The sequence below is a fragment of the Collimonas sp. OK307 genome, assembly GCF_900113705.1.
Lineage (GTDB): Bacteria > Pseudomonadota > Gammaproteobacteria > Burkholderiales > Burkholderiaceae_D > Collimonas.
In genome coordinates, this window is the sequence record NZ_FOQI01000016.1 from 1 (window position 1) to 112,577 (window position 112,577).

Genomic DNA, 112,577 nt, shown 5'->3' on the forward strand with positions numbered 1-112,577 from the left:
AAACAGTCTTTGCAATGTCAACACCAATTACGGTATTCTTCATTTCGGGTTCTCCTGTCTTAAGTGGTTTTTGCGAACCTCTACTTTGGCACAATGATGCCGTTGACAGCGAGAACCCCTTGCGTATTCCATCCCGTCTTGTCAGCTTCGCCCCTTAGGGGGAGGCGTCCATTCCATTTCTTTTGCTTCGCCAAAAGAAAGTAAGCAAAGAAAAGGCGACCGCAAAGCCACTGCCTTCCCTTCGGTCAGGTCCCCAAATGTGGCGCGTATCAGTCGGGTGGAAAGACCAACTCGCTGCGCTCAAACATGTCTTCCCACAATTCCCGACTGACACGCGCCACATTTGGCAGCGTCCCAATGCGGACTTCAAAGTCAAAAGCCGCGTCAAAAACAACTGCAACTGCAACCGCAACATCCCGGTGTCAGTTATCCTTCTCGCAGTTAACCATCCAAGGCGTGCCAAACTGATCTTCCAGCATGCCGAAACCGGCGGCCCAGAAGGTTTTTTCGTATGGCATCTTGATCGTGCCGTTTTTTGACAATGCGTCAAAGATACGTTTACCTTCCGCAATCGAGTCGACATTAACCGACAGGACCATGCCTTGCATTTTTTGAAAATACTCCGGCGGGCAATCCGAACCCATCAAGACTCCGCCATCCATTTCCAGCCGTATGTGCACGATCTTGTCTTGGCGGTCCGGTGGCGTTTGTTCTGCCATCGGTGATTCGGCGTTGGTTAATCTGAAGGCGATTTTCCCGCCCAGGACTTGCTGGTATAGCTTGAACGCGGCGTCGCACTGGCCGTCGAAATTAAGATAGGCATTCAATAGCATAATGTTCTCCTTCGTTGCTGGAATTAACAATGAAACTGCGCCGGGTCTGGCGCAACGGTGTCCGTCTTTATTTTTCGACGGTGGTTTTCAGGTTGGCAAGACCGCTTTCAAAATCCTTGCCGATCATGCTGTCCATATTGAAAAACAATCCCATCACCTTGCTCACATAAGGCGAAGGGCCGTACATGGCCCAGGTGACGTTGCTGTTGTCGCCCTGGGTGTCGACGCTGAATTCGGCGACGTTGCTGCTTTCAAACGGCTTGGTGAAATCGAGCTTGATGAGGGTTTTCGATGGCGATGTGTCGCTGATCTCCATGCGTCCGGCACCGACTTTGTCCGAGCCTTCCCATGCATACGCGGCACCCTTGCCGCTGGCGGCGCCGCTGAAGGTTCTTTTCATCGCCGGATCCAGTTTTTCGTAAGGTGACCAGTTGCCCCATTCATGGAAATCGTTGATGCGGGCGAAAATCTTTTCCGGCGGCGCCTTGATCGAAATCGTGCGCTGCACGCGGAAAGTATCGGGCCGGGTGGCGGCGTAACCGAAGATGCCGGCCAGTACAACGACGACGATGATAACGATGGTTTTGATCATGGTTTCCTCTGTGTTGCCAGCGATATGACGTGGATCAGGAGTTGGCGTTGTTGTGCAGGTCGGCGCTTTGCTGGCGTAAGCGTTCTTCGGTTTCTCTCAGTTCGGGCGTGAATTCGTCGCCGAAATCTTCCGCCTCGAATACCTGGCGTAGCTCCAGCTCGACCGCACCGTCACCGTCCAAAGCTGGCCAACGCTTGACCCAATCGATGGCTTCCTGCCGCGATTGCACCTGGATCATGGTAAAGCCGGCGATCAATTCCTTGGTTTCGGCGAAAGGTCCATCGAACACGGTCGGTCTGCCGGCCGAGAATTTGATGCGTGCGCCTTTCGCACTAGGTTGCAGGCCTTCGCCGGCGAGCATGACGCCGGCTTGTATCATTTCTTCGTTGTATTTCATCATGGCGGTGATCAGTTCTGTGCTGGGCATGGTACCCGCCTCGGTGTTCTTGTCTGCCTTGCGTATGATCATGAATCGCATCGTAATATCTCCGTCTGGTTTCAATGGTTTGTTCAGTGTGCCGGCTGCAGCCGGGTTAAATCCGGGATCTGCTAATTAGTCGAACGGGCGGCAGAGAGATCGACAAACCGCAGATTTTTTTTTAAATTATATTTGATGGGCGGACTTTGCTTGTTGAAATCGCAATTTCATTTGCTGTCATCTGGCGGGCGTGATGGCTGCCGGCACTGAATCTGCCGAGCCGGATGGTGAAACTTGGTGTGAAGCTCATGGTAAAGCTTAACTAGCTTAGGCAAGCCTGGCGCAAATTACAAACCGAGCGCTCGTTCAAGCATCGCCTTTTTCCCGGTGTGGTTATGTACAGTGGACAGGCGTATCCGATGCTATTTGAACGCCGTTGCTCGCACAACATTGAGCAGGATAAAAAAATCCATATATATCAAGTACATAGCTAAAACACATTGGAGTTATCAACAGGACTATCCACAGTTTCTGTGGGTAACTTTGATTAGAATGAAAATTCAATCAGGGAGGATTTAGTCAATCACTACCGCCATGAAGACGGTGGACAGGCTCAGCAGGATCAAGCCAAAGATGAAGGCGATGTCGGCGTATTGCTCTAGCCGCGCGCTGCGGCTTGAACGCATGGCGGCATACGAGAGCATGCCGCTGGTCAGGAATACCAGGCTGTTCAGCGCCAGCAGATGGCTCAGCCATATTGCCAGCCCGCTGAACCTGGCGAGTTTGATGATCGACAGGGCGGTAATGCAAACCCCGATCATCGTGGCGGAAGAGGGCAGGATGTGTTGCGATAGATTGTTGTTTTTGACCGGTTTGTTTAACGGTTCAGTCATCGTAACTCCATCCTGCGGTGTTGGCGCTTTAGCCCAGATTCAAAGGCACAAAGATTTTATCCTTGTCGCGTTGCACCAATAGCGCCACGTTCTTGCCGGCCTTGCTTACCAATTGACGCAACTGCTCGACGCTGTTGACCGGCTTGCCGTTGAGCGACAGGATCACATCGCCACGCTGGATGCCGGCCAGTGCCGACGGTCCGGTCGCATCTTCCACCACCAGCCCGCCGTGTGTGCCGACCTGTTGCTGTTCGTCCGGGGTGAGCTGGCGCAGCGCCAGTCCGAGCCGTGCTTGCGAACCGGCGCCGGTGTCGTTGCTGGCAGTTTTGAGCGCTTCCGCTTCGGTCGGCTTGACGGTCAGCGTCTTGGCCTGACCGTTGCGCATCACCTCAATCGTGCTGCTGGTGCCGGGCGCCGTGTCGGCCACTAGGCTCGGCAAGTCGGACGAATGATTGATCGGCTGGCCATTGAAGCGCAGGATCACGTCGCCGGTTTGGAGGCCTCCCTTGTCGGCCGGGCTGCCTTTGTCGACCGAGCTCACCAGCGCGCCGGCGGCAGTCTTCAAGCCGAAAGATTCCGCCAGTGCCTGGTTAACCTCTTGCACGCTGACGCCCAAATGGCTGCGGGTGACCTTGCCATGCTTGACCAGTTGCTGCTCAACCTTGGTGGCGACATCGATCGGAATCGCAAAAGACAGGCCCTGATAGCCGCCGGTCTGGCTATAGATCTGCGAATTGATGCCGATCACTTCGCCTCTGATATTGAACAGCGGTCCACCCGAGTTGCCAGGATTGACGGCGACATCGGTCTGGATGAACGGTACATAATTATCGTCCGGCAGGGAGCGCGACTTGGCGCTGACGATGCCGGCGGTAGCGGTATTTTCAAAACCGTAAGGCGAGCCGATCGCCAGTACCGGTTCGCCGACCTTGGTCAGCGCCGGATTGCCGATCTGTACCGTCGGCAGGTTTTTGGCGTCGATCCGTATCACCGCGATATCGCTCTGTTTGTCGGAGCCCAGCACCTTGGCCTTGAATTCGCGGCGGTCGGTCAGCTTGACTGTCACTTCCTGGGCGCCGTCGACCACGTGGGCGTTGGTCAGTATCAGGCCGTCGGTGCTGATGATGAAGCCAGAGCCTTCGCCGCGCATGATTTGCGGATGGCTAGGGATTTGCAGCTGCGGGCCGAAACGCTTGAAGAATTGTGAAAACGGATCGTTAGGATCGAGTTCGCCGGAGTCGTCCTGGTCGGCAACCGCACTTTGTTTCGCTTTGCCGGTGACGCTGATGTTCACCACGGCAGGTCCGGAACGTTCGACTATGCCGGAAAAATCGGTGGCCACAGCCACGGCCGGCGCAGCATTGCTTACCGGCGCTGAAGCCGGCGCTGGCGCCACGATCGCCGCATTGGCGTTGTCGATACCGATATCGCCGTTCTTCGAATGCAGGTAGGCGCCGCCGGCTACCACCAGAACGGCGGCTGCAATAATGCTGCGGGTAAAGGTCTGACGATTCATGCTGTGCTCCTTTGCAGATGGACTAGAACTAGCACACAGCATAAATACTAAAAATTAAAGCAGACTTAAAGAAAAAAATATTAATCAGGCCACAAAGTGCACACTGACACGCAGCCCGTGTCCTGTATTTTCCAGATTGACGCTGGCACGGTGGGCATCGGCAATCTGCTTGACGATCGCCAGCCCCAGGCCGCTGCCATGCGACTGCGTCTGGCTGTCGGCAGCGCGGTAGAAGCGATCGAATACACGCTGCAAATCGGCCTCTGGAATGCCCGGGCCGTGATCTTCCACAGAAACCGTGACACCGGCGGCATCTGCGGCAAGCGAGACATCGATGCTGCTACCAGGCGGGCTGTGCCGCAGGGCGTTGTCGATCAAATTATTGAACAGGATGCGCAGGGCATCGGTGTTGCCGGTCACGCTGGCCGGCATCTCTGTGCCGATGCCCAGGTCGATCTGGCGCTCATGGGCGCTCAGGGCGAAGTCGCCGATTACGCTATGCAGCAGTGCGCGCAAATCGAGTTCGACGTGGGCTTGTTCGAAGGCGCCGGGTTCCTGGCGCGCCAGTGTCAGCAACTGTTGCAGCAAATGCGTGGCGCGTTCCAGCCCTTGTTTCAGATCGCCGAAAGCTGCTTGCCGTTCACCGTCATCTAAGGCGCGTTCGGCAAGTTGGACTTGCAGGCGCAGTGCGGTCAGCGGCGTGCGCAGTTCGTGCGCGGCGTCGGCAACGAACGCGCGTTGCGCATTGATGGATTGACCGAGGCGCGCCAGTAAATCGTTGAGCGCCTGGGTGAGTGGCCGGATTTCACGCGGCAGCGTGGTGTCCGGAATCGGCGACAAGGCGTGCATGTCGCGTGCCTGGACTTCTGCCGCAGCACGTCTGATTGGCGCCAGCCCGCGGCCGACGGCCACCCAGATCAATATGCCCAGCAAGGGAAACAGCAGCAGCAAGGGAGTGACGGTCTTGATCGCCATCTGTGCTGCAATCTGATTGCGTGCGCTTTGCGGCTGCGCGATCTGCACCACGGTATTGCCGATCTGCGCGCTGTACACGCGCCACAGGCCATTGCTCTGGCGGACATTGGTAAAGCCCAGCTCGGCTTGCAACGGCAAGTTTGCCTGCCCATGCGAGTGATAGATGACGACGCCGGTGTTGTCCCAGATCTGGATCATGATCTGGTCATCCAGTTCCGGTCCGCTATCGCCATTCTCAATCATCGGCGAAAACGCCTGGCGCGGCAGGGAGGCGACGATCTGCCGCATTTGATAATCGAATAATTCGTTGGCCTCGCCACGCGCCTGGAAATACAGGGCGCCGCCTGCCACCAGGATGGCGCCGCTCAAACCGACTGCCAGCCATAGCAGCAAACTCTTTCGAATGGATGGGATGGATAATCTTGACGATGATGTCGACGTCATTTGGCCACCATATAGCCGATGCCGCGCACATTCTTGATGAAATTGCTGCCGAGTTTTTTACGCAAGGCGTGGATGTAGACCTCCACCGCATTACTGTCAATGCTGTCATCCCAGCCGTACATTTTTTCTTCCAGTTGCGCGCGCGACAGCACCACGCCAGGACGATCCAGGAAGGCGCGAAGCAAGGCAAATTCGCGGGCCGACAGATTGACCTGGCGGCCTTCCAGCAGCACCTCATGGGTAGCCGGATTGAGCGTCAGCTGGCCCAGTTCGATCAACGGTTCGGCACGTCCGGACTGGCGCCGCAGCAGGGCGCGAATCCGGGCCGCCAGTTCTTCCAGGTCAAACGGCTTGACCAGGTAGTCGTCGGCGCCGCCATCCAGGCCGGCCACCCGGTCCGATACGGCGTCGCGTGCGGTGAGTATCAACACCGGAATCCGGTTGCCGCCGGCGCGCAGCGACTTCAGGACTTCCAGGCCGTTTTTTTTCGGTAGGCCGAGATCGAGCAGCAGCAGTTGGTAATCCTCTTGCGCCAGCGCACTCAGCGCCGCAACGCCGTCTTGCACCCAGTCGACGGCAAAGCCGTCCTGGCGCAATCCCTTGCGCACGGCTTCGCCCACCATCAGATCGTCTTCCACCAACAGCAAACGCATGGCACCAGCTCCTTAACAACACATTGCAATCACAGAAAACCGTCACAGTTTAGCCGGATTGAATTAAAGGATTCTTAAACAATCTCAGGCAGGTTGCGCGGCAACTCTGTGCAGTGATAAAAAATCCATATATATCAATGACATAACTAAAACGCCTGGTAGTTATCAACAGGACTGTCCACAATTTCTGTGGGTAACCTGTATAGTTGTAATTTAGATAATGACAGAACTCCCGAAAACTTGAATACTGTGCCGTGTACAGGACTGCAGGTTCATGTGGCCGTAGAATGTCAGCCTGAACCTTGATCGAGAAACGCATGACACAGAACACACATCATCATTTGCACGGCGTTACGCTGGAAGCGATGCTGACCGAGCTGGTAGCCCATTATGGCTGGGATGGATTGGGCCAGCGGATCGACATCCGTTGTTTCAAGAGCGATCCCAGCATCAAATCCAGCCTGACATTTCTGCGCAAGACAGAATGGGCGCGCGAGAAGGTGGAAGCCATGTACGTGGGCATGCGGCGCGCGATGAAATGAGTTTTTGAAAAATGAGGTAAAGTTTTGTGGCGGTGGCTGTATTCGAACTCGCACTCGCATTCGTAATCGTATTTACCCTGGCCCCGGCCTGGAAATTTTCTCAGTGCGCCATTCCTAAGTAGTGTCCCTGGCGCTTGCTGACTTGATGCTTTGCTAACAGCAGGAAGAACCAGCATGCGCAATGTGATTTATAAAACGGTGGTCTTGAAGGCGCCCCCCGAGGCGTTGTTCGAGATGTATGTAGATCCGGTGATGCATCAGGCAATCACCGGGCTGCCGGTCACCATTGGTGGCGAAGCCGGCGCTGAGTTTTCGGCGTTCGACGGCGCCCTGACTGGCGTCATGCTGCAGGTGGCCAAGCCCAGGCTGATCGTGCAGACCTGGCGTTCGTCGGCGTTTACCGCAGACGATCCGGACTCGATCCTGATCCTGTCGTTTCATACCCAAGGAGAGCATGGGCGCATAGAGCTTGTGCATCTGGACGTGCCAGACCAGGATTACGAGCAGGTCAAGATTGGCTGGCGTGAAAAATACTTTGAGCCGTGGCGCGAGTTTTTGGCGAATTGAACGCTCGGCCGGCGGCACTGCATTTGCCACCGATGATTGATAAAAAATCATGTGCTGAAGTGTTGTCATAAATGATATGACGGTCAAGGCTTCTGATTTGTAAACCTGTTAAATCTGACAGGTGTGGCAGCTTCTGTTTGTCACTAGAATAAAGCTGTCTATCGGAGCCTATCCTCTCCTATGTTGATATTTGGCCTGCCGCCGTATGGCGGCGGGCTTTTTTTTCCCCCCGGTCTCCCTCCAGTGCCCCCCCGCACCGGTTAACCGCGATCTCGTCACGAGACGCGGTTTTTTTATGACGGTTGTCGAGATTGCATCTTCGCTGCACTTCCGCTTAAGATCTGCCATTGCCCGAATTACTAAAGCGCGGCAAATCGCTGCAGGGAAAAGAATGCAAAAAATTAAAACCGTCCTATCCGTTTTTTTGTTGTTTGGCTGCGCGTTATTGCTCGCGGGGTGTGCATCTCTATCTACAGCGATTTCGCAATTCGAAGGCGGCAACTATGTCGCCAGCGTGAAATCGACACTCGTCTATCTCGATGAAAAATACAAGAAAGCGGATTACGACGATAGCGATGAAAGAAACGGCATCCGCGAACGCATGCGGATTATTGAAAGCAACTACGAAACCGCAATCAACAGCGCCAATCCTCTGGAGTACGACAAGAAAATAGCCGGCTATTCGGCCTTGCTGGAAATCAGGACCATGCTGGCCGAAAGGCGTTATTACGCCAGGTATACCGATTTGCCGGATCGCTATCCCGATGCGACATTGCGAGAAAAACTGGCGGGACAGTACTATCTGAAAGCCACGTCAGCCGTTGTCTACAAGGATGACCGCCAGGCAGCCATCAGCTTTGCGGCCGCTGCTGACATTTATAAGAAGTACGGCGACTATAAAGACGCCAGGAAGCAAGCCGGAAAATATAAATTTGCAGCTGATAACAAGGACGCTGCAGCGTATTACCAGCAAGGGCAGGATCTGGTAGCGCGTAATGCGCAACGCAGCAAAGCCATGTACCGCGACGCCAGCCAGGCTTTTTATAACGCCTCTGACGTGTATCGGGATCACGGTGCTTATAAGGATGCGCAGCCCTTGTCTGAAAAATATCACACTATGGGTACCATCGTGCTGCAAATCAGCAGCAACGAACCGGAGGGCGATATCACCAGAAGCGTGCTGGGATTGTTTGATCTCGGTTTCACCCGGTTTCAATATCAAGGCGGTGCTAAAGCCGATCTTGGCATGTATCTGAATACCTCATACATTTACTATCCGCCTAAATTCAGGCAATACGTAGAGGCGGTGAGCGAAAACGTCGAATTCAAGAAGCAGGACGGCTCGACGGCGGTGCGCACCTATCGTTTCAACCGTAAAGTCGTGGAGGAAGTAAATTCGATGCAGATAGTGCTGGATCTGTCCGTCACCAGGGTACCGCCCCTGGATCTGCGTTATGACGAAATTGCAGAAAGCCACCGCACCACCATCAGCTACTATGGCGACGTACCGGGTAACGGCCGCTATGGCTATCGGACTGAAGGTTATCTGATGGATCGGGATCAGCTTTGGCGTGCGGCGCAAGCGCAGTTGATCAACCGCCTTAACGGCGATAACCGGATCAGGATGATTCAAGATGACATACGGAATTTCTAGGCGCAATTTCCAGAGACAATCGCTGCAGAAAAATTCTCAAGCCATCCTGCTAAACTAACGGATTGCTGTCAGCGCAATTCGCTTTTTTCCGATTTTTTATCTCAGATCTTCACCTATGACTTCGATTCGCGGACCTTCCTTCCAGTTAGTCGACCAGATCGATGCCGAGCAGCTGCAACGCGAGGGCGGTTTCGGCGACCGTACCCGGCCTCTGCTGGTCAAGGGCGCGCTGCGTAACTGGCCGGCGCAGCAAAACTGGTCGTTCGAGCAGATGGCGGCGCTGCGCTACAAGGATGGTTCTGAACCGCAGGTGAAATTCCAGAACGGCCTGGTGGAACAGGGGCAGACCCGGCATCGGCCGGTGATGCCGGTCGGCCCTTATCTGCAAGAGCTGGCGACGCTGGGCAGGCAAGGCCTGCCAGACAACGTTGGCTTGCTGCCAGACCGGCGCCGTCATCAACTGGCAGCGGGAGAGCGTTTTTTTCTCGACTGGTCGCACATGCAATCGTTTCAACCCGATCGCATGTATCTGGCGCAATGGAATATCCTCGATGAATTTCCCGTGCTGCGCCATGATTTTTCGATCAAGGATCTGTGGCCGGGTTTGCGCTGGACATGGGAGTATGTCTTCATGGGCCCGGCTAACACGGTGACCGGCTTGCATTACGATTTTCCGAACAACTGGTTTTGCCAGGTACGCGGCAGCAAGGAATTCATCTTGTTCCCGCCTGAGCAAACGCCGCACATGTGTATTTCCGAGAAATACGACTGGGGCGCGATCCTGAGCGATATCAATATCTCTCGCCTTGACCAACAGTCGGACCAGCTCAAGGAGTTTGAAAAGACGCAAGGGTTATATGCGCGGGTCGAGGCGGGCGATGCACTGTTCATTCCCAAACGCACCTGGCACGCGGTGGTGGCGCTGGAGCCGTCGATCAGCCTGGGCGTGTTTGGCCTGACCGCATCCGAAGTGTTGTTTGGCGGCGTGCCGAACGAGATTAAAAACGTTTTCCACAAAATGCATTTGTACCGCTGGGGCAATTGCACTTGTCATAAATTCTAGCCTGTTTCGCCACCCTGGCACGGCGTCGCCCGAACTGCAAAAAATGGTGGCCGCCTGCAAGCGCGAGGAAGAATGATGGTCTAAGATAGTCGCATACAAAAAAGACGGAGACCTTCATGAATCAGCATTCGCAACCGGCAGCGGACCGTTCTATAGACACCCTGCTGGACAAATACTCTGAAAGTCATCTCAATCCGGTGAATGAGGTGATCCATTTCATTTGCGTGCCGGTGATCGTTTTCACGTTGTTGGGTTTGCTGTGGGTGATCCATCCCTGGGTGGCGCTGGCGGCTGCGCTGGCGGCCATGTTTTACTATTTTTCACTGTCGACGCCGCTGGCAATCGGCATGTTGCTGATGTCGGGTGCGATGCTGGCCTTGCTCTATATCTTGCCGCCGGGCCTGGTGCTGCCGCTCTCGGTGAGCGTGTTTGTAATCGCCTGGATTGGGCAGTTTATCGGGCACAAGATCGAGGGCAAGAAGCCGTCGTTCTTTGATGATTTGCGATTCCTGCTGATCGGCCCGTTGTTTGTCCTGGGCTTCTTGTATCGCCGTTTGCATATCGCCTATTGATGGCCCGTGATATACAAAATGATGCAATGAAAATCGCCGTTTTTGGCGCCGGTTCGATCGGTGTTTATGTCGGCGCGTCGCTACTGGCTGCCGGAGCCGATGTGGTGCTGGTAGGGCGGTCTCGCATGCGTCTGCAGATTGCCGGCCAGGGCGTGCTGCTGAGCGATCTGGAAGGTCGCCGGCAACACCTTGAGGGCGCGCATGTGCCGTATCAGGAAAGTGCCGTTGCATTGGCCGAGGCCGATCTGATCCTGGTCACCGTCAAGAGTGCCGATAGTGCTGCTGCGGCGAGCGCCATTGCAGAATATGCCAAACCGTCGGCGCTGATCGTCAGTCTGCAAAATGGCGTCGGCAACGCCGATACCTTGCGCAGCCTGATGCCCGGCTGGCAGGTGCTGGCGGCCATGGTGCCGTTCAATGTGGTGCAGATGGACGGCAATCGTTTTCATCGCGCCAGCGGCGGTGAGTTGATGATTGAAACATGCGCCGGACTGGAGCCCTGGCTGACGTCGTTTCGGATGGCCCATTTGCCGCTGCAACAGTGCGAGGATTTCGTGGCAATCCAGTGGGGCAAGCTGTTGCTGAATTTGAATAATGCAGTGAATGCGTTGTCCGGCCTGGCGCTCAAAAGCCAGTTGTCGCAGCGGGCCTACCGGCGTTGCCTGGCCTTGCTGATCGCAGAGGCATTGGATGTGCTGCGCGCTGCCGGGATCCGGCCCGCCAGGATCGCCAAGGTCGGGCCGCAACTGCTGCCGGTCATATTGCGTTTACCCGATGTACTTTTCAAGCGAATTGCAGCGACCATGCTGAAAATAGATCCCGAGGCGCGCTCATCCATGTGGCAAGACTTGGAAGCAGGGCGCTTGACGGAAGTGGATTATTTGAACGGCGCGATTGTCCGCCTGGCTGAATCGCTGGCGCGCGATGCGCCCGCCAACCGGCGCATGACGGTGCTGATCCATGCAGCCGAACAGGGCAATCTGCAGCCCTGGTCCGGTGTGGCGCTGTATCGGGTATTACGCGACTGACTAAGAAGCTATTCCAAATCTCATCGGTAATACCGAAGTTTTTTTACGGCAAATGTGAAGGACAGTAGGAACTAACCGGGGTCAGCGTGAACTTTCGGTATGTCTTACCGCCGAAACTTCACGCTGACCCCGCTTAGTGGACCACGGAGCAGAAGCGGCAAAACCAAAAGAAACAAACAGGCGATAAGCGAACTGCCTTGCTCCGTAGCCGTGATGTGGGATCAGAGATCGTCCTTGTTGATAAATTTGTTAAGAAAGGTCCGATATGAAGAAGCTCCTTGGCTTGCTGGCGTTATCACTTGCATTCTCCCCTTTGGTTCAAGCGCAAAACGAACCGATGCCGCGACCGGAGCCGGGAGCTGCACTGGAAGGGCGCCCGGACGCCAGGAACGATCGGCGTCCAGAATCCTTTTACGGTGGAGGCAATCACAACATGGGAACGCACAGTGTGATGCGTTGCAAGGATGGCACGATGCACAAGGCGCGTGCCGATGCGTGCCGCAGTCATGATCACGAGCCAAAATGAAAACTCGCTTTACTGGCAGACTCATTCTCAGATTTGCAGGCCCGTTCGCCGAGAAATACCGCAGGCGATAAGCACGTGGCCGAGATATATAAATATGGAATATCTGTTATCAGTTAAATAAAGCAGACATGAATGCTGCGTCGCCATATAGTTACACCTGTCTCCTCCAACACCTCCTAAGGTTTGGATTCAGCCCGCAACCGCAAGGTGAGCGGGTTTTTTTTTGCCTGTACAAATTGCGTATCGGCTAATTGCACTTATCCAGGAGGGAATTTGACCCTGCTGCGAGCACCGCTTAAAAATCGATATGAATCAAAGGCTTGGATTTTTTACTGTGGAGTTATCAACAGGCTTGCGCACATTTTCTGTGGGTAACTTGGGGTGCAGCGTAAAAAAACTGTTTCGCGGGCGAAAAAAAGCCCCGCAAGCGGCGGGGCTGGTGAGCGGGTCTTGCTGCGGTCCGCTTTCAGAAGCGCAGGTAACAGTCACTCATTCCTTCGTAAGGGGCGATCCAGGCACCCAGCAGCTTGTCCAGCAGACTGGGCTGCGACTTGGTCAGGTTCTTGTCATGGGAATGCATATCAGCGCGCGCCTGCGCTTGCATCGAAAGTGTTGACAGCGGCAGTGGAGGTGAGATGCTAGACATGTTATTCCCTTTCAGTTGATCGTTTATGTTGCAATGCAGTATATGTAATCTGGAATGACTAATCCAATTCCGCTTTCACATACATGCCATACGATTCGTGAATATCAGCCCGATCCTCTTATGCGCCCGCACCCTTATGTCGGCGCCGCATAAGCATATAGCTCACATATTGGCAGCTGACAATTTTCGTGCTGTAATGCATCAAGCCGCATAATTGTTAATTAATGTTGTAATTGATGCGGTAACTAAAGCGGTAACCCCAATGTGGAAACGGAGAAAAGCATGAAAAAACTGACAGGTCTGGCATTGCTCGCTTGCTGCTTTATTTTTAACCCGGCCTTTGCCGCAAATTCGCAGCAAAGCAAAATGGCGTCGTGCAACAAGGATGCAACCGGAAAAACCGGTGATGACCGCAAAGCTTTCATGAAGGATTGCCTGAGCGCGAAACCGGCTGCCGCTCCTGCTGCCCCAATGACACAGCAAGAGAAAATGAAATCCTGTAATGCCAACGCTACCGATAAAAAGGGCGATGACCGCAAGGCATTCATGAAGCAATGCTTGTCAAAACCTAAAGCATAAGAAAATCCTGCGGCACATTGTTGCCGTAGCCAAAAGCCCCGTCTTACTCGGGGCTTTTTTCATTTTGTTACCAAATTGCATACTCGCTACCGGAATTAATGTTTACTATGCAGAGTCGAAACAACGCTCGCACTCTATAAGGAAATTCACATGAAAAAATTAGCGCTCACCCTTACTCTGGGGCTGGCTTGCGTCGTGGCACAGGCTGCAGCTGACTGGCAACCGGTCGGATCCAGCGATACCGCCGAGCTCAAGCTGGACCAGGCATCGATCAAGGAAAACAAAGGTATCCGGGAAGCCTGGTCGATGTGGAATTTCAAGGAGCCGCGCAAGAACGATGGCGACGCTAAAGTATTGCCGACCTTCCAGTCGTATCAGGATTTCACTTTATACGATTGCAAAGCCAAGACTGTAAGGCTAACGAAAGAGATCCTGTTTGCCGGGCTTGACGGTGCCGGCGCCAAGGTAGATCACAGCGACGCCTTGAAAAACTCGACCTACGTCAAACCGGCGGCAGATTCGATCGCCGAGGTCATGATGAATTTTGTTTGCGCCTTCCCTATCGCTGCCAAATAATCGCAGCATCAAATCAGCAGCATGGCGGGCTTTGGTCCGCCATGCTGTGTCAGTCTTTACCATTCTCTCGGCCATGTCGGGCTTGTCACTGGACGAGCGCATCAAGTTTGCCACCAATGATTATTTTTTTGATGCGGCCTGGCCACTCAGTTGGGTGAGTATTTGATACGCGGCAGTCACTCTTTGATCATTCGGATAGGACTTGTTGGCTAAGATTACTATGCCAATTTTTTTAGACGGAACAAAAGCCGCATAGGTGGAAAAGCCGTTCGTTGAACCGGTTTTGTTGATCAATACGTCCCCCCGCGGCGGCAACGGAGGGTTCAACTTGGTTGCGACCGTGCCTTGATAGATAACCGTAGGATCGTTACCCGCCAGCAGTTGTTTCAGCTCTGCTGGATAAGGATATTGTTCCCATATCAAATCCTGCGTAAATTCGCCTGAGCGGAAATATCCCGTGTGAGTTGCCGTGATCGCACGTTGCAATTTTTCACTAGACTTGCCGGCCTGGATGTTACTGTCAATAAATCGGATCAAGTCCGCCGAACCTGATTTCACACCGTATGCTTCAGATTCCAGAATCCCGGGGTTCAATCTGACGGGCGCATCCTTTACGTTGTAACCTTGCGCATAATCTTTCATCTGGTCCGCAGGTACATTGATGTAACTGTGGGTCATGCCAAGTTCGGGGAATAATTTCTTTTCGAGCGCGTCCTCAAAAGACATATTCATACTTTTGGCCGTAATCATGCCAAGCATTCCGATACTTAAGTTGGAGTATTTCCTGTATGTGCCGGCCGCATGATCAGGCTCCCAATGCTTGAAATAATCCATCAACTGATCGGTATTATCTATATTGTCCGGAACTTGCAGCGGAAGGCCGCCTGCGGTATGCGTAGCTAGATTCAGCAGGCTGACATTGTCGAAGCTGCTACCGTGCAAGGACGGCAAATATTTACTGGCGTTATCAGACAGGGAAAGATTGCCATTGACCTGAGCATAAGATGCCAGCGTCGCTGTAAATGTTTTGCTGAGCGACCCGATCTCAAAAAGGGTTTTGTTGGTAACGCGCTCCAGGGTTTCCTTTGAAGCTACGCCGTAGTTGTAGAAATAATTCTCGCCATTGATGGTGACGGCGATTGCCATGCCCGGAATGCCGTATTTCTGCATCAAAGGCTGGATAGTGGTATCTACCGCATCTTTCATCTTGGATTGATCGGCTGCGCTTGCAGCATAGCTGCTGGCAGCAAGAAAATATATTGAAAAGGACAGAAGTTTTAGTGTGTTCATGGTTTTTTAGGCGCATTGCAATAACGCTTGGTTTGAGAAGAATCTTTATAACGATTTTTGTACGCTATTCGTCAGCCGAAGTAATTTCACTTCACAAGAAGTTTTTCGATGCTTGGAATGTGCGTGGAATCGCAGAATGTACGATCAACCTGGATTTGGAACAGGGATGTTGAACTTTTTACCGGGAACGTAGACCCATGTTGCGATGACTTTCGCACCCGCCGGCCCGGCTTTGGTGACGTGGACCGCATTCGCTGCTATTTGAAAAGTCTCGCCTGCATGGATGTGCTGCGTGGGCTTACCATCCACGTTTAATATTATGTCACCCTCAAGTACGTAACAGACTTCGGGGCCAGTTGCCATGTGCCGAGGCTTTTCGGCGTTAGGAGGGAACTCGGAAATCCCCAGGCCCATCTCGCGATCCGTTCCCTGGATGGCAATTCTTTGGAAAGCCTGCGTCTCCTTGCTCACAGGCACCTTATCGGCGGCCAAGACAGGATTTGCGGAGATAATGGCAGCCACAAGAATTGGAGTAGAAAAATATTTGTTCATGATTGCTCTTCGTAATTGTTCGATCAATTAATATTTCTAGGGCAAAATTCTTTTCAGTAAGGCGCGAAGCACATACTTTCAGAGAGTGTTGTCTGAGGTTGAATCAGTAGGTGACGCCGTAAAAATAACAATCGCGCATTCTGAGAAACAATTTTTTCGGGCGCGCTTGAAGTCTATTCAGAATTTGATAAAGATAGAAATATCCACCATTATCAAATGGTTCACAAGCGAGAATAACTTCAAGCTAGATATAGAAAATCTTATGCCTATTTGATGCTGTGAGCTCGCAATGAGTGATGCAACTGACAAGATATCTCGTGGAACATTGAGAGTTCACAGGTAACTGCGTGTATCGAGCGTACGCACTGGACTAAACGAAATAACTTCAGTTCTATCCCAGCGTTCTTGCGGTCTTTGTTATACTCACGCCCAGATTGCCGGAGTGTTATTTCGGCGGATCGAAATTGATATGGAATGCCATGGGATTTGCTGTAAACGTAAATTCTGCGCCTTCCTGTTCCAGTCTCGCCATAGTTCAATGGATAGAACGAGTGCCTCCTAAGCGCTAGATACAGGTCCGATTCCTGTTGGCGGGACCATCCAAATTTTTATGAAATTCCGGTAAATCGCCGCAAGCCATGTATTTAAAGGCTTTCCGGTCGATTTTGATCAGCGTTGGATTTTGTAAAATACCGTAAAAAAATACTAATTACCGATGCTGTCTCCCCGGAATTTCCCCGTCATCTCCCCAATCATGGTGTAATCGCCATTTTTCCGGCAAGAGCGGGATATATCCACGTTTAAGGCACAATCCAGCTCACAACAATGAGTAGGGGATGGGAGTGATCGACGTGGTATTACCAGGCATTATTCGACGCCGGCACATTCGCGACCAGGTCCCCCTAAGAGAGATCGCCAGACGTCTTGGCATCTCCAGAAACACTGTCCGGCGCCATCCGCGCACGGAAATTACAGGACCGTCCTACGCGGAGCGGCGTTCGCGAGGGTATGGCGGGCGGGTCGACCCAGCAAGCAAACGAACACGCTTGGTAATAGCAGCCGGTGTACAACGCTTTAATAGTGTGTAAAAATAAATTCCACTGGGAAATTTTTTAATTGGCCCGAGCGCTTCAATTGGCATGCCTGACACTTAAATGTTGTTTGAAGCGCGATAAATTCGACTCCCCCTTTTTTGGAGGCGTTATGGACGCAATTCCATTCGAAAAAGTTTCAGTTTCGGAAGCAAAAGCCGTACTTGATGAGGCGTTGCGTAACAGGCAAGAAAAAAACTGGGAACACTTGCGTCGCATGCTTGGACCTGCCGATTTGAATTTGCAGGAGCAGACATACGATTGGTTGTTATCGTTGCCTACAGACATTTGGCCGCTGTGGTTAATTAAGAATTATCCGCGTATCGCTAACCAATTTGCCGAAGTTTGGCTGACGCGTTCTGCTGGCGAGAGACTATTTGCCGAACTCTTGCTGGATCAAAGAGGGACGCGCAAAGGTTTTCCGGAGGAGGTGTCGCGCGAGATCATGGCCTTAAAGCAGTATTTTGACGAGACGGAAGCGCTAGCTGCCAAGCAACCGATACAAGTTGGAGAAGGTAAATAATTCCTGATTGTTGTGGGTGAAGTCCCGTCCGCCTCCTGAGTGGGAGGCGGATGAATAATCTATATACGGCCGCTTGTCCTAGAGCATTCTTACTTGTTCCCAGTCGGTCAAGCCTTGAAATATCTTATCGATCCCGTCTTGTTTCAGAGTACGCATGCCTTCACCGATGGCTATTTGTAATATCTCCGGTACATTCGCTCTCGCGTGAATTCTCTTCTTGATAGAGGGCGTGTTAAGCAGCAACTCATGTACCCCTAGTCTTCCTTTGTAACCGCTCTTGTCGCATTTTTCACAACCTACTGCCTTGTATAAGGTGAGTGTGTTGCCGTCGTGACCATATTGCTTTTGCCATTGCGCTATTATTTCGTCTGCCTGCAGTTCAGTTTCCAGGCAATATTCATAAGCAAGCATTTGGACTTGGTCAGCCTCAGCGGAATAACTTTGGCGACAGGCAGTGCACAATCTACGTGTGAGTCGTTGTCCGAGCACCCCTAACAATGCATCTGCAAAATTAAACGGGTCCAGACCAAGATCCAATAACCTGACGACGCTTTCGACGGCACTGTTGGTATGCAAGGTAGAAAATACCAGATGACCGGTGAGTGAAGCCTCAATGACCGTCTTGGCCGTTTCCGGATCCCTTGTTTCTCCCACCATGATTACGTCAGGATCTGCGCGCAAAAAGCTGCGCAATACAGTGGAAAAAGTTAAATCGATTTTTGCGTGAACCTGAACTTGCCGCAAACCTTTCTGGGTAATTTCTATGGGGTCCTCGACCGTCCATATTTTGCGCTCTCGGGTATTGATATAACTGAGCAAAGAATGCAACGTTGTCGTCTTGCCCGATCCTGTCGGACCGCAAACGAATAACAGTCCATGTGGCTTGAGTGCGAGTTTTTTGAGTCCTTCCAGCACCGCGGGGGACAGGCCCAATGCATCCAGGGATAAGGCCTTGGGCGCGGCAAGTATCCGCATCACGATGTCTTCCAGGCCTTCGGTAGTCGGCATGGTGACGACGCGAAGCTCAATTTTTGCAGGTCCAAATTGCTCAAAATTCATCTTCCCGTCTTGTGAACGCCGCTTCTCCGAAATGTCGAGACGGCTCATGATTTTAAGACGGGAAATCAAGGCGTTGCGGTAGTTTGCCGGAATGTCCGAATAATCGACCATGACGCCGTCCTTGCGAAAGCGGACCCGGGTCGGTTCATTTCCTTTCATGACTTCAATATGGATATCGGATGCACCTTGTTCATAGGCATCAAGGATGATTTTGTTGACTAGGCGAACCATGGTGTTGTCGGATTCCGTAACCACCTCATTTACAGCCAGTCTTGCATCGATATCACTACCTTCGTCCAATTTTGAAACATATTCCGCGATATCGTGACGTTCTGCCTGCCTACCAAAAATTTTTGAAATGATAGCGGCCAAGTCCTCCTCAGACGCCATGACAGGGTCGATCTTGAGTTTGCTGCAAAACGCTAATGACTTCAACGCTTCCGATGACAAGGGATCTTCCATTGCCACCACCATGCGCGACTGGGTTCGGTATAGCGGCATCACAGAATATTTGCGTACAATGTCGGCAGGTACGCTCTTGACCAATTCCAAGTCAAACTGAAATTTAGGTAGCATAACAAAAGGAATGCCAAGCTTTTGCGCCAATATCCTCTTTATACTTTCTTTGGTGACAAAACCCATGGCAACAAGAATGTCACCCAAGTGCAAGTTCCTATCTTCCGCCTGTCTCTTTAGCGCTTGCGTCAGCTGCTCATTGGTGATCAGATTTTCCTGAATCAACGCTTCTCCAAGTTTAAGACGGGGCATTGATTTTTGCTTTTGCAGTGCCATTTCCACTTGTTTTTCTGTGACCAGATGCTCTAGTTGTAAGTAGTCTCCCAGCTTGGATTCCCGCAAGCGGCTCTGTTTTTCCAGCCCGGCTTCAACCGCATCAGCCGGCACAATATTCTCGTCTATCAGCATCTTGCCGAGTTTATCGCCAATCTGATAACTGGCAATTGTTTCCGTCGGAATGAACCAGCGCAAAACGTTATTGCCTGCACTGATAAGAAATAAGAAAAGCCCGATTTCACGCGGTACGTAACCTACTATTTCAGATACCAAACGTTCGCCATCTTTGAAAAAAATTACGCATCTTTGTTTAATTGGGATTGATGGATTTTTTTGCGTTTCTACCGTTAAAGGCAATGCCATTTTCTTCAGTTCTATCGGCGACGTTAAACGGATGCTTCTGAGGCTGGAAAAACGAATACAAAGATTGTCGACCGCGCGCTCGGGACGAAATTCGAGAATTGATGCCTCTGGATCAAAGCCCAGCAAATCGCCTGCATGGCGATGACCGTCATTCAAGGTAACGATGCATGGTGTATTACCGTTATTCGTTGCGGAAGGCACGGGGACCAGCTCGAAGTGCGGTGGCAATGGCCAGCCGAAATCGATATCCATTGATTTCTCCTTTTATTTCAAAAGAACGCTCATGTTCAACAAAGGAAGCGTTTTTCATGGAACGTGATTTTCAAATCACACCGTCTGCAGCGAGGCAACGAGGTAAGGTCGCCACCAGCGCCGAAAAGAATTTTCATGTTACAACCTGCAATACGGACAATGATGGTGCAGGGGATTGGTCGGATAGAGTTACACCGAGCATTTATTCGACCGGCTAGTTCATATCTTTGACGATCTGGTTCGCGGGAATGAGGATTCTCATTTGTTATTGTTGTTCTAATCGATTGGAACGTGCTGGTACTAATGTTTTCGGCAATTTCAAAATAATAATCAGGACAAGAGGGGCTGGTTGCCGATTTGGATAGCTGTGACTACGCGATTGCGCCCTTGGTGCTTAGCGTCGTATAGTCGCTCATCGGCTGCGCTTACGATCGCGTCTATGGTGTCCCCGTCGCGGCCGAATTGTGATACGCCGATGCTTACCGTGACCGGGATTTGTCGCTGTCGGCCACTCTCAAATGAACTACTTGCAATGGATGCTCGGAGGCGCTCGGCGACATCACGCGCGGCTTCGAGAACAGTCCGCGGCAACAGCACCATGAACTCTTCTCCCCCCACTCGGGCGACACCATCATACGGCCGGATCGCATCGAGGCATCTCTGCACGAATCCCTTCAGGATGTCATCGCCAGCCTGGTGGCCGTAGCGGTCGTTGATGACCTTGAAATTATCCAGATCGAGTGCCAGAACGGAGAACGGCTCGCCACCACGATGAATCCGGGCCATCTCGGCTTCGACCTGCTCGGTGAACCGGCGTCGATTGTCCGCGCCGGTCAGCGGGTCGGTTGCCGCCAGGCGCTCGAGCGTTCGATTGGTGCGCTCAAGTTCGCGTAGTGCGTTCTCAGTTCGCGCCATTGCTTCGGCGAGCCTCGCCATCATTTCCTCTTGGCTGTATATCGTCGAGAATGACCGCGTGGTGAGGAATGCTTGCACTACCCCATAGCTCAGCAGGAAAAATCCGGCGGCGAAAATCGCGTGCGCGAGCCACCACATATGATTCCAAGGGCGCCCGAGGATGAACGCGAGAGAGGCCAGTGCGAACGCCGTTACAGAGATGGCGAAAATCGTCATGAGCGGCGAACGGATTTGGCGTTGTAGGAGCACCGTCACATTCAATGCGGAAAAAACGAGAGCCCCACCTTCCATCGACAGACGCACCGCAGGATGGCCGGCGATGGTTGAATTCGCGACATACGCCACCCCCAGGTCCACCAGTACGAACAGTCCTATCCACGTCAACCACGACCGGGGTTGTATGCGCTGGTCCACGGTGTCAGACGGACGATGGTACGACAGTAGCGCGACGAATAACAGGATTGCCATGACCAAACGTGAGGCGGGGCCATACAGCAGGAATAGCCAGAGGTTGTGGTGTGCGAGTCCCGTGAACGCGCCATGCAGCGCATAGATCAACACAAAGCCGAGAAAGCCTAGCGTCATCCAGCGAAGTAGCGGTTCCCCCGATGACCGGTAGCAGCGCCACGTTACGTAGGTCACAAACAGCCCTTCCACGGTGGCTGCCGCGATCGCGATGACATGGAACGCATGGTTTTCGAATTTGAGAGCGGGATCCTGAAAAAAAAACAGGTAGGTAATCAGATAGGCTGGAAGCAGCGCAAAACATGCAAGGAGAGCGCTCGCATAGACTTTGGTCACGAGCCGGACGGCCACTGACGTTTCGTCTGCAACAATGATATCACTCATGTGCACCTCCGATTTTTGCCTACACTTAGCAAACACTGAGCCAGTGCTTGCTGCTCAGCCGCGCACAAGCGTAAATGACGATGTTTAATACAAACATAGTACGACGAAAAACTTGCCGAATATCATTATTTTTAATAAATCAGTTTTGCTGAGAACAAAACAAAGTCAAGGTCCTTTTGCTTGCAATGTTCATCATTCCTAGCGCTTGCCGGCCTGTGGCAATCAGGGGGCGATAGTGGGGAAGGGAATCGAACACGTGTCTGGAGCCAGGACATCGATTCCCCTACCGATTACTTCTTGGTCGAATGCGCTGCACTCTTAGTAGCGGCTTGCGACAGTTGATCGACGGCGTTGTTGACGTTGGTTTCCAGCGTTTCAACAGCTTGCTTGGTGCTCTTGGCTAACTGTTCGTAACCGGCGTTGGCGCTACCGATTGCCGATTTGACGAACGCCACTGCGCCTTCTGCGCCTGGCGGCACGTTTTTCGACGCCTGGTCAACGAACTCGATGATTTTACGCTTGGCTTCCGCAACCTGGGCTTCAGCAACCTTGGCCAGCTCGGCCTGTGTGCTGGACGCGATGCTGGCGAAATGACGGCCGTAAGCGATGGTTTTTTCCGCGTTCGGCTGGGCCAGTGCTGCGCTCAGCGTGAAAAATTCTTGCGGATCTTTGGCCGCAAAGAGTTTCCGAGTGGTAGCGGTCGACTCTTGCAGCGAAGCTTTACCAGCGCTCAGGTTGAGCTCGATCAGCTTTTCGACGCCAGCAAATGCTTTGGTCGTGAAATCGGTATACAAGGCCAGATTAGCTTCAAAATTGGCTTTGGCGGCGGCTGAAAATTGTTCTGCAACGGTAGACATGGCTTCTCCAAGGAGTCGGTGTTGTAAAAACAGATGACATTAGTAGGACGACGAAAGGTGGCTAAAGACTAGCCGTTGGTTGCAGAGTGCGATGGATTGAAATGGTGCATTGTGCAGCGCACAAATATGATTATAGATTTTGGTGGCCAGATGTCTAGCTGGTAGTTTTGACAGTGCTGACTACATTCTTAATGGAACGATAAGGCGTTTAGGGGCTGTAGTTTCACACGACGTTCGCAATCTCGCGCTCATGGGCGAAGTTCAATGCGTTGTGAATGCAACGACCGATCCAATCAGGGGATGATTGTATTTTTACCAGTATGCAGAGTCGTTGCTCATGGTGGTGTTGCCTTGTGGATGCTATCTATGGGGGACATATGCCGCAATTCGAGATAGAGTGCAAAGGGCACGCGATCAAAGTCGCGAGCACGATCGTCAGGGGCGGCAAGTATCGTTGGCCGGTTTTGAGGAAGCATCGGTACATGTTGATTATGGGAATGTTTATTTCCCAAATAAAAAAGATGAAACAAAATCACTTTGCATCGCTCTAATAAATGAGCTCCCCCAATAGAAAGCGGCTATGTCTAAGAAAAAAAACGAAGCAATTTGTAGTTTTGCGCTGGCATGTACGTTTCTTTGCTGGCATTCCCTCGCTCTGGCAGAAGACGTCACGACTTTGCCACCATTGGCGCCGGCGCCTGATAACAGCTACGTCTCGGCTGCGCTCGGTAACGGTATACTTTACGGCACCAGCCTGGATACCCAGAAGCCGATGCGTTGGCGCGCTGCGGAAATCAGGTTCGGACCGGCCATCGATCTGTTCGGACTGGCCGCTGGCGGACATCTGCCAGCGGGCGGCAGTACCCGGCTCGACTATGTGTATTACAACGAAGGTCATCCCGACAACAATCATCGCGACGGTTACGCAGCGCAGATGGTCTACCGCCAAAAACTGCATCCCGATTTTGACCTTGAACTGGGCGCCGGACCGTATTTCAGCATGAACAGAACCACCGTCAACGGCACGGAAATAGACGATAGGCGCTTGGGCGGTTTGTTTTCGGTGGCGCTGCTAGCACGCCTGGATCAGCTATCGCCCGGCCTCAGCATCCGGCTGGCATACAACCACGTGCTGACACCGGGCGCGCCTTCGTCGGATGCGTTCCTGGTCGGTATCGGCAAGGAACTCGGCGCCACGCATGTGAACGCGCCGGATGCGGGCGGCGATCACGGGTTGTGGCTGGCGGCGTTAGGTGGTTTTGCTCAGACCAATCAGTCGGGTCCGGGTAAGCGGCTGAGCTACGCGCTGGAAGCAAAAAAATACTACGGACCGTGGGCCGCTTCAGTTTCCGCGATAGAAGAAGGGGATGACGGCGTGCGCGTGAATCGGCACGGGATTGCCGCGGAAGGCTGGTATGTGCAGCCGATTACAGAACACTGGGATATCAGCGCCGGCGCCGGACCCTATCTGGCGGTCAATCAGCGCGATTCGGGCAACTGGAAAGTAAATGGCTTGATCAGCTTGCAGGTTGGGCATGACTTGGGCAAAGGCTTCAGGGGTTTCGCCGATTTCGGCCGGGTAGTCACCTTCAGGAACAAGAATGACGCCGATCTGATGACAATCGGCATCATGAAGCGTTTTGACATGTAGCGCGGCGCCGGGCCGTAATAGATGGTTTAACAGTTATTCACAAAATTGGTCTTTTTTTAGAAAAAACACTGCGGAATCAAAGTAACAAGGCATATCCTGCCGCCGTGTTGCCACGGCTGCAGGTGTGTTCATCGCAAGGTGTCGACCAATTTGTTTTCGTCCATGCTGCGCCCCAGCACCACCCAGAAAATGCACAGGGACAGCAAGCCGGCGACCGCATAGACCGAAACGTCGAGGTAGTTGCCGCCGATTTTCAGCGGGATCAACGGGGCGTCGCTGGTGCAGATCATGTTGGCGGCAAACATGCCGACGTAGTGCATGCTGCACACCGCCAGCGCCATCACCAGCGCCGCTATCACCCTATGCAACAGCCGGGTCAGGTTGAAAGCCAGCCATAACGCAGCAGAGGCGGCGGCAATCGCAATGACTATCGAAATCACGACGATGCGCGGATTGAGCAGCATGGTGGCGCGCAGGTTCATCGCATACATGCCCATGTAATGCATCACGCATACACCCACCCCGGCCAGCATGCTTCCCGCCAGCCAGCCGGATACCTTGAACTTGCCGTGGCCGCCGGCCAGGTAAAGCGCGATGCCGGAAATTACGATCGCAGCCAGCAACGATGCCGCGGTGAGCACCACATCGTAGGCGATCGGCACGGTCAGGCGATACGCTTGCATGGCGAGGAAATGCATCGACCAGATGCCGATGCCGCCAAGCGAGGCAGCGGCGCAGATAGTCATGCCGAAATCCAGCGTGCCATCTTTGCGAAACATGGATTTGGCGCATTGCAGGGCTAGCAATGCGCCCCAGAATGAGATCATGTATGACAGTAAAACCAGTGGCGCGTCATATTTTGGTATTAGTAGCTGCCCTAGTAGTGGGTCCATGGTTTTCTCCCTGTTATATGCATGTGAGGGGCAAAAGGCTGTGTGCGCTTTGCCCTTGTCTTTACAGTGATATTATTTTTCTAAAATCAGCTCAGATTACCTACGCCATGGCACAGCGCCAGCTCTAAGATTTATGTTTCTATGTGGAAATAATATAAATCTCAATTTTCTTCTTGGCAATGTATTTTTATAAATATTTTGTAACGCCGTATTGCAGGACAAAAAGACCCGTGAGCAGGGAGGGCAGCAGCCCGGTGAGGGTGTCAGCTTTGACAAATATACGACCAGATCTCCGAGGTTAGGTACAATGTGCGGTTCATTCATCCAATTGACTGCGTGATGCCGCTTATGTAGCTATCTGGCGTAGCGCTCTGCAGATCTTTCTTTTTCTGGTTTCATCCAAATTATGGCTGTCATTTCTATCTCCAATGCGCAACTCGCCTTTGGTCACGTTGCATTGCTGGATCGCGCGGAATTTTCCCTGGAGTCGGGGGAGCGGGTCGGCTTGATCGGCCGTAACGGCACCGGCAAATCGTCGCTGCTGAAAACCATCGCCGGCGTGTCCAAGCTGGACGATGGCTTGATGGTGATGCAGCAAGGTATCAAGATCGCCTATGTCGATCAGGAACCGCATTTCGAATCCGAGATGTCGGTGTTCGACGCAGTTGCATCCGGCATGGGCGAGATGCAGGCATTGCTGAACGAATACGATGCGCTGACCGGCCAGTTTGGCGGCGATAACGATGATGCTCTCCTGGAACGCATGCACGAGATACAGAGCAAGCTCGATGCCGCCGACGCCTGGAGCCTGAGCAACAAGGTCGAGACCACGCTGGATCGTCTGAACCTGGATAAGAATCTGCTGATGGGCCAACTCTCGGGCGGTATGCAAAAGCGCGTCGCGCTGGCGTGCGCACTGGTGAGCGCGCCTGATGTGTTGCTGCTCGATGAGCCGACCAACCATCTGGATTTCAGCTCGATCATGTGGCTCGAGGGTTTGCTGCGCGACTATAAAGGTAGCGTGCTGTTCATTACCCATGATCGTAGTTTCCTGGACAACGTCGCGACGCGCATCATCGAACTGGATCGCGGCCGCATCCTGTCTTTCCCCGGCAACTTCACGGCGTATCAGGTGCGTAAGGCAGAGCAGCTGGAAAACGAAGAAGTCGAGAACGCCAAGTTCGACAAATTCCTGGCACAAGAAGAAATCTGGATCCGTAAGGGCGTGCAAGCGCGCCGCACACGCGACGAAGGCCGCGTCAGGCGCCTGGAAGCTTTGCGGGTTGCGCGTAGCGTACGGCGCGATCAACAAGGCCAGGTCAAGCTGGATGTGTCGTCGGGCGAGCGCTCCGGCAAGATCGTCGCCGAGCTGACCGATGTCAATAAATCCTATGGTGAAAGAGCGATCGTACGCGACTTTACCGCCACCATTTTGCGAGGCGACAAGGTTGGCTTGATTGGCCAGAACGGCGCCGGTAAGACCACTTTGCTGAAGCTGATTCTTGGTGAAGATCAGCCGGATAGCGGCTCGATCAAGCAGGGCACAAAATTGCAGATCGCGTATTTCGACCAGATGCGCGCGCAGCTGAACGAAGACGCCAGCCTGGCCGACACCATTGCGCCGGGTAGCGACTGGGTTGAGATCAACGGCCAGCGCAAGCATGTGATGACTTATCTGAACGATTTCCTGTTCGCGCCGGAACGCGCACGCTCGCCGGTGAAATCGCTGTCCGGTGGTGAGCGCAATCGTCTGCTGCTGGCGCGTTTGTTTGCCAAGCCGGCCAACGTGCTGGTGCTGGACGAGCCGACCAACGATCTGGATATCGATACGCTGGAATTGCTGGAAGAATTATTGGAAGACTACAACGGCACCGTGTTCCTGGTCAGTCATGACCGTACCTTCCTCGACAACGTGGTGACTCAGGTGATTGCCGCCGAAGGCGACGGCATGTGGCGTGAATATGTCGGTGGCTATACCGATTGGGAACGCGTGCGTCCGACGCAATCGGCAGTGATTGCCAAAGCCAAGGCGGAAGCGAAAGCGGAGCCGGCTCAACCTGCCGCCAAGCAGAAAAAACTCAGCTATAAAGAGCAACGCGAGCTGGAAGAGTTGCCGTTGCTGGTCGCCAAGCTGGAAACCGAACAAAAAGCCATTTCAAGCCAATTGGCCGATCCTGATTTGTACAAGCAAAAGCCGGATGAAGTGAAACGCCTCAACGACAGGTTTGCTGAAATCGACGGCTTGCTGCTAGAGAGCCTGGAGAAGTGGGAAGTGATCGAGGCGCGCACCAAGGGCTAAGCCAGCAAGCAGTGGCGACAGGCGGGAAGGCAGTGACGCATTCAATCAGGATTTCTAGGTAACCTTTTATTCAAGGGCGTAGTTTTAATGAGAGAAACAACAGCTTTCCCTTCTATCCAGACCGAACGCCTGCTGTTGCGCGAGATAGTCGAACGCGATGCAGAGCAGATATTTGCCATGCACGGCGACCCTGATCTGATGCGTTGGTTCGGCAGCGATCCATTAAAGGACCTGGCAGCGGCGCAGGGCTTGATCAAGCGATTTGCCAGCTGGCGCCTCGACGAAAATCCTGGCGCACGGTGGGGAATTCAAACCAGCGAACAGAATCAGCTGCTGGGTACATGCGGCTTGTTCAAGTGGGACAGGAACTGGCGCAAATGCATGATCGGCTATGAACTCTCGGCACATGCCCGGAAACAGGGATTCATGCGGGAGACATTGGCAGCAGTGATGACCTGGGGTTTCGCACAGATGGCGCTGAATCGCATCGAAGCCATGGTGCATCCGGATAACCAGGATTCTCTCAAGCTGCTGCGCCAACTCGGGTTTGTCGATGAAGGCCGCCTGCGCCAGGTTGGTTACTGGGGCGGCCAATACCATGACATGCTGCAGCTATCGCTACTACGCAGCGAGTGGCCGGCCGCCAATGTCCTGGAAACTAATAATTCAAGCAACTAATTCAGACGCCGGCAAGCCTCTCGCAATTCGATGGCTTGCTGGTACAAGGCAGCCGCATCAGATGCATGCGGCCGTTGCGCCAGATAATTTTCCAGGTCTTCCAACGCCGCTTGCGGGCAATCCAGCTGCGCGAACGCTAGTCCGCGGTCGCGCCGTTCCACTGCGTCGCCGGGCAACAGGATCAAGATCCGTTGCTGTACTTCCAACAGCCGTTGCCAGTGATTGCTTTGCTGGTAGATGGCTTTCAGATTCCGCAACATGCGGACCAGGATGTCGTGCGGGTGGGCGATCTGCAGGTAGCTGATCAGCGAGAGCCGGCTGGCCGCTCTTTCTTCCTCGTTTTCCGTGGGCAGATACGGCTCCAGCCGTTCTTCCAGTTCTTCGCGCGACAGGCTGGCGCCATTGCTCGGATCGATCATGATGTCGCCGGAAGGCACCGTGAGTTTCATCAGGAAATGGCCGGGGAAGGATACGCCTTTTACCGGCAAGCCTATCTGCTGCGCCAGTTCCATGTAAATCACTGCCAGCGAAATCGGAATGCCGCGTCGCTTGGCGATGACCCGGTGCAGATAGCTATTGTCAGTGTCGTAATAATGATTGACGTTGATCGCGAATCCCAGCTCCTGGTAGAAGTACTGATTCAGCTGACGCAGTTTCTGGATTGCAGAAGCGTCCGACGGCAAACGCTGGCGCAAGGTATTGGCCAGCCGGTCAATCTCATCCTGGGGCGCGTTGAAATCCAGCTTGGGATAAACATCCTGCGCGATCGCCAGTGCTGCTTCGAATAAAGGAACATCGTTGGCTTGTTGCACCAGCGCAGTGAAGTAATCTAAGGATGTGGTCGTCGTCATGACTCTATCCTAGCAAACTATTTTCCCTAGTGCGATAGAAGAACCGCTGTGAGTCGTTCTGGGTCGCTATGTTGTCGCACAACAATACTTGGACATTTTCCCTGAAAAACTCAGGCGTCCAGATTGTTTTTCAAACGATTCAAAAGCGCCAGCAGTTCGCGCTGCTCTTCCGGCTGCATGCCTTGCACCGCTTTTGCATTGAGCCGCCTGGCTTGTTGTTGCAGAGCACGTTGTACTGACTGCCCGGCATCGGAAAGCGTCAGCCTGGTGTTGCGCCGGTCGGTTTCATCGGCCTCGCCGGCGAGGAGTCCGCGGTCGCGCAAGCCCTTTATCAGCCGCGCCAGCTGGGCCTTGTCGCGTCCGGTTTTGCGCGCCAAATCACTTTGCGTCGCCCCGGGGTGATGGCCGAAATAACTCAGCACCTTGCTTTCCATGTGAGTGACGTCGTGCGGGCCGTCGCGCAGCACCTGGTACTGCTGCGAACGATATTGATGCATGACGGTATGAATCAGATCCAGCGCGCCTTCTTCCGGATTTTTTTCTAAATGGTTGACTTTGTCATTTGATTTGCGCATTATAGGAGACATTATCAATCAATTTCAAGGATGGTCACATGATTATAGACCCGCCCGTCAGCCGCGTACAACGACTACGCCATGAGATCAAGCGACGTGACCTGCAGGTAGTGCGGGTTGCATCTGTCAGTCCGCATTTTCGCAGCGTGACGTTCGCCGGCGAGTCCTTGAGCGACTTCATCAGCGCGTCGTTCGACGACCACATCAAACTGATTCTGAACTCAGACAGCGATAGCAAGGATTGGCGCGACTATACCCCGCGGCGCTACGATGCCGCCGCAGGCGAACTGACGCTGGAATTCGCGCTGCACGGCGACGGCCCTGCCGCCAGCTGGGCGGCGCAGGCGAGTGTAGGCCAGCGCGCCACCATCGCCGGGCCGCGCGGCTCGTTCGTGATTCCGCCAGACTACGACTGGCATCTTCTATGCGGTGACGAGACGGCCTTGCCGGCGATCGCGCGGCGACTAGAGGAGCTTCCCGCCAGCGCACGCGCCATCGCGGTGATGCTGGTGCCGGATGTCAGCGATCGCCGCGTCTTGCAAAGTGCGGCGACCGTCGATATACATTGGGCCGGTGACACGGCACAATGGATAGATGCAGTCCGCGCGTTGAATCTGCCGGACGGCGAGGGCTATACGTGGTGCGCGGGAGAGGCGGGCGCCATTGCGACACTGCGCCGCGTGCTGGTGGAAGAAAAGGGTGTTGGCCGCCACGCGATTCGCGCCGCAGCCTACTGGAAGCGCGGAGCCGTCGCCCATCATGAGAACCTGGGTGATTAAGAACAGGGCTTCACGCTTATTATTCTTATTCAGGAGAACTAAGACATGTCTGACCGCACACTCAATCTGGACGATAAGCTCTACCAATATGTATTAGATCATTCGATCCGCGAACATCCGGCGCAAAAGGCTTTGCGTGACGCTACGCGCAGCCATCCGTATGCGGGCATGCAGATTTCGCCCGAGCAGGGGCAATTCATGGGGCTCCTGATCAAGCTGATGGGGGCGCGGCGCACCATTGAAGTGGGTGTCTTCACCGGCTACAGCGCGCTGGCAGTGGCGTTGGCCTTGCCAGATGACGGCAAGTTGCTGGCTTGCGATATCAGTAACGAATATACGCAGATCGGCCAACCGTTTTGGGAGCAGGCGCAAGTCAGGCACAAGATCGATTTGCAGCTGCGGCCAGCGTTGGAGACGCTCGATGCGCGCCTGGCCACGGGCGAAGCCGGTCAATACGACTTTGCTTTCATCGATGCCGACAAGACCAGCTATGACGGCTATTACGAACGTTGCCTGCAGTTGCTGCGGCGCGGAGGGTTGATCGCCATCGATAACACTTTATGGAGCGGCAAGGTGGCGACACACGATACCAGCGCCGATACGGTCGCTTTGCAAGCGCTGAACATCAAACTGCATCAGGATGACCGCGTCGACCTGTCGCTGTTGCCGATCGGCGACGGACTGACGCTGGCACGCAAACGTTGACTTAACGTGCAGTATTAACGCGCAATACGTTTGAAATCGCCGAAACGGAATCCCATCGCCAGCAGCGCGCCAAAATAAGTAATACCGCAAGCCGCCAGTACCGCACACAAGGCGGCAATGCGCGCCAGCGAACTGGTATGCGGTCCGGTCCAGTCGAATTGCTGGCTGCACCACAGAGCCACGGCCGCCATCAGGAACAGGGCACCGAGCAGGCGCATGAAATAGCGGATCCAGCCAGCCTCAGGTTTGTATATGCCGCGTCGCATCAGGCTCCATAGCAGGAAGCCGGCGTTCAGGCAGGCGCCGACGCTGATCGACAGCGCCAGGCCGGCCACTGCAAAAATCGGCACAAAGACGTAGTTCATCAATTGCGTAGCGATCAATACGCCGATCGCAATCTTGACCGGGGTACGGATATCTTGCTTGGCATAGAAGCCGGGCGCCAAGATTTTCACCACAATCAGACCGATCAGGCCGACGCCATAGGCAATCAGCACCTGGCTGGTGACCGCGACCGAGGCCGCATCGAATTTACCGTGCTGGAACAGCGTCGCCGTCAGCGGCACTGCCAGGGTAGCCAGGCCGACTGCAGACGGCAAGGCCAGCAAAAAGGTGAGGCGCAGGCCCCAGTCCAGCAACGACGAATACTCGCGGTGGTCTTTATCCGCATTGGCTTTCGACAAGCTAGGCAACAAAATGGTGCCGAGGGCAACACCCAGCAATGCAGTCGGGAATTCCATCAAGCGATCGCCGTAGGTCAGTAGCGAAACACTCCCGTGTCCCAGGCGCGAAGCGATATTGGTATTGATCAGTAAGCTCAACTGAGCGGCAGATACGGCAAATACCGCAGGCCCCATTTTTTTCAACACCCGCTGTACGCCGAGATCACGCAAGCCGATCATCGGATTGAGCGCGATCCGCGGCAGCATGCCGACCTTGATCAGTGCCGGCACCTGGAGCGCAACTTGCAATACACCGCCGACCAGCACCGCAAATGCCATCGCATAGATGGGATGTTCCAGATAGGGGGCGACAAATAGCGAAGCGACAATGAAAGCCAGGTTAAGCAGTACCGAGGTGAAAGCCGGAATCTTGAATTCATGCCACGTATTCAGAATCCCGCCGGCCAGGGCGACAAAAGACATGAAGCCGATGTAGGGAAACATGATCCTGGTCATGAAAACCGAGGCATCGAATACTTCTTTGTTGTCTTTCAGGCCCGTGGCGATGAAATACACCAGCACCGGCGTGGCCAGGATGCCGATGATGCAGGTGAATAACATGGCCCAGGTCAGCACGGTGGCGACATGATCGACCAGTTCCTTGGTCGCGGCCTCGCCTTTCTGGTTTTTGTATTCGCCCAGGATGGGCACGAAGGCTTGCGAGAAAGCACCTTCGGCAAACAGCCGGCGCAACAGGTTGGGAATGCGGAAAGCGATGGCGAAGGCGTCTGTGTAGCCGTCGGCGCCGAATGCGCGCGCGTACAGGATTTCACGAATCAGGCCCGTTACACGCGACACCATGGTCATGCCAGAGACGGTGGCAAGCGTTTTATGCAAGTTCATGGAGCGGCATTATAGCTGTAGCAGATCGCCTGCCGCAGGATCGCCTGCCGCAACTTTCTCAGGATTTGGAAAATAAGGAAAATTTTTGCCGTGTTTGCAAGAATTTGCTTACTGCCGGCATAGACTGTTGATTGTGATAAAGTTTGGGCCGGAATGTTCCCGCAGCAATACAATATTGGATTGCCACTCTTGCAACTGTGCTTTCTTGCGACAGAATTGCTGCCAAAGCAAGGGGAGTTTGCCTGTTTGAGAAAAACTGGTTATAATCCGTGGCTTTACAGAATTCTGCGTCGCGGTCTGGTTTGTTTATGCCGCGTAAGCATTCCCGACCTCGTTTTAGGAAATATAAATGGCAAATACCGCACAAGCACGTAAGCGTGCTCGTCAAGCAGTTCAGCAAAACCTGCACAACTCCAGTCAGCGTTCGACCCTGCGTACAGCTATCAAAGCTGCTCGCAAGGCAATCGATGCTGGTGGCGACAAAGCTGCTGCAGCGCTGGTTCTGCAAAAATCCGTATCGATCATCGATCGTATCGCGGACAAAAAGATCATTCACAAGAACAAGGCTGCACGCCATAAGAGCCGTTTGAACGCTGCTCTGAAAGCGCTGGCTGCCTAATAGTATTTGACTGGCAGCCCCGGCTGCCGGTTTTTACTAGATTGTTGTTGGAATAAGAAAAACCCTGCATAACATGCGTTATGCAGGGTTTTTCTGTTTTGTTTTGTTTTTTAGTCACCCCGGTGGCAAGCACCTGCAAATGCTCAGGCTGCCGCCGGTGACGTTTATAGCTGTGGCAAACCCTGGATCACGGCGCCGGCTTTGATATTCTTGTCCTTGAACCAGCTCTTGTTCATCTCCAGCGCATAAGATGCGGCGCCCTGGGCGCAATGCGAGTCCAGCGTCTGCGCTTTCATTTCCTCGACATTCAGGATAGTGCCCTTTGCGTCGATGAACGCGACTGACAGCGGGATCAGGGTGTTTTTCATCCACATGCAGATGCCTGCCGGATTATCGAACACAAATACCATCCCTTCGTTGCTACCCATCTTCTTGCGGAACATCAGACCTTGTTCGCGTTGCGCATCTGTGTGCGCAACCTCGGCCTTGATCACGTGGATGCCGATATTCAGGGAGGTGGTCGGGAGTTGCTGGCTTTCTTGCGCTGCTGCCGGCAATGCGGCAACGGAGAAGATTGCGATGGCTGCAAAGGCTGCGGAGAGGTATGTGGCGCGAATTTTTCTCATGTTATTCATGTTGTAGAAGCTCCTTTAGGATGCGGAGATTATACAGAGAGGTAATTCGACAGCGGGGTGTCCGCGGCGGATATTAATTGTTTCAGGACGTAAAAAAAGGCAGGACGCGCCTGCCTTTCTGTTGAAGCTGATGCTGGAATTACTTCGCAGCAGGAGCGGCTTCAGCTGCTGGAGCTTCAGCCTTTGCAGCTTTAGCTTTAGCTGCTTTTTTAGCCTTCTTGACTTTGTGTGTTGCCTTCTTGGCGACAGGAGCCGATGCTTCAGCGCTTGCGGCTGCAGGTGCAGCAGCTGCTGCAGGGGCTGCGTCAGCAGCGAAAACGGAAGTAGCGAACAGGCCAGCAATCATAACAGCGATCAGTTTTTTCATTTTTCAAATCCAGTCAAGTTAAGCGAGTTAATCAATCAATGATTCACTTGAATCACTGCAATTAACGACGCTGGTAAACCGATGGTTGACATCTTTTTTTAAAAAAAACGGAAACCTGTATCAATTTGTATCTGCGCTGCTTTCCGCCATTATTTTGAGTCGGTCAGATCGGCCGGGCTGATTTCAACCGACTCGCCCGGCCATAGCGGATGGCTTTGCAGCGATACCTGGCCAATCGAGACCCGCACCAGCCGCAAGGTAGGTAATCCCACCGCCGCTGTCATGCGTCGCACCTGGCGGTTTTTTCCTTCGGACAGGGTGAGCGCCAGCCAGCTGGTGGGTTTGTCCTGGCGCTGGCGTATCGGCGGATCGCGCGGCCATAGCCAGTCCGGTTCCTCGATTTGGCGCGCCTGGCACGGCTTGCTGTGGAAATCGCCGAGATCGACCCCGTTCCGTAAATGCGCCAGCATGGCCTGGGTCGGAGCGCCTTCGACCTGCACCATATAAGTCTTTGGCTGTTTCAGCGCAGGGTGGCTGATGTTGTGCTGCAGCTTGCCGTCATCGGTGAGTAACAATAATCCCTCACTATCGGCATCCAGGCGTCCGGCCGGATAGATATCGGGAATCTTGATATAGTCGGCGAGCGTAGGGCGGCCGGGGTGTGCTGAGAACTGGCACATCACTTGAAATGGTTTGTTGAATAAAATCAGGGGCATATACCTAGTATACAGCTTGAATACAGCTTAACCACCGTGTCAGGCACGGCGCCGATGTCGCAAAAGCATAGCGTCTAGTAAAATACTAGTGCATAATGCGAAATGCTTGTCTTATGTCTTATATAAGACTAACTGTGTTTCAAATCCAACCGCACTGGTAGCTTTTACCTCCTCAACTCCGGAGATACACTGATGTCCCAACATATCAAAGTGCCTGCTGAAGGCAAAAAAATCACCGTCAACGCCGATTTTTCGATCAACGTTCCTGACAATCCAATCATTCCTTACATCGAAGGCGATGGCACTGGTGTGGATATCAGCCCGGTCATGATCAAGGTAGTGGACGCTGCTGTGGCCAAGGCATATGGCGGCAAGCGCAAGATCAGCTGGATGGAAGTGTTTGCAGGCGAAAAATCGACCAAGGTGTACGGTCCTGACGTCTGGCTGCCGGAAGAAACCCTGGCCGCGATCAAGGATTATGTCGTATCGATCAAAGGCCCGTTGACGACACCAGTTGGCGGCGGTATCCGTTCGCTCAACGTCGCTCTGCGCCAAGAGCTGGACTTGTATGTCTGCCTGCGCCCGGTGCGTTACTTCAAGGGTGTGCCTTCGCCAGTGCGTGAGCCAGAGAAGACCGACATGGTGATTTTCCGCGAAAACTCGGAAGACATCTATGCTGGTATCGAATGGCAAGAGGGCAGCGACGGCGCCAAGAAGCTGATCGAATTCCTGATCAAGGAAATGGGCGTCAAGAAGATCCGTTTCCCGAACACCTCCGGTATCGGCATCAAGCCGGTTTCGCGTGAAGGCACCGAGCGTCTGGTACGCAAGGCGATCCAATACGCGATCGACAACGACAAGCCATCCGTCACCATTGTCCACAAGGGCAACATCATGAAGTTCACCGAAGGCGGATTCCGTGACTGGGCATACGCGCTGGCGCAAAAAGAATTCGGCGCTGAATTGATCGATGGCGGTCCATGGGCGAAATTCAAGAACCCGAAGACTGGCCGAGAAATCATCGTCAAGGATTCGATCGCTGATGCATTCTTGCAACAAATCCTGTTGCGTCCAAATGAATACAGCGTCATCGCCACCCTGAACCTGAACGGCGACTACATCTCCGACGCCCTGGCGGCACAAGTCGGCGGTATCGGCATCGCTCCTGGCGCCAATCTGTCGGATTCGGTGGCCATGTTCGAAGCAACCCACGGTACTGCGCCAAAATATGCCGGCAAAGACTACGTCAATCCAGGTTCGCTGATCCTGTCGGCGGAAATGATGTTGCGCCACATGGGCTGGCTCGAAGCTGCAGACCTGATCATTGAATCGATGCAAAAATCGATCACTTCGAAAAAGGTCACCTACGACTTCGCACGCCTGATGGAAGGTGCAACGCAGGTTTCTTGCTCCGGTTTCGGCGAAGTATTGATCGAAAACATGTAAGTTTGCCATTGTTGCAAAAAAAGCCAGAACATGTTCTGGCTTTTTTTTTCGCGCATTGATTGCTACAAATAAAAAAACCTCACCGCAGTGAGGTTTTTTACAAAGACCACTTAACTCGATAACTGAATTAAGGAGCCTGGATGTTAGAAGCTTGCTTGCCTTTAGGGCCTTGCGTGACTTCGAACTGGACTTTTTGACCTTCTTTGAGGGTCTTGAAGCCGTTCATCTGGATTGCGGAAAAGTGTGCAAACAAATCTTCACCGCCGTCATCCGGAGTGATAAAGCCGAAGCCCTTAGAATCGTTGAACCACTTGACTGTACCTGTTGCCATAAAATAGCGTCTTTCAAATAATAACAATCACACGAGCCGTAAAAGCAAGAAGCCTCGCGTAACGCTGCCCCTCCTAGAACTTGCTCACTTCTATTAACAAGCCGAAACATGCTTATTAATGAATGTCATTGTTCGCGTTAAAAATAAAAAAGTCAAGTAATTTCCATTATGCAATTAAATTTGTGCATACGCATCGTTTTCTGCTCTTGATTTAATCTCTTCTATCGTCATCTGCATAGCAATCGGAAAACGCGTAATATCAACATTAGTATCGATATAAACACTATTTATTCAGAGTTGCGCGTTGCGCATTTGGCGGAAGGTTTTAGAATAGGCGCATGGTAACCAAGCACGAAGACGGGACAGTAGCGACGCGGCAAGAGCAAAAGCTCAAGCCGCCTCCCATGTATCAGGTATTTTTGCTTAATGATGACTACACGCCAATGGAATTCGTGGTCGCCATTTTGCAGGAATACTTCAACAAGGATCGCGAAGCCGCAACGCAGATAATGTTGAAGGTGCATCGCGATGGCAAAGGCATGTGTGGTGTGTATCCTAAAGATATTGCATCCACCAAGGTTGAACTGGTATTAACGCACGCACGCAAAGCAGGGCACCCCCTGCAATGCATGATGGAGGAAGCATGATTGCGCAGGAACTGGAAGTAAGTTTGCACATGGCGTTTGTCGAAGCACGACAAGCAAGGCACGAGTTCATCACGGTTGAACACCTGCTGCTGGCATTGCTCGACAACCCGTCCGCGGCAGAAGTGCTGCGTGCGTGTGCGGTCAATATTGACGATATGCGCAAGACATTGGCTATCTTCATTGGCGACAACACGCCGACGGTGCCGGGTTCGAATGAAGTGGATACCCAACCTACCCTGGGTTTCCAGCGCGTTATCCAACGCGCCATCATGCATGTGCAATCGGCTTCCAACGGTAAGAAGGAAGTGACCGGCGCTAACGTGCTGGTCGCCATCTTCGGCGAGAAGGATTCGCATGCTGTGTATTACCTGCATCAGCAGGGCGTGACGCGTCTCGACGTGGTCAATTTCATTTCGCACGGTGTGCGCAAAGATCAGCAAGCCGATGCGCAGAAATCTTCGGAAGGCGCGGAAGAAGTGCAAGCCGAAGGCCAGGCTAAAGAAAGCCCGCTCGACCAGTTTACGCAAAACCTGAACAAGCTGGCGACCGAAGGAAAAATCGATCCGCTGATCGGCCGCGAGTACGAGGTCGAGCGCGTGATCCAGACCTTGTGCCGTCGCCGCAAGAATAATCCGCTGCTGGTCGGCGAAGCCGGTGTCGGCAAGACTGCGATTGCAGAGGGACTGGCATGGCGCATTACTCAGGGTGAAGTCCCTGAAATTTTGCAAAATGCGATTGTCTACTCGCTCGACATGGGTTCGCTGCTGGCCGGTACCAAATACCGCGGTGATTTCGAGCAGCGCCTGAAAGCGGTGCTCAAGCAATTGAAAGACAGTCCGCACGGCATCTTGTTTATCGACGAGATCCATACGATCATCGGCGCCGGTTCGGCTTCCGGCGGTACGCTAGATGCGTCCAATCTGTTGAAGCCGGCTTTGTCCAGCGGCCAGCTGAAATGCATCGGCGCGACTACCTATACAGAATTCCGCGGTGTCTTTGAAAAAGACCATGCGTTGTCGCGTCGTTTCCAGAAAATCGATGTCAACGAACCGACGGTAGAGCAAACCGTGCAGATCCTGCGCGGCTTGAAATCGCGTTTTGAAGAGCATCATGGCGTGAAGTACTCGGCTTCTGCGCTGACCAGTGCGGCCGAACTGGCGGCGCGTTTCATCAACGACCGTCATCTGCCGGACAAGGCGATCGACGTGATCGATGAAGCTGGTGCGGCGCAACGCATCCTGCCGAAGTCGAAACAGAAAAAGACTATAGGCAAGGGCGAGATCGAAGACATCATCGCCAAGATTGCGCGGATTCCACCGCAGTCGGTCAACCAGGACGATCGCAGCAAGCTGCAAACCATCGACCGCGATTTGCGTAATGTGGTGTTCGGCCAGGATCCGGCGATCGATGCCCTGGCATCGGCGATCAAGATGGCGCGCGCAGGATTGGGCAAGACCGACCGGCCGATTGGTTCTTTCCTGTTCTCCGGTCCGACCGGCGTCGGCAAGACCGAGGTGGCGAAGCAGCTGGCATTTATCATGGGCATCGACCTGATCCGTTTCGATATGTCCGAATACATGGAGCGTCACGCGGTGAGCCGCCTGATTGGCGCGCCTCCGGGTTATGTCGGTTTTGACCAGGGCGGTTTGCTGACTGAGGCCGTGACCAAGAAGCCGCATGCGGTATTGCTGCTGGATGAAATTGAAAAAGCCCATCCGGACATTTTCAATATCCTGTTGCAGGTGATGGATCACGGCGCATTGACCGACAATAATGGACGCAAGGCGGATTTCCGCAATGTGATCATTATCATGACCACCAATGCCGGTGCAGAGAGTCTGCAAAAACGTTCGATCGGTTTCACCGAGAAGAAAGAAGCCGGTGACGAGATGGCGGATATCAAGCGTATGTTTACGCCTGAATTCCGCAACCGCATCGATTCCATCATCAGCTTCCGTGCACTGGATGAAGAAGTCATCTTGCGCGTGGTCGACAAGTTCCTGATGCAACTGGAAGAGCAGTTGCATGAGAAAAAAGTGGAAGCGGTTTTCACCGAGAATTTGCGGAAATTCCTGGCCAAGAAGGGTTTCGATCCTTTGATGGGCGCGCGTCCGATGTCACGTCTGATCCAGGACATGATACGCAAGGCGCTGGCAGACGAACTGTTGTTCGGCAAGCTGGTGACTGGTGGCCGGGTGACCGTCGATCTGGACGACAAGGATCAGATCAGCCTGGACTTTGCAGAAAAGGATTCGTCCTCGCCTGCGGCGCCTGAGGAAACGGTAGAAGTGGAATAATTTCGGGAATACTCCCCGATTCCCGCTCGTAAAAAAAAGCCTGAAATCACGTGAGTGATTTCAGGCTTTTTTGCAGGGTGGGCATTTTGCCCACGCTACATTCCTACGGCAGTATCGCCGTGTCGGTGGCTTGCTTGGCCTGGATATCCGTTACGGCTTGCTGGATCGCCGATAACCGATAGTCGGTGCCCGGATGAATCGCTGTGTAGCCATTCAGCGCGCTGGCCGGATAGGTGGTTGCCAGCCGTTGCCAGAAAGCTGCAGCATTGTCGACCTTGTAGCCGGCACGCGCGACCATGTACAACGCCAGCTTGTCAGCCGCCGCATCCATCTGTTGCGGGTAAGGCTTGACGCCGGCCATACCGTTCAATGCCGCTGTATCCGGCCGCAAGCGGATCAGATTGTCGATGACGCCGGTCATGGTGGCAGTGCTGCGTTGGCGCGCCGGATGGGTCAGCGTGTTGTGCGCCATTTCCTTGGCAATCACCAGGGCCAGTTCATCGTCGTTCTTGGTGAATTTCATCATGCCGCTGCTGATCAGCACACGTCGGCCGTCGGCATAGCTGATCACGTTCTCGGTATTGCCGAGTTCGATGCCAAAGGCGCAGGCACGGGTCAGCGGGATGCTCATGGTCTGGTTGTTGCCGTTGCGCGCAACCGTCAGCTTGATACTATTGCGGCCGTTCACCAGCGGGCCCAGCAGCAGGGCGGTCTGGCGTTCAGCATCGGCACCCGTTGGCACCGGCTTGTCCTGGATCGTTACCAGCTTGTCGCCGCGTTGCAGGCCGACCTTGGCGGCGCCGCTGCCGGCCAGCACGCCGGTCACTTCCAGTTGATCGCTCAGGCCCAGGGCAGCTGCCGCATCAACGAATTCTGGCGTATAGGAGTATTTTGTCTTGGCGGTGAAACCGAGCAGGTTACGTGCATTGTTTCTGCACAATACTGCGTTATTCACCAGCAAAGGAGCGGCGACGTCGTACAAACGGTCTTGCAAGCCGATTAACGCTTTCAGCTCCGTTTGCTGTGGCGACTGTGTCGGCGCTACAGGTTTGGGAGAGACTGTCGACGCAGTCCGTGGCGACGTGGTGCCTGTACCGGGCTCCTGCGTGGCACAGGCTGCCAGAAACAGCACTGGCAACGTCAGTGCTGCATAACGTTTGGCGCCTTGCCATCCGGCGCCGCGCGTCAAATTCGTCAATCTCATTAATTTCTCCATCAATGTTTTCCGGTGCTGCCGAAGCCGCCTGCGCCGCGTTCGCTGCTCTCGAAATCTGATACAACATTAAAACGGACACGTGCAACAGGCACAATAATCAATTGCGCCAGCCGTTCCATCGGGTTGAGGGTAAATTCGGTCGTTCCGCGGTTCCAGGTAGACACCATTAACTGACCCTGGTAATCAGAGTCGATCAGGCCCACCAGGTTCCCCAGCACGATGCCATGTTTATGGCCGAGGCCGCTGCGCGGCAGGATCATGGCGGCATAGGCAGGGTCGCCGATGTGAATCGCCAGGCCAGTCGGAATCAGGTGGGTTTCACCGGGTTTGATCGTCAGCGCGGCGTCCAGGCAGGCGCGCAGGTCCAGGCCCGCACTGCCTTCGGTGGCGTAAGCCGGCAATTGATCTTGCATGCGTGGGTCGAGAATTTTGACGTCGATGATATTCATGGAATTTTGTAACAATCTATTAAATGAAAAAAATAATGGCAGGTACAACAAACATGGCAGGATTAATCCTGCCAGGCGTGCATGAAACTACCTCTGATTTTTGATGCAAACCGCTGGCGGTGAAACCGGCAGCAATATAGAAATTCGAGACTTTAGGTAAGACGGCTGGCAATTGCGGCAATCAGCTGGCGCGCCAGTTGTTGCTTGCCGGCGCGCGGCAAGCTGGTGTGACCGTCGGCATCAAACAATACCAATTGGTTATCGTCCTTGCCAAACGTGTCATGGCCGATATTACCGACTAACAGTGGCACATTTTTCCTGATGCGTTTGACTTCACCATACTGCAGCAAGTTCTCCGACTCGGCAGCAAAACCGACACAGTAAGGCGGTTTCGGCAATGCTGCAACTGTTGCCAGAATGTCCGGGTTTTGTTCGAACACCAATTCGGGCGCGCTGCCATCGGCGTTCTTTTTCAGTTTTTGCGCACTGGCGTTGGCTACGCGCCAGTCGGCCACTGCCGCCACTGCGACGAAGACGTCGGTGCGGCTGTCGGCGCCGGCCAGTTGCGCCATCACGATATCGTGCATTTGCTGCGCGGTCTGGACTCCGATACGGCGTACGCCGTAGGGCGCGGCCAGGGCGGTTGGGCCCGACACCAGGGTGACTTCCGCCCCGGCTTCATACGCTGCACGGGCTACCGCATAACCCATCTTTCCGGATGAAAGATTAGTGATGCCGCGTACCGGATCGATTGGTTCGAAAGTCGGACCAGCGGTCAGCAGCAAGCGCTTACCCTTGAGCAGCTTGGGCTGGAACGAGGCGATCACTTCTTCCAGCAATTGATTTGCTTCCAGCATGCGTCCCATGCCGACTTCGCCGCAAGCCTGTTCGCCGGCATCGGGGCCGAGCAACTGGATGTCGTCTGCCAGCAGTTGGGCCAGGTTGCGTTGGGTTGCCGGGTTTTGCCACATCTCGACATTCATCGCGGGCGCGACCAGCAAGGGCACGGTGGCGGGACGAGCGACGCATAACGTCGACAGCAAGTCATCGCAGGCGCCGTGCGCCAGTTTGGAGATGAAATCGGCAGAGCAAGGCGCAATCACGATGACATCGGCGTCGCGCGTCAGGTCGATATGCGGCATGTTGTTGCCTATGCGCGCATCCCATTGATCGGTAAATACCGGTTTGCCGGATAAACCTTGCATGGTAACGGGCGTGATGAAGTGCATCGCCGCCGAGGTCATGACAACCTGCACCGAAGCACCGGCCTTGATCATGGCGCGTGTGAATTCCGCCGCCTTGTAGCAGGCGATGCCGCCGGTCAGTCCCAGCACGATATTTTTACCAGCGAGATCCATATTTACTCCTGGATGGTAGAACGCTTATCGGTTACTCAATAAATAATTGATTCAATTATTGATTCAATTATTTATTCACGCGACGCAATTCATCAATAACAAACAATACCGCACCGACGCAGATCGCGCTATCGGCGATGTTGAAAGCCGGCCAGTGCCAGTTGCGCACGTAGATGTCGAGAAAGTCGATCACATGGCCGTAGGCGATGCGGTCGATCACATTGCCGACGGCGCCGCCCAGGATCAATGCCAGCGCGGTGCAAAACATGCGTTGTCCGGCATGGCGTTTCAGCAAGAAAGTGATGAACAACGCAGCAGCGATACCGAGCGCGGTGAAAAAATAGCGCTGCCATCCGGATTCGGTGGAAAGGAAACTGAACGCAGCGCCCTTGTTATACACCAGCACCAGGTTGAAGAACGAGGTCACCGCTAACGATTCGCCGTAGCTGAAAAGACGCACAATCGTGATCTTGCTGAGTTGATCGATCAGCAATACCAGCGCGGCGATGGCAAGCCATGGCGCCAGACCGAATTTGGAGGAAGATGAAGAAATGGACGTGCGTTTTTTTGTGGCCATATCAAGTTGTATAGGTTCTCAGGAGTTTGTAGGGTGGGCACATAGTGCCCACGCGTGACCGCGATAACCGGAGTGCCGGCCCACCCTACGCAAAATGCCGGTCTTCACCGTTGCCGAACAAATTGGCAACGCAGCGTCCGCACAAACCGGGATGCTCCGGGTGGCTACCGACATCGGCCCGGTAATGCCAGCAACGTTCGCATTTCTGCTGCGCCGATGGTGTGACCAGAATCGTTTCTTCGGCCTCCGTTGCCACTTCCGACACAGTTGCGCTGGAAGTGATCAGGACAAACTTCAGGTCGTCGCCCAGGCTGTTGAGCAGCGCATATTTGGCCGGAGCCGCCTTGATTTCGACTTCCGCCTGCAGTGAGGAACCGATGCCGCCTGCGACCCGGACTTCTTCCAGTTGCTTGGTGACGTCGGCGCGCACTGCACGCACGGCGCTGAATTTTTCGATCAGGGCTGCGGCATCGCTGATTTCCGGCAGCGTGTAATAGGTTTGGGTGAAAATGGTTTCATCGCTGGCGGCAAAAGCCTCCGGGCTGGCGAAGAAGGACCAGGCTTCCTCTGCCGTGAACGACAGCGTCGGCGCCATCACGCGTAATAGCGCCTGGGTGATGTGCCAGATTGCGGTTTGCGCGGAACGGCGAGCCGCCGAACTGACACCGCTGGTGTACAGGCGATCTTTCAGGATGTCGAGATAGAAACCGCCGAGGTCTTCCGAGCAGTACATCTGCAATTTCGAAATCACTGGGTGGAATTCGTAAGTTTCGTAATGTTGCAGGATATCGGCTTGCAACTGCGTCATGCTGGCGATCGCATAACGATCGATTTCCAGCAGGTCAGCGATCGGCACCGCATCTTTCAAAGGATCGAAGTCTGAAGTATTCGCCAGCAGGAAGCGCAGGGTGTTGCGAATACGGCGATACGATTCGGTGACGCGTTTCAGGATCTCATCCGAGATCGTGATTTCGCCCGAGTAGTCGCTGGCAGCCACCCACAAGCGCAGGATTTCCGCGCCCAGCGAGTCCGCCACTTTTTGCGGCTCGACGCCGTTTTTCAACGACTTCGACATCTTGCGGCCTTCGCCGTCGACCACGAAACCGTGCGTCAGCAACGCGTTATACGGCGCGCGGCCATTCAACATGGCCGAAGTCAGCAAGGAAGAATGGAACCAGCCGCGATGCTGGTCCGAACCTTCCAGATACAGGTCGGCCGGGAATTGCAGCTGGCTCGCATGCGAGCCGCGCAATACGGTCTGATGAGTGGAGCCGGAGTCGAACCAGACATCCAGGGTGTCCTTGTTCTTGATGTAATTGACGGCGTCGTCGCCCAGCAATTCCTTCGGATCCAGTGCCTGCCAGGCTTCGATCCCGCTTTGCTCAACGCGCTGCGCGATCTGTTCCAGCAGTTCCGGCGTACGTGGATGCAGCTGGCCGGTTTCCTTGTGAACGAAGAACGCCATCGGCACACCCCATTGGCGTTGGCGCGACAGTGTCCAGTCGGGACGATTGGCGATCATGCCGTGCAGGCGCGCCTTGCCCCAGCCAGGGAAGAATGCAGTATCTTCAATCGCTTGCAGGGCGGTTGCGCGCAGGCTCGGGTGGCCGTCCTTAGGCAGGTTGTCCATGCTGGCGAACCATTGCGAAGTGGCGCGATAGATGATCGGCGTTTTATGGCGCCAGCAATGCATGTAGCTATGATCGAACATCACCAGCTTGAACAGCGCGCCGACTTCTTCCAGCTTGCCGCAGATCGGCTTGGAAGCTTCCCAGATAGTCATGCCGGCAAAGAACGGTAGCCAGGACGCGAATTTGCCATCGCCCATGACCGGGCTGATGATGTCGTCGTCTTTCATGCCATGCGCTTTGCATGAGATAAAGTCTTCGATACCGTAAGCTGGCGCCGAATGGACGATGCCGGTGCCGCTGTCGGTGGTGACGTAGTCGCCCAGGTAGACCGGCGAGAGGCGGTCGTAGCCGGCATCGGCGGTGGCCAGCGGGTGTTTGAAATTGATCGATGCCAGCGCTTCGCCCTTACAGGTAGCGATGGCTTTGCCTTCGAGACCGAAACGTTGCAGGCAATCTTCGACCAGGTCTTGCGCCAGGATCAGCAGCAAAGGCGCGCCGTTGCGCGTGGTCTGTACCAGCGCATAGTCGATTTCAGGATGGACGTTGAGGGCCTGGTTGGAAGGGATGGTCCACGGCGTGGTGGTCCAGATCACCACATAACCTTGATCGGTCGGCAGCGCTGGCAAGCCAAATGCGGCGGCGATCTTTTCCGGCTCGGCAAACGGGAAGCCGACATCGATCGACGGATCGCGCTTGTCCTGGTATTCGACTTCGGCCTCGGCCAGGGCAGAGCCGCAATCGAAGCACCAGTTGACCGGTTTCAGGCCGCGATAGACATAACCCTTTTCCAGGATGGTGCCCAGCGCGCGCAGTTCGTCGGCCTCGTTACCGAAGGCCATGGTCAGGTAGGGATTGTTCCATTCGCCCAATACACCGAGGCGGATGAAGTCTTTTCTTTGCAGGTCGATCTGTTCGTTGGCATAGGCACGCGCCTTGGCTTGCACTTCCGCGACCGGCAGGTTCTTGCCGTATTTTTTTTCGATCTGGATTTCGATCGGCATGCCGTGGCAGTCCCAGCCTGGCACGTAAGGCGCGTCGAATCCAGCCATGTTGCGGGCCTTGACGATCATGTCCTTGAGGATCTTGTTGACGGCATGACCCAGGTGGATTTCACCGTTGGCATACGGCGGACCGTCATGCAGAATGAATTTCGGGCGGCCCTTGGAGGCTTTGCGGATCCGTTCGTAGACTTTCTTTTCCTGCCATTGCTTGACCCATTGCGGCTCGCGCTTGGCCAGGTCGCCGCGCATCGGGAAAGGCGTCTCGGTCATGTTGACCGGGTATTTGCTTTGCGGCTTGCCTTGTGGCTTCGCTGCTTTGTTATTTTCTGGTTTGCTGGTCTGATCGGACATAATTTTCTTCAATGGAATTCAGTGGTGGTGAGCTGCGCGCTGGCAGAGCGCGTCGAGCTGGCATTAACAAGGCAACTGCGAGAGCAGCGTCAAATTCGATCTGTGGCTGAAACGGCAGCCGTATCATGCTGGCGGAAATATGCGCGTGCATTGGTGACATCGCGCGCAATCGCGGCAGTCAGGGTCGGCAAGTCGACATATTTTTCTTCGTCGCGCAGTTTTTGCAAAAATTCGACCTGTATCAGTTTGCCGTAGCAATCACCGTTGAAATCGAGAATATAACTTTCCAGCAGCACCCGGCCGCTGTCGTCCACGGTAGGGCGGACGCCGATGCTGGCCACCGCCGGCAGCGGCTGTTCGGCCAGGCCATGTACTTTAACGGTAAAAATGCCGGACAAGGCCGGTAGTTTATGGCTGACACGCAGGTTCAAAGTGGGGAAGCCGATGGTGCGGCCGAGCTTCTTGCCATGCACCACGTGCCCCGAGATCGAATAGGGATGGCCGAGCAGCGCTCGGGCATGGCTGAAATCGCCTGCTGCCAGCGCCGCGCGCACCGCGGATGAGGATACCCGCGCGCCTTCGTTCATCACGGTGGGCAAGGTTTCGACATGGAAGCCGTATTTCTTGCCGGCTTCGATCAAGGTGGCGATATTGCCGGCGCGGCGGGAGCCGAAGCAGAAATCTTCACCCACCATCAGCCACTTCACGTGCAAGCCTTCAACCAGCACTTTTTCAATAAAGTCCTGGGGCGACATGGCCGCAAAGCTGGCGTTGAAATGTTCGACAATCACGCGATCTATGCCTGCCTGCGACAGCGACTGCAGCTTGTCGCGGAGGTTGGCGACGCGGGTCGGCATATTGCCCGGCTGGCCCGACCGTTGCGCAAAAAATTCGCGCGGGTGCGGCTCGAACGTCATCACCGCAGCATCCAGCCCCAGTTCGGTGGCGGCTTTGCGGACGTGCGCGAGCAATACCTGATGGCCGCGATGTACGCCATCAAAGTTGCCGATAGTGAGCGCGCAAGGGGCGCGCGATTCGGCGTTGGGAAGTCCGCGAAATACCTTCATTGAAGTGACCGGAATATTTATTGCAAAAACCTTGGATTATAAATGCTTTCGACGTTTTCCCCCTGCGAAGAAGTCGAACTGCGTCGGATTGCACGATTTTTAATTGATAAAACAGCTATTTTATTGAATTTTGGATACTAATTGATGCGTTGAGTGATGCAGTGGATATTGTAATCGCCAAAAAAAATCGCCCCTGAGGGCGATTTTTGTCGAACGGTCAAGCGTTCTGGCCAATTCAGGCCTGCTTGTTGCCGCCCAGCAGACCGCCGAGCAAGCCACCCAAGTCCAGACCGCCAGGAGCTGCGGTCGCTTCGCCGTGCGGTGTCAACTTGTCCACCAGGCCCGGCAAGATTTCCGACAGGTGGCCGGCAGCTTCAGTAGGTGAAATACCTGCTGCTTGTGCCAATTCTTGTAATTTGTCGCCGCCCAGCGCCTGTTGCACCTGATCCGGCGAAATCGCCTGGTTCTGACCATTGCCGATCCACGATTGGGCAACCTGGCCCAGGCCTGCGCCTTCAAATGCGCTGAGCAAGCCGCCCAGGCCGCCCGCAGCACCAGCGCCGCCTTGTTTGGTCAGCATGCCGATTGCAGCCTGGATCAACATGGCTTTCGGATCGTTCGCTTGCTGTTGGCCGCCACCGATTGCGCCAAGTACCGAATCCAGTAGTCCCATAATATTCTCCTGAGTAAAAAACGTCAGCCATCAAGGCGGGTTGTTACTTTGCATATGAAGACAAAGTATTAAGAAGATTAATATTACAACGCAGCAAGAACTTTGAGTAGTTGTGCAACTGAAAACGATTGTGTCTTGAGACCGTTTGTTAAGGCCACTAATCATTTTAGCCAGCGTTTTTATTTTTGCTTAGAACAAATTGTAGAATCGATATAGGCAGGTTACGCTGGTTATATTTCGCCTCTGTTACATCTCGCCCCAAATCGCGTTGATCGCCGCCAGCGCTGCCAGGCCGGCGGTTTCAGTCCGTAAAATCCGTGGTCCCATCGACAACATCAGCGCACCCTGGCTACAGGCCAGGTTCTCTTCCGCTTCAGTGAAACCGCCTTCCGGGCCGATCAGCAACGCCAGCGCTTGCGGCGGTTGATGGCGCGCCCAGTCCGACAGCGATTGCTCGCCGCGCGGCGACAGCAGGATACGTTTATGCAGGTCCTGCTGCTGGACCCAGTCGGTGAAGGGGCTGAGCGTAGACAGGGTGGGCATGCGGTTGCGCCCGCTTTGTTCAGCGGCGGCGACGATCACGGCTTGCCAATGGCTTTGCTTTTTCTCGGCGCGCTCACTGTTGAGGCGCACCACGCAGCGTTGCGCCGCCAGCGGCTGGATCGCTGCGACGCCAAGCTCGACAGCCTTTTCGATGATCCAGTCCAGTTTCGACGATTCCGGCAAAGCCTGGGCCAGCGTGATGGCGTAAGGCAGCTCAACCTCGCGCGGTGAAAAGGTCTTGATCTCGGCGCTGACGCGTTTTTTTTCGATACTGCTGATGGTGGCGGTATATTCGCCGCCGGTGCCGTTGAACAAGGTAATCGGCGCAGCCAACCCCAGGCGCAGCACCAGCAAGTGATGGGCGACTGCTTCCGGCAAGGCCAGCACCTGGCCGATTTCGAGCGGGGTAGAAACGTAGAAACGAGGCATGGGGGTTGATAATTTCTTATTTGATCTGGCATTAATATTATATGGCGCGACAGCATTTTACTGCCCCGCATGTGAGGGAAACGCGGATTTGAACCGGAATCGGCCGCATTTTGGTAAAATATCGGCCTTTGTGGGCTGTTCCGACGCTTCGCGCCCACCAACCAATTTTCAATCGTTGCCTACCTGCTCACACCATGACCTCCACTCTCCCGACTACCAAGATGGCCAATGCAATCCGTGCGCTGGCAATGGACGCTGTACAAAAAGCTAACTCCGGCCATCCCGGCATGCCAATGGGCATGGCGGAAATCGCAGTCGCGTTGTGGGCCAAGCACTACCGTCACAACCCGGCCAATCCACATTGGGCTAACCGCGACCGGTTTGTGTTGTCAAATGGTCATGGTTCGATGTTGCAGTACGCCTTGCTGCACCTGACCGGCTACGATCTGTCGATGGACGAGATCCGTAATTTCCGTCAAATGCATTCGAAGACCCCGGGCCACCCTGAAGTCGACGTCACCCCAGGGATTGAAACCACCACTGGCCCACTCGGCCAGGGTTTGACCAATGCAGTCGGCATGGCACTGGCTGAAAAACTGCTGGCGGCGGAATTCAACCGCGCCAATTTCCCGGTGGTGGATCATCACACTTACACTTTCGTCGGCGACGGCTGCCTGATGGAAGGCATTTCGCACGAAGCATGCTCGCTGGCCGGCACACTGCGCTTGTCGAAACTGGTCGTGCTCTACGATGATAACGGTATCTCGATCGACGGCCATGTCGAAGGCTGGTTCAAGGACGATACCCCGAAGCGTTTCGAAGCTTATGGCTGGAACGTGATTCGCGCTGTCGACGGCCACAGTGTGGAAGCTGTCAACGCCGCTATCCACCAAGCCAAATTGGCCGACAAGCCAACCCTGATCTGCTGCAAGACAGTCATCGGCAAAGGTTCGCCAAACCTGGCCGGCACCGACAAGGTGCACGGCGCGGCATTGGGCGACAAGGAAATCGCTGCTGTGCGCGAAGCCCTGGGCTGGAATTACGCGCCGTTTGAAATCCCTGCCGACGTTTATGAAGCGTGGGATGCCAAACCGCAAGGCAAGCAATTTGAAGGCGACTGGAATGCGTTGTTCGCCGCTTACGCTGCCGAGTATCCGCAGCTGGCCAGCGAATTCACGCGCCGCATGAAGGGTGAACTGCCAGGTAATTTCGAAAAGACCGTGAGCGACTATATCGCCAGCTGCATCGAAAAGAAAGAAACCATCGCCACCCGCAAAGCCAGCCAGAACGCCATCCAGGCACTGGCGCAGGTGCTGCCGGAATTCCTCGGCGGTTCGGCCGACCTGACCGGTTCTAACCTGACCAACTGGAAAGAATCCGTGGCAGTACGCGCCGACCAGCCAGGTAACCACATCAATTACGGCGTGCGCGAATTCGGCATGAGCGCGATGATGAACGGTATCGCCCTGCATGGCGGCTACATCCCGTTTGGCGCGACTTTCCTGACGTTCTCCGATTACAGCCGCAATGCCTTGCGCATGGCAGCGCTGATGAAGATTCGTTCGATCTTCGTATTTACCCATGACTCCATCGGCCTGGGCGAAGACGGCCCGACTCACCAGTCGGTGGAACATGTATCGAGCCTGCGTTTGATTCCGCAACTGGACAACTGGCGTCCATGCGACACGGTTGAATCGGCAGTGGCATGGCAACAAGCGGTGCAGCGCAAGAACGGCCCGAGCACACTGATTTTCTCGCGCCAGAACTTGCAATATCAAGAGCGTGATGCGGCGCAAATCGCCGGCATCCAGCGCGGTGCTTATATCCTGAAAGACGCACCTGACGCCAAGGCAATCCTGATCGCTACCGGTTCCGAAGTGGAACTGGCGATGCAGGCTGCGGCAGCACTGGCGCAAGAAGGTATTGTAGTACGCGTGGTGTCGATGCCTTGCGCCGACGTTTTCGACCGCCAGGAAGCTTCTTACAAAGCCAGCGTACTGCAACGTGGTTTGCCACGCGTGGCGATCGAAGCCGGCGTGACAGCGTTCTGGCACAAGTATGTCGGCCTGGAAGGCGCTGTGGTTGGTATCGATACTTTCGGCGAATCGGCTCCGGCTCCTGTTCTGTTCAAGCATTTCGGCTTCACCGTTGAAAACGTCGTAGCCAAGACCAAACTGGTACTGGCATGAATCTGAGAGCTGCCCGGGCTATCGGCAAGATGGACATCACCAACATCGTCGGTGATGTCGTCATCCGCCGCGCCACCATCGCCGATGCGGGGGTGATTGCGGCGGTGCGTATCGATAGCTGGCGCACCACTTACCGAGGCATCATTCCGGACGACTATCTGGATGGCATGAAGATCGAAGAAAGCACGGCCATCTGGAGCCGCATCCTGTCGGCGACCTCGAATGCCGCCAATGTCTTCGTGGCCGAGGTGGATGGCGAGGTGCTCGGTTTTGCGGCCGGCATGACGCTGGCGCAAGCCAAGCTCGGCTTCGATTCCGAACTGACGGCGATCTATCTGGAGCCGTCGGTGCAACGCGCGGGTATTGGCCGCAAACTGGTGGCGCACGTGGCTGCCGCCCTGGCCAGCGCCGGCGCCAACAACATGCTGGTGTGGGTGCTGGCGGACAATCGCCCGGCACGGCAGTTTTACGAGATGCTGGGCGCCGAGCTGCTGGCCGAGCAACCTTTCAGCTGGGATGGACTCGAATTGCAGGAGGCCGGCTATGGCTGGCGTACTATCAGGGTCAATTGAAACGTTAGTGATGAAGTTACAACATATTTATTATTGTTAATACCTTAGGAGAAAACCATGACTATCCGCGTCGCCATCAATGGCTATGGCCGTATCGGCCGCAACATCCTTCGTGCCCATTATGAAGGCGGCAAAAAGCATGACATCGAGATCGTTGCCATCAATGACCTCGGCGATCCAAAAACCAATGCTCACCTGACCCAGTACGATACTGCCCACGGCAAGTTTCCAGGTACTGTGACTGTCGACGGCGACTTCATCGTCGTCAATGGCGATCGCATCAAGGTATTGGCGCAACGTAATCCGGCCGAACTGCCATGGGGCGAGCTGGGCGTTGACGTCGTGCTGGAATGCACCGGTTTCTTCACTACCAAGGAAAAAGCCAGCGCCCACATCAAAGGCGGCGCCAAGAAAGTCATCATCTCCGCACCTGGCGGCAAAGATGTCGACGCGACAGTCGTTTTCGGCGTCAACCACGGCGTACTGAAAGCCAGCGACACCGTGATTTCCAACGCTTCTTGCACCACCAACTGCCTGGCGCCGCTGGTCAAGCCGCTGAACGACAAGATCGGCGTGTTGAACGGCCTGATGACCACCATCCACTCCTACACCAACGACCAGGTGCTGACCGACGTTTATCACGAAGATCTGCGTCGCGCCCGTTCCGCCACCATGAGCATGATCCCGGCCAAGACCGGCGCTGCTGCAGCGGTTGGCCTGGTGTTGCCTGAGTTGAACGGCAAGCTGGACGGTTTCGCGATTCGCGTTCCTACCATCAACGTTTCGCTGGTCGACCTGTCGTTCGTTGCTGCGCGCGACACTACTGTCGACGAAGTCAACGCGATCATGAAAGATGCTTCGGAAAACGGCGCATTGAAGGGTCTGCTGACGTACAACGTAGAGCCACTGGTTTCGGTCGATTTCAACCACAATCCGGCATCGTCGAACTTTGACGCTACCCTGACCAAGGTTTCCGGTCGTCTTGTGAAAGTATCGAGCTGGTATGACAATGAGTGGGGTTTCTCGAACCGCATGCTGGATACCACGATCGCACTGATGAGCGCCAAGTAAGAATTTATCCTTACTTGTATAGCAAAAACGCCCCGTTGACCGGGGCGTTTTTTTTGCGTAGGGTATATAGTGGGTTATGTTGTAAATGACTTAACCTGGCCCGGGAGGCGACATGGCAACCACTGAAGGTAGTCAAGGCGATTTCGAAACGATTGCCCGTTCAACCGTACCTTCCGATCTGGAGGTTATCAAGGCGTTACTGGAGTCGGAGAGGATACCGGCGTTTGTCGTCGATGCCGGCATCAACCAGGTGTATTCCCTGATTGCGGTGGCTACCGGTGGTGCGCGGCTGCAGGTGGCGTCCAGGGATGTCGTGGCCGCCAGGCAGATCCTGACGGCTTTCGAGGCTGGACAGCTGGCGCTGGATGACGATGTCGATGTCGCTGAAGAAGAGCCTGAAGATGAACGTGATTCGGCCCCGGATAAGCGCAGAGGCCGAGCCTTTGGCGCCGCGCTATTGGTGTTTCTGGGCGGCGGCTAGATTACGCTTATGTTTTTCATGGCACTGCAGCCGTAAAAATGTCGGCCCACAATTGTTTCACCACCGATATTTCGACAGCAATGCGGGTTGCCACCACGCGCGCCCGTTCTTCTCCCTGCAAGCGGCCCTGATGCTGCAATTTACGGAAAGTCCGGTAAGCGTCGGCCACCGCATTAGCCAATCCTGCATCAATCAAACCGAGTTCGCCGCACAGTTTCAACAAGGCGATATTGCCGATGTCCGCGGTCAGTTGCGGATAAGCTGCGGCATGGCGCAAGATCAGGAATTGCACCAGGAATTCGATATCGATCATGCCGCCGGCATCGTGCTTGAGGTCGAAACGATCGCTGCGGTTCGGATGGGCATCGCGCATTTTCTGGCGCATATCCAGCACTTCGCTTTGCAGCAGTTTGGCGTCGCGCATCTGGCGTAATACTTCCACGCGCAGGGTTTCGAAGCGTTCGCCTATCGCGGCGTCGCCGGCGCAGAAGCGGGCTCGAGTCAGGGCCTGGTGTTCCCACAGCCATGCCGACTGGCGCTGGTATTTTTCAAATTTGCCAAATGAAGACACCAGCAATCCGCTGGCGCCGTCGGGGCGCAATGCGATATCGATATCGAACAGGATACCGGCCGGCGTATGGCTGGTCATCCAGGTAATGAAACGCTGCGCCAGCTTCGCGTAGAGGGCCGGGCCGTCCTGGTCCTCATCGTCGTAGAGGAATACTACGTCCAGGTCGGAGACATAGCCAAGTTCCTTGCCGCCCAGTTTGCCGTAGGCGATGACAGTGAATAGCGGCGTCTCGCGATGGCGGCCCGGCATCATGCTCCAGATGGCTTGTACGGTGGCGGCCACCAGGATGTCGGCCAGGATCGATAGATGATCGGCCAGCGCCTCGACGCTGAGCATGCCTTCCAGATCCTGCGCCAGCAGGCGGAACTGCTGGGCATGGTGCATTTCGCGCAGGATATCCATCTGCCGCTCGGTGTCGCCGGGAGCGGTTTCGAGTTGACGCCGGCACTCCTGGGCAAATACCGGCCAGTCCGGCGCTGCATTCAGGCTGCGCGGATCCAGCAATTCATCCAGCAGGATAGGGTGCTGGGTCAGGTATTTTGCGGCCCAGTCGCTGGCGCTGATCATGCGGATCACGCGGTGCAGGGTGGTGGGGTATTCAGTCAGGAGCGCCAGATAGGCGGCGCGGCGCGCAATCGCTTCCAGGAAATCCAGCAGGCGGCTAAGGGTCGGCAGATGGCGCTCGGGTTCGGGGATCGCTGCCACCACCGGCAACGCCGCGTTGACCAGGGCCAGCAGACGCGTACGGCTGGCCACCGGCAGGTTCTGCACCCGCGTCGATTGCCAGGTCGTGACCAGTCGCTGCGCCGCTGCCGATGCGTCGGAGAATCCGCAATGCGTCAATACCAGGGCAATCGTTTCGCGGCTATCGGTTTCGCTCAGGGTATGCAGCACATTGTCGCTGTCATCCCAGTCTTTCTGGCTGGGGCGGCCATGCTGCTTGTCCTTGAAGATGTCGCCGAACTGGGCGTCGACCAGGGCCCGGTGCTGGTCGAGTACCGGCATCAATGACGCCACATCGGTAAAACCCATGGCCTGGGCGATGATCAGGCAATCCGCCTGATTGGTGGGGAAAGTGTGGGTTTGCGCATCGTCCAGGTATTGCAGCCGGTGTTCCAGGCTGCGCAGGAAATCATAGGCGGTCAGCAATTTATCAACGACTTCGGCATCCAGCAGGTTTTTGGCGGCCAGGGTACGCAGAGTGGCGCGGGTGGAGCGGTCGCGCAAGTCGCAATCGCGGCCGCCGCGGATGAGCTGGAATACCTGTGCCAGGAATTCGATTTCGCGAATCCCGCCACGCCCCAGCTTGACGTTGTTGCTGCGTTCCGGATGCAATGCTTCCAGGCGCTGTACTTCCGTGCGGATTTGCGCGTGCATGGAGCGCATGGCGTCGATCGAACCGTAATCCAGATAGCGCCGGAACACGAACGGGCGGCTGATGTTCTCCAGGGTGGCGATATCTTCCGGCCGGCCTGTCAGCGCGCGGGCTTTGCACCAGGCATAGCGCTCCCATTCACGGCCCTGGGTCACAAGATAAGCCTCAACCATGTTGAAGCTGGCGACCAGCGGCCCTGAGGCGCCGTTCGGCCGCAGCGCCATGTCAACCCGGAAAGTGAAGCCGTCTTCGGTAATTTCAGACAGCGCGCCAATCAGCTTTTTGCCGAGCCGGGTAAAGAACTCGTGATTCGACAGTGAGCGCTGTTCAGCGCTGGTGGTCCGGGTGTCGCCATCTTCCGCATAGGTGAAAATCAGGTCGATATCGGAAGAAACATTGAGTTCGCAGCCGCCCAGCTTGCCCATGCCTAAGACGATCAGCTCCTGAGGCTGACCCGATTCTTCGCCGACCGGGGCACCATGCAACGCCATCATGTCGACAGTCAATGCCGCCAGGTGGGTTTGCACCGCAAATTCGGCAAATGTGGTGACCGCGCTCACCACTTCATCCAGATCGGCGACGCCGCGCAAATCGCGTTCGATCAGGGTGCAAACCAGCAGGTTGCGCAGGCGGCGCATGGCGCGCGGTAACGGCATGCCGGAATCTGTTTCTCTTTGTAACAGTTGATTAAGCAGCATCGGGCTGACGGTTAATCTTGTTACCGGCTTGGCCAATTCAGCGATCTGTTCGGCGCGTCCGGCTTCGGCATTGACCCAGCGGAAAAAATAACGAGAGGCGGCGGTGCTGCTTAATAGGGATGGAGTCACAGGAATAGAGTCGCAGGTTTAAAGGGTAGATGGCGCAAAATTCAAAAAAATCGGGCAGCGGTCATTAGCTGGATTTGCGGTTTGTTTGCAGCTTGATTTACAGCTGATCTGCGGCCAGATTTCGGCCTTTCTGATTTTTTATCTATATGCATGCTGATCCATGCGAACATATAGGCTGGCAGCTTGTCGAACTTCAATAACTTGCCAATCTGGAATCGATCAGATGCAGCCGATTTATTTTACTTCCTATCCCCGGTCAGTTGGGGGACAGTGTGTAGGGTGACTCGCCGCAAGTTTCCTGGCGGCTCTGTTATCTGTGCCTTACCCTGTCTCACAATGATTAATTTTACCCATTCTGATTGATGTTGGAAGAACAAGCAAAAATTCCGCCGCCGGCTAGCAAGATTGCCATCTGCTGGCGCGCCGGAATTGCCACCTACAAACACATAAACCTGGTGACCCATCATCTGCTGGGCGCCTTGTTGACGTTGTTGATCGTGGCGTATTTCGTGTTTTGCGGACTGTTCCTGGGTTTGCGTTATGTAGTGTTGCCGAATGTCGGCTACTACAAGGCGGAGGTCGAGCATATCGTCAGTAAAACGGTAGGCAATCCGATTACGATAGGCGCGATCCAGGCATCCTGGCATGGTTTGCAGCCGCGTCTGGTGCTGGACAACGTCGTGGTTCACGATAAAGAGGGCCAGACTGCACTGACCTTGCCGCAGGTAGCGGCGACCATTTCCTGGCGTTCCGCGCTGGTAGGCGGGGTCCGGCTGGCTTCACTGGAAATCAATAAACCCGATTTGCAAGTCGAACGCGATGCCCAAGGCAACCTGTTCGTCGCCGGCATTCTGGTCAACTCAAAACAGGAAAACGACGGCGCGGGAGCCGAATGGCTGCTGGCCCAACGCAAGATCGTGATTCGCGACGGCCAGGTGCGCTGGCGCGACGATCTGCGCAAGGCGCCGGAACTGATCCTGACCAATATCGATCTGGTGCTGCAAAATCGCTGGCGCCGCCATCAGTTCTCGGCGCGTGCAACACCGCCTGCTTCTTTTGCGGCACCGCTGGATCTACGAGCCAATTTTGTCCATCCTGCATTTGCCGAAAAGACTGCCGACTTCAAACGCTGGACCGGCACCCTCTACGCCAATCTGCACGATGCCGATGTGACCGTGTGGAAACCGTATTTCGATTACCCCCTCGATATCAGTCAAGGCAAGGGCGCGGTGCAAGCCTGGCTTGACCTGGATCACGCCAAGGTGACCAACTTTACCGCCGATCTTGAGTTGAATGACCTGGCCATGCAATTACGGCCAGACTTGCAGCCTCTGGCTTTGGCAAATGTCAGCGGACGCGTTTCCGCGCATGAAGAATTAGGGCCGGCGCCGCAAGATGGCACGCCGGCCTTCGGCGCCAACGGCCATGCGGTAACGCTCACTGATTTTTCATTGAAAACCGCGGATGGCCTGAGTTTGCCGCGTACCTCCATCAGCGAATCTTATATGCCGGCGCAAGGCAAGCAAGCAGAGAAATACAGCTTGCAGGCCAAGCTGCTGGATTTACAAACCATAGCAAGTTTTGTCCAGCGCTTGCCCCTGAGTGCCGCGCAGATCAAGATGATCGACGATTTCGCGCCGCGCGGCCGGCTGCGGGCTTTTTCCGCGCAATGGCAGGGCGCTTACCCGGCGATTGCGACATACAGCGCAAAAGGCAGCTTTGAGGGTTTGACCATCAATGCCCAGGCGCCACATGCAGCGCAGCCGAAGACGGCCAGCCAGCCGGCGCAAGCGGCGGTGCCCGGGATTCCTGGCGTCGACAATCTGACCGGCAGCATCAACGCCAGCCAGGATGGCGGCAGCCTGACCCTGAAATCGGAAAAGGCGCAGCTGGATTTGCCAGGCTTTTTCGGAACGCCGTTGCAGGTCTTCGACAAACTCGATATGCAGGCTCGCTGGAATTTTCAGCAAAATAATGTGCTGTTAAAAATCGATAGCATGAGTTTTGTGCAGGACGGTTTGATTGGATCGCTGTCCGGCAGTCACCTGCTGCCTCTACAAGACCGGCATGGTGCGGCGCTGGGAGTGATTGACATGACCGGCAGCATCAGTGAATTCGACGTCAAGAAAATCGGCAACTATCTGCCGTTGCATACTCCTGAGCATTTACGCAACTGGCTGGTCGGCGCGCTTAAAGACGGCAAGGCAAAAGATGTCACGATCCGGCTCAAAGGCGATCTCGCCGATTTCCCGTTCCGCACCGATCCAGCCAACCCCAAAGCCAACCCTAAGGCGCAAGGTGAATTCAGCATTGCCGGGAAAATAGAAAACGGCACGCTGGAATACGATCCCGGTCATTTCGGCCAGGATGGTAAACAACCCTTGTGGCCGTTGCTGGAAAAGATAGACGGCACCATCGCGCTGGACCGCACGCGTTTACAGATCAAGGCCGCCACTGCGCAAACCTCAGGTGTGACGGTGAGCGATGTGACGGCGACGATGCCTGATCTGTCATCGCACGATGAGATGTTGCTGATCGATGGCAGTGCAGCGGGCGCTTTGCAGAATTTTGTGCAGTTCACCAAGAATAGTCCGGTGCAGCACTGGATCGGCGGGTTTACCGACGAATCGCAAGCCAAAGGCAACGCCAAGCTGGAATTGAACCTGCAATTACCGCTGGCCCATCTTATCGATAGCAAGGTCACCGGCGCATTGCAGTTCCAGAACAATGACGTAATCCTGCAAAAAGCCATCCCGCCTATCGCCAATGCCACCGGCCAGCTTGAGTTCAATGAAAAGGGCTTTAACCTGAACGGCATCAAAGGCAATATGCTGGGCGGCCCGGCGCAGGTCAGCGGCGGTACCCAAGCCGATCATCAGACCCTGGTCAAAGTGGAGGGCAGCGCTGCTATTGACGGCTTGCGCGCCATGTATCCAACCGCGTCGATGCAAAAACTGCTGTCGCATGCCAGCGGCAGCAGCCGTTACACCGCCAACATCGCGATCCGCGATCATCATACCGAGCTGGTGGTCGAGTCCAGCCTGCAAGGCATGGGCCTGGATTTTCCGGAACCCTTGCGCAAGAGTGCCAGTGAGGCCATGCCGCTCAAATTCGAATGGCTGGGCGTGGCTTCCGACGATGCGGCAATGTTGCGTGATGAGCTCAGGCTGACGTTAGGATCGGCCATCGTCGCCCGCTATCAGCGGCAGAAACCTCTCAACAGTCCTGGCGGGGCCAATAAGGAGGCTGACTGGAAAATACTGCGCGGCGGCATCGGCATCAATGCACCGGTGCCTGAGCCGGATAGCGGTGTGGCGGTCAACCTGAATGCCAAGTCCTTGAATATCGATGCCTGGAACAGTCTGACCGGCGCCTTGAACGACCAGGCCACTGCCAAAGCAGGGGACGAATCAGCGTTGTCTGGCCTGGCGCAGTACGCAGAGCCGAATCTGGTCTCGGTCAGGGCTAACCAGTTGATCTTGCTCGGCAAGACGCTGGACAACGTGGTGCTTGGCGCTTCGTATCAAAAGAACGCATGGCAAGTCAACGTTGATTCCAAGCAGGCGTCGGGCTATGTCACCTGGAATGCATCGCCGTCCGGACGCGGCCTCGGCAAGGTCACTGCGCGCCTGTCTTCGCTGATCATTCCACAGGGCGGCGAATCGGACGTTGGCGAGGTGCTCGAAGGTAAAGGAAGCTCCACCCAGATCCCGGGACTGGATATTGTCGCCGAGGATTTCCAGTTACTCGGCAAGAAACTGGGACGCCTCGAATTGATCGCCAACAATGTACGCGCTAATGTCGGAAACGAGTGGCGTATTCATAAATTGTCGATCAAGAATCCTGATGCGGAGTTGAAGGCAGACGGCAAATGGACTACCGTCAACGGCGATAACACCACCAGCCTGACCTATGCCATGGATATCGCCGACGCCGGCAAACTGCTGGATCGCTTCGGTTTTGCGCATGTGTTGCGTGCGGCCAAAGGGCGCATGGACGGCGAGGTCAGCTGGAAGGGTCTGCCGTTCACCATGGATATTCCATCGCTGTCCGGCCAGGTGAATCTGGATATGGCGTCAGGCCAGTTCCTGAAGGTTGATCCGGGCGCCGCCAAGCTGCTCGGGGTGCTGAGCCTGCAATCCTTGCCGCGCCGCCTGACCCTGGATTTTCGCGATATTTTTTCTGAAGGTTTCGCCTTCGACAGCGTGGTCGGCACTGCCTCGATCGCGCAGGGCAAGGCGCGCACCGATAATTTCAAGATGCGCGGTGTGAGCGCCACGGTATTGATGGATGGCGTCGCCGATATTGCCCATGAAACCCAGGACTTGCATGTGGCGGTGCTGCCCGAAATCAGTGCCGGCACGGCCTCGGTGGCGCTGCTGGCGATCAATCCGGTAATCGGCATCGGCACTTTCCTGGCGCAACTGTTCTTGCGCGATCCGCTGATGCGCGCCTTCACCTTTGAATATAATATTACCGGCGCCTGGACCGATCCGGTGGTCACTAAACTGGACCACAAGACCGAAGCACCGGCAGCGAATACGCCGGGTCTGTCTTCCGGCCGCTGATTCAGCTTGTTGTCAACTTATTGTCGATTTATCTCACCAGCGCAGGAGTTCAGCACCATGAGCCAGGCACCATTGCAGCAAGACAGCTCAGCCAGTTTCAAAGTTGCCGCGATCCAGATGGTGTCGACGCCGGTGCTGGAAGAAAACTTCAATACGGCGCGGCGCCTGGTGGCCGATGCTGCCGGGCAGGGCGCGCAACTGGTGTTGTTGCCCGAATACTGGCCGATCATGGGCATGCATGAAGCCGACAAGCTGACCTGCGCCGAAGCCCTTGATCAAGGGCCGATCCAGACTCTCATGGCGCAACTGGCAAGAGAGCATGCCATCTGGCTGATCGGCGGTACCTTGCCAATGATTGCCGATGAGGTTGGCAAAGTGCTTAACACCACGCTAGTCTACGGCCCCGACGGCCACCGCGTCAGCCGCTATGACAAGATCCATTTGTTCAGTTTCAGTCAAGGCGAAGAATCCTACGACGAGGCGCGCACGATTGTCTACGGCAAGGAAGTGGGCAGTTTCGAGGCGCCGTTTGGCAAGGTGGGCTTGTCGGTTTGTTACGACCTGCGTTTTCCCGAGTTGTACCGGGCACTTGGCGATTGCAGCTTGATAGTGGTGCCGGCCGCTTTTACCTACACCACTGGCAAAGCCCATTGGGAAACCCTGTTGCGCGCCCGCGCCATCGAAAACCAGTGTTATGTGCTGGCGGCGGCACAAGGCGGCAAACATCCGAACGGCCGCCGTACCTGGGGCCACAGCATGCTGATCGACCCTTGGGGTGAAATTAAATCGGTGCTGACGGAAGGCGAGGGCCTTGTCAGCGGCACTATCGACCCCCATTTCCTTGAGGGAGTGCGGGCCAGTTTGCCGGCATTGCTGCACCGCAAGTTATAGAAATTATTGGCAATACGAATTTGCTATTGAATTTGCTATTGAATTTACTATTAGATATTACTATTTTCGCCGCTGCGGCCAGCTCAGCCTGGGATGCTCTACAATCCCACTTAACATCACAGTAAAACCGGAATTACCAATGAAACCATTTGAACCAAACCTGAGCACTTTAGCCGTTGCGCGCGATATCCTGCTGACTCCGTTCGGCCTCGACGAATCGAGCTTGCTGAAAGCGCTGGGGACCATGTTCACGCACAAGGTCGATTACGCCGACCTGTACTTCCAGTTCACCAAGAGCGAAGGCTGGAGCCTGGAAGAAGGCATCGTCAAGACCGGTAGTTTCTCTATCGATCAGGGTGTAGGCGTGCGCGCCATTTCCGGCGACAAGACCGCTTTTTCGTATTCCGATGAAATCTCCGAACGCGCCTTGCACGATGCCGCGGTAGCAACTCGCACCATCGCCCGCCAAGGCGCCGGCAAGATCAAGATTGCCGGCGGCATGCAACAAAACGGCGGCCGTTCATTGTATTTGCCGCACGATCCGCTGGTGTCGCTGGACGCCACCGAAAAGGTCAAACTGCTGGAACGGGTGGAGCGCATGGCGCGCGCCAAGGATCCGCGCGTGGTGCAAGTGATGGCCGGCCTGGCCGGAGAATACGATGTGGTGCTGGTGGCACGTAGCGACGGCGTGATTGCCGCCGATATCCGTCCTCTGGTACGACTCTCGGTAACAGTCATCGTCGAACAGAACGGCCGCCGCGAAACCGGCAGCAGCGGTGGCGGTGGACGTTATAGCTACGCCTATTTCAATGACGCCATACTGGACCAGTATGCTGCCGACGCGGTTGCCTCGGCACTGGTGAATCTGGATGCGCGGCCAGCCCCGGCTGGCCCGATGACCGTGGTGCTTGGACCTGGCTGGCCAGGCATCCTGCTGCACGAAGCGATCGGCCACGGCCTGGAAGGCGATTTCAATCGCAAAGGCTCTAGCACATTTTCCGGTCGCATCGGCGAGCGTGTGGCAGCCAAAGGCGTCACCGTGGTCGATGACGGCACCATCGCCGATCGTCGCGGTTCGTTGAATATCGACGACGAAGGCAATCCAAGCCAATGCACTACGCTGATTGAAGACGGTATCCTGAAAGGCTATATCCAGGACACCATGAACGCGCGTCTCATGAAGATGCCGGTGACCGGCAATGCGCGGCGCGAATCGTTCGCCCATCTGCCGATGCCGCGCATGACCAACACCTACATGCTGGCCGGTGACAAGGATCCGGCGGAGATCCTGGCTTCGGTGAAAAACGGATTGTACGCAGTCAATTTCGGCGGCGGCCAGGTCGATATCACCAACGGCAAGTTCGTGTTCTCGGCCAGCGAAGCCTACATGATTGAAAACGGCAAGGTTACTTATCCGGTCAAGGGCGCAACCCTGATCGGCAACGGTCCGGACGTCTTGCACCGGGTTTCCATGATCGGTAATGACATGAAGCTTGACCCAGGTGTCGGCGTCTGCGGCAAGGAAGGACAAAGCGTTCCGGTCGGTGTCGGTCAGCCAACCTTGCGTATTGATGGCGTGACTGTCGGCGGCACGGCTTAACGGCATGGCAGAAGCAACGATGATGGAATGGCACTGGCTGCCATTCCAGGAGCTGAGTACTGTGCAATTGTATGCAGCGATGCAATTGCGGCAGCGGGTGTTCGTGCTGGAGCAAACCTGCGTGTTTCAGGATGCCGACGGCATCGATCTGTATTCCTGGCACGGTTTGGGTTACCTGCCCAACGGCGAACTGGGCGCGTATGCGCGCATCGTGCCGCCGGGTAAAGCGTTTAACCTGCCGTCGATAGGGCGGGTAGTGACAGCACCTGAACTGCGCGGCAAGGGTGCGGGCAACGAACTGGTGCAGCAAGCGATGGCGGAAACCATCAAGCTATTTCCGGGACATGACATCAAGATTGGCGCGCAAGCACATCTGCAGCGGTTTTATGGCAGCTTTGGCTTTAAGCCGGTTGGTGAACTGTATGACGAAGATGGTATTTCTCACATCCATATGATTGCGCCGTCGAGTTCTGCCTGATTTGTGTTGATCTAAGATTAATGCATTGGGCTGAAATCGCGTTAGTCTCAGGATTTTCAATTTCCTCATCCCTCATCATGTTCAAACCGAGTTATCCTGCTCAGGCAAATTAATAGCCGTCTTTACCAGGATGCCGAATGAGCCCGAGCTTGCCCGCGATTGCAGAACGATACGATGTCGACGATCGCATCTTCAAAGAACAGATTGCCACCCAATACCAGCCGGTAGTCTTGCGCGGTTACGTCAAACACTGGCCGGTGGTGCAACTGGCTAAAACCTCGACCGAAGCCGTTTGTGCCTACCTGAGAAAACTGGATAACGGCAGCGACGTCGATGCGATCATGACGCCGCCGGAGGCCAAGGGCCGCATCTTCTACGATGACGCCATGAACGGTTTCAATTATTTGCGCAACCGGCTTCCTGTCTCCGCTATCCTCGATCAATTGCTGCGCTATCGGCAGTTTGCCAATCCGCCAGCGGTTGCGGCCCAGAGTGCATTGATCGCGAATTGCCTGCCAGGTTTTTTGGATGATAATAAATTATCGATTCTTGGCCCCGAGGTCATCCCCAGGATATGGATAGGTAACGCCGTCACCACGCCAGCGCATTTTGACGATGCCCATAATATTGCCTGTGTGGTCAGCGGAAAGCGACGGTTTACCTTGTTTCCGCCGGAGCAGATCGGCAATCTCTATATCGGTCCTTTGGATTTCGCGCCGACTGGCGCGCCGATCAGCATGGTGTCGCTGAAGGAGCCGGATTTCGAGAAATTTCCCAAGTTTAAGGATGCCCTGAAGGCGGCGCAAACGGCTGAACTGGAGCCGGGCGATGCGCTCTATATACCGCCGTTATGGTGGCATCATGTCGAGTCGCTGCAGGCATGCAATATCCTGGTCAATTATTGGTGGGGCGGCGCGGTCGGCACTGCAGACTCCATCCATTCCGGGTTTGACAGCCTGATGCTGGCGCTGATTAATCTGAAGCGCCGTGCGCCGGCTTATCGGCAAGCCTGGGCCACCGTCTTCCAGCATTATGTATTCGACGAAAACGAGGATTTGACGGCGCATATCCCGCCACATAGGCATGGCGTCCTGGGCGACATGTCAGCCGAGCAGGAGCAGCAGGTGCGGAATTACCTGGCCAATAAATTGAAAAGCCAGTGAACATCAGCTGTGCTCACTTCCTACTTTCTCGCGCCAGCAGCGCCTGCTTGCGTTCCACTCCCCAGCGATAACCCGAAGCGCTGCCGTCGCTGCGTATCACACGATGGCAAGGAATCGCCACTGCCAGGCTGTTGGCAGCGCAAGCCTGGGCCACGGCGCGCACAGCTTTTGGCGAACCGATACGGGCGGCAATTTCAGCGTAGCTGGTGGTGCTGCCTGCCGGAATGTCGCGCAATGCTTGCCATACGCGCTGCTGGAAAGCGGTGCCGCGGACATCAAGCGGCAAATCCAGGCCGAGGGCAGGGGCTTCGATAAAACCTACCACTTGCGCCACCAGTTGTTCAAAATCGCGGTCAGCGCCGATCAGATGGGCGCGCGGGAATTTATCCTGCAAGTCGTGCGCCAGGGCATTCGGATCATCACCCAGAAAGATGGCGCACACACCGCGATCGCTTTGCGCCACCAGGATTGCGCCCAGCGAACACTCGCCAATCGCAAAACGAATCTCGGTGTTGGCGCCGCCGGCACGGTAGTCGGTTGGCGTCATGCCCAGCACCTTGCCTGACGCTTCGTAGAAGCGGCTGTTCGAATTGAAACCGGCGTCGTAGATCGCCTCGGTAACTGAATGGCTATGGCTGAGGTGATCGCGCATTTTTTTAGCGCGATGCGCATTGGCATACGCCTTGGGGGTGAGCCCGGTGACAGCCTTGAACACGCGGTGAAAATGAAACAGGCTGAGGCCGGCGTCGGCGGCCAGCATCTCAAGGCTGGGCAACTCTAGGGCACTCTCGATGCTGCGGCAGGCGGCGGCCACCAGTTCGGCGTGATGGGCTGCCACCGAGGTTTGATCGGCACCGCGTTTGCTAGGCCGGTAGCCGGCTGCTTCGGCCGCCGCCGGGGTATCGAAAAACTCAACGTTTTCCGGACGCGGCAAGCGTGTAGGGCTGCTCGGACGGCAATACACGCCGGTGGTTTTGACGGCATAGACAAACTGCGTGTCTGCGGCCGGATCTCTCGCCAGCACTGCGGCCCAACGCGGATCGCGTTCGGCGCTTTGCCTGGCAGTGTGTTGCTGTTGTGTCAGCGTTCGCATATCGGCTTTCAATGGCATATCGTAGCTGTACTTTAGCAATGCGCCGAAGGCTTGGCACTCCGAGTCTTGCTGTCAAATTCAGACAATATCAGACAGTGCCGTTAGCTGCGGGATTCTTCGGCAAACGCCACAGATACCAGGCGGCCACGGTCCGATAAGGACTCCAGGCCAGGCCGATGTCGCCGATCTGTTTTTTGGTCGGCGTCTGTTCCAGGTTTTTCAGGCGTCGATAGCCTTCGCGCACGCCGAAATCATCTGCCGGCAAAATGTCAGAACGTTCCAATGTATAGATCAGCAGCATCTCGACGGTCCAGCGGCCGACGCCGCGCAGGCTTGTCAGTCGCTCGATGAGCGCGTGGTCGCTGATTGCCAGCGCTTCTGCACGTAATGGAACAGTGCCATCCAGAGCAGCTTGTGCAATGCCGTGGATGGTCGCGATTTTGCTGGCGGAGAAACCGCAGCCACGCAATATATCGGCGGGCGTATCCAGCAGTTGCCGCGCTGTCGGAAAGGCGGTGTCGCCAAACAGGGCCAGCATGCGGGCCAGGATGGCGTCGCCGGCGCGGGCGTGCAACTGCTGGTAGGCAATCGCGCGTACTAGCGCTTCATATGGTTCGCGTGCTGGTTTGGAGGCGTGGCGGCAAGGGCCGATATGGGCTATATGCCGAGCCCAGTCGGGGTCCAGCCCTGACAGGAATTTTTCTGCGTTGCGATATGCGTTCTCTGATATATCCGCTGCGATCATGGCTGAACCTGGCAAACTCGTCATTAAGCAGCCTTGCGAAAAGTGAGGTTAATCCTTTGTCTGCCGAGCAGGGGATGTTCGGCTTCCTTCAGCGGCAGCACACCGTGATAGCGCAACCGGTCGACGCCACCCCAGACCACGACATCGCCATGGAACAGCGGCACGCGGACACTCTTGTCGCTACGCTCCTGGCCGCCGAACAGGAATATCGCAGGGATGCCCAACGATACCGAAACAATGGGGGCAGCGTAATCCTGCTCATCCTTGTCCTGGTGCAGCGACAGCTTGGTGCCCGGCTGGTAACGGTTGATCAGGCAAGCGTCTGGCTGGAAGTCATCGAAGCCAGCTTGCGCTGCTGCAGCTTGCGCCAGCTGTAAAAAGATCTCGGGCATGGGCGGCCAATTACGACCGTGTTCCGGATCGACAGCGCTGTAGCGATAGCCGCGGCGGTCGCTGGTCCAGCCGAGAGGGCCGCAACAAGTCATGGCTACCGACATGCGGAAACCACCGGGAGTCACCAGATGGCGGAACGGCGATACCTGTTGAATAGCTTCCAGTAACGGCAACAATTGCGCGACGTAAGGCGCGGCGAAACCGTGCAATACAAAAGCGTCTTGCGCTAGTTGTTGCTGGCGCTTATCGGATAATTCTTCTGGGGCGAACAAATCTAAATTCATCTAATGATCTTCATAATGCGTCATGGAAAATCACGCCTAGCGTGTGCCGTGATCCGGAGCGGATGCGGCTGACGCCATGTCGTAAATTTACCCTATAAGCGCCGCGCTGGCCTTGTACCGGACGATTATGGACGGCAAACACTACAGCATCGCCCTGGTTCAAGGGGATTACTTCGGCGCGCGATTGCATGCGCGGCCGTTGCTCTGTCATCACGAACTCGCCACCGCTGAAATCGCGTCCCGGTGCGGACAGCAGGATTGCGGCCTGGAGTGGGAAAACATGTTCGCCGTAAAGGTCTTGATGCAGGCAGTTATAGTCGCCCTCACCGTACTGCAGCATGAGCGGCGTTGGCCGCAACTGTCCTGCGGCGTGGCAGCGGGCGATGAAATCGGCATGTCGTTGCGGGAAGCGGGTGGCGATATTCGTGATTTCGTTCCAGCGGTTGGCAAGTGGCGCCAGCAAAGGGTAGAGGGCGTTGCGCAGGTCGCCGATCAGATCGGGCAGGGGGTAGCTGAAATATTTGTATTCGCCGCGGCCGAAGCCATGGCGTTCCATCACGACCCGGTTGCGGAAGAAATCGTCGCGTGGATAAAGCGCGGTAAGAGCGGCGCATTCCTCGGGTGTTATCAAGCGCGGCAGCAGTGTGCTGCCGTAACTGTCCAGATCTTGATAGGCATTTTCCCAGTCAATGCGCGTGAGCCGGTCCGCGATGGTGTTGACGTCCTGTGCGGCGTTACCGATGACGGCGCTCATCATTTGCTCCTGAGTGATTGAAACTACTCAGTCTAGACATGTTGCCTGGCTACCGCACCCCGACTCTTGCGGTCGAATCCGGTAAAAGAAATTAATTAGGGTCAGAGTCGAATTAATGCAATTCGACTCTGACCCTAATTAATATGGCACGGAGTACAAGCCTCAACACGCCATAGGTTCTATGCAGAATTTGCATTAAATTTCTTATATATTTGATTTTTAGTCAAATATGTATTGTGGTCACAGCTGTTTTTCTTTGTTTTGCCAGCCATCAAACTACATGGCGTCAAACTTCAAACAGGAAAAACATCATGCCACTCGCACTTTGGGCGCTCACGCTCAGCGCTTTTGCCATCGGTACGACGGAATTCGTTATCGTTGGCTTGATTCCAACTATTGCCGCCAGCCTTGGCGTTTCCGTTCCGTCTGCCGGCCTGCTGGTCAGCCTCTATGCATTGGGTGTTGCAGTAGGCGCACCTGTCTTGACCGCCTTGACCGGCCGCGTGCCGCGCAAACAGCTTTTGCTAGGTTTAATGGCCTTGTTCACTATCGGCAACCTGGTCGCATGGATGGCGCCGGGCTACGAAGCGTTGATGGCGGCGCGCGTGCTGACCGGGCTGGCGCATGGCGTGTTCTTCTCGATCGGATCGACCATTGCCACCAGCCTGGTGCCGAAAGAAAAGGCGGCCAGCGCAATTGCTCTCATGTTCACCGGGCTAACTGTCGCGTTGGTGACGGGCGTGCCGCTCGGCACTTTCATTGGCCAGACGTTTGGCTGGCAGTCGACTTTCCTGGCGGTGTCATTGCTTGGCGTGATCGCTTTTGCCGGTAGCTGGATCCTGGTGCCGAACAATATTGCCAGCAGCAAGCCGGCATCCTTGCTGACCCAGGCCGCCGTCCTGAAGAAACCGCGGCTGTTGCTGGTGTATGCAATCACGGCACTGGGTTATGGCGGTTCTTTTATCGCCTTTACTTACCTGGCGCCGATTCTTCAGGAAATATCAGGTTTCTCTGCTTCCACCGTCAGCCTGGTGATGCTGGTGTATGGCGTCTCGGTGGCGTTCGGCAATATATGGGGTGGCAAGCTGGCTGACAAGAAGGGCCCGATACGTGCTTTGCAGCTTGTGTTTGCCATGCTGGCGGTGGTGTTGTTCGTGCTGACGTTTACTGCCGCCAACCCTTGGCTGGCAGTCCTGACGGTGTTGGCTTGGGGCGCTTTTGCCTTCGGTAATGTGCCAGGCTTGCAGGTTTACGTGGTGCAACAGGCAGAGCGCCACGCACCGCGTGCTGTAGATGTCGCTTCCGGCCTGAATATTGCAGCATTTAACGTCGGTATCGCTCTGGGCGCCTGGGGTGGCGGCTTGATCGTTAGCCATCTGGGTTTGATGGCGACGCCTTGGATCGGCGCTATCGTGGTGCTGGCTGCGCTGGGCCTGACCACAGTGGCAGGAAGGCTGGATCGGCGCGATGGCATTGTACCCAGCGTCGGCTCCAGGCATGCGGTTGCCATGCATTGATAGCCTGGTTACTGGCTTTGGCGGCGCGGCATTGTCTTGTTGCATATAAATAACGGGGTAATACGGGCCTTGCCAAACCGCTGGAAATCCTGCACTATTGGTCTTGATTTTAATAATCCTTTACTGAAAAACATGTCTTTCGCACGCGCTTATTTCTTTTTTTACTTTAGCTATTCCAGCCCCACGGCGGTGAAAAGCGGTAAGCGTTCGTAAGTAAAGAGCAAACCGAAATTTCTAAAAAACCGCCAGCGATGGCGGTTTTTTTATACCCAGTCACTTTTGAGCCAGGAGAAAAACATGCTACGTACCGACGATCTGCGCATACGAGAAATGAAAGAACTAGTTCCACCATCCCATTTGATTCGCGAATTCGGCTGCTCCGAGAAAGTGGCGGACACTGCCGCTAATTCGCGGATTGCGTTGCATCGCATTTTGCATGGCCAGGATGACCGCCTGATGGTGGTGATCGGACCGTGCTCGATCCACGATACCAAGGCGGCGATGGAGTATGCGGGCCGTCTGGTGGGCGAGCGCGAACGTTTCAAGGGCGAGCTGGAAATCGTGATGCGGGTCTACTTCGAAAAGCCGCGCACCACGGTCGGCTGGAAAGGCTTGATCAACGATCCGTACATGGACAACAGCTTCCGCATCAACGATGGCCTGCGTATGGCGCGCGAGCTGTTGTTGAATATCAACCAGCTGGGCCTGCCGGCCGGCACTGAATTCCTGGACGTGATCAGCCCGCAATACATCGCCGACCTGATCAGCTGGGGTGCAATCGGCGCCCGTACTACCGAATCGCAGGTGCATCGCGAGCTGGCTTCCGGCTTGTCATGCCCGGTCGGTTTCAAGAACGGTACCGACGGCAATATCAAGATTGCGGTGGATGCCATCAAGGCCGCTTCGCAGCCGCATCATTTCTTGTCGGTGACCAAGGGCGGGCACTCGGCGATTGTGTCGACTAACGGCAATGAAGATTGCCATATCATCCTGCGCGGCGGCAAGGCGCCGAACTATGATGCAGCCAGTGTTGAAGCGGCTTGCAAGGATATCGCCAACAGCGGTTTGGCATCGCGCCTGATGATCGATGCGTCGCACGCCAACAGCTCGAAGAAACCGGAGAATCAAATCCCGGTATGCGCCGATATCGGCAACCAGATCGCCGCTGGCGACGACCGTATCGTGGGCGTCATGGTGGAATCGCACCTGATCGCCGGCCGCCAGGATCTGGTGCCGGGCAAAGAACTGGTGTACGGCCAATCGGTCACCGATGGCTGCATCAACTGGGAAGAAAGCGTGGCAGTGCTGGAAGGTTTGGCGGCGGCGGTAAAACAACGCCGTTTGCTCAATAGCAGCCCGGCCTGAGCCGGTAGGTAACACAGGGCGGATAGGTTATCCGCCCGCTGGTAGATCAAGCGCTGTCAAAAGCGCTTGGTCAACACCATCATCTCGCCTTCGCGCCGCATCTCAGTGCGATTCAGGAACGACATACCCAGTAGTGCGAACGGCAGTCCGGTTTCTTGCACCAGGGCATCGACCTGATTCATTTCAATATCGCCGATCTTGACGGTGTTCAGTTTCACCCTGTACACCGGCGCCGGGCCGTTGGCGGTGTTTACCATCCCCATCTGCCCCTTCTTGTAGTCAATGCCGAGCCGTACTGCATCCGATGCAGGCAGTGCGATCATGGTGGCGCCGGTATCGACCAGCATGGTCATCATGGCGCCGTTGATCTGTCCCTGCGCTACAAAATGACCTTGCGGATTGACTTTCAGGGTGACGCTGGAAGTAACGCCGGGCGCGCTGCGGCTGACGTATTCGCCGATGCCGATGACCTGGCGCTTGCCTTTGACCTCCAGAGTAGCGGTGGAGCCGTTGGCTTCCACCAGCTTTACATCATCGGTGACTTTGCTGCCAACCGCAAAAGTTTTCGGCCCGGAGCCGTCAATCGCCAGCACTGCTTTTCCCGGGAACAGGCCGACTACGCCAATATCGGCAGCTTGTACCGCATAGGAAACACAGGAAATCGAAGCAAGTAAAAACAGGCGGTTGACTAGAGCAAGCGGGCGCATTGTTGTCCGACTTTCCTGGCAAGAGGTTGAGGTAGCGCCGTCGTGCCGATATCTTGGTCAGCTGGCAACAGCAGGTGGATGATAACCCTATAAGTTGCCAAGCTACAATTTAGTCGCGGAAATTATTGAATTCCAGTGGCAAATCGGCTACTTCCTTGCGCAACATTGCCATGGCTGCCTGCAAATCGTCGCGCTTGGCGCCGGTGATGCGAACGGCGTCGCCCTGGATGCTGGCCTGGACCTTCATCTTGCTATCTTTGACGATGCGGACGATCTTCTTGGCAGCTTCGGATTCGATGCCGTTCTTGATCTTGATCACTTGCTTGACCTTGTCGCCACCGATTTTTTCGATCTTGCCGATGTCGAGGAAACGCACGTCGACGTTACGCTTGACCAGTTTCGAGGTCAAAACGTCGCGGACCTGGGCCAGTTGGAATTCAGAGTCGGCATAGGCAGTCAGGTCGCGTTCTTTCAGCTCGATGCGGGCGTCGCTGCCCTTGAAGTCGAAGCGGGTCGAGATTTCCTTGTTGGCTTGATCGTTGGCATTTTTTACTTCGACCAGATTGGCTTCCGATACGGTATCGAATGATGGCATGGTGATATTCCTTCAGTATGTTCAAACAAAGCCGGCGGGCTCAATAAGTGGCGCCGCCGTCGAGCTATGCGCATTTTAACGGACAAGAAACCCGAGATGTCGGTCTGACGGGTCTATTTCTTATATGGCAGCTTATCATTCAGCACCCGGGTTAGCGGCTGATCTTGACTGCTTACGCTTATAATCCCAATTTATAATCCCGATGCTATGACTATCTCCAAGCTTCCGTATCAATTCGATTTCTCGTTGCGCCAGCATAATACCTTTGGTATCGATGCCAGCGCACACGCCTATCTGCGGGTCACTTCGCTGGAAATGCTGCAGGTTCTCAGGTCGGATCCTGACGCCGCCCGTTTGCAGCGGCTGGTGCTGGGTGGTGGCAGCAATCTGGTCCTGACTCAGGATTTTCCGGGACTGGTGTTGCATATGTGTAATCGCGGACGGGAAATTGTCGGCGCAGACGATGATGCCGTCTATGTACGGGCAGCAGCCGGCGAAAACTGGCATGAGCTGGTGTTATGGACATTGGAGCAAGGGTTGGCCGGGCTGGAGAACCTGTCCCTGATTCCCGGTAATGTCGGCGCTGCGCCGATCCAGAACATAGGCGCCTATGGCATCGAGCTGCAAGAGCGCTTCCACGCGCTGACTGCAATCGATATGGAGAGCGGTGAAATCCTGACCCTCGATCGTAGCGCCTGTACCTTCGACTATCGCGACAGCGTGTTCAAGCACCGCTTGCGCGACAGGGCAGTGGTGCTTGATGTCACCTTCGCCTTACCGAAGCGCTGGCAGCCTGCTTTACGTTATGCCGATGTGGCGCAAGAACTGGAAGCGCGCAAATTGCTGCAGCCCACCGCGCGCGATATCAGCGATGCGGTGATTGCGATCCGTACCCGCAAGCTGCCTGATCCCTTATTGATCGGCAACGCCGGCAGTTTTTTTAAAAATCCTATAGTGACGGCTGCACAACGGAATGCACTGCTGGAACAACATCCGCAATTGGTGAATTACCTGCAGCCGAACGGCAGTTACAAACTGGCTGCCGGCTGGCTGATAGATCAGTGCGGCTGGAAGGGGAAAAACCTGGGGGCAGCGGGTGTTTATGAAAAACAGGCGCTGGTGCTGGTGAACCGCGGTGGTGCTAGCGGCCAGGATGTGGTGCGCCTGGCGCAAGCAGTGCAGGCTGATGTGATGGTCAAATTTGGCGTAACGCTGGAGCCGGAACCGATCTTTATTTGACGGCGCAAGCGAGTTGCATCTCAATGTGTCATTATTAGGTCACATAACGGCACTAAACTCCGTTATGTCTCATATCCAACACTCCCTAAAGTAATGGATTTCGCCCGTCATGCAACTGCATCACGGGCGTTTTTTTTTGCGCTTTTTTACGTTTTAGGCGTAATGGCAAACGTAGTTCACGGTTTCCAGCGTCTCAATATCGAAACTTGAGTTTGCCGGGATTTCAAAGCGCTCGCCGCCGCTGTACCGGACCCAGGCTTGCTGGTCTTTCTGGCGCACACGGCAGACGCCGCTGGTAATTTCCATTATTTCTGCAACGCCGGTACCGAAGTTCAGCGATGAAGGCAAGATGACGCCCAGCGTCTTCTTGCTGCCATCCGCAAAAACGACGGTATGGGAAACACATTTGCCGTCGAAATAGACATTGCCTTGCTTGAGGACAGTGACATTGTCGAATTGTGTAGTCATGTTGAGTTCTTTTTGAGTTTTTTCAGTTTGTGTGGATTTTATTCTGCGTCTTTATCGAGCAGCGGCAGCGACACGGCGTTGCTGGATGCCAGCAGGCCGGTGCTTTGATAGATCGCCAGCTTCTGGCGTGTATCGCTGATATCGAGGTTGCGCATGGTCAGTTGGCCGATACGGTCTTGCGGCGAGAAGGCGCCTTCGCCCTTTTCCATGGTCAGGCGATCCGGATGATAGGTCAGGTTGGCCGACTCGGTATTGAGGATCGAGTAATCGTTGCCGCGGCGCAGCTCGATCGTGACTTCGCCGGTGATGGCGCGCGCCACCCAGCGTTGGGCAGACTCGCGCAGCATGATCGCTTGCGAATCGAACCAGCGGCCTTGATACAGCAGACGGCCCAGGCGGCGGCCGCTTTCGCGATATTGTTCGATCGTGTCTTCGTTATGGATGCCGGTGACCAGGCGCTCGTAGGCGATGAACAGCAGGGCCAGGCCCGGCGCTTCATAGATGCCGCGGCTCTTGGCTTCGATGATGCGATTTTCGATCTGGTCGCTCATGCCCAGGCCATGGCGCCCGCCGATACGGTTGGCTTCCATCATCAGGTCGACCTGGCTGGCAAACGTGATGCCGTTGAGTGCGACCGGACGGCCTTCTTCAAAGCGCACGGTGACCGTCTCGCGCTTGACTTCCACGTCGTCGCGCCAGAAGGCGACGCCCATGATCGGTTCGACGATCTGCATGCCGGAGTTCAGGAACTCGAGGTCTTTTGCTTCATGGGTGGCGCCGAGCATGTTGGAATCTGTCGAATAGGCTTTTTCCACCGACATCTTGTAATCGAAACCCGACTTGATCATGAATTCCGACATTTCCTTGCGGCCGCCCAATTCCTCGATGAACTTGTCGTCGAGCCAAGGCTTGTAGATACGCAGGTTAGGATTGACCAGCAAGCCGTAACGGTAGAAGCGCTCGATATCGTTACCCTTGAAGGTGCTGCCGTCGCCCCAGATATCAACCTTGTCTTCGCGCATGGCGGCCACCAGCATGGTGCCGGTTACGGCACGTCCGAGCGGTGTGGTGTTGAAATAGGTGACGCCTGCCGTGGAGATGTGGAAAGCGCCGCTCTGCAGGGCGGCGATACCTTCAGCCACCAGTTGTTCGCGGCAATCGACCAGGCGCGCCAGTTCAGCACCGTAGGCCTTGGCTTTTTTAGGGATGGCGTCGTAGTCAGGCTCGTCAGGCTGGCCCAGGTTGGCGGTATAGGCGTAAGGAATCGCGCCTTTCTGGCGCATCCAGTGCAGCGCGGCGCTGGTATCGAGGCCGCCTGAGAAGGCGATGCCGACTTTTTCGTTAACCGGAACGGATTGCAGGATATTGGACATGATATTTCTACGTAGGTTGTTGTGACTGGGGTTGTACTGTGGTGGTGCCGAGGTTGTACGCTATTCGACTTTTCCGAGCACCAGATATTCGAGCAAAGCTTTTTGCACATGCAAACGGTTTTCAGCTTCGTCCCAGACCACCGATTGCGGGCCGTCGATCACTTCGGCCGAAACTTCTTCGCCGCGATGCGCCGGCAGGCAGTGCATGAACAAGGCATCCGGCTGGGCGCGCTGCATCTTGGCCTGGTCGACGATCCAGCCGTCGAAAGCTTTCAGGCGCGCTGCGTTTTCGTCTTCATAACCCATGCTGGTCCAGACATCGGTAGTGACCAGGTCAACGCCTTCGCAGGCATCGGACGGGTTGGCGAAAAACGTGTAGCGCTGGTTGTCGGCGGCTACTTGCGCCGGGTCGATATCGTAGCCCTTCGGGGTCGAGACATTGACGTGGAAACCGAATACCTGCGCCGCTTGCAGCCACGAATACAACATGTTGTTGGCGTCGCCGATCCAGGCCACCGTCTTGCCTGCAATGGAGCCGCGATGCTCGATGTAGGTGAACACATCGGCCAGAACCTGGCAAGGATGCTGCTCATTGGTCAGGCCGTTGATCACCGGCACCCGCGAATGGGCGGCGAAGCGCTCGATGATGTCCTGGCCGAAAGTACGGATCATGATGACGTCGCACATGCGCGACATTACCTGCGCCGCATCTTCCACCGGCTCGCCGCGGCCCAGCTGGCTGTCGCGCGTGTTCAGGTAGATGGCGGCGCCGCCGAGCTGATGCATGCCGGCTTCGAACGACAGGCGGGTGCGGGTCGAGTTTTTCTCGAACACCATCACCAGCGTGCGGTCGAGCAGCGTGTAGTGCGGTTCGTAATTCTTGAATTTGCGTTTGATCAGACGGCTACGTTCAATCACGTACTCGTATTCGTCCAGCGAAAAATCAGAAAACTGCAGGTAATGTTTGATTGCCATAAATGAAAACGGCGGCCGCTGTGGCGACTGCCGCCGATAGTTGGAATTCCATTTTTAAAACAACTGCTCAATTGCGGCATTATTTGCTGTAATAGCTGCTGCACTGCCCACTTCCCGACTACCTGAGATTGGCTTAGAAATGAAATAAGTGCTTCAATTATAAGGGATTTCAGTAGAAAAGATACCCGTCGAAAGTGGCTGTTTTGGCAATTAATACAGCTTTTGCGACGATTCATGCAACAACTGCACATACAACTGATGCCGCATCGGCGATATTTTGTTTTCCTTGACTGCTTCCAGCACGGCGCAGCTCGGTTCGGTCAGATGATGGCAGTTGTAAAACTTGCATTTGCCAAGGTAGGGCGAGAATTCGGTGAAGGCGCGTTCCAGCATGCCTTCGCTCAACTGGTACAGGCCGAATTCCTGGAATCCCGGCGAATCGATGATGTTGGCCGGATTGCCGCCCAGGCTGGTGTCAGCCACATCCATTTCATACAAGCGGGTGAAGGTAGTGGTGTGCTTGCCGGTATCGAGAGCGGCGGAAATTTCGCGCACGGCGATATCGGCGCCAGGCATGATCAGGTTGATCAGCGACGATTTTCCCATGCCAGACTGGCCGATCAAGATGGTCGACTGGCCTGCCAGCAAGGGCGCCAGCGTGGCGCAGGTTTGTTCTGGAAATGCGCGTGCCGACACTTCATGCACCGGGTAGCCGAGGTCGGCATACAGTTGCAGCCGTTGCCGTGTCTTGGCCAGAGATTCGACGATATCGGTCTTGTTCAGCACGATATGCGCGGTGACGTCGGCGGCTTCAGCTGCTACCAGCGCGCGGGAAATCAGATCGTCGGCAAAACCCGGTTCGGTGGCCACCACGATGAACAGCTGGGTGACGTTGGCGGCCAGCAGCTTGGACTTATATTGGTCGGAGCGATACAGCAGGCTGTGGCGCTCATCGATGGCTTCGATCACGCCCTGGTTGGGGGAAGTCAATTTCAACTGAACCCGGTCGCCCACGGCGACATCGCTTTTCTTGCCGCGCGTGACGCATTGCAATTTAAGCGATTCTTCACCAATTTTCCCTTGCACCAGATAGTGCCGGCCGTGGGCGGCAATCACCAGGCCGCTGCCAGCCTGGTTGCTGTGCTGTTTGTGATTGCTTTGCTTGCTGTGATCAACCATGTGCGGCCATCGGCTTATTGCTCAACTTGTCTGATAATTTATCCGTCAATTTTTTGATGCGTACCGAGGCAGGCGGGTGTGAATCGTAGAACGCGGAGTGCAGGGGATCCGGCGTCAACGTCGAGGCATTGTCTTCATACAGCTTGACCAGCGCCGCCACCAGATCGTTGGCATCAGTATGCCGGGCGGCGAATGCGTCGGCTTCGAATTCGTGTTTGCGCGAGCTGATCGACGACAGCGGTGACAGCAGAAAGGTAAAGATCGGCAGCGCCAGCATGAACAGGATCAGCGCCATGGCGTCGTTGTTGCTGAGGTCCGCCAGCAGCAGCGGATTGACGCCGAGGCCGGTGTAGAACCAGAGTTGCTGCTTCAGGTAGCCGAGCAATGCCAGGAAAGCCAGCGAAATCGCGAACATCACGACAATGCGTTTGGTAATGTGCTTGAGCTTGAAGTGGCCCAGCTCATGCGCCAGCACCGCTTCGATTTCATGCGGCGCCAGGCGCGCCAGCAGGGTGTCGAAAAACACAATCCGCTTGCCGGCGCCGAAGCCGGAGAAATAGGCGTTGCCGTGGGCGCTGCGCTTGGAGCCGTCCATCACGAACAAGCCCTTGGAAGCGAAGCCGACCCGTTTCATCAAGCCTTCGATGCGGTCACGCAAGCCGTCGTCGTTGAGCGGCGTGAATTTATTGAACAGCGGCGCAATTACGGTAGGGTAGAGCACCAGCATCAACAGCTGGAAAGCGCTGAATACCAGCCAGGCGTAAAACCACCAGAGATCGCCCGATTTTGCCATCAATTGCAACACTACCCAGATCAGCGGCAAGCCGATGGCGGCGCCGATCAAGGTGTTTTTCAGCATGTCGGTAAAGAATAGCCGGACTGTCATCTTGTTGAAGCCGAAACGAGCTTCCAGTACAAATTGCTTGTAATAGTCCAATGGCAAGTCGATCAAGCCGGAAATCGCGCCGAACGCTACCAGCAAGCCCAGTTGATAGACCATACCGGGGCCGGCCCAGTTGAATATGATGTTGGAAAGCAACTGTAAACCGCCCAATAGCGTGAAGCCTATCAGGACGGCGGCACTCACCAGCATCGAAAACAGGCCGAATTTGGTCTTGGCGACGGTGTAGTCGGCAGCGCGCTGGTGCGCAGTGAGGGGAATCTTTTCGGCGAATTCGGCCGGTACGGCGCTACGGTGGGCAAGTACGTGGCGAATTTGGCGCGAACTCAGCCAGAAGCGCACCACTAGGGTGATCGCCAGGAAAGTTACAAACAAAACTGAAAATGCAAATGAAGACATGCGGTCCCTATGTGAGAAAATAGTAGCTATTGCCGGTTTCAGGCTAAATGCAATGAAATCGCTGATCTTTCCAGGCCTACCCAAACACCGGCTATGCTGTCGGAGCTGAGTATGTCTTAGCTAAACTACCAAGAGAACAATTATGTCACAAGCCGACGATATATCCGCTACACCTGAAGCACCGCCAGTTCCTGCGGCGCCGGTGCGGCCCAACGAATTTAACCTGATCTGGGTCGATATGGAGATGACCGGACTCAATCCGGATACCGATCGCATCATTGAAGTGGCGGTTGTGGTGACCGATCCACAATTGAATATCCTGGCTGAAGGACCGGTGTTTGCGATTCATCAGGCCGACGAGATCATGGATGGCATGGATGCCTGGAACAAGGGCACTCATGGTCGTTCGGGCCTGATCGAAAAGGTGAAAGCCTCGACCGTGACGGAAAATGAAGCCGAACTGGCTCTGATCGAATTCCTGAAGAAATACGTGCCGAACGGCAAGTCACCCATGTGTGGCAACACGATTTGCCAGGATCGCCGCTTCATGGCGCGCGGGATGCCCAAGCTGGAAGCGTTTTTCCACTACCGCAACCTGGATGTATCTACCCTGAAAGAATTGTGCCGCCGCTGGAAGCCGGAACTGGCTAGCGGCTTCAAGAAACATCAAAAGCATACCGCGCTGGCGGATATCATTGAATCGATTGAAGAGCTGCGCTACTACCGCGAGCATTTCATCAAGGAATAACGCGGCATCAAGGTGACCAGGTGGATGCGCTTGGCGCCATCCACCTTTTTCCGTGTTTAGTCTTCGCTTGAGTCGATACCGCAACATTTCTTGTATTTCTTGCCGCTGCCGCAGACGCACTCGTCATTGCGGCCGACTTTCGGTTTGTCGCGCTGGATGGTGGTAACCGCCGACTTGCGGTGCGGCAGCCAGTAGCGGTAGATTTCCGGAATCGCCGCTTCTACTTCCACTGCCAGTTTGTGACGTTGCACCGGATCTTCGCGCAACGCCATTTCCTCTTCTTCCAGTTCTTCCGCGCCCAGCAAGTAGATAGGCCGCACTACCGTCGCCAGGTTGGAGTGCCAGATCGGTTCCCAGGCTTTGGCGCGCAGGTTGATGCCTTCCCAGAAACCCCAGGTCCACGCTTCGCCGTCGAGCAGGTTCTTACCTTCGTGCTCATGTTCGCAAAACAGCGGTTCGTATTCTTTCGGCGCCACTTCCAGCGTGACCGCGATTTCATTCATATAGCGCGCAATCAGGCCGACGATCTTTTCGTATTCCTTGTCGGATTTGAATTTCGGCGCGTCTTTCATCGACGGTCCCCACACGTGCGGCAGCCATTCGCCCAGCAAAACCTGCTCCGGGCCGATTACCAGCGCCGTCAGATAGCCGTGCAGGGTATCCATGGTCATGCTGTCTTCAGCGCAACGATCGGACAATAAGAAATCGTCCAGTTCGTCAAATTCTTTGTCTGAGAGGGGTTCGTCAAGGTTCATGGAGATGGCCGCTTAAATTTACGAGGGAAATGAGGATACGGATTTTACGATTGAAATGCGCTCAAGCTGCAAAATATTCGAGATGCTTGTCCGTGGGCAATCATTTGTCCTGTGAAAGTCTACATGAAGGTGCGGCAAAATGCCGCTATAGCCATTGACTGGCTCTTAACAAACCAGATTGAATGATCTTATATCAAATCAAAGCACCTACTGCTCATACACCCGCATGAAACTGGCGAACCTTGGTATACCGCCAGGAGTCAGGCCGCGGTAGCGGTAAGTTACCTGGCTTCCCAGCGCCGGCGGCTGGCGCCGCTGTGCGTCGGTGAAGCCGCTGCCGAGCTTGAAGCGCAAGCCGCCTGGCGTTTCCACCTGTAACGCGCCCAGCATCCCCTGGTATTTTCCCTTGCCTGGAATATGGCCGATGACCTTGGCTTCCGCATCGTCGTGGATTTTAACTTTGAGAAGGTCATTGCTGCGATACCCACGGTAAGGCGAATCACCTTTATGCAACATCAATCCTTCACCACCTTGTTTGACGATGTGTTCAAGCATGCTTTGCAAGGCCGCATGGTCGTCGACCTTGATTTGTTCGACTGCAACTACCCATGGCACGGCAAGTTTGGCGATCACGCTTTGCAATGTAACGAGACGCTGGTCGAACGTGCCGCCATGGGCCGGCAGATCGAACACCATGAAACGCATCTTGCGCCAGGCTGTATCGTCCGGTGCCTGGCGGCGTATGGTGGAGACCGCGTGATGGAACTGCTCGCGGCCGGCCCACAGCTCGCCGTCCAGCGCCATTTTCGGCCAGTTCGCGGTGAACCAGGCAGGTGCGAATATTGGCTGACCGCGGCGCGTCAGCAATTTTTCGCCATCCCAATAGCCGCGCGCGCCATCCATTTTTTCGCTCACCCAATATTCCGCGAAATTGACGCCGGGACGGTAGGAGTTGGCAAGCATTAGCGCTGGCGGGATGTCGTTCGCCGCCACCAGCGGCGCTAGTGCCAGCAACGTCGCCAATGTGCCTGGCACCACCAGGCCCAGTGTGCCGATAATGTTGAAAAATGTTTTTTTGATCGAACCTGGCGAGAGCATTGTCATGACGGCTGCTTGATAAATTGTTGTTTTTGAAATTTATCATCAGGCATTGGCAAGCAACAATGTCATTACTGCCTAACCTTCCAAAAAAAGTAAGCCGCTGGCGTTTACAATGCGGGATGAATACATCGCCTCCCGCATCATTTTCGACCCTGACCCCGGACACCGTACTGGACGCGCTCGACAGCATCGGCCTGCATGGCGACGGCCGCCTGCTGGCGCTCAACAGCTATGAAAACCGCGTGTACCAGATCGGCATGGAACAAGGGCCGCCGCTGGTGGCGAAATTCTATCGGCCGCAACGCTGGAGCGACGCCGCCATCCTGGAGGAACACGGCTTCGTGCAAGAGCTGGTCGAGCGCGAAATTCCTGTAGTGGCTGCGTGGGCGGCGGAAGACGGGCGTACCCTGCATCAATTCGATGGTTTTCGCTTTGCGGTGTTTCCACGCCACGGCGGCCGCGCGCCGGAGCTGGAAGATAGCGCCACGCTGGAATGGCTGGGCCGTTTCCTCGGCCGCATCCACGCAGTCGGCGCACTCAGCAATTATCAACACCGGCCGACATTGGATATCGTCAGTTTCGGCGAAGAACCTAGCGCATTTTTACTGGCTAACAATTTCGTGCCGGAAGATTTGCTGGAAGCTTATCGCAGCACCGTGACCCAGGCCTTGCTGGGCGTGCGCCGCTGTTTCGAACGCGCCGGCAGTGTCGGCGCCTTGCGCCTGCATGGCGATTGCCATGGCAGCAATGTGCTGTGGACGGATGCGGGGCCGCACTTTGTCGATTTCGACGATAGCCGCATGGGGCCGGCGGTGCAGGATTTGTGGATGCTATTGTCCGGCGAGCGCAGGGACATGGTGCAGCAAATGGGCAGCTTGCTGGCCGGCTATGAAGACTTCTGCGATTTCGATACGCGCGAGCTGTACCTGATCGAAGCCCTGCGCACGCTGCGCCTGATCCACTATGCAGCCTGGATAGCGCGGCGCTGGGACGACCCGGCTTTCGCCGTGGCCTTCCCGTGGTTCAATACCCAGCGCTATTGGCAGGATCGCGTGCTGGAATTGCGCGAACAGATCGCGCTGATGGATGAACCGCCGTTATGGCAGACCTGAACGCGGTCGCGGCAGAGATTTAGTGCGCTACCGACTTGGAGAACACGTTCAACACCAGCACGCCGGAAACAATCAAGCCGATGCCGATCAGCGCCGCTGCATCCAGGCTTTGCTTCAGGAACAGCCAGCCGACCAGGGCGATCAGCGCAATGCCGATGCCCGACCACATCGCATAGACGATCGCCACCGGCATCGTGCGCAATGTGAGCGACAGGAAGTAGAAGGCCGTCAGGTAGCCCGTCACCACCGCAATCGACGGCACCAGCCGGGTGAATTCGGCGCTGGCTTTCAAGGCACTGGTGGCAATCACTTCGGCGACGATGGCGATCAATAGATAGACCCAATGCATGACTTCTCCTGGCTAAAAATAAAACATAGATTAAATAAAACGTAGATAAAGCCAAATTCTGAAACTACACAACCCTGAAACGCTAGTCGATAGCCGCAAACAGCTCCGTAACGAAATCGACAAATACCCGTACCTTGGCCGACAGCTGATGGCTCTGGTGATACACCACCGATACCGGCGGCCCGGGTGTCGCCCAGTCTGCCAGAACCGATGTCAGGAGACCATCGCGAATCTGTGGATTCAGCGAGAGCGTCAGCAGCTGGACGATGCCGGCGCCGCTGCTGGCGGCATGGATCAGTGTTTCCGCGTGATTGATGGCGATATTGCCGGGCGGCGCCCAGCTGAATTCTTGCTTGCCCTTGCTAAAGGTCCAGGGGACGTTCTGGCCACTGTTAGGGTGAACGAAAGCCAGGCAACGGAAACTGCTTAGGTCCTGTGGCGTCTGCGGAGTTCCGTAACGCGCCAGGAACTCCGGTGAAGCGCAGCACAGGTTGCGGGTTTGGTAGATACGGCGCGCTACCATGCTGGAATCTTTCAGCTCGCCGATCCGTATCCAGACATCGCCGCGTCCCTCCACCATATCGACCATGCGGTCGCCGACATTCAACCTGATCGACAAATCGGGATACAGGGCAGTAAAACGCTCCAGCGCCGGCGCCAGGTAAATGCGGGCAATCACGGTGGGCACGTCGACGCGCAAGATACCCTGCGGTGTCACGCGCCGGCCCTGCAATGCGTCTTCCAGTTCGGTCATGTCGCCCAGCAAGCGTTGCGCGCGCTGATAACAGCTATGGCCATCGTCGGTAAGGGAAATCTTGCGGGTGGTGCGGTTCAGCAGGCGCACCCCGAAATGCCGCTCCAGGGCGGCAATGTGATTGGTGATGGTAGCGTTCGACATCTCCAGCTGTTCAGCCGCGCGGCTGAAGCTGTTCAGTTCTACCACCTGGCAAAATACTCGTAACGAATCCAGCCTGTCCATGATGATGATTTTATATTATTTAGATTAATTAAAAAATGATTTTAATTTTTGCCTATTTTTCTGAATATTAAAAAGGATGATAATGCCCAAAACCAGATCGTATTAATACGGCGCCAACATTTACCTGGAGACACGCATGGCCATTGCGACGAAGTATACGAACAGTAGCCCGATAGATATTCCCGCCCTGATCGACCGCAGCCGCATCGGCGGCTTCCAGATCGTCATGCTGACCCTGTGCGCCATCTGTTTGATCATCGACGGTTTCGACGTCCAGGCCATGGGTTATGTGGCGCCTGCCATCATCCAGGAGTGGGGCATCGCCAAGGCCAATCTGGGGCCGGTGTTCGGCGCCGGCTTATTCGGCATGCTGGTGGGCTCGCTCTGCTTCAGCATCCTGGCCGACCGCATCGGCCGCCGCCCGGTGTTGATTGCCGCCACTTTGTTCTTCGCCGCCTGCATGTTGTTGACGCCCATGGCTGGCACCGTCGGGCAACTCATCGTACTGCGCTTCGTGACCGGCCTCGGGCTGGGTGCGATCATGCCGAATGCGATGGCGCTGGCGGGCGAATACAGCCCTGTGCGCAAGCGGGTCACCTTGATGATGCTGGTTTCGTGCGGCTTCACCTTGGGCGCAGTGCTGGGCGGTTTGCTGTCGGCGGCATTGATCCCGCGCTTCGGCTGGCAATCGGTATTCCATGTCGGTGGCATCGTGCCGTTGGTGATCGGCGTGCTGATGATCTTCCTGTTACCGGAGTCGATGCAGTTCCTGGTGTTGCGCGGTAAGCGGCTGGAACAAGTCGGCAAGTGGCTGCGCCGCATCGATCCTGCGGTCGTGATCAATCAAGACACGCGCTACGTCGTCAACGAAAAAGCCGGCAAGGGTGCGCCGATGCTACAGTTGTTCCAGGAGGGCAGGGCCAAGGTCACGATCCTGTTGTGGATCATCAATTTCATGAACCTGGTGAATCTGTATTTCCTGTCGAACTGGTTGCCGACGATTGCCAAGGATGCTGGCCTGTCGACCGCCACCGCGGTAATGGCCGGCACCACCCTGCAGATCGGCGGCACGCTGGGCACTCTGATCATGGGACAACTGATTGACCGTTCCGGTTTCCGCCGCGTGCTGATCCCGGTATTCCTGATCGCCGGTGTCGCGGTGGCGTTGATCGGCCGTCCGGAAATCTCGTTGCTGTTCCTGTTTGCCAGCATCTTCGTTGCCGGCTTTTGCATCGTCGGCGGCCAGCCTGCGGTGAACGCGCTGGCAGGTACTTATTACCCGACTACATTGCGATCCACCGGCATCGGCTGGAGCCTGGGCATAGGCCGCATCGGTTCCATCGTCGGCCCGGTGCTGGGCGGTGAGTTGATCCGCCTGAACTGGCCGAACAGCAGCATCTTCATCTTGTTGGCCGTGCCGGCGCTGGTGTCGGCCGTGATGCTGATGCTGATGCAAGAGACTTCACAACGTAAGGCGGCGGATGCGGTCATTGCGCATTAGGATAGATAAGAACTTGAACCAAGGATAAACCCATGGAAAACATCAACACGCTCCGTTACCAGTCCGGATTTTGCAATGACTTCGCCAGCGAAGCCTTGCCGGGCGCTTTACCGGCGGCCCAGAATTCACCGCAGAAAGCGCCTTACGGCTTGTATGCGGAACAATTATCCGGCACCGCATTTACGACTCCACGTGCGCACAACCGGCGCTCCTGGCTGTACCGGATCCGGCCGGGCGCAATGCACCACGCATTTGAAAAATCCCCGCTGCCTTTGTTGGCCAGCGGCCCGTTCACCCAGGTCGATACGCCGCCCAACCAGCTGCGCTGGAATCCGCTGCCATTGCCGGCCGACGATCAGCCCACCGATTTTATCGATGGCATCGTCACCTTTGCAGGCAACGGCGACGCCGTAGCGCAGGTCGGGATTGCGATTCATCTGTACGTGGCAAATCGCTCCATGCATGACCGCTTCTTTTACGATGCCGACGGCGAGTTGCTGGTCTTGCCGCAAGAAGGACGTTTGCTGGTCAGGACCGAACTCGGCGTGCTGGAAGTCAAACATGGCGAAATCGTGGTGATCCCGCGCGGCATGCGTTTCAGGATCGAACTGCCCGATGGCAGCGCGCGCGGTTATATCTGCGAAAACTACGGCGCCGCTTTCCAATTACCGGAGCTAGGCCCGATCGGCGCCAACGGCCTGGCCAATGCGCGCGATTTCCAGGCGCCGGTGGCGGCCTATGAAGATCGCGAAGGCGAGTTCCAGTTGCTGGCCAAATTTGGCGGTCAGCTGTGGGCGGCACGCATCGATCATTCACCATTGGACGTGGTGGCCTGGCATGGCAATTACGCGCCGTACAAATACGACCTGAGCTTGTTCAACACCATCAACACAGTCAGCTACGATCATCCCGATCCATCCATCTTCACGGTGCTGACTTCGCCTTCGGATACGGCCGGCACCGCCAATGTCGATTTCGTGATTTTCCCGCCACGCTGGATGGTGGCCGAGCATACCTTCCGGCCGCCATGGTTCCACCGCAATATCATGAGCGAATACATGGGCTTGATCCATGGCGCCTACGACGCCAAGGCCGACGGCTTCACACCCGGCGGCGGTAGCCTGCATAACTGCATGACCGGCCACGGCCCCGATGCCGCAACGTTCGATAAAGCTTCCAATGCGACGTTGGCGCCGCACCGCATCGACAATACAATGGCCTTCATGTTTGAAAGCCGCTACGTGATTCATCCCACGCCCTATGCACTGGCGACGCCGCATCTGCAGAAAGACTATCTGCAATGCTGGCACGGTTTGAAAAAGAATTTCAACGGTCAACCCTGATGTAACAAGACAAGAGAGAAAAAGATATGATGCAAGCTAACGATCCCGCACTGAAATCATTCATCCCGACCCCGGCGGAGTCGCATTTTCCAATCCAGAACTTGCCGTTCGGCGTGTTCAGCAACGCCGCCGATCCCGCGCCGCGTGTCGGCGTCGCCATTGGGGATCAGATACTGGATCTGGCTGCGGTGGCCGAAGCCGGTTTGCTGAGCATCAGCCCCGGAGTATTCCGCCAGGCCAGTTTGAATTCCTTCATCGCACTAGGCCGTGCGACCTGGCGCAGCACCCGCGCCGCTATCAGCGCACTGCTGCGTGATGACAACCTGCAACTGCGCGATAACCAGGCCTTGCGCGCCAAGGTATTCGTCGCTCAGGATCTGGCCAGCATGCATCTGCCGCTGGAAATTCCGGGCTATACCGATTTCTATTCGTCGAAAGAACACGCCACCAATGTCGGCTCGATGTTTCGCGATCCGGCCAATGCGTTGTTGCCGAACTGGTTGCATATCCCGATCGGTTACAACGGCCGCGCCAGTTCCGTCGTGGTTAGCGGCACGCCGGTGCAGCGTCCAAAAGGACAGTTGAAATTGCCGGACGCCGAGGCTCCGATTTTTGGCGCCTGCCGCAAGCTCGATTTTGAACTGGAAACCGGCTTCATCATCGGCCAGCCGAACGCGCTGGGCGAACCGATCGACATCGCCAATGCGGAACAGCATATTTTCGGCATGGTGCTGCTCAACGACTGGAGCGCACGCGATCTGCAGCAGTGGGAATATGTACCGCTGGGACCGTTCAACAGCAAATCCTTCGCTACCTCGATTTCGCCGTGGGTAGTCACCATGGACGCGCTGGAGCCGTTTCGTGTCGCCAGCCCGGTGCAACAGCCGGAGCCGTTGCCGTACCTGCAGCAGAGCGGAAAAAATGGCTATGACATCACGCTGGAGGTAGCGCTCACACCTGGTGAGAACGCTGCAGCGCAAACTATCTGCCGCACCAATTTCAAAGCCATGTACTGGACCATGGTGCAGCAACTGACGCATCACACCATATCCGGCTGCAACACCCGCATCGGCGACCTGATGGGCTCAGGCACTATCAGCGGCAGCACGCCGGATGCCTTCGGCAGCTTGCTGGAGCTGACATGGAACGGCAAGAATCCGCTGACGCTGGCAGATGGCAGCCAGCGCAGTTTCATCCAGGATGGCGATGAGGTGGGGATGACGGGCTGGTGCCAGGGCGATGGTTATCGCGTTGGTTTCGGTGCGGTCAGCGGCAAGATATTGCCAGCACGGGGCTGATAAAAATACGGTAGTACTCTATGAGCAATTCCAAGCGGATTGCTCATAGTCGATCCGATTCGACATGGTAGCGATATTCATCCTGTCTATTGAGCCATCGCTTTCAACGCAGCCTGAGCCAGAAAGCCGGACCGTGTCATCTGATGCGACTTGGCGAAAGCATCGATGTCACGCAACAGACTTTCCGGCAATGAGATATTGAGGCGTACAGGCTTGGTATTGATTTTTGACCGGTCAATATTGACCAACATCCAGTAGCCATCAGCATAGTCTGCCGCGTCTTTCCATTTTTCGATGGATGATGCTTCAGGGATATGCGCCTCACCCTCGTACATGGTTTCTGCTGCTTCCTGGGCCTTTGCCGGGAGATCATTCAGTTCGTCTGCAGCTGTAAAGACGCCAGGAAGATCCGGAAAGCTGGCGCCGTAAGCGCTATTGCTGTCCTTCCATACATACAGTGGATATAACATTCTCTTCCTCATTTCAATTCGGCTTGTTTCAAGATGCTTTCAGCTGTTCCAACAGGCAGGTCTTTCTTCGGATGCGGAACAACCACAGATTTACCGGTAACAGGGTGGCGATACTTGTGATGACTGCCGCGAGTGGAGATGTGTTTCCAGCCGCCTGCTTTTAGTTGCTTGATAATGTCTGCGCTATTCATGGTATTTTACACATAACTACACAATTTATCGGGAATATTGTGTAGGTGTGTGTATTTATTGTCCGTGGTGAGTTGCTGTGCATTGACGACAGCACGTTCCCGGCCGGTCAGGAGCGTCATATCGTGTTCGGGAAGATTTCAGCGGTGAAGTGTGGGGAAGAACAGGCTTTTACAGTAGTGGCAAAAGCCTGAAAAGCAGCTTCGGATTAGTTGCCGAATTACGTGTTTCCCCCGCATGGCGGAACTGCAGAGCGAAAAAAAAAGCCGCTCGAGGCGGCTTAGAACGACGTACGCGCAAGCCTTACGCTTCCGGTACGGTAGTGAACCGTGGCGGGGCGTTACTCTCTCAGCGACTCAACGGCGCGGCACGCTATCCCGCCATTCACCCCAATGCGTCACGATATCCTGCACCAGCGGATTCCCGGCACGATACAGATTTTCAGTTGCCGGCACGAAGCCGCCCTGATCCGCGTAGTTGAGCAGATTGTCGGCGCTGGTCTGTCCTTGATACGGACGATCGAAATCCGATCCGGTACGCAACGCAGCCACGCGGTTCAGGTCAACCCGCTTGATGCTCGATGCACGCTTCAATGCCTCAAAGGTTGCATTGTCTTCCTGCGCCGTCATGCAATACACCCCCTTGTTGTCGGTCAGGATCTTGGTCCATTCGCGCGCGCGCTCACCTAGCAACGTGCCTGACCACCAGGTATTGCCGGATGCGATATCGCACTGAACTACCGACGGCGGCTGATTCGCCGGCGCGTAACTGAACTTCGAGCGGGCTATCTGCGCCTGCGCGCTATCGGCCAGCACAACGTTGCGCGAGAGGGCGAATGCGGCGTCGGCCAGTTTCGGATTCAGCTGGAATACTTCGTTGCGATAATCAAGTGGTGGTTTCTCGCTCGGGCTCTTGGTGTTGATGCCGAGATAACCGGTTTTCCAGCCGGCCGGAATCTCGCGTGCATCCAATTCCCACTGAATGCCAAAATCGACCAGATATTTGGCCCACGCCGCCGAACCGACGGTGCCGCGCGCAGGATCGACGCCGGCAATGCCGGAGATCAGGAAATAGGTGTGGCGCAGATCGAAACGCGACGAGAACGTCAGCGCCATGATCGACGCCGATGCATTGGCGTAGCCCATGCCCGTTGTGACTACGCAGACATCTTGTTTGTTGCAGTTGACGTTGGGATAGTCTGGCGACAGGCCCGGCACGGAAACGGTTTTCCAAGGGCCGAGGCGATCCAGCCACGCCTGGCCTTCGGGGCCGAACATGGTAATGATCATCACCTTGACCGGGCGGTTTTGCGCATTCGATTCAGCCAGCGCGTCGCCGCCGCGGTCCTGTGCGATCGACGGACCGGTGGCGCAGGCAGCAAGCGATAGAACGGCTGTGGCAATAAGCGAGCGAGTCATCATGGGTTTTCCTCATGCAAAGTGGAAACGATAGTCTACCTGTGAAAGTCGCTTATTGTTACTGCAATGCAATATCGGTTGCTTATATGCCAGACATGAAAAAGCCGCCAGAAGGCGGCTTAGTCACATGCATCAGGGACTGGCGACTCAAAGATAAATGATGGCCAGCACAACGCCGATAATCAGGCCGAATTTGATGCACATATACAGCGGCTTGCTGAATTTCTTCAGGGCGCGCCGATATTGGCCGGCAGCCCAGACAAAACGGAACAGCTTGTTGATGCCGCCGGTTTCATCTCCGGTTTCGTTGGGCGATGCCGCCGCGCTCATCATGTGCCGGCCGAGCCAGCGGTTGATCGCTTGCGCCCAGCGGTAACGCATGGGGCGTTCGATGTCGCAAAAAATGATGATGCGATTGCTGTCGCAACCGTTTTGCGCCCAGTGGATAAAGGTTTCGTCGAACACCACACCTTGGCCGTCGCGCCAACTGTAGCGTTCCTGATTGACCTCGATGAAGCAGCGATCGTCGTTAGGTGTGACCAGGCCCAGGTGATAGCGCAGCGAACCGGCAAACGGATCGCGGTGCGGATTCAGCGTGCCGCCGGGGGCCAGTTCGGCGAACATCGCCGCCTTGACGCTTGGCGTACGGCGCAGCAGGGCAACGGTCTTGGGGCAAAACTGTTCAGCCGAGGGATGGCTGGCGTCATACCATTTCAGGTAGAAGCGTTTCCAGCCGGCTTTGAAGAAAGAGTTGAAGCCGGCGTCGTCATTTTTTTCTGCGGCGCGGATTTTTTCCAGGCCGATCAGACCCTGTGCTTCGTCGCGGATGGTTTCCCAGTTGTCTTCCAGAATCTTGAGATCGGCAAAGGTGCTGGTCGGCAGGTAAGGCGTATTGGTAGGCACCTTGGAAAACATGTACATGAAGATGTTGAGCGGCGCCATGATCGACGAATGGTCGAATATCTGCCGGAAGAAGGGCAGGCGCGCCTTGCCGCGAAAGTGCACGTACAACACCGATAAAATAAAAATACTGACTACTGCCCATTTCATAAAAATGTGCTCCGTTTCAAAAAATGGCTGGTCACCGTTGCGTTGCAGGCACGTGCCTGGCGCGTCATATGGTGAGGAAAAAGAATGTGATATTGCCAACTAAAATCAGGTCAACCGCCATTTTATCCCTTTTGTGACTTGTAACTGTGATCTTGCGGCGTTTGTTAACCTGGTTGGTTGCTGCAGGGAACGTCGCGGAAGCGTATTGCCAACATTGCCTCATATAATATTTCGATGTTAATATTGCGCTTCCTTAGGGGAGTAGCCGCCTTCGTTTCTTTCGAAGAGCACATGTCAACATACTTGGCGCTGTACCAAATTTACGCCATGGCATGCGCGACCGCACGGTTTGGCAAGACCTATGGTGCTTCTCTTTACCCGGCCGGGCGAAGGTGTTGCGCCATTCGTCAGTGCCCGGCCCTCAGGATTTCCTCTCATGCTTATTTACCTCCGATGGCAGCGTCAATGTTCTGCTGCAGCCAGCTTTGCTAAACTATTCGTCGTCTCGTCTTCATCATCATTTTCTTCACCAGTTTCATCTGTATCCCTGATTTTTCCTGCAGGAGCACGCGCATGATGCTCAGCGTTGCTCTGTTACTCGGTTCTGCCGTAGTGATTTATCTGTCTTGCGAGTATTTCGTCAATAGCATCGAATGGGTCGGACGCCGGCTGGGCATTGCGCAAAGTGCCGTCGGCACGGTGTTGGCGGCGTTTGGTACTGCGTTGCCGGAAAGCGTCGTGACCTTTGTCGCCGTGGTATTCGGACGCGATGCGGCGCACCGGGAAATCGGCGTCGGTGCTGCGCTGGGCGGGCCGCTGGTGTTGGCGACAATCGCCTATGCGGTGGTCGGCCTGATGTTCATCCTGAATCGTAAAAAACTCGGCACCATCCTGCTGTCGGCCAGTGCTGCGCAACGGCTGAGCCGTGACCAGGCCTGGTTCATCGGTATTTTTGTGGTCAAGGTCGGTCTCGGCCTGGTGGCGTTTGCCATCAAGCCTTGGCTGGGTGTGTTTTTCCTGCTGGCCTACGGCGTATATATCTGGGGTGAAATGCGCAAGGAAGAAGATGCCGATGCCGAAGTGCATGACCTGGAACCTTTGAAATTCCGGCCGCACGATCCGCAACCGGGAATTGGCTGGGCCTTGCTGCAAACCTTGGTGGCGCTGGTGGTGATTTTCCTGAGTTCCCAGTTGTTCGTACATCAGCTGGGTGATATTGCGCCTTGGCTGGGTATTTCACCGCAACTGGCTGCGCTCTTGCTCAGCCCGATTGCTACCGAGTTGCCAGAGATCCTGAATGCGGTGATCTGGGTCAGGCAGGGCAAGCAAAACCTGGCTCTGAGCAATATCAGCGGCGCCATGATGATCCAGGCGACTATCCCGACCGCGCTGGTATTGATCTTTACGCCGTGGATGCTGGGCCCGCCATTGATCTGGGCCGCAGCCGTGACGATGATGTCGATGTTCGGTTTGTATATCCTGCTGCGCAAGGGGATGTTGACCGCTGGCCGTCTGGCTATCTTCGGCTTGTTGTATTTGCTGTTTGCTGTCGGGCTGGGATTTATCGGCGTGCATTGATTGCCTTTGACAAAGCCGTTGTCAGGTGCGTGCACCCAGGGCGATCACCGCTGCGCCCGTCAACGCCAGCCCCGCGCCCAGCAGATCGGTCCACCTCGGGCTGACGCCATCGACGCCCCATAGCCAGAAAATCGCGGTGGCGATGTACACCGCGCCATAAGCGGCATACACGCGGCCGCTGGCAGCTGGATGCAGCGTCAATAGCCAGACGAAGGCCATCAAGCTGACTGCGGCCGGTAGCAATAGCCACGCCGAGCCCTTGTTGTTCAACCATAACATCGGCAGGTAGCAGCCGAGCAGCTCGGCGATGGCGGTCAGCAGGAACAGGCCAAGGGTTTTTGTCATGACAGGGTGTAAAAGAAGCCGGGAAGAGTAGGGTAGCAGCAAGAACCAATATAATGTTGCTATTATTACTCTAGCGTTACCCCAGTACCGGGACGCCCCGGCGCTGCATTCCATCCGGGGACGCCCCCATTTTTTCTGGAGCTCGCATGGCCTGGATCATTCTCTTTCTTGCCGGCTTAGCTGAAATTGTCTGGGCTGTCGGCCTGAAATATTCCGAAGGTTTTACACGTGTCTGGCCTTCTGTAATTACCTGCGTCGGCATGGCCATCAGCATCTGGCTACTGGCGCTGGCGATGCGTACCTTACCACTCGGCACTGCCTATGCGGTATGGACTGGCATCGGCGCCGTCGGTTCGTTTATTGCCGGTATCTTGCTGCTGGGCGAGACGGTCAGCGCGGCCCGCATCGCCAGCGTCAGCCTGATCGTGCTGGGTTTGATCGGGTTGAAGTTGTCAACAGCAAGCTGAAAATTGCTTAGGCGGCAGCGTTGATTTTATTGGGTGAACTGACTATTTTTGTTTCGAATCCTGCGTGGGTTTTCAGGGCCTGGTAACGCAGGCAGGTGACGCGCAGGAACGAAGCGAAATTACTGGCCTCGCCGAAATGCGTGGTGACTTCTTCGTGCAGTTTTGCGATCAGCTGGTTGGTGGTCAAATCGTTATCTGCGGCCAGTTCCGCCAGGGTTTGCCAAAACAGGTTTTCCAGCTTGATGGTCGTGATGACGCCCATGATGCGTACCGAACGGGCGCGCGATTCATATAGTATGGGATCGGCCTGGGCATAAATCTGACACATCGAACACCTCGCTTCTTGAATATTTCTTGACCAACACGCACATAAGCACGCACATAAGCACGCATATAAGCACGCACATAAGCACATTGTACGACCGGTCTTGCGGCCGGCCGCACAACGTCCATCATAACTCTATGCGTGTCCCCAGTGCAGCCAGGAACAGCGCCAGCCAGGCCGGGTGTGCCGGCCATGCCGGTGCAGTAACCAGATTGCCGTCGCGATGGGCGGCCGTCACATCGATTTCTGCGTATTTGCCGCCGGCCAGTTTTACTTCCGGCGCACAGGCCGGATAGGCGGAGCAGGTTTTTCCTTCCAGCACGCCAGCCGCCGCTAGCAGTTGCGGGCCGTGGCAGACGGCGGCAATCGGCTTGTCTGCCGCGTGGAACTGCTGGACGATTTCGATCACACGCGGATTCAGGCGCAGGTATTCGGGTGCCCGCCCGCCCGGGATCAGCAAGGCGTCGTAGCGGCTGACATCGACATCGCTGAATGCAGCATTCAGGGTAAAGTTGTGGCCGGGCTTTTCACTATAGGTCTGGTCGCCTTCGAAGTCATGGATGGCGGTGCGGATCTGGGCGCCGGCGGCTTTGTCGGGGCACACCACGTCGACCTGGTGGCCAACCATCTGAAGCGCCTGGAACGGCACCATCAATTCATAATCTTCAACGTAATCGCCAGCGAGAATCAGGATTTTCTTTGCGCTCATGATGGATCTTTCCGTGAGGTTGGTGGGGTAGGGAAGTCGAGTATGGGACTGTAAAAATTTGTCTGGTAATAGCCAGTTATTACCAGCGCAGGTTTCGATGCTGCGCTGCGCAATTCACCGGCTTTAATGAATGCAATGCAGTAATGCGATAGCTGAATTACACTGTCGGCATCAGCCGCAATGTGCAGCTGCACAATGGCAAGCTAGAATTTTTTTTAGAAAAGGTAAACAGATGGCCTCAAAAGATCCAGTGCCGGCGGTAGCGGTCAACGCCTTGTCAGAACGTCCAAGCCGTGCCGAGGCGGAATCGGCGATTCGTACCTTGTTGCGCTGGGCCGGAGATGATCCGGACCGGGAAGGTTTGCTGGATACGCCGGCGCGCGTGGCGCGGGCTTATGAAGAGTTTTTTGCCGGATACAGCAAGGACCCGGTGGAAATTCTGTCGACCACGTTTTCAGAAGTTGAAGGTTACGACGAAATGGTGGTGTTGACCGATATCCGTTTCGAGAGCCATTGCGAACATCACATGGCGCCCATCATCGGCAAAGCGCACGTTGCTTATCTGCCGGATCGTCGTGTGGTCGGCATTTCCAAGCTGGCGCGACTGGTCGATATTTTCGCCAAGCGTTTGCAGATCCAGGAAAAAATGACGGTGCAGATTGCTGATACCTTGCAGCAAGTATTGTTACCGAAAGGTGTGGCAGTAGTGATCGAGGCATCGCACGGCTGCATGACGACGCGCGGCATCCACAAGCCGGGCACTAGCCTGGTTACCAGCCGCATGCTGGGCGCATTCCGCGACGATCCGTCGACGCGGCGCGAGTTCATGAGCATCATCAGCCAAAAGCGCAACGGGTAAATCGCGCTTGTTCGCCCTTTGGTTACGGTGCTCCGGCTGACGTCGGAGCACATTCCTGCAATATTCAGATCAGCGGCCCGGAGTCGTCTTTCTCTTCGCGCCCGGTTACGCGGGCCAGCATGGCGCGTGCCACCACGCTGCGCGACAGATACCAATACAGCGCAATCACCGCAAGCGAAAACAACGCAAAACCCAGCATGCCAGCGTATAGGTAAAACACCTTGTACAGCTCGATGCCGACGCCGTACAGAGTCATGTTGATCATCCCCATGGTAGCCGCGACGGTGGCTTTCGAGACCGCGCTTTCGGTCAACGTGAAACGGATCATGACGGCGGCCGACAAACCTTCGCCGAAGGCGATCACGCTGATCGCCGCCACCAGGAAGTAGGGTTTGTCGAGGAACGCCGCGCCCAACAGCATGATGAGAATACCCACGGCGATCGGATACATGGCCAGCTTGATCGAGCTGCCCAGGCGCCAGCGGTCGACTTGCCGCGCCAACACCAGGTTACCGGCAATTAAACAGGCAAACACCGGGATTTGCCAGTAACCGTATTCGATCACGCTCAGATGGCCGTCGGCTACCAGAATTTCGGGCGACATGGCGATCCAGCCAATCAGCGGAATTGCCAGTAAAGGCATGCACATCGCGGCTTTCAGAAAATGGCGGTTGCCAACCACTGCGCGGTAGTCGTGCCAGATCTGCATTAGCGGCAATTTCTCTTTGCGTTGCTTGACGGTTTCAGGCATATGCCGTGCCAGGCCGATCAGGGCGATAAAGGCAATCGCAGCGATGAACACAAACACCATGCGCCACGGCAGGACCTCAATCATGAAAGCACCCGCCACCGGGCCGATCAGCGGTGCAATCAACGCCACATTGGCCATCAGCGCAGTGACCCGGATCGCGGCTTTTTCTTCAAACGCTTCTTGCACCACGGCATAGCCGACCGAAGAAATGAAGCACAAACCCATGCCCTGCAATACGCGCAAGACGATGAAACTCTCGATGCTTTGGGAGAAGAGCGTCGCCAGGCAGGCCAGGATGAAAAAGATGGTGCCGCCCAACATCACGGGACGGCGTCCGATACGGTCCGAGAGCGGTCCGAACAGCCATTGGAAGATCGCGCCGCCGACCAGGAATGCGGTCATGGCCGACGCCATCCAGGCGGCGCTGGCGCCGAATTCCCGGGTGACCGTCAGCATGCCGGGCTGAATCATGTCGTTGGCGATGTACACCGAAAACTCAAACAGGACCAGAGCTAGCGGGAACATCAGGGTATTACGGGTAAGCGTGGAGATTTTTTGCATTTTTTTTGTTTTACTGGGTGAAGCGGTGACAATTGCGGCATTGGTTAACGCGCGTGCGGTATATGCCCTGTGGGTGTCACGGACGAGTTTGCTTGATTAATTTGCGCAAATAAGTTGCGTGAATAATTTGCTTGAATAACTTACGTAATTCAAACGACTGGTGTCGCCCAGTCGCTGTCTGCGCTGAATTCCTCGACCAGAAAATCGAGCATGGCGCGCAGGATGGCAGGCATTTGGCGGCGCGAAGCGTAGACGCCGTAAATGCTCATTTCGCGCGGTTGGTATTCTCCGAGCAGCGGGCGTAGTTTATCACTACGCAGCAATTCCGTGGCCGCATACACAGGTTGCAGAGTGATTCCGGCGCCATGGACCGCAGCTTCCAGCAGCACCGACGATTCGTTGGCGCTCATGTTGCCGCCCACCGGCACCGCGACCGGTACGCCGTCTTTCTCGAATTCCCACAGGCTTTTGCCGAAGTAGGAATACGTCAGGCAGTTATGCAAGGCCAGGTCTTCTGCCGTTTTCGGCGTGCCATGCTCTTTCAGATAGGCCGGCGATGCGCATACCACCGAGCGGCACACCGCCAGTTTGCGCGCGATCAGATTGGGATCGAGTGCATTGGTGATACGGATCGCCAGATCGACCCGCTCCTCAATCAGATTCACAGTCCGGTCGACCATCAGCATATCTACCGCGGTGCCGGGATAGCGTTTCAGGAAGCGCGTCAGCACCGGCGCCAGGTAGGCTTGTCCGAGGGACATGCTGCAAGTCAGCCTGAGCGTGCCGCGCGGCGTATCTTCGGGCGTTGTCGCGGATGCCTGGATATCGCTGGCCATGCCCAGCATCTGACGGCAGCGCGGCAGGGTATCGCTGCCGGCCGATGTCAGGCTCAATTTGCGCGTGGTGCGATGGAGCAGGCGGGCGCCTACCCACGCTTCCAGTTCGGCCAGATAACGCGACACCATGGCGCGCGACATGTCGAGTTTGTCGGCGGCGGCGGTCAGGCTGCCCTGATCCGCTACCTCGACGAATACTTGCATTGCGATAAGTCTATCCATGATTTTCTCGACGCATTTGATCGACGTATTTGCTCGATTTTTGCAACAAACTGATCGCCATTATGGGGTTTTTCGCATCGTTTTTGGCAACTATGATGATGGTTCTTTCACCTCCCCCTGGAGATATCGATGTTTACAAGCAATTTAATCCGCTCGTTGCTGGCAACCGCCACGGGCCTGATGATCGCCGGCGCGGCTGCAGCAGCACCGCAACCTTTGAAGCTGGAAGTTTATAATCCCGGCGCCAACGGCATTTTCCCGGTGTCTTCCGAGCTGATTACCGGCGCCACCGACGCCATCGTGATCGATGCTCAGTTCGATCGCGCCAATGCCGGCCAATTGCTGAAAAAGATCCAGGGCAGCGGCAAGAAACTGACTACGATCTACATCAGCCACGGCGACCCTGACTATTACTTCGGCCTTGAAGTGTTGAAGGAAGCCTATCCGGACGCCAGGATCCTGGCGCCAGCGCCTGTGATCGCGCACATCAAGGCCACCATGCAGGCCAAACTGGCATTCTGGGGACCTAAGCTGGGCGTCAACGCGCCCAAGCAGTTGATCGTGCCGGAGCCATTGCAAGGTAATACGCTGACGTTGGAAGGGCGCAAGCTGGAAGTGATCGGCCTGGACGGCGCTAGCCCGGATCGCACTTTCGTCTGGATTCCCTCTTTGAAAGCAGTAGTTGGCGGCGTACTGGTAGTGGGCAACGAACACGTGTGGACTGCCGATACCCAGACCCTGGATTCGCGCCAGCAATGGATCAAAATGCTGGATAAGATTGCCGCTTTACATCCGAAGGTAGTGGTGCCAGGACATTTCAGGGCAGGTGCACCGCAAAACATCGAATCGGTGCGCTTTACCAAAAACTACCTGAAGACTTATGAAATGGAAACCGTCAAAGCCAAAGATTCCGCCGCCTTGATCGACGCGATGAAAAGGCAGTATCCGAATCTGGATGGTTTGTCCTCGCTGGAAATTGGCGCCAAAGTGAGTAAAGGAGAAATGAAATGGTAGAGAACCATGATTGCGGCGACAGCAATTGTCCACTTCCCGGCGTAGCTGTAAAGGACGCGGAAAAATCGGCCGCAGTTGCCGCGAAGGGCACAGTGTTGCATTACATTTACGATCCGATGTGCGGTTGGTGTTACGGCGCAGCACCTTTGCTGCAGGCCGCCCGCGAGGTCGACGGCCTGACGATCGGATTGCACGGCGGCGGCATGATGACCGGCAGCAATCGCAAACAGGTCAGCACGCAATTGCGCAACTACGTGATGCAGCATGATCATCGGATTGCGGCGATGACCGGCCAGCAATTCGGCGACGATTATTTTAACGGCCTGTTGCTCGACACCACGGCGGTACTGGACTCCGAGCCGCCGACCATGGCGATCCTGGCAGCCGAAGCAATCGCAGGGCGCGGCCTGGATATGCTGGCGCGGATACAGGCTGCGCATTACGTGCAAGGCTTGCGGGTTGCCGAACCTGCGGTGTTGCGCAATCTGGCAGCTGAGATTGGTCTGGAGCCAGCGCTCTTCTACAGCAAATTTGCCGAGCTTGAGGGCGCTGCCACCCAGGCCCACATTGCCGCCAGCCGTGCCTTGCTGGCGCGTGTCGGTGGACAGGGTTTTCCTACCTTTGTGTTGCAGCGTGGAACGCAAATCGAGATGCTGGATACTGGCCGTTTCTTTGGTCAGGCGGAGGCCTGGAAAGCGCTCCTGGGCACCTGACGGGCACCTGGCTCAGGTCCGTGGTTTATGGAATTTTCTCCCTCGGAAAGCCCGCTATAAAGCGGGCTTTCCTTATTTTGGAATCCGCTGTCTCATGCAGTCGTTGTAGTTCCGTATGGAAATATTTATAAAAATCAATTTGTTGTTATTTTGTAGTTATTTAATGCTAACTAGTCGTTATATAACGCTAAGATTATCAATTTCCGTGATGCTGTTTAGCAACATCAACGCCTTTTTTTTGCGTTTCATGACACCTTTGTATTGTATCGGCCAAGTGCCGACGGTAAGGTTGCAAGCAATTTTCAACTAAGTAATTTGACGTAAAACACGGGGCGCCCAATTGTCCTGGATAAGTGTTTGCTGCAAGTTAATACCGAGTAAAAGTATGAATCGCAAACATGCAGGTCGTTTTCCCTTATCAGTTGTTTCCATAGCAGTATTGAGCATGCTGGCGGCGTGCGGCGGCGGTGGCGGTGGTTCTTCCAGCCCCGGCGACAATACCCAGCAGCCGGTGCCAACCACCACCACGCCGAATCCTCCAGCCGCCGCACCGCAAAGCGCTGCTTCGGCACTTAATCCTGCCGACCCCAGCAACGCCGCCAGCGCCCATGCGCGCGGCATCGTCGGCGCCGGCGTGTTGGTGGCACTTGTCGATACGGACTTTAACGTTGCCGATCCGGAATTTGCCGGACGCCTGACCAAAACCGTGTACAACAGCGGCGGCGCGGGTAATCTGCACGGCAGCGAAGTGGCAGAAGCGCTTGGCGGAACCAGCTATGGTGTGGCGCCGCAGGTCAGCATGCTGGGCGCCGCAGTCGGCACCGGCGGTGACAACGTTTCTTTCAACAGCTCAACCTATCAGGATTTGTACAACAAGGGTGCGCGCATCTTTAACCAGTCGAACGCCTTCGGTTCGATTGCGACGCCAGGTAACAACGGCCCGACTTTCTACAATATTTATCAACCGTTCGTGGCGCAAGGCAGCCTGTTTATATGGGCCGCCGGCAACGATGGCAGCGCCCATCCCAGCCTGACTGCAGGCTTGCCCGCCTTGTATCCGGACCTGCAAAAAGGCTGGATCACCGTGGTGGCGGTGAACGCCGCCGGCGGCGCGCAAGGATACTCCAGCAGCGACACTACGCCGGGCGTGCTTTCCAGCTATTCGAACCGTTGCGGGGAAGCCGCCAACTGGTGCCTTGCGGCACCGGGCGATTTTATCTCTGCCACGGCCGGCGGCCGGGTCTACGGTACCTCGTTCGCCACGCCAGCGGTCACCGGTGCAGCTGCGTTGGTGCAGCAAGCCTTTCCATGGATGAGCGCCGACCAGATTCGGCAAACCATCTTGTCGACAGCGACCAGCATGGGCGATACAGCCACTTATGGCTGGGGTTTGCTGAATGCCAGCAAAGCGGCCAACGGCCCGGCCTTGTTTGATACGCGGCTGACGCTGGGCGGCAACTTCGTCGCCAAGTTCGACTCTGTCAGTTCTACCTTTGGCAACGATATCGGCGGCAATTCTGGCCTGCTGAAAGATGGCAGCGGCACTTTGACCCTGGCTGGCAATAACACCTACAGCGGCGCCAGTGAAGTACTGAAAGGCACGCTAAATGTGACCGGATCGGTTGCCACTTCGGTCACCATCGACAGTGCCGGTATCTTGTCCGGCGACGGCGGCCGCATCGGTGGCAGCGTGGCCAACTACGGTCGTCTCAGCAATACCGGCAATGGCATGACGATTGCAGGCAACTACACGGCGTCGGCCAGCTCGGTGCTGGCTAATCAATTCAATTCGACCTTGACTGTAGGGGGTAACGCTACCCTGGGTAATTCGCATCTGGTCGCTACCACGCCGGTTGGCAGCAGCGATCCGTCGGGCTATGTGGCGCAGCAAGTGGGCGTCAAAGGCAAGGTGCTGACTGCCGCCAACGGCGTATCCGGCCAATTCCAGAATGTCTCGTTCGAACATGACGGCACGGCTTTTAATCCGGGTACCTTCTTGAGCGCGTCGCTTGCTTACACTGCCAATGAGGTCGACCTGACTATCGCGCGTAACGATGTCAACGCGGTTGCCGCGCAGTCGTTTGCAGCTGATCCTACCCGTAGCAATAGTGCCGCCAATGTCGAGCAAGGACTGAAGGCAGCCGATGCCATGGTCGCCAGCGGCAACACTGGCAGCAACAACAATGCTTTCCTTACTAGCGCCGCAGCGCTGCAACGCACTCCGGATATCGCTGCCGCGGCACAAGTGCTGGACAGTTTATCGGGCCAGATTTATGCCTCGTCGCAGGCGCTGACTTTCCAGCAATCGCAAGCTATCAATCGCGACTTGTCGAACCGCTTGTCGTTGCTGGCCAGCCCGGTGTCCGGTAATACCAAAGCCGGCTTGTGGGCCAGCGTGATCGGCGCTACCGGCAAGCTGGGTGAATCGGGATATGCGTCTGCCGACACTTCAACCTGGGGCGGACAATTCGGTTTTGACACGCATCTGAATGACAAGGCGATTGTCGGAGCGGCGCTGTCCTATTCGGAAAGCAAGGCCAGCTTCGATCGAAACACCGGTACCGCAAACAGTCAGAATACCGGCTTGTCCATGTATGGCCGCTACGCGCTCAGCAATGACGGTATCTATGTTTCCGGTCGCGCCGGGGTCGCCAGCATTACCAGCAAAATCAATCGCACTGCAATCCTCGGCACTGAAGTGGACAGCCTGTCCGGCAACCACACGGACAGCATGATATCTGCCTATGCAGAAACCGGCTACGTGCGCAATCTGTCGGTAACATCGACGTTGACGCCGTTTGCCGGCATCAGCTACGACCGCCTCAAGCGCGGCGGTTTTACCGAAGCTGGCAGTCCGTTCGGCCTGACCGCCGGCAGCAGCGCATATCAGCAGACCGCGAGCGTGCTGGGTTTGCGTGGCGACGCCAAACTCGACTGGCTAGGTGGCGTCACCAACTTGCAAGCCTACGCTGCCTGGCAGCATGGCTTCAATGACGGCAAGCTGGATTTCAATGCCGCCTTCGTGGGCGCGCCGGCAGCCGGCTTTACGGTGCAAGGTATCGGCCTGCCGCGCAATAGCGGCTGGGCTGGCATTGGTATCTCGAGTGCGCTGGCGAAGAATTGGAGCTGGTACGCCAATTACGACGCCCAGTTTGGCAAGGGTGGGCTGGTCAACAACGTATTTTCGGCAGGCATGCGCAAAGCGTTTTGATGAATCTGTATCGATTGTGATCAGCGATGATCGCGATGGTGTTTAAACAAACGGCCTCGGCCTGTATAGCTCGTAAGAGTTATACAGGCCGTTTTGCAATGAAACGGATTTTGCTACAGGTTACAACTTATGCAACCGCTTTCAATTTATTGAAATCGGTATTGCTGGCCGGTGCGAAACCGCCATGGGCAGGTGCGTGGCTAGCATAGTACTGGCCGAAGCGGTTGGCCAGGAAATCTGTCAACGTGGCTTGCTCTTGCCGCACAAAACCGCTTTGCGGCAAGACGCCGGTCACCACCAGATCAACCATGGCGCAGATGCCGGCTGCGGTAGTCAGCTGGATCGCCGACAGCAACTGGCCGTTGACGTGCTGGCTATAGATTTTCTTGGCATAGGTTTCTTGCTCAAGACGGCCATCGCGCATGCCGCTGACGCTGACGAAGGTCAGCACCACATCCTGCTTGGTGATCGGGATAGAGGTTTCCAGCACTTCCTTCAGGATCGGACGGCGTTCCAGCTTGCCCAGTTGCAGGTCACGCACAAGGATCTTGATGATGTCGCGATGGCCGGGATAACGCACGGTCTTGTAATCCAGGTTCTGCACCCGGTCGCGCAGGCTTTCGCACAAAGTGCCCAGGCCGCCCGAAGTGTTGAATGCCTCGTAATCGACGCCGTCGAGCGAGAAATGTTCCAGCTCTTCCAGTGGCGAAGTTTCGCGCAGGACGCCGTCGACAATCGCTTCGCAAGGATTGCAGTACTCGTTGATCAGGCCGTCGGTACTCCAGGTCAGATTGTATTTGAGCGCATTGCTAGGATAGGTCGGCAACGCGCCGACGCGCATCTTCACATCGTGCAATTGCTCGAAGCGGCTTGCCACATCGTTCGCCACAATCGAAATGAAGCCTGGCGCCAGGCCGCATTGCGGCACAAAGGCGGTGTTTGAATCAAGCGCCAGCGATTTGACGAAGCGGGTGCTTTCGACATCTTCGGTTAAATCGAAATAATGCGACTTAGCCGCTTTGGCAGCAGCGGCGATGACCGGCGTCAGGAAATATGGACAGGCCGATAGCGTCACATCATGGCCGCTGATCAACTTGGTCACCGTCGGCGCGTGAGAAATATCGGCCAGAATCGTGGTGACGTTGGGAAAGCCGGCTTGCTTTACATACTCCAGCCGTTGCGGATCGCGGTCGGCCACTGTCAAGATGTAATCGCCAGTGTGGGACAACAGGTTAAGAATGGCATCGCCGATTTTGCCGGCGCCTAAAAGTATCAGTTTGGTAGTCATGTCGTTGCTCACGTTGGTGTTTTAGTCAATGCTGCAGTTCTGCTGAAGCAATTGTAAATTCAAGCGAAGTCAGATAATAGAGTGTAAATAGTCGTCAATATGTATAATAACGATACGTTTTGACGAAAATTAAAGATTAAATGTCGCGATGGTAGATAAGTGAGAGAGAAATGAGAGAGACATGAGAGATAAGCTTGACGAAGTCGACCACAAAATCCTGGCATTGCTGATGGATGATGCCCGACTCTCCATGGCCACCATTGCGAAGCGGGTAGGCATCGCCAGGACCACTGCGATAGCCCGTCTGGCGGCGATGGAAAAGAAGGGCGTGATCGCCGGTTACGGCGTGCGCCTCGATCTGGAGTTATACCAGCCGGCAGTGCGTGCTTACGTCGGTATCTCCATCGATTCCCGCAATGCGCCGCTGTTGGTGCAGCAGCTGCAAACAATGTCGCAGGTGGAAACCTTGTGCGCGGTGAGCGGCGTGATCGACTATATGCTGACCCTGCGCTGCCAGTCCACCGATGAGCTTGACCGTTTGCTGGACCAGATCGGCGCGATGGAAGGGGTAAGGCACACCTCGACTTCGATCATCCTCAGCAAGCGTATCGATCGCGGGCCGATTTGATTCCCCGGGAGATATGTGTTTTATATATAACTGTTATGCGAATAATAAAGCAGACATGCATGCTGCACTGCCATATAGTTACACCTGTCTCCTCCAACACCTCCTAAGGTTTGGATTCAACCCGCTACCGCAAGGTCTGGCGGGTTTTTTTTTGCCCGACTCCATTCCCCCTGCTTGCGCTAATATGCGCTCAGGAGGCGATACATGGATATGAATAAATCTACGGATCGGATTGAAACAGCGATTGTGCTCAAAGCCGCACGTTCGCGGGTCTGGCGTGCGTTATCGAATGCGGAGCAATTCGGCGACTGGTTCGGGGTGGCGCTAAAGGGAAAAACCTTCGCCGCCGGACAAACGGTCCGGGGACAAATTTCTCATACCGGTTACGAGCATCTGGTCTGGGAAGTCGTGATAGAACGCATGGTACCCGAGGAATTGCTGTCCTTCCGCTGGCATCCTTACGCGATTGACAGCGCCGTCGATTATTCGCAAGAACCGACCACGCTAGTCGTCTTCGAACTGACGGCTGTCGAGGAGGGTACCTTGCTGCGCGTGGTCGAATCCGGGTTTGACAATATCCCGGCGGAGCGGCGCCAGGAAGCGTTTCGCATGAACAGCAGCGGCTGGGAAGCGCAGATGAAGAATATCGAGAAATATGTCGCTGCAGCCGTTACATGGTAACGCTGCATTGAAGCAGGTGTCGTTGCAAATTCGGGCTGCAAAATTCAGCGCATGTTCTCTAGATCGACTTTTGATTTACCCGCTTGCTTAACTGCTCCGCACTTTCCTTGCGTTCACTGTAACGGTCCGTCAGGAATCCGGATACATCACGCGTCAGCAAAGTAAACTTATACAGCTCTTCCATCACATCTACCACCCGCTCGTAGTAAGACGAAGGCTTCATGCGGCCGTTGTCGTCAAATTCCAGGAACGCCTTGGCGACCGAGGATTGATTCGGGATTGTGATCATCCGCATCCAGCGCCCCAATATGCGCATCTGGTTGAGGGCATTGAAGGATTGCGAGCCGCCGGAGACTTCCATGACGGCTAGCGTTTTACCTTGGGTTGGCCGTACCGCGCCTACCGATAACGGGATCCAGTCGATTTGCGCTTTCATTATGCCGGTCATGGCGCCATGCCGTTCGGGCGAGGTCCAAACCATGCCTTCGGCCCATGCGGCCAGCTCGCGCAACTCTTGCACTTTGGGATGAGTATCGGGTTCACCATCCGGTAACGGCAATCCTCGCGGATCGAAAATCCTGACTTCGCCACCCATCGCTTGCAGCAGGCGGGCGGCTTCCATCGTCAAAAAGCGGCTATAGGATTTTTCACGTAGCGAGCCATACAGCAATAGGAAACGCGGCGCATGGGTGGCGCGTGCGACGTTGGAAAAATCGGTCGCTAGTGGTGGATGAAATAATTCGGCGTCGAGGTTCGGTAAATCAAGCAGATGGTGTGACACGCTGTCCCTCCGCATTGATCACGACTTCACCGTCTTCTTTAATGAACGCGCCGCGTTGCGCATGGGGCAGGATCTCCAGTACCAGTTCAGATGGCCGGCAAAGGCGCGTGCCTATGGCTGTCACGACAAAGGGGCGGTTGATCAAGATCGGATGCGCCAGCATCGCATCCAATAACTGTTCGTCGCTCAAGCCCTGATCGTCCAGGCCCAGTTCGGCATAAGGAGTCCCTTTCTCGCGTATCGCCGCGCGCACAGTAAGACCAGCATCGCGGATCAGTTGTTGCAGCGTGCTGCGCGAAGGCGGACGCTGAAGATATTCGATAACTTCCGGTTCGTCGCCAGAGTTCCGGATCAGGGCCAGGGTATTGCGCGATGTGCCGCAGGCCGGGTTGTGATAAATCGTGATGGTCATGATGGTATTCCTTGTAGTCAGGGAAGTGGTTGTCAGTGCCCGGCTTCGTACCAGCCGCGGCTGCGGTTCACGATGCCGACCACCAGCAACATGGCCGGGACTTCGATCAGCACGCCAACCACAGTGGCGAGCGCGGCGCCGGATTTGAAACCGAACAAACTGATCGCCGCTGCCACCGCCAACTCGAAAAAATTGGATGCGCCTATCAACGCAGACGGACCGGCGATCGAATGTTTTTCACCAACCACTCTGTTGAGCCAGTAAGCCAGCGCCGAGTTGAAGAACACTTGTATCAGGATCGGAATCGCCAGCAGCGCGATGACCAATGGCTGCTCGACGATGGCGTCGCCCTGGAACGCAAACAACAAAATCAAAGTCAGCAACAGCGCCGAGATGGACCACGGCTGGATGCTGTGCATCGTTGCATCAAATGCCGCCTGGCCCCGGCGCAGCAATGCTTTACGCCATAGCTGGGCGATAATGACGGGAACCACGATATACAACACCACCGAAGTCAGCAGCGTCGCCCACGGCACCACGATGCTCGATACGCCCAGCAGCAGCGCCACCAGCGGCGCGAAAGCGAAGATCATGATCAGGTCGTTGATGGCCACTTGCGACAAGGTGAAATAAGGATCGCCGCCGGTCAGCCGGCTCCACACGAAAACCATCGCGGTGCATGGCGCAGCGGCCAGCAGGATCAGCCCGGCGACATAGGAATCGAGTTGCGCGGCCGGCAGATAGGGCGCGAACCAGTGGCGTATGAATAACCAGCCGAGCAAGGCCATCGAGAATGGCTTGACCGCCCAGTTGATGAACAAAGTAACGCCGAAGCCGCGCGCATGTCCCTTCACCTGATGCCATGCGGCGAAGTCGATCTTGAGCAGCATCGGAATAATCATTACCCAGATCAGCAAGCCAACCGGCAGATTCACCTTGGCGATCTCCAGGCCGCCGATTGTTTTTACGCTATGTGGAAACGCTTGTCCCAGCAATACGCCGATTACGATGCACAAGGCTACCCAGATTGTCAGGTAGCGTTCAAATACACTTAGCGAGGCAGTTTCGGTGCGCTGACCGATGACTTTGGTTGGGGTGGACATGGGTAAATTCCGTGTGTTGATCTCAAGCTGTCTGAGGGCAGCAAACTGCAGCTGGCGTACAGACGGCATTGCCGCTGCAGCAGTTTTCAGTCAGGAAGCCGATCAGGCCATTCATGGTGTCGAAATTGGCCGAGTAAATGACAAAGCGTCCTTCATGGCGAGAGCTCACCAATTGCGCATGCGAAAGCTCTTTCAGATGGAACGACAAGGAAGAGGGGGAAATGGACAACTGCTCACCGATTTTGCTGGCAGCCATGCCGTCAGGGCCGACCTGGACCAGCAGGCGGAAAACCGCGAGGCGGGATTCTTGCGCTAGTGCTGCAAGCGCGGTGATCATATTCTTGGATTCCATGGGTGGTCCTAACTATTCAATATTTCAATAGTAATTGAAATATTGAATAGATTCAAATGGTCGTTTAAATTGCTGGAGCAAAGTCAGATTCGAATGTCGGCTCGCAAAATGGCTAAGAGCGCAATAACACCTCTACCACGATGCAGATCGGTATGTTACCTTTTGGCAATATAAATCATATGCCGGTCAATTTATCAGATAGAGCTAAAAATGAGTTTTCATGCACAAATCTGGGTTCATCCATTTGATTGTGAGGTAATTAACATGGCATCCGTTACCCATGTAGAGACGGTCGTTTCCTGTACGTCGTCTGAAGCACTCCAGCAAGTCGTAAAGATGGGACTGAAGGACGGTCTGACCTCGACTTTGGCGCGTCTGGACGAGTTTCTTTTAACCCTAAACTAAGAATTGAAAGAACCCCATCCGATGTCGACGCCAAAACACAATCCCAAAGTTGATGCCTATGCTGAAAAGAAATTATGTTTGACCACGTTAAATTCGGAGTCAGTGACTATGCAGCGAGCAAAGCATTCTTTCTCAAGGCGCTCGAACCGCTCGGCGTAGCTATTGATACGGACTGGCCGCAGACCTGCGGCGTCGAGCTGATTGGCCCAACGAGTAAGGCTTCATTGTGTCTGTACCAAACCGAAGAGAAACCGGCGCGTCTTCACTTAGCGTTCGCGGCCAAGAATCGCCAGCAAGTGGATGCTTTCTATCGCGCAGCTCTTGAGGCAGGTGGCAAAGATAATGGTGCGCCTGGTCTACGCCCGCGCTATCACGCGAACTACTATGCAGCTTTTGTCATTGGTCCGGACGGACACAACATCGAAGTGGTTTGCCAAGAATACGACGAAGAGTCTGCCGGCCTGGCCATGCTGCCGCGCTGATTTGCAGGAACAACACCAACGCCGCTCCGCGCGTAACTGCTCATGGCTGCTGCCGTGCGAAGAAGTCCCAGATCATCGCCGGTCCATTTGGATTCATCGGCGATGGGCCGAGTAGGCGCGGACGGCGCCAGTATGGCTGCGGCATCCCGTGTCCGCCGCCGTGAACGGTAACCAGTTCGACTTCTACTTTGGCGTTCTTATGCCAGTCGAGCAATTCGACGCCGACGCCATCGGTCATTGCGCTCCGGTTCGCCGCAGGCACGCCAGCGAGCTGGTTGAGTTCCGCAAAATATTGACCGGAATCGTGCGATGAACGCACCTTTCCGCCTTTGAAGAACAAGCCGAACAGGCTGGACTCCCCGCCATTGAACGGGACCAGCGGATCCTTGGTGCCGTTCATGATCATCACCGATGTGCCTTGCCCCGCTGGCTTGCATTTGAAATTTTCCGGCGTGTGCACATTGGCCGATACCGCAGCGACCGCGCGAAATCGGGCCGGTGACTCAACTGCGAGGCGGATCGACATGAAGCCGCCGGACGAAACGCCGGTCGCAAACACCCGATGCGGATCGGCGCCGATGTCGGTGATGAGCCGGTCGACGACGGCGTCCAGAAAGCCGACGTCATCGACCTCGTGTCCGTTCACGCTGAAGTCGCCGACCTTGCTGCAATCGTCCCAGTCGAAGCTGTACGAATCGGGATAGACGACGGCGAAGCCATGTTGATCGGCAAGGCGCTCGAATCCATACCCGGACTCGATCCGAATTTGCGCGCCGTCCTGGCCCGAGCCGTGCATCACCAATACCAGCGGCGCACCTTTCGGTAGCCCGCGTGGCACATAGCTCAGGTATGTGCGCTTGAGGCCGCCAACGTCAATCACCCCCTTGCTCAGCGTGCCCGACAGCTGAGGAACAAGCGGCTCGGGTGAATAAACGAAGTAGCCAAACAGCGCGCCGCACAGGGCGACGACGCCGACCAGGCTCACCAGGCAATAGGCGAGAAATCGCAACACGCGCTTCATTGCGCAGCTTCAACCGTCCGACCGGAAAAAGGCGGACTCCAGGGATCCGCTGACTTCAACACGTAGTGCTTGTACACATAGCGCCACGGCATGGTGAGGTAGACCAGCACGACGAACGAGCAATTGACGATCGCACTCATTTGCGGCGCGTCGATATGACCCGACAAGATCTGCGGCAGCGCGACAATGCTCAGCCAGATAGTCTTCCAAAGTGCTTCCCACAGCAGAATCGGAAGCATTTGAAGTGGATAGCGCAAACCCAGGGCGCAGAGCAGCGAAAACGCGGCGAGCATGCAGGAAACCGTGCCCTCCATGAACTCCCAATGCTGACTCTCGTGGATGATGCCAGGCCAGACGAGCAGGCAGAGTCCGGCGACGATAAACAGGTACAGCGCTCTGAGCACATAAAGGCGAAACGACGAGACTTCGTTCATTCTGACTACTCCTGATTGCCGACGGGCAGCGTAGGTTGGAAAAGAGGACTTCTATTGACTTACTCGACTTCCTTGAGAATTTTTTCGAGCGCCCCGAGCCGGGCCTGAATGTCCGCCAGCGCCCGACTGGACGAGGCGAGTGCCGCGACCGTCTCGGCCTGGGCTGAGGCGGCCTTGGCGGCGAGTTCGCGGTAGGCCTCGTCTTGCCCGAGGCGCACCCTGGCCTGCAGGACTGCGGACACGTATTTCATGAAAAACACAATCACAACGGCGGCAGCCGGGAAGAAGAACGCCGCAAAAAAAACATTTTCAGACATGATTACCTCTACGTTTCAGGGTTGGTTTTCAGGGATTTCGCCGCCTCGGCAATGACCGGGGGCGAGAGTTCAAATGTGAAACTGTTCACTTCAAAATAGTTGAGCGCCTTGCCATCGTCGGACAGTTCAAGCCGGCTGCTGACCAGGCCGGCCGCCTCGAGCTTCTGAAGGTGCAGGTGCAGCAAGGGACGACTGATGCCAATTTCGCGCGCGAGCTGACTGACGTAATTGCGCCCATTTGTGGCTAGCAAGGCAATGATGCGCAACCTGTGCGGATTGTCCAGCGCGGCCAGGATTGCCAGCAACTGGTCACCGGAGAGTGATGAATGTGTTTTCTCTTTCATGTGTAAAGAATATATTACACGTATCAGAAAGTAAAGCACATTGTTGATTGATTGTGTCAAATTTGCCATGCACGTGTGACTTAAAGCATTGGATTGCAACGAATGCGGTTTTTACGCTTATTCGGCGATACCAGGCCCGCTGGCGAATGAAGTCGGTCGCGCTGACTTTTTCCGAGTTTACGGACACCCTAGCTATCCTAATGTACCGGGCTAACCTGCAAATCCAGCGAGCGCCTTCCGCCGCCGCCGAGCAGTCAAGTTGAGCATCCACTTTCTCGATGCTCGAAAGACGGCAACGGGTCGTGAGCAGCGATTCATCAGTTCAGGAGCAGTTGCTTCCTGTTCCTGCAACGAACGTGCAACACCGTGACTCGTCCGGGAATTCATCTATGATTACGGATACCAATGGACGCGCGACATGGTTACCGCAACATTTCGTTTCTACGAGGAATTAAATACGTTCCTGCCCAGCGAACGGCGCAAGCGCGCGTTTGATGTCGTATCCGCTCGTGCTGCCTCCACCAAGCACATGATCGAGGCGCTAGGGGTACCGCACACCGAGGTCGAGCTGGTGCTAGTCAATGGCGAGACTGTCGATTTCGACCGACTGCTGCGGGACGGCGACCGCGTTTCCGTTTATCCCAAATTTGAAACACTCGATATCACGCCGCTGTTGCGCGTGCGCGACCATCCATTGCGCACGAACCGCTTCATCGCCGACGCACATCTGGGTGGCCTGGCTCATCTGTTGCGCATGGCTGGCTTCGACACGCTTTACGACAATAATTTCCTCGATAGCGTGATTGCTTCCATCGCGGAAAAAGAGGCGCGGATCGTACTCACCCGCGACCGTGAACTCCTCAAGCGTCGCATCATCACGCATGGCTGTTATGTGCACGCGCTCAAGCCGGCACAACAATTGAAGGAAATCTTCGAGCGCCTGGACCTGGCGCGCAGCGCGCGGCCCTTCACATTATGCTTGCAGTGCAACGCACCTTTGCGGAGCATCGAAAAAGCACTGGTGGAAGAGCGGTTGCCGCCGAAGGTGCGCGCACATTTTGATCGATTCAGCACATGCGATCTCTGCCAGCGTGTGTTTTGGGAGGGGACGCACTGGCGAAGCATGCAAGCGTTGCTGGCCGAACTCATGGTGACAAAACGATCCTGATCCTTGACTTGCGGACGCCATCGCCTACCTTGTCATAACAAGCAAACCCACGGAGGAGAGACATGATGAGTGCAATTCGACCGGTATTGCTACTTGCTGCGAGCCTGTTGGCGGCACAGCTTGGCGCGGATGTGTATGCCCAAGACTCAACAACGCGAACAGAATTGAAGCGCGCGGATCTGACTGGCGCGCCCGGCATGGAAGTAATCAGCTCGATTATCGAAATCAAGCCTGGAACCGAATCCCCGAAGCATTTGCATCATGGTGTCGAATCGGGCTACGTGCTTCAGGGAACGATGATTCAACCCCCCGGGAAGGAACCTGTGATGCTGGAAACCGGAACGCCTATTCTGAATCTTCGAGACGTTCCTCATGCCGGCTTCAAGGTTGTCGGAGACAAGTCGCTCAAGCTCTTTACCGTTCATGTCGTCGATAAAGACAAACCCCTATACGATTATGTGAAATAGTGGCGCGTGCCATGTTTGCTCCGTTTGGGCCGGGCTTCTAGGTATTCC

The 112,577-nt window shown here is 55.5% G+C and carries 111 protein-coding genes, 1 tRNA gene, 1 pseudogene and 1 riboswitch (1 of these 114 running past the window's edge); of the genes and pseudogenes, 49 read left to right on the forward strand and 64 right to left on the reverse strand.

Annotation, left to right across the window (positions count from 1 at the left end; translation table 11 throughout):
- Positions 1-422: 422 nt before the first annotated feature.
- The 7 genes from BM205_RS18680 to BM205_RS18710 all read right to left on the reverse strand — a co-directional run bounded on the left by BM205_RS18680 (position 423) and on the right by BM205_RS18710 (position 6,324).
- Positions 423-833, reverse strand: coding sequence for a VOC family protein (locus tag BM205_RS18680; RefSeq protein ID WP_092416374.1), 411 nt, complete (start codon positions 831-833; stop codon positions 423-425).
- Positions 834-900: 67 nt separating this feature from the next.
- Positions 901-1,425: an SRPBCC family protein gene (locus tag BM205_RS18685; protein ID WP_092416375.1), complete on the reverse strand. Its 525-nt coding sequence runs from the start codon at positions 1,423-1,425 to the stop codon at positions 901-903.
- 34 nt (positions 1,426-1,459) lie between these two features.
- The gene (locus BM205_RS18690; RefSeq protein WP_092416376.1) at positions 1,460-1,903 is read right to left on the reverse strand and encodes a YciI family protein; all 444 of its coding nucleotides are present in this window, start codon (positions 1,901-1,903) and stop codon (positions 1,460-1,462) included.
- A gap of 515 nt (positions 1,904-2,418) precedes the next feature.
- Complete coding sequence (locus tag BM205_RS18695) at positions 2,419-2,736, reverse strand: hypothetical protein (RefSeq protein WP_092416377.1); 318 nt, start codon at positions 2,734-2,736, stop codon at positions 2,419-2,421.
- Between the two features lie 28 nt (positions 2,737-2,764).
- Positions 2,765-4,252, reverse strand: coding sequence for a DegQ family serine endoprotease (locus tag BM205_RS18700; protein WP_092416378.1), 1,488 nt, complete (start codon positions 4,250-4,252; stop codon positions 2,765-2,767).
- 84 nt (positions 4,253-4,336) lie between these two features.
- Positions 4,337-5,641 (reverse strand): sensor histidine kinase, encoded by a 1,305-nt coding sequence (locus BM205_RS18705; protein WP_092416491.1) that lies wholly within the window; start codon positions 5,639-5,641, stop codon positions 4,337-4,339.
- A 26-nt stretch (positions 5,642-5,667) separates the two neighbouring features.
- Positions 5,668-6,324: a response regulator gene (locus BM205_RS18710; RefSeq protein WP_092416379.1), complete on the reverse strand. Its 657-nt coding sequence runs from the start codon at positions 6,322-6,324 to the stop codon at positions 5,668-5,670.
- A gap of 317 nt (positions 6,325-6,641) precedes the next feature.
- Here BM205_RS18710 and BM205_RS18715 point away from each other — a divergent pair, with 317 nt between their 5' ends.
- The 7 genes from BM205_RS18715 to BM205_RS18745 all read left to right on the forward strand — a co-directional run bounded on the left by BM205_RS18715 (position 6,642) and on the right by BM205_RS18745 (position 12,276).
- Entirely contained in the window at positions 6,642-6,866 is a 225-nt protein-coding gene (locus BM205_RS18715; protein WP_092416380.1) for a VF530 family protein, read from the forward strand.
- A 174-nt stretch (positions 6,867-7,040) separates the two neighbouring features.
- Positions 7,041-7,433 (forward strand): SRPBCC domain-containing protein, encoded by a 393-nt coding sequence (locus tag BM205_RS18720; protein ID WP_092416381.1) that lies wholly within the window; start codon positions 7,041-7,043, stop codon positions 7,431-7,433.
- A gap of 391 nt (positions 7,434-7,824) precedes the next feature.
- Entirely contained in the window at positions 7,825-9,087 is a 1,263-nt protein-coding gene (locus tag BM205_RS18725) for a hypothetical protein (protein ID WP_092416382.1), read from the forward strand.
- A gap of 115 nt (positions 9,088-9,202) precedes the next feature.
- Complete coding sequence (locus tag BM205_RS18730) at positions 9,203-10,150, forward strand: cupin-like domain-containing protein (protein ID WP_254783958.1); 948 nt, start codon at positions 9,203-9,205, stop codon at positions 10,148-10,150.
- A 116-nt stretch (positions 10,151-10,266) separates the two neighbouring features.
- The gene (locus BM205_RS18735) at positions 10,267-10,722 is read left to right on the forward strand and encodes an Mpo1 family 2-hydroxy fatty acid dioxygenase (protein WP_092416384.1); all 456 of its coding nucleotides are present in this window, start codon (positions 10,267-10,269) and stop codon (positions 10,720-10,722) included.
- Positions 10,723-10,748: 26 nt separating this feature from the next.
- Positions 10,749-11,750, forward strand: a complete 1,002-nt coding sequence (locus tag BM205_RS18740) for a 2-dehydropantoate 2-reductase (protein ID WP_092416492.1) — start codon at positions 10,749-10,751, stop codon at positions 11,748-11,750.
- Between the two features lie 265 nt (positions 11,751-12,015).
- Positions 12,016-12,276 carry a hypothetical protein gene (locus tag BM205_RS18745; protein ID WP_092416385.1) on the forward strand — a complete coding sequence of 87 codons (261 nt, stop codon included), beginning with the start codon at positions 12,016-12,018 and terminating at the stop codon, positions 12,274-12,276.
- Between the two features lie 466 nt (positions 12,277-12,742).
- Here BM205_RS18745 and BM205_RS24105 read toward each other — a convergent pair whose 3' ends face one another.
- Complete coding sequence (locus BM205_RS24105) at positions 12,743-12,922, reverse strand: hypothetical protein (RefSeq protein WP_139227321.1); 180 nt, start codon at positions 12,920-12,922, stop codon at positions 12,743-12,745.
- Between the two features lie 282 nt (positions 12,923-13,204).
- Here BM205_RS24105 and BM205_RS18750 point away from each other — a divergent pair, with 282 nt between their 5' ends.
- Both BM205_RS18750 and BM205_RS18755 read left to right on the forward strand, forming a co-directional pair.
- Positions 13,205-13,501 carry a PsiF family protein gene (locus BM205_RS18750; protein WP_092354138.1) on the forward strand — a complete coding sequence of 99 codons (297 nt, stop codon included), beginning with the start codon at positions 13,205-13,207 and terminating at the stop codon, positions 13,499-13,501.
- 150 nt (positions 13,502-13,651) lie between these two features.
- Entirely contained in the window at positions 13,652-14,077 is a 426-nt protein-coding gene (locus BM205_RS18755) for a surface-adhesin E family protein (protein WP_092416386.1), read from the forward strand.
- Positions 14,078-14,197: 120 nt separating this feature from the next.
- Here the strand turns inward: BM205_RS18755 and ampC are convergent, their stop codons facing one another.
- Both ampC and BM205_RS18765 read right to left on the reverse strand, forming a co-directional pair.
- The gene (ampC, locus tag BM205_RS18760; protein WP_092416387.1) at positions 14,198-15,367 is read right to left on the reverse strand and encodes a class C beta-lactamase; all 1,170 of its coding nucleotides are present in this window, start codon (positions 15,365-15,367) and stop codon (positions 14,198-14,200) included.
- Between the two features lie 144 nt (positions 15,368-15,511).
- A complete protein-coding gene (locus tag BM205_RS18765) occupies positions 15,512-15,919 on the reverse strand; it encodes a cupin domain-containing protein (RefSeq protein WP_092416388.1) in 408 nt (135 codons plus the stop codon).
- Between the two features lie 524 nt (positions 15,920-16,443).
- Here BM205_RS18765 and BM205_RS18775 point away from each other — a divergent pair.
- The 3 genes and pseudogenes from BM205_RS18775 to BM205_RS18785 all read left to right on the forward strand — a co-directional run bounded on the left by BM205_RS18775 (position 16,444) and on the right by BM205_RS18785 (position 17,533).
- A tRNA-Arg gene (locus BM205_RS18775) sits at positions 16,444-16,518 on the forward strand.
- Between the two features lie 243 nt (positions 16,519-16,761).
- Positions 16,762-16,920: pseudogene (locus BM205_RS24615) on the forward strand (helix-turn-helix domain-containing protein); the annotation flags it as partial.
- Positions 16,921-17,122: 202 nt separating this feature from the next.
- Positions 17,123-17,533 (forward strand): hypothetical protein, encoded by a 411-nt coding sequence (locus tag BM205_RS18785; protein ID WP_092416391.1) that lies wholly within the window; start codon positions 17,123-17,125, stop codon positions 17,531-17,533.
- Positions 17,534-17,611: 78 nt separating this feature from the next.
- On the opposite strand, the gene BM205_RS18790 is transcribed toward BM205_RS18785, so the two are convergent.
- From BM205_RS18790 to BM205_RS18800, 3 genes are all read right to left on the reverse strand, one after another.
- On the reverse strand, positions 17,612-19,999 hold the full coding sequence (locus BM205_RS18790; RefSeq protein ID WP_092416392.1) for a GspE/PulE family protein: 2,388 nt from the start codon (positions 19,997-19,999) through the stop codon (positions 17,612-17,614).
- A 330-nt stretch (positions 20,000-20,329) separates the two neighbouring features.
- Entirely contained in the window at positions 20,330-21,763 is a 1,434-nt protein-coding gene (locus tag BM205_RS18795; protein WP_092416393.1) for a GGDEF domain-containing protein, read from the reverse strand.
- A gap of 290 nt (positions 21,764-22,053) precedes the next feature.
- Positions 22,054-22,620, reverse strand: a complete 567-nt coding sequence (locus BM205_RS18800) for a phasin family protein (protein WP_092416394.1) — start codon at positions 22,618-22,620, stop codon at positions 22,054-22,056.
- Positions 22,621-23,200: 580 nt separating this feature from the next.
- Between BM205_RS18800 and BM205_RS18810 the strand changes: the two genes are divergently transcribed.
- On the forward strand, positions 23,201-24,271 hold the full coding sequence (locus tag BM205_RS18810; RefSeq protein WP_092416396.1) for a hypothetical protein: 1,071 nt from the start codon (positions 23,201-23,203) through the stop codon (positions 24,269-24,271).
- 128 nt (positions 24,272-24,399) lie between these two features.
- Here the strand turns inward: BM205_RS18810 and BM205_RS18815 are convergent, their stop codons facing one another.
- Positions 24,400-25,164: an MHYT domain-containing protein gene (locus BM205_RS18815; RefSeq protein WP_092416397.1), complete on the reverse strand. Its 765-nt coding sequence runs from the start codon at positions 25,162-25,164 to the stop codon at positions 24,400-24,402.
- Between the two features lie 406 nt (positions 25,165-25,570).
- Here BM205_RS18815 and BM205_RS18820 point away from each other — a divergent pair, with 406 nt between their 5' ends.
- Positions 25,571-27,463: an ATP-binding cassette domain-containing protein gene (locus BM205_RS18820; RefSeq protein WP_092416398.1), complete on the forward strand. Its 1,893-nt coding sequence runs from the start codon at positions 25,571-25,573 to the stop codon at positions 27,461-27,463.
- Positions 27,464-27,550: 87 nt separating this feature from the next.
- The gene (locus BM205_RS18825) at positions 27,551-28,141 is read left to right on the forward strand and encodes a GNAT family N-acetyltransferase (protein ID WP_092416399.1); all 591 of its coding nucleotides are present in this window, start codon (positions 27,551-27,553) and stop codon (positions 28,139-28,141) included.
- On the opposite strand, the gene BM205_RS18830 is transcribed toward BM205_RS18825, so the two are convergent.
- Both BM205_RS18830 and BM205_RS18835 read right to left on the reverse strand, forming a co-directional pair.
- Positions 28,138-28,992: a SirB1 family protein gene (locus tag BM205_RS18830; protein WP_092416400.1), complete on the reverse strand. Its 855-nt coding sequence runs from the start codon at positions 28,990-28,992 to the stop codon at positions 28,138-28,140. The two genes, BM205_RS18825 and BM205_RS18830, sit on opposite strands and share 4 nt — an antisense overlap.
- A 110-nt stretch (positions 28,993-29,102) precedes the next feature.
- The gene (locus BM205_RS18835) at positions 29,103-29,567 is read right to left on the reverse strand and encodes a MarR family winged helix-turn-helix transcriptional regulator (protein ID WP_092416401.1); all 465 of its coding nucleotides are present in this window, start codon (positions 29,565-29,567) and stop codon (positions 29,103-29,105) included.
- Positions 29,568-29,605: 38 nt separating this feature from the next.
- Between BM205_RS18835 and BM205_RS18840 the strand changes: the two genes are divergently transcribed.
- Together BM205_RS18840 and BM205_RS18845 are read left to right on the forward strand one after the other, a co-directional pair.
- Positions 29,606-30,346 (forward strand): siderophore-interacting protein, encoded by a 741-nt coding sequence (locus BM205_RS18840; RefSeq protein ID WP_092416402.1) that lies wholly within the window; start codon positions 29,606-29,608, stop codon positions 30,344-30,346.
- Positions 30,347-30,391: 45 nt separating this feature from the next.
- Positions 30,392-31,051, forward strand: a complete 660-nt coding sequence (locus BM205_RS18845) for a class I SAM-dependent methyltransferase (RefSeq protein ID WP_092416403.1) — start codon at positions 30,392-30,394, stop codon at positions 31,049-31,051.
- 14 nt (positions 31,052-31,065) lie between these two features.
- Here BM205_RS18845 and murJ read toward each other — a convergent pair whose 3' ends face one another.
- Entirely contained in the window at positions 31,066-32,616 is a 1,551-nt protein-coding gene (gene murJ / locus BM205_RS18850; protein WP_092416404.1) for a murein biosynthesis integral membrane protein MurJ, read from the reverse strand.
- 349 nt (positions 32,617-32,965) lie between these two features.
- Between murJ and rpsT the strand changes: the two genes are divergently transcribed.
- On the forward strand, positions 32,966-33,235 hold the full coding sequence (gene rpsT / locus BM205_RS18855; protein WP_092416405.1) for a 30S ribosomal protein S20: 270 nt from the start codon (positions 32,966-32,968) through the stop codon (positions 33,233-33,235).
- 164 nt (positions 33,236-33,399) lie between these two features.
- On the opposite strand, the gene BM205_RS18860 is transcribed toward rpsT, so the two are convergent.
- The 3 genes from BM205_RS18860 to BM205_RS18870 form a co-directional block, all read right to left on the reverse strand.
- Complete coding sequence (locus tag BM205_RS18860; RefSeq protein ID WP_175511326.1) at positions 33,400-33,861, reverse strand: DUF192 domain-containing protein; 462 nt, start codon at positions 33,859-33,861, stop codon at positions 33,400-33,402.
- A 148-nt stretch (positions 33,862-34,009) separates the two neighbouring features.
- Positions 34,010-34,237: a hypothetical protein gene (locus tag BM205_RS18865; RefSeq protein ID WP_092416406.1), complete on the reverse strand. Its 228-nt coding sequence runs from the start codon at positions 34,235-34,237 to the stop codon at positions 34,010-34,012.
- Between the two features lie 149 nt (positions 34,238-34,386).
- Positions 34,387-34,953: a pseudouridine synthase gene (locus BM205_RS18870; protein ID WP_092416407.1), complete on the reverse strand. Its 567-nt coding sequence runs from the start codon at positions 34,951-34,953 to the stop codon at positions 34,387-34,389.
- 192 nt (positions 34,954-35,145) lie between these two features.
- On the opposite strand from BM205_RS18870, the gene icd reads away from it, so the two are divergent.
- Positions 35,146-36,399, forward strand: coding sequence for an NADP-dependent isocitrate dehydrogenase (icd, locus tag BM205_RS18875; RefSeq protein ID WP_092416408.1), 1,254 nt, complete (start codon positions 35,146-35,148; stop codon positions 36,397-36,399).
- A gap of 127 nt (positions 36,400-36,526) precedes the next feature.
- Here the strand turns inward: icd and BM205_RS18880 are convergent, their stop codons facing one another.
- On the reverse strand, positions 36,527-36,730 hold the full coding sequence (locus tag BM205_RS18880) for a transcription antiterminator/RNA stability regulator CspE (RefSeq protein WP_009665919.1): 204 nt from the start codon (positions 36,728-36,730) through the stop codon (positions 36,527-36,529).
- A 338-nt stretch (positions 36,731-37,068) separates the two neighbouring features.
- Here BM205_RS18880 and clpS point away from each other — a divergent pair, with 338 nt between their 5' ends.
- Both clpS and clpA read left to right on the forward strand, forming a co-directional pair.
- Positions 37,069-37,377, forward strand: a complete 309-nt coding sequence (gene clpS, locus BM205_RS18885) for an ATP-dependent Clp protease adapter ClpS (protein ID WP_014007243.1) — start codon at positions 37,069-37,071, stop codon at positions 37,375-37,377.
- The gene (gene clpA, locus BM205_RS18890; RefSeq protein ID WP_092416409.1) at positions 37,374-39,674 is read left to right on the forward strand and encodes an ATP-dependent Clp protease ATP-binding subunit ClpA; all 2,301 of its coding nucleotides are present in this window, start codon (positions 37,374-37,376) and stop codon (positions 39,672-39,674) included. Before clpS ends, clpA begins: the two co-directional genes overlap by 4 nt.
- A gap of 103 nt (positions 39,675-39,777) precedes the next feature.
- Here clpA and BM205_RS18895 read toward each other — a convergent pair whose 3' ends face one another.
- The 8 genes from BM205_RS18895 to BM205_RS18930 all read right to left on the reverse strand — a co-directional run bounded on the left by BM205_RS18895 (position 39,778) and on the right by BM205_RS18930 (position 48,969).
- Positions 39,778-40,878: a M48 family metallopeptidase gene (locus BM205_RS18895; protein ID WP_175511321.1), complete on the reverse strand. Its 1,101-nt coding sequence runs from the start codon at positions 40,876-40,878 to the stop codon at positions 39,778-39,780.
- 11 nt (positions 40,879-40,889) lie between these two features.
- Positions 40,890-41,339 carry a dUTP diphosphatase gene (gene dut, locus BM205_RS18900; protein WP_092416411.1) on the reverse strand — a complete coding sequence of 150 codons (450 nt, stop codon included), beginning with the start codon at positions 41,337-41,339 and terminating at the stop codon, positions 40,890-40,892.
- A gap of 152 nt (positions 41,340-41,491) precedes the next feature.
- The gene (gene coaBC, locus BM205_RS18905; RefSeq protein ID WP_092416412.1) at positions 41,492-42,697 is read right to left on the reverse strand and encodes a bifunctional phosphopantothenoylcysteine decarboxylase/phosphopantothenate--cysteine ligase CoaBC; all 1,206 of its coding nucleotides are present in this window, start codon (positions 42,695-42,697) and stop codon (positions 41,492-41,494) included.
- 67 nt (positions 42,698-42,764) lie between these two features.
- On the reverse strand, positions 42,765-43,274 hold the full coding sequence (gene lspA, locus BM205_RS18910; RefSeq protein WP_092416413.1) for a signal peptidase II: 510 nt from the start codon (positions 43,272-43,274) through the stop codon (positions 42,765-42,767).
- An 85-nt stretch (positions 43,275-43,359) separates the two neighbouring features.
- A complete protein-coding gene (ileS, locus tag BM205_RS18915; RefSeq protein WP_092416414.1) occupies positions 43,360-46,257 on the reverse strand; it encodes an isoleucine--tRNA ligase in 2,898 nt (965 codons plus the stop codon).
- Positions 46,258-46,346: 89 nt separating this feature from the next.
- On the reverse strand, positions 46,347-47,324 hold the full coding sequence (locus BM205_RS18920) for a bifunctional riboflavin kinase/FAD synthetase (RefSeq protein WP_092416415.1): 978 nt from the start codon (positions 47,322-47,324) through the stop codon (positions 46,347-46,349).
- A gap of 235 nt (positions 47,325-47,559) precedes the next feature.
- Positions 47,560-47,997 carry a YidB family protein gene (locus BM205_RS18925; RefSeq protein WP_092416416.1) on the reverse strand — a complete coding sequence of 146 codons (438 nt, stop codon included), beginning with the start codon at positions 47,995-47,997 and terminating at the stop codon, positions 47,560-47,562.
- 246 nt (positions 47,998-48,243) lie between these two features.
- On the reverse strand, positions 48,244-48,969 hold the full coding sequence (locus BM205_RS18930; protein ID WP_092416417.1) for a 16S rRNA (uracil(1498)-N(3))-methyltransferase: 726 nt from the start codon (positions 48,967-48,969) through the stop codon (positions 48,244-48,246).
- Between the two features lie 194 nt (positions 48,970-49,163).
- Here BM205_RS18930 and tkt point away from each other — a divergent pair, with 194 nt between their 5' ends.
- The 4 genes from tkt (at position 49,164) to BM205_RS18950 (ending at position 53,282) form a co-directional block, all read left to right on the forward strand.
- Positions 49,164-51,158, forward strand: a complete 1,995-nt coding sequence (gene tkt, locus BM205_RS18935; RefSeq protein ID WP_092416418.1) for a transketolase — start codon at positions 49,164-49,166, stop codon at positions 51,156-51,158.
- The gene (locus tag BM205_RS18940; protein ID WP_092416419.1) at positions 51,155-51,730 is read left to right on the forward strand and encodes a GNAT family N-acetyltransferase; all 576 of its coding nucleotides are present in this window, start codon (positions 51,155-51,157) and stop codon (positions 51,728-51,730) included. Before tkt ends, BM205_RS18940 begins: the two co-directional genes overlap by 4 nt.
- 57 nt (positions 51,731-51,787) lie before the next feature.
- Complete coding sequence (gene gap / locus BM205_RS18945; RefSeq protein ID WP_092416420.1) at positions 51,788-52,801, forward strand: type I glyceraldehyde-3-phosphate dehydrogenase; 1,014 nt, start codon at positions 51,788-51,790, stop codon at positions 52,799-52,801.
- A gap of 112 nt (positions 52,802-52,913) precedes the next feature.
- Positions 52,914-53,282 (forward strand): putative signal transducing protein, encoded by a 369-nt coding sequence (locus tag BM205_RS18950; protein WP_092416421.1) that lies wholly within the window; start codon positions 52,914-52,916, stop codon positions 53,280-53,282.
- Between the two features lie 16 nt (positions 53,283-53,298).
- On the opposite strand, the gene glnE is transcribed toward BM205_RS18950, so the two are convergent.
- A complete protein-coding gene (glnE, locus tag BM205_RS18955) occupies positions 53,299-56,055 on the reverse strand; it encodes a bifunctional [glutamate--ammonia ligase]-adenylyl-L-tyrosine phosphorylase/[glutamate--ammonia-ligase] adenylyltransferase (RefSeq protein ID WP_092416422.1) in 2,757 nt (918 codons plus the stop codon).
- Positions 56,056-56,417: 362 nt separating this feature from the next.
- Between glnE and BM205_RS18960 the strand changes: the two genes are divergently transcribed.
- The 5 genes from BM205_RS18960 (at position 56,418) to BM205_RS18980 (ending at position 64,755) form a co-directional block, all read left to right on the forward strand.
- Complete coding sequence (locus BM205_RS18960; protein ID WP_254783959.1) at positions 56,418-60,623, forward strand: YhdP family protein; 4,206 nt, start codon at positions 56,418-56,420, stop codon at positions 60,621-60,623.
- A 57-nt stretch (positions 60,624-60,680) separates the two neighbouring features.
- Entirely contained in the window at positions 60,681-61,514 is an 834-nt protein-coding gene (locus BM205_RS18965; RefSeq protein WP_092416424.1) for a carbon-nitrogen hydrolase family protein, read from the forward strand.
- Positions 61,515-61,653: 139 nt separating this feature from the next.
- Positions 61,654-63,114, forward strand: coding sequence for a metalloprotease TldD (gene tldD, locus BM205_RS18970; protein ID WP_092416425.1), 1,461 nt, complete (start codon positions 61,654-61,656; stop codon positions 63,112-63,114).
- A 4-nt stretch (positions 63,115-63,118) separates the two neighbouring features.
- Positions 63,119-63,592: a GNAT family N-acetyltransferase gene (locus BM205_RS18975; protein WP_254783960.1), complete on the forward strand. Its 474-nt coding sequence runs from the start codon at positions 63,119-63,121 to the stop codon at positions 63,590-63,592.
- 137 nt (positions 63,593-63,729) lie between these two features.
- Positions 63,730-64,755, forward strand: coding sequence for a cupin-like domain-containing protein (locus BM205_RS18980; RefSeq protein ID WP_092416426.1), 1,026 nt, complete (start codon positions 63,730-63,732; stop codon positions 64,753-64,755).
- 13 nt (positions 64,756-64,768) lie between these two features.
- On the opposite strand, the gene ada is transcribed toward BM205_RS18980, so the two are convergent.
- The 4 genes from ada to BM205_RS19000 form a co-directional block, all read right to left on the reverse strand.
- Complete coding sequence (ada, locus tag BM205_RS18985) at positions 64,769-65,848, reverse strand: bifunctional DNA-binding transcriptional regulator/O6-methylguanine-DNA methyltransferase Ada (RefSeq protein WP_092416427.1); 1,080 nt, start codon at positions 65,846-65,848, stop codon at positions 64,769-64,771.
- 88 nt (positions 65,849-65,936) lie between these two features.
- Positions 65,937-66,617, reverse strand: a complete 681-nt coding sequence (locus BM205_RS18990; protein WP_254783961.1) for a DNA-3-methyladenine glycosylase family protein — start codon at positions 66,615-66,617, stop codon at positions 65,937-65,939.
- Positions 66,617-67,270 carry a DNA oxidative demethylase AlkB gene (alkB, locus tag BM205_RS18995; protein ID WP_092416428.1) on the reverse strand — a complete coding sequence of 218 codons (654 nt, stop codon included), beginning with the start codon at positions 67,268-67,270 and terminating at the stop codon, positions 66,617-66,619. Before alkB ends, BM205_RS18990 begins: the two co-directional genes overlap by 1 nt.
- Before the next feature lie 10 nt (positions 67,271-67,280).
- Positions 67,281-68,024, reverse strand: coding sequence for a 2OG-Fe(II) oxygenase (locus BM205_RS19000; protein WP_092416429.1), 744 nt, complete (start codon positions 68,022-68,024; stop codon positions 67,281-67,283).
- A gap of 311 nt (positions 68,025-68,335) precedes the next feature.
- On the opposite strand from BM205_RS19000, the gene BM205_RS19005 reads away from it, so the two are divergent.
- Positions 68,336-69,541 (forward strand): MFS transporter, encoded by a 1,206-nt coding sequence (locus BM205_RS19005; protein WP_092416430.1) that lies wholly within the window; start codon positions 68,336-68,338, stop codon positions 69,539-69,541.
- 297 nt (positions 69,542-69,838) lie between these two features.
- Positions 69,839-70,906 carry a 3-deoxy-7-phosphoheptulonate synthase AroG gene (gene aroG, locus BM205_RS19010; protein WP_092416431.1) on the forward strand — a complete coding sequence of 356 codons (1,068 nt, stop codon included), beginning with the start codon at positions 69,839-69,841 and terminating at the stop codon, positions 70,904-70,906.
- A 56-nt stretch (positions 70,907-70,962) separates the two neighbouring features.
- On the opposite strand, the gene BM205_RS19015 is transcribed toward aroG, so the two are convergent.
- Together BM205_RS19015 and BM205_RS19020 are read right to left on the reverse strand one after the other, a co-directional pair.
- Positions 70,963-71,613, reverse strand: coding sequence for a retropepsin-like aspartic protease family protein (locus BM205_RS19015; protein ID WP_092416432.1), 651 nt, complete (start codon positions 71,611-71,613; stop codon positions 70,963-70,965).
- Positions 71,614-71,722: 109 nt separating this feature from the next.
- Positions 71,723-72,208 (reverse strand): YajQ family cyclic di-GMP-binding protein, encoded by a 486-nt coding sequence (locus BM205_RS19020; RefSeq protein ID WP_092358925.1) that lies wholly within the window; start codon positions 72,206-72,208, stop codon positions 71,723-71,725.
- A 207-nt stretch (positions 72,209-72,415) separates the two neighbouring features.
- Between BM205_RS19020 and murB the strand changes: the two genes are divergently transcribed.
- Positions 72,416-73,447, forward strand: a complete 1,032-nt coding sequence (murB, locus tag BM205_RS19025) for a UDP-N-acetylmuramate dehydrogenase (protein ID WP_175511322.1) — start codon at positions 72,416-72,418, stop codon at positions 73,445-73,447.
- Between the two features lie 153 nt (positions 73,448-73,600).
- Here the strand turns inward: murB and BM205_RS19030 are convergent, their stop codons facing one another.
- From BM205_RS19030 to BM205_RS19050, 5 genes are all read right to left on the reverse strand, one after another.
- Positions 73,601-73,915 carry a pyrimidine/purine nucleoside phosphorylase gene (locus BM205_RS19030; RefSeq protein ID WP_092416433.1) on the reverse strand — a complete coding sequence of 105 codons (315 nt, stop codon included), beginning with the start codon at positions 73,913-73,915 and terminating at the stop codon, positions 73,601-73,603.
- A 38-nt stretch (positions 73,916-73,953) separates the two neighbouring features.
- A complete protein-coding gene (argG, locus tag BM205_RS19035) occupies positions 73,954-75,288 on the reverse strand; it encodes an argininosuccinate synthase (protein WP_092416434.1) in 1,335 nt (444 codons plus the stop codon).
- 60 nt (positions 75,289-75,348) lie between these two features.
- Complete coding sequence (gene argF / locus BM205_RS19040) at positions 75,349-76,263, reverse strand: ornithine carbamoyltransferase (RefSeq protein WP_092416435.1); 915 nt, start codon at positions 76,261-76,263, stop codon at positions 75,349-75,351.
- 210 nt (positions 76,264-76,473) lie between these two features.
- Positions 76,474-77,442: a ribosome small subunit-dependent GTPase A gene (rsgA, locus tag BM205_RS19045; protein ID WP_092416436.1), complete on the reverse strand. Its 969-nt coding sequence runs from the start codon at positions 77,440-77,442 to the stop codon at positions 76,474-76,476.
- Positions 77,435-78,742 carry a M48 family metallopeptidase gene (locus BM205_RS19050; protein ID WP_092416437.1) on the reverse strand — a complete coding sequence of 436 codons (1,308 nt, stop codon included), beginning with the start codon at positions 78,740-78,742 and terminating at the stop codon, positions 77,435-77,437. The genes rsgA and BM205_RS19050 overlap by 8 nt, the downstream gene beginning before the upstream one ends.
- A 142-nt stretch (positions 78,743-78,884) precedes the next feature.
- Here BM205_RS19050 and orn point away from each other — a divergent pair, with 142 nt between their 5' ends.
- Positions 78,885-79,490: an oligoribonuclease gene (gene orn / locus BM205_RS19055; protein WP_092416438.1), complete on the forward strand. Its 606-nt coding sequence runs from the start codon at positions 78,885-78,887 to the stop codon at positions 79,488-79,490.
- Positions 79,491-79,546: 56 nt separating this feature from the next.
- Here the strand turns inward: orn and BM205_RS19060 are convergent, their stop codons facing one another.
- Together BM205_RS19060 and BM205_RS19065 are read right to left on the reverse strand one after the other, a co-directional pair.
- On the reverse strand, positions 79,547-80,245 hold the full coding sequence (locus BM205_RS19060) for a UPF0149 family protein (RefSeq protein WP_092416439.1): 699 nt from the start codon (positions 80,243-80,245) through the stop codon (positions 79,547-79,549).
- 207 nt (positions 80,246-80,452) lie between these two features.
- Positions 80,453-81,343: a DNA ligase gene (locus BM205_RS19065; RefSeq protein ID WP_092416497.1), complete on the reverse strand. Its 891-nt coding sequence runs from the start codon at positions 81,341-81,343 to the stop codon at positions 80,453-80,455.
- 122 nt (positions 81,344-81,465) lie between these two features.
- Here BM205_RS19065 and BM205_RS19070 point away from each other — a divergent pair, with 122 nt between their 5' ends.
- Complete coding sequence (locus tag BM205_RS19070; RefSeq protein WP_092416440.1) at positions 81,466-82,458, forward strand: serine/threonine protein kinase; 993 nt, start codon at positions 81,466-81,468, stop codon at positions 82,456-82,458.
- Between the two features lie 19 nt (positions 82,459-82,477).
- Here the strand turns inward: BM205_RS19070 and BM205_RS19075 are convergent, their stop codons facing one another.
- Both BM205_RS19075 and BM205_RS19080 read right to left on the reverse strand, forming a co-directional pair.
- Positions 82,478-82,807 carry a DMT family transporter gene (locus BM205_RS19075; RefSeq protein WP_092416441.1) on the reverse strand — a complete coding sequence of 110 codons (330 nt, stop codon included), beginning with the start codon at positions 82,805-82,807 and terminating at the stop codon, positions 82,478-82,480.
- A gap of 82 nt (positions 82,808-82,889) precedes the next feature.
- Positions 82,890-83,786: a LysR family transcriptional regulator gene (locus BM205_RS19080; RefSeq protein WP_092416442.1), complete on the reverse strand. Its 897-nt coding sequence runs from the start codon at positions 83,784-83,786 to the stop codon at positions 82,890-82,892.
- A 136-nt stretch (positions 83,787-83,922) separates the two neighbouring features.
- On the opposite strand from BM205_RS19080, the gene BM205_RS19085 reads away from it, so the two are divergent.
- From BM205_RS19085 to fahA, 3 genes are read left to right on the forward strand one after another with little or no spacing between them, the layout of a single operon-like run.
- Entirely contained in the window at positions 83,923-85,287 is a 1,365-nt protein-coding gene (locus BM205_RS19085; protein WP_092416443.1) for an MFS transporter, read from the forward strand.
- Positions 85,288-85,319: 32 nt separating this feature from the next.
- Entirely contained in the window at positions 85,320-86,630 is a 1,311-nt protein-coding gene (gene hmgA, locus BM205_RS19090) for a homogentisate 1,2-dioxygenase (RefSeq protein ID WP_092416444.1), read from the forward strand.
- 26 nt (positions 86,631-86,656) lie between these two features.
- Complete coding sequence (fahA, locus tag BM205_RS19095) at positions 86,657-87,928, forward strand: fumarylacetoacetase (RefSeq protein WP_092416445.1); 1,272 nt, start codon at positions 86,657-86,659, stop codon at positions 87,926-87,928.
- An 86-nt stretch (positions 87,929-88,014) separates the two neighbouring features.
- Here fahA and BM205_RS19100 read toward each other — a convergent pair whose 3' ends face one another.
- The 4 genes from BM205_RS19100 to lpxO form a co-directional block, all read right to left on the reverse strand.
- A complete protein-coding gene (locus tag BM205_RS19100; RefSeq protein ID WP_092416446.1) occupies positions 88,015-88,398 on the reverse strand; it encodes a type II toxin-antitoxin system HicB family antitoxin in 384 nt (127 codons plus the stop codon).
- An 8-nt stretch (positions 88,399-88,406) separates the two neighbouring features.
- Positions 88,407-88,589, reverse strand: a complete 183-nt coding sequence (locus tag BM205_RS19105) for a type II toxin-antitoxin system HicA family toxin (protein WP_092416447.1) — start codon at positions 88,587-88,589, stop codon at positions 88,407-88,409.
- Positions 88,590-88,943: 354 nt separating this feature from the next.
- Positions 88,944-90,008, reverse strand: a complete 1,065-nt coding sequence (locus BM205_RS19110; RefSeq protein ID WP_092416448.1) for a purine-nucleoside phosphorylase — start codon at positions 90,006-90,008, stop codon at positions 88,944-88,946.
- A gap of 144 nt (positions 90,009-90,152) precedes the next feature.
- On the reverse strand, positions 90,153-91,055 hold the full coding sequence (lpxO, locus tag BM205_RS19115; RefSeq protein ID WP_092416449.1) for a lipid A hydroxylase LpxO: 903 nt from the start codon (positions 91,053-91,055) through the stop codon (positions 90,153-90,155).
- 251 nt (positions 91,056-91,306) lie between these two features.
- Positions 91,307-91,483: riboswitch (yybP-ykoY riboswitch) on the forward strand.
- A 145-nt stretch (positions 91,484-91,628) separates the two neighbouring features.
- Between lpxO and BM205_RS19120 the strand changes: the two genes are divergently transcribed.
- Complete coding sequence (locus BM205_RS19120) at positions 91,629-92,633, forward strand: sodium:calcium antiporter (protein WP_092416450.1); 1,005 nt, start codon at positions 91,629-91,631, stop codon at positions 92,631-92,633.
- A gap of 21 nt (positions 92,634-92,654) precedes the next feature.
- On the opposite strand, the gene BM205_RS19125 is transcribed toward BM205_RS19120, so the two are convergent.
- Complete coding sequence (locus tag BM205_RS19125) at positions 92,655-92,978, reverse strand: YnfA family protein (RefSeq protein ID WP_092416451.1); 324 nt, start codon at positions 92,976-92,978, stop codon at positions 92,655-92,657.
- 146 nt (positions 92,979-93,124) lie between these two features.
- On the opposite strand from BM205_RS19125, the gene sugE reads away from it, so the two are divergent.
- Positions 93,125-93,445, forward strand: a complete 321-nt coding sequence (gene sugE / locus BM205_RS19130; RefSeq protein ID WP_092416452.1) for a quaternary ammonium compound efflux SMR transporter SugE — start codon at positions 93,125-93,127, stop codon at positions 93,443-93,445.
- A gap of 7 nt (positions 93,446-93,452) precedes the next feature.
- On the opposite strand, the gene BM205_RS19135 is transcribed toward sugE, so the two are convergent.
- Together BM205_RS19135 and BM205_RS19140 are read right to left on the reverse strand one after the other, a co-directional pair.
- Complete coding sequence (locus tag BM205_RS19135) at positions 93,453-93,773, reverse strand: ribbon-helix-helix domain-containing protein (RefSeq protein WP_092416453.1); 321 nt, start codon at positions 93,771-93,773, stop codon at positions 93,453-93,455.
- A 124-nt stretch (positions 93,774-93,897) separates the two neighbouring features.
- Positions 93,898-94,479 carry a DJ-1/PfpI family protein gene (locus tag BM205_RS19140; protein WP_092416454.1) on the reverse strand — a complete coding sequence of 194 codons (582 nt, stop codon included), beginning with the start codon at positions 94,477-94,479 and terminating at the stop codon, positions 93,898-93,900.
- A gap of 232 nt (positions 94,480-94,711) precedes the next feature.
- On the opposite strand from BM205_RS19140, the gene folE reads away from it, so the two are divergent.
- Complete coding sequence (folE, locus tag BM205_RS19145; RefSeq protein ID WP_092416455.1) at positions 94,712-95,338, forward strand: GTP cyclohydrolase I FolE; 627 nt, start codon at positions 94,712-94,714, stop codon at positions 95,336-95,338.
- A 64-nt stretch (positions 95,339-95,402) separates the two neighbouring features.
- Here the strand turns inward: folE and BM205_RS19150 are convergent, their stop codons facing one another.
- On the reverse strand, positions 95,403-96,650 hold the full coding sequence (locus tag BM205_RS19150) for an MFS transporter (protein ID WP_092416456.1): 1,248 nt from the start codon (positions 96,648-96,650) through the stop codon (positions 95,403-95,405).
- Between the two features lie 149 nt (positions 96,651-96,799).
- Entirely contained in the window at positions 96,800-97,708 is a 909-nt protein-coding gene (locus tag BM205_RS19155) for a LysR family transcriptional regulator (RefSeq protein ID WP_092416457.1), read from the reverse strand.
- Positions 97,709-97,837: 129 nt separating this feature from the next.
- On the opposite strand from BM205_RS19155, the gene BM205_RS19160 reads away from it, so the two are divergent.
- The 3 genes from BM205_RS19160 (at position 97,838) to BM205_RS19170 (ending at position 102,646) form a co-directional block, all read left to right on the forward strand.
- Positions 97,838-98,722: an MBL fold metallo-hydrolase gene (locus BM205_RS19160; protein WP_092416458.1), complete on the forward strand. Its 885-nt coding sequence runs from the start codon at positions 97,838-97,840 to the stop codon at positions 98,720-98,722.
- 116 nt (positions 98,723-98,838) lie between these two features.
- Entirely contained in the window at positions 98,839-99,435 is a 597-nt protein-coding gene (locus BM205_RS19165; protein WP_254783965.1) for a DsbA family protein, read from the forward strand.
- Positions 99,436-99,820: 385 nt separating this feature from the next.
- Positions 99,821-102,646: an autotransporter serine protease gene (locus BM205_RS19170; protein WP_092416460.1), complete on the forward strand. Its 2,826-nt coding sequence runs from the start codon at positions 99,821-99,823 to the stop codon at positions 102,644-102,646.
- A 127-nt stretch (positions 102,647-102,773) separates the two neighbouring features.
- Here BM205_RS19170 and BM205_RS19175 read toward each other — a convergent pair whose 3' ends face one another.
- A complete protein-coding gene (locus tag BM205_RS19175) occupies positions 102,774-103,934 on the reverse strand; it encodes a saccharopine dehydrogenase family protein (protein WP_092416461.1) in 1,161 nt (386 codons plus the stop codon).
- A 181-nt stretch (positions 103,935-104,115) separates the two neighbouring features.
- On the opposite strand from BM205_RS19175, the gene BM205_RS19180 reads away from it, so the two are divergent.
- Together BM205_RS19180 and BM205_RS19185 are read left to right on the forward strand one after the other, a co-directional pair.
- Positions 104,116-104,562 carry an Lrp/AsnC family transcriptional regulator gene (locus tag BM205_RS19180; protein WP_092416462.1) on the forward strand — a complete coding sequence of 149 codons (447 nt, stop codon included), beginning with the start codon at positions 104,116-104,118 and terminating at the stop codon, positions 104,560-104,562.
- Between the two features lie 210 nt (positions 104,563-104,772).
- Positions 104,773-105,243, forward strand: a complete 471-nt coding sequence (locus tag BM205_RS19185) for an SRPBCC family protein (RefSeq protein ID WP_092416498.1) — start codon at positions 104,773-104,775, stop codon at positions 105,241-105,243.
- 58 nt (positions 105,244-105,301) lie between these two features.
- Here BM205_RS19185 and arsH read toward each other — a convergent pair whose 3' ends face one another.
- From arsH to BM205_RS19205, 4 genes are read right to left on the reverse strand one after another with little or no spacing between them, the layout of a single operon-like run.
- Positions 105,302-106,039: an arsenical resistance protein ArsH gene (gene arsH / locus BM205_RS19190; protein ID WP_139227323.1), complete on the reverse strand. Its 738-nt coding sequence runs from the start codon at positions 106,037-106,039 to the stop codon at positions 105,302-105,304.
- A complete protein-coding gene (gene arsC / locus BM205_RS19195) occupies positions 106,005-106,436 on the reverse strand; it encodes an arsenate reductase (glutaredoxin) (protein WP_092416464.1) in 432 nt (143 codons plus the stop codon). The genes arsH and arsC overlap by 35 nt, the downstream gene beginning before the upstream one ends.
- 32 nt (positions 106,437-106,468) lie before the next feature.
- Positions 106,469-107,539, reverse strand: a complete 1,071-nt coding sequence (gene arsB / locus BM205_RS19200; RefSeq protein WP_092416465.1) for an ACR3 family arsenite efflux transporter — start codon at positions 107,537-107,539, stop codon at positions 106,469-106,471.
- Between the two features lie 22 nt (positions 107,540-107,561).
- Positions 107,562-107,891 (reverse strand): ArsR/SmtB family transcription factor, encoded by a 330-nt coding sequence (locus BM205_RS19205; RefSeq protein ID WP_092416466.1) that lies wholly within the window; start codon positions 107,889-107,891, stop codon positions 107,562-107,564.
- 479 nt (positions 107,892-108,370) lie between these two features.
- Here BM205_RS19205 and BM205_RS19210 point away from each other — a divergent pair, with 479 nt between their 5' ends.
- Positions 108,371-108,778: a VOC family protein gene (locus tag BM205_RS19210; protein WP_092416467.1), complete on the forward strand. Its 408-nt coding sequence runs from the start codon at positions 108,371-108,373 to the stop codon at positions 108,776-108,778.
- Between the two features lie 40 nt (positions 108,779-108,818).
- Here BM205_RS19210 and BM205_RS19215 read toward each other — a convergent pair whose 3' ends face one another.
- The 4 genes from BM205_RS19215 to BM205_RS19230 are packed head-to-tail and all read right to left on the reverse strand — an operon-like array spanning position 108,819 to position 110,894.
- A complete protein-coding gene (locus BM205_RS19215; RefSeq protein WP_092416468.1) occupies positions 108,819-109,799 on the reverse strand; it encodes a CE1 family esterase in 981 nt (326 codons plus the stop codon).
- A complete protein-coding gene (locus tag BM205_RS19220; protein ID WP_092416469.1) occupies positions 109,796-110,233 on the reverse strand; it encodes a hypothetical protein in 438 nt (145 codons plus the stop codon). Before BM205_RS19220 ends, BM205_RS19215 begins: the two co-directional genes overlap by 4 nt.
- A gap of 59 nt (positions 110,234-110,292) precedes the next feature.
- Entirely contained in the window at positions 110,293-110,550 is a 258-nt protein-coding gene (locus BM205_RS19225; protein WP_092416470.1) for a hypothetical protein, read from the reverse strand.
- Positions 110,551-110,558: 8 nt separating this feature from the next.
- Complete coding sequence (locus BM205_RS19230) at positions 110,559-110,894, reverse strand: ArsR/SmtB family transcription factor (RefSeq protein WP_092416499.1); 336 nt, start codon at positions 110,892-110,894, stop codon at positions 110,559-110,561.
- A gap of 418 nt (positions 110,895-111,312) precedes the next feature.
- Between BM205_RS19230 and BM205_RS19235 the strand changes: the two genes are divergently transcribed.
- Together BM205_RS19235 and BM205_RS19240 are read left to right on the forward strand one after the other, a co-directional pair.
- Positions 111,313-112,062: a Mut7-C RNAse domain-containing protein gene (locus tag BM205_RS19235; protein ID WP_092416471.1), complete on the forward strand. Its 750-nt coding sequence runs from the start codon at positions 111,313-111,315 to the stop codon at positions 112,060-112,062.
- Positions 112,063-112,124: 62 nt separating this feature from the next.
- Positions 112,125-112,529 (forward strand): cupin domain-containing protein, encoded by a 405-nt coding sequence (locus BM205_RS19240; protein ID WP_254783962.1) that lies wholly within the window; start codon positions 112,125-112,127, stop codon positions 112,527-112,529.
- A gap of 37 nt (positions 112,530-112,566) precedes the next feature.
- Here BM205_RS19240 and BM205_RS19245 read toward each other — a convergent pair whose 3' ends face one another.
- Positions 112,567-112,577: the 3' portion of a LysR family transcriptional regulator gene (locus tag BM205_RS19245; RefSeq protein WP_092416472.1), read on the reverse strand. It continues 871 nt past the right edge of the window; 11 of the gene's 882 nt are visible here — the last part of the coding sequence; the start codon falls outside the window, past its right edge; the stop codon is at positions 112,567-112,569.

What these genes read in the sequence shown, in the direction of transcription:
- BM205_RS18680 (WP_092416374.1), bottom strand. Translation starts at nt 833, where the DNA reads ATGCTATTGAATGCCTATCTTAATTTCGACGGCCAGTGCGACGCCGCG.
- BM205_RS18685 (WP_092416375.1), bottom strand. Translation starts at nt 1,425, where the DNA reads ATGATCAAAACCATCGTTATCATCGTCGTCGTTGTACTGGCCGGCATC.
- BM205_RS18690 (WP_092416376.1), bottom strand. Translation starts at nt 1,903, where the DNA reads ATGCGATTCATGATCATACGCAAGGCAGACAAGAACACCGAGGCGGGT.
- BM205_RS18695 (WP_092416377.1), bottom strand. Translation starts at nt 2,736, where the DNA reads ATGACTGAACCGTTAAACAAACCGGTCAAAAACAACAATCTATCGCAA.
- BM205_RS18700 (WP_092416378.1), bottom strand. Translation starts at nt 4,252, where the DNA reads ATGAATCGTCAGACCTTTACCCGCAGCATTATTGCAGCCGCCGTTCTG.
- BM205_RS18710 (WP_092416379.1), bottom strand. Translation starts at nt 6,324, where the DNA reads ATGCGTTTGCTGTTGGTGGAAGACGATCTGATGGTGGGCGAAGCCGTG.
- BM205_RS18715 (WP_092416380.1), top strand. Translation starts at nt 6,642, where the DNA reads ATGACACAGAACACACATCATCATTTGCACGGCGTTACGCTGGAAGCG.
- BM205_RS18720 (WP_092416381.1), top strand. Translation starts at nt 7,041, where the DNA reads ATGCGCAATGTGATTTATAAAACGGTGGTCTTGAAGGCGCCCCCCGAG.
- BM205_RS18725 (WP_092416382.1), top strand. Translation starts at nt 7,825, where the DNA reads ATGCAAAAAATTAAAACCGTCCTATCCGTTTTTTTGTTGTTTGGCTGC.
- BM205_RS18730 (WP_254783958.1), top strand. Translation starts at nt 9,203, where the DNA reads ATGACTTCGATTCGCGGACCTTCCTTCCAGTTAGTCGACCAGATCGAT.
- BM205_RS18735 (WP_092416384.1), top strand. Translation starts at nt 10,267, where the DNA reads ATGAATCAGCATTCGCAACCGGCAGCGGACCGTTCTATAGACACCCTG.
- BM205_RS18740 (WP_092416492.1), top strand. Translation starts at nt 10,749, where the DNA reads ATGAAAATCGCCGTTTTTGGCGCCGGTTCGATCGGTGTTTATGTCGGC.
- BM205_RS18745 (WP_092416385.1), top strand. Translation starts at nt 12,016, where the DNA reads ATGAAGAAGCTCCTTGGCTTGCTGGCGTTATCACTTGCATTCTCCCCT.
- BM205_RS24105 (WP_139227321.1), bottom strand. Translation starts at nt 12,922, where the DNA reads ATGTCTAGCATCTCACCTCCACTGCCGCTGTCAACACTTTCGATGCAA.
- BM205_RS18750 (WP_092354138.1), top strand. Translation starts at nt 13,205, where the DNA reads ATGAAAAAACTGACAGGTCTGGCATTGCTCGCTTGCTGCTTTATTTTT.
- BM205_RS18755 (WP_092416386.1), top strand. Translation starts at nt 13,652, where the DNA reads ATGAAAAAATTAGCGCTCACCCTTACTCTGGGGCTGGCTTGCGTCGTG.
- ampC (WP_092416387.1), bottom strand. Translation starts at nt 15,367, where the DNA reads ATGAACACACTAAAACTTCTGTCCTTTTCAATATATTTTCTTGCTGCC.
- BM205_RS18765 (WP_092416388.1), bottom strand. Translation starts at nt 15,919, where the DNA reads ATGAACAAATATTTTTCTACTCCAATTCTTGTGGCTGCCATTATCTCC.
- BM205_RS18785 (WP_092416391.1), top strand. Translation starts at nt 17,123, where the DNA reads ATGGACGCAATTCCATTCGAAAAAGTTTCAGTTTCGGAAGCAAAAGCC.
- BM205_RS18790 (WP_092416392.1), bottom strand. Translation starts at nt 19,999, where the DNA reads ATGGATATCGATTTCGGCTGGCCATTGCCACCGCACTTCGAGCTGGTC.
- BM205_RS18795 (WP_092416393.1), bottom strand. Translation starts at nt 21,763, where the DNA reads ATGAGTGATATCATTGTTGCAGACGAAACGTCAGTGGCCGTCCGGCTC.
- BM205_RS18800 (WP_092416394.1), bottom strand. Translation starts at nt 22,620, where the DNA reads ATGTCTACCGTTGCAGAACAATTTTCAGCCGCCGCCAAAGCCAATTTT.
- BM205_RS18810 (WP_092416396.1), top strand. Translation starts at nt 23,201, where the DNA reads ATGTCTAAGAAAAAAAACGAAGCAATTTGTAGTTTTGCGCTGGCATGT.
- BM205_RS18815 (WP_092416397.1), bottom strand. Translation starts at nt 25,164, where the DNA reads ATGGACCCACTACTAGGGCAGCTACTAATACCAAAATATGACGCGCCA.
- BM205_RS18820 (WP_092416398.1), top strand. Translation starts at nt 25,571, where the DNA reads ATGGCTGTCATTTCTATCTCCAATGCGCAACTCGCCTTTGGTCACGTT.
- BM205_RS18825 (WP_092416399.1), top strand. Translation starts at nt 27,551, where the DNA reads ATGAGAGAAACAACAGCTTTCCCTTCTATCCAGACCGAACGCCTGCTG.
- BM205_RS18830 (WP_092416400.1), bottom strand. Translation starts at nt 28,992, where the DNA reads ATGACGACGACCACATCCTTAGATTACTTCACTGCGCTGGTGCAACAA.
- BM205_RS18835 (WP_092416401.1), bottom strand. Translation starts at nt 29,567, where the DNA reads ATGCGCAAATCAAATGACAAAGTCAACCATTTAGAAAAAAATCCGGAA.
- BM205_RS18840 (WP_092416402.1), top strand. Translation starts at nt 29,606, where the DNA reads ATGATTATAGACCCGCCCGTCAGCCGCGTACAACGACTACGCCATGAG.
- BM205_RS18845 (WP_092416403.1), top strand. Translation starts at nt 30,392, where the DNA reads ATGTCTGACCGCACACTCAATCTGGACGATAAGCTCTACCAATATGTA.
- murJ (WP_092416404.1), bottom strand. Translation starts at nt 32,616, where the DNA reads ATGAACTTGCATAAAACGCTTGCCACCGTCTCTGGCATGACCATGGTG.
- rpsT (WP_092416405.1), top strand. Translation starts at nt 32,966, where the DNA reads ATGGCAAATACCGCACAAGCACGTAAGCGTGCTCGTCAAGCAGTTCAG.
- BM205_RS18860 (WP_175511326.1), bottom strand. Translation starts at nt 33,861, where the DNA reads ATGAGAAAAATTCGCGCCACATACCTCTCCGCAGCCTTTGCAGCCATC.
- BM205_RS18865 (WP_092416406.1), bottom strand. Translation starts at nt 34,237, where the DNA reads ATGAAAAAACTGATCGCTGTTATGATTGCTGGCCTGTTCGCTACTTCC.
- BM205_RS18870 (WP_092416407.1), bottom strand. Translation starts at nt 34,953, where the DNA reads ATGCCCCTGATTTTATTCAACAAACCATTTCAAGTGATGTGCCAGTTC.
- icd (WP_092416408.1), top strand. Translation starts at nt 35,146, where the DNA reads ATGTCCCAACATATCAAAGTGCCTGCTGAAGGCAAAAAAATCACCGTC.
- BM205_RS18880 (WP_009665919.1), bottom strand. Translation starts at nt 36,730, where the DNA reads ATGGCAACAGGTACAGTCAAGTGGTTCAACGATTCTAAGGGCTTCGGC.
- clpS (WP_014007243.1), top strand. Translation starts at nt 37,069, where the DNA reads ATGGTAACCAAGCACGAAGACGGGACAGTAGCGACGCGGCAAGAGCAA.
- clpA (WP_092416409.1), top strand. Translation starts at nt 37,374, where the DNA reads ATGATTGCGCAGGAACTGGAAGTAAGTTTGCACATGGCGTTTGTCGAA.
- BM205_RS18895 (WP_175511321.1), bottom strand. Translation starts at nt 40,878, where the DNA reads ATGAGATTGACGAATTTGACGCGCGGCGCCGGATGGCAAGGCGCCAAA.
- dut (WP_092416411.1), bottom strand. Translation starts at nt 41,339, where the DNA reads ATGAATATCATCGACGTCAAAATTCTCGACCCACGCATGCAAGATCAA.
- coaBC (WP_092416412.1), bottom strand. Translation starts at nt 42,697, where the DNA reads ATGGATCTCGCTGGTAAAAATATCGTGCTGGGACTGACCGGCGGCATC.
- lspA (WP_092416413.1), bottom strand. Translation starts at nt 43,274, where the DNA reads ATGGCCACAAAAAAACGCACGTCCATTTCTTCATCTTCCTCCAAATTC.
- ileS (WP_092416414.1), bottom strand. Translation starts at nt 46,257, where the DNA reads ATGTCCGATCAGACCAGCAAACCAGAAAATAACAAAGCAGCGAAGCCA.
- BM205_RS18920 (WP_092416415.1), bottom strand. Translation starts at nt 47,324, where the DNA reads ATGAAGGTATTTCGCGGACTTCCCAACGCCGAATCGCGCGCCCCTTGC.
- BM205_RS18925 (WP_092416416.1), bottom strand. Translation starts at nt 47,997, where the DNA reads ATGGGACTACTGGATTCGGTACTTGGCGCAATCGGTGGCGGCCAACAG.
- BM205_RS18930 (WP_092416417.1), bottom strand. Translation starts at nt 48,969, where the DNA reads ATGCCTCGTTTCTACGTTTCTACCCCGCTCGAAATCGGCCAGGTGCTG.
- tkt (WP_092416418.1), top strand. Translation starts at nt 49,164, where the DNA reads ATGACCTCCACTCTCCCGACTACCAAGATGGCCAATGCAATCCGTGCG.
- BM205_RS18940 (WP_092416419.1), top strand. Translation starts at nt 51,155, where the DNA reads ATGAATCTGAGAGCTGCCCGGGCTATCGGCAAGATGGACATCACCAAC.
- gap (WP_092416420.1), top strand. Translation starts at nt 51,788, where the DNA reads ATGACTATCCGCGTCGCCATCAATGGCTATGGCCGTATCGGCCGCAAC.
- BM205_RS18950 (WP_092416421.1), top strand. Translation starts at nt 52,914, where the DNA reads ATGGCAACCACTGAAGGTAGTCAAGGCGATTTCGAAACGATTGCCCGT.
- BM205_RS18960 (WP_254783959.1), top strand. Translation starts at nt 56,418, where the DNA reads ATGTTGGAAGAACAAGCAAAAATTCCGCCGCCGGCTAGCAAGATTGCC.
- BM205_RS18965 (WP_092416424.1), top strand. Translation starts at nt 60,681, where the DNA reads ATGAGCCAGGCACCATTGCAGCAAGACAGCTCAGCCAGTTTCAAAGTT.
- tldD (WP_092416425.1), top strand. Translation starts at nt 61,654, where the DNA reads ATGAAACCATTTGAACCAAACCTGAGCACTTTAGCCGTTGCGCGCGAT.
- BM205_RS18975 (WP_254783960.1), top strand. Translation starts at nt 63,119, where the DNA reads ATGGCAGAAGCAACGATGATGGAATGGCACTGGCTGCCATTCCAGGAG.
- BM205_RS18980 (WP_092416426.1), top strand. Translation starts at nt 63,730, where the DNA reads ATGAGCCCGAGCTTGCCCGCGATTGCAGAACGATACGATGTCGACGAT.
- ada (WP_092416427.1), bottom strand. Translation starts at nt 65,848, where the DNA reads ATGCGAACGCTGACACAACAGCAACACACTGCCAGGCAAAGCGCCGAA.
- BM205_RS18990 (WP_254783961.1), bottom strand. Translation starts at nt 66,617, where the DNA reads ATGACGAGTTTGCCAGGTTCAGCCATGATCGCAGCGGATATATCAGAG.
- alkB (WP_092416428.1), bottom strand. Translation starts at nt 67,270, where the DNA reads ATGAATTTAGATTTGTTCGCCCCAGAAGAATTATCCGATAAGCGCCAG.
- BM205_RS19000 (WP_092416429.1), bottom strand. Translation starts at nt 68,024, where the DNA reads ATGAGCGCCGTCATCGGTAACGCCGCACAGGACGTCAACACCATCGCG.
- BM205_RS19005 (WP_092416430.1), top strand. Translation starts at nt 68,336, where the DNA reads ATGCCACTCGCACTTTGGGCGCTCACGCTCAGCGCTTTTGCCATCGGT.
- aroG (WP_092416431.1), top strand. Translation starts at nt 69,839, where the DNA reads ATGCTACGTACCGACGATCTGCGCATACGAGAAATGAAAGAACTAGTT.
- BM205_RS19015 (WP_092416432.1), bottom strand. Translation starts at nt 71,613, where the DNA reads ATGCGCCCGCTTGCTCTAGTCAACCGCCTGTTTTTACTTGCTTCGATT.
- BM205_RS19020 (WP_092358925.1), bottom strand. Translation starts at nt 72,208, where the DNA reads ATGCCATCATTCGATACCGTATCGGAAGCCAATCTGGTCGAAGTAAAA.
- murB (WP_175511322.1), top strand. Translation starts at nt 72,416, where the DNA reads ATGACTATCTCCAAGCTTCCGTATCAATTCGATTTCTCGTTGCGCCAG.
- BM205_RS19030 (WP_092416433.1), bottom strand. Translation starts at nt 73,915, where the DNA reads ATGACTACACAATTCGACAATGTCACTGTCCTCAAGCAAGGCAATGTC.
- argG (WP_092416434.1), bottom strand. Translation starts at nt 75,288, where the DNA reads ATGTCCAATATCCTGCAATCCGTTCCGGTTAACGAAAAAGTCGGCATC.
- argF (WP_092416435.1), bottom strand. Translation starts at nt 76,263, where the DNA reads ATGGCAATCAAACATTACCTGCAGTTTTCTGATTTTTCGCTGGACGAA.
- rsgA (WP_092416436.1), bottom strand. Translation starts at nt 77,442, where the DNA reads ATGGTTGATCACAGCAAGCAAAGCAATCACAAACAGCACAGCAACCAG.
- BM205_RS19050 (WP_092416437.1), bottom strand. Translation starts at nt 78,742, where the DNA reads ATGTCTTCATTTGCATTTTCAGTTTTGTTTGTAACTTTCCTGGCGATC.
- orn (WP_092416438.1), top strand. Translation starts at nt 78,885, where the DNA reads ATGTCACAAGCCGACGATATATCCGCTACACCTGAAGCACCGCCAGTT.
- BM205_RS19060 (WP_092416439.1), bottom strand. Translation starts at nt 80,245, where the DNA reads ATGAACCTTGACGAACCCCTCTCAGACAAAGAATTTGACGAACTGGAC.
- BM205_RS19065 (WP_092416497.1), bottom strand. Translation starts at nt 81,343, where the DNA reads ATGCTCTCGCCAGGTTCGATCAAAAAAACATTTTTCAACATTATCGGC.
- BM205_RS19070 (WP_092416440.1), top strand. Translation starts at nt 81,466, where the DNA reads ATGAATACATCGCCTCCCGCATCATTTTCGACCCTGACCCCGGACACC.
- BM205_RS19075 (WP_092416441.1), bottom strand. Translation starts at nt 82,807, where the DNA reads ATGCATTGGGTCTATCTATTGATCGCCATCGTCGCCGAAGTGATTGCC.
- BM205_RS19080 (WP_092416442.1), bottom strand. Translation starts at nt 83,786, where the DNA reads ATGGACAGGCTGGATTCGTTACGAGTATTTTGCCAGGTGGTAGAACTG.
- BM205_RS19085 (WP_092416443.1), top strand. Translation starts at nt 83,923, where the DNA reads ATGGCCATTGCGACGAAGTATACGAACAGTAGCCCGATAGATATTCCC.
- hmgA (WP_092416444.1), top strand. Translation starts at nt 85,320, where the DNA reads ATGGAAAACATCAACACGCTCCGTTACCAGTCCGGATTTTGCAATGAC.
- fahA (WP_092416445.1), top strand. Translation starts at nt 86,657, where the DNA reads ATGATGCAAGCTAACGATCCCGCACTGAAATCATTCATCCCGACCCCG.
- BM205_RS19100 (WP_092416446.1), bottom strand. Translation starts at nt 88,398, where the DNA reads ATGTTATATCCACTGTATGTATGGAAGGACAGCAATAGCGCTTACGGC.
- BM205_RS19105 (WP_092416447.1), bottom strand. Translation starts at nt 88,589, where the DNA reads ATGAATAGCGCAGACATTATCAAGCAACTAAAAGCAGGCGGCTGGAAA.
- BM205_RS19110 (WP_092416448.1), bottom strand. Translation starts at nt 90,008, where the DNA reads ATGATGACTCGCTCGCTTATTGCCACAGCCGTTCTATCGCTTGCTGCC.
- lpxO (WP_092416449.1), bottom strand. Translation starts at nt 91,055, where the DNA reads ATGAAATGGGCAGTAGTCAGTATTTTTATTTTATCGGTGTTGTACGTG.
- BM205_RS19120 (WP_092416450.1), top strand. Translation starts at nt 91,629, where the DNA reads ATGATGCTCAGCGTTGCTCTGTTACTCGGTTCTGCCGTAGTGATTTAT.
- BM205_RS19125 (WP_092416451.1), bottom strand. Translation starts at nt 92,978, where the DNA reads ATGACAAAAACCCTTGGCCTGTTCCTGCTGACCGCCATCGCCGAGCTG.
- sugE (WP_092416452.1), top strand. Translation starts at nt 93,125, where the DNA reads ATGGCCTGGATCATTCTCTTTCTTGCCGGCTTAGCTGAAATTGTCTGG.
- BM205_RS19135 (WP_092416453.1), bottom strand. Translation starts at nt 93,773, where the DNA reads ATGTGTCAGATTTATGCCCAGGCCGATCCCATACTATATGAATCGCGC.
- BM205_RS19140 (WP_092416454.1), bottom strand. Translation starts at nt 94,479, where the DNA reads ATGAGCGCAAAGAAAATCCTGATTCTCGCTGGCGATTACGTTGAAGAT.
- folE (WP_092416455.1), top strand. Translation starts at nt 94,712, where the DNA reads ATGGCCTCAAAAGATCCAGTGCCGGCGGTAGCGGTCAACGCCTTGTCA.
- BM205_RS19150 (WP_092416456.1), bottom strand. Translation starts at nt 96,650, where the DNA reads ATGCAAAAAATCTCCACGCTTACCCGTAATACCCTGATGTTCCCGCTA.
- BM205_RS19155 (WP_092416457.1), bottom strand. Translation starts at nt 97,708, where the DNA reads ATGGATAGACTTATCGCAATGCAAGTATTCGTCGAGGTAGCGGATCAG.
- BM205_RS19160 (WP_092416458.1), top strand. Translation starts at nt 97,838, where the DNA reads ATGTTTACAAGCAATTTAATCCGCTCGTTGCTGGCAACCGCCACGGGC.
- BM205_RS19165 (WP_254783965.1), top strand. Translation starts at nt 98,839, where the DNA reads ATGTGCGGTTGGTGTTACGGCGCAGCACCTTTGCTGCAGGCCGCCCGC.
- BM205_RS19170 (WP_092416460.1), top strand. Translation starts at nt 99,821, where the DNA reads ATGAATCGCAAACATGCAGGTCGTTTTCCCTTATCAGTTGTTTCCATA.
- BM205_RS19175 (WP_092416461.1), bottom strand. Translation starts at nt 103,934, where the DNA reads ATGACTACCAAACTGATACTTTTAGGCGCCGGCAAAATCGGCGATGCC.
- BM205_RS19180 (WP_092416462.1), top strand. Translation starts at nt 104,116, where the DNA reads ATGAGAGATAAGCTTGACGAAGTCGACCACAAAATCCTGGCATTGCTG.
- BM205_RS19185 (WP_092416498.1), top strand. Translation starts at nt 104,773, where the DNA reads ATGAATAAATCTACGGATCGGATTGAAACAGCGATTGTGCTCAAAGCC.
- arsH (WP_139227323.1), bottom strand. Translation starts at nt 106,039, where the DNA reads ATGCGGAGGGACAGCGTGTCACACCATCTGCTTGATTTACCGAACCTC.
- arsC (WP_092416464.1), bottom strand. Translation starts at nt 106,436, where the DNA reads ATGACCATCACGATTTATCACAACCCGGCCTGCGGCACATCGCGCAAT.
- arsB (WP_092416465.1), bottom strand. Translation starts at nt 107,539, where the DNA reads ATGTCCACCCCAACCAAAGTCATCGGTCAGCGCACCGAAACTGCCTCG.
- BM205_RS19205 (WP_092416466.1), bottom strand. Translation starts at nt 107,891, where the DNA reads ATGGAATCCAAGAATATGATCACCGCGCTTGCAGCACTAGCGCAAGAA.
- BM205_RS19210 (WP_092416467.1), top strand. Translation starts at nt 108,371, where the DNA reads ATGTTTGACCACGTTAAATTCGGAGTCAGTGACTATGCAGCGAGCAAA.
- BM205_RS19215 (WP_092416468.1), bottom strand. Translation starts at nt 109,799, where the DNA reads ATGAAGCGCGTGTTGCGATTTCTCGCCTATTGCCTGGTGAGCCTGGTC.
- BM205_RS19220 (WP_092416469.1), bottom strand. Translation starts at nt 110,233, where the DNA reads ATGAACGAAGTCTCGTCGTTTCGCCTTTATGTGCTCAGAGCGCTGTAC.
- BM205_RS19225 (WP_092416470.1), bottom strand. Translation starts at nt 110,550, where the DNA reads ATGTCTGAAAATGTTTTTTTTGCGGCGTTCTTCTTCCCGGCTGCCGCC.
- BM205_RS19230 (WP_092416499.1), bottom strand. Translation starts at nt 110,894, where the DNA reads ATGAAAGAGAAAACACATTCATCACTCTCCGGTGACCAGTTGCTGGCA.
- BM205_RS19235 (WP_092416471.1), top strand. Translation starts at nt 111,313, where the DNA reads ATGGTTACCGCAACATTTCGTTTCTACGAGGAATTAAATACGTTCCTG.
- BM205_RS19240 (WP_254783962.1), top strand. Translation starts at nt 112,125, where the DNA reads ATGATGAGTGCAATTCGACCGGTATTGCTACTTGCTGCGAGCCTGTTG.